The sequence below is a fragment of the Pseudomonas sp. NFACC41-3 genome (assembly GCF_900109505.1).
GTDB classification, from domain to species: Bacteria; Pseudomonadota; Gammaproteobacteria; order Pseudomonadales; family Pseudomonadaceae; genus Aquipseudomonas; species Aquipseudomonas chlororaphis.
On the sequence record NZ_FOAE01000001.1, the window covers coordinates 1,013,227 to 1,123,504 of the forward strand.

105 protein-coding genes and 3 pseudogenes (2 of these 108 running past the window's edge) are annotated in these 110,278 nt (G+C 65.0%); 56 read left to right on the top strand and 52 right to left on the bottom strand.

What is annotated here, in order from left to right; genetic code table 11:
• Both BMY68_RS04610 and BMY68_RS04615 read left to right on the top strand, forming a co-directional pair.
• Nucleotides 1-1,212, top strand: the 3' portion of a protein-coding gene (locus BMY68_RS04610) for a methyl-accepting chemotaxis protein (RefSeq protein ID WP_085531364.1). Its footprint begins 414 nt before the window's first position; 1,212 of the gene's 1,626 nt are visible here — the last part of the coding sequence; its start codon lies beyond the left edge, outside the window; the stop codon is at nt 1,210-1,212.
• 133 nt (nt 1,213-1,345) lie between these two features.
• Nucleotides 1,346-1,564, top strand: coding sequence for a hypothetical protein (locus tag BMY68_RS04615; protein WP_009043389.1), 219 nt, complete (start codon nt 1,346-1,348; stop codon nt 1,562-1,564).
• On the opposite strand, the gene BMY68_RS04620 is transcribed toward BMY68_RS04615, so the two are convergent.
• The 3 genes from BMY68_RS04620 to BMY68_RS04630 all read right to left on the bottom strand — a co-directional run bounded on the left by BMY68_RS04620 (nt 1,561) and on the right by BMY68_RS04630 (nt 2,576).
• The gene (locus tag BMY68_RS04620) at nt 1,561-1,800 is read right to left on the bottom strand and encodes a DUF2789 domain-containing protein (RefSeq protein WP_009043390.1); all 240 of its coding nucleotides are present in this window, start codon (nt 1,798-1,800) and stop codon (nt 1,561-1,563) included. The genes BMY68_RS04615 and BMY68_RS04620 overlap by 4 nt on opposite strands.
• 87 nt (nt 1,801-1,887) lie before the next feature.
• The gene (locus tag BMY68_RS04625; protein ID WP_175534807.1) at nt 1,888-2,280 is read right to left on the bottom strand and encodes a hypothetical protein; all 393 of its coding nucleotides are present in this window, start codon (nt 2,278-2,280) and stop codon (nt 1,888-1,890) included.
• Between the two features lie 65 nt (nt 2,281-2,345).
• The gene (locus BMY68_RS04630; protein WP_007923647.1) at nt 2,346-2,576 is read right to left on the bottom strand and encodes a hypothetical protein; all 231 of its coding nucleotides are present in this window, start codon (nt 2,574-2,576) and stop codon (nt 2,346-2,348) included.
• A gap of 545 nt (nt 2,577-3,121) precedes the next feature.
• Between BMY68_RS04630 and BMY68_RS04635 the strand changes: the two genes are divergently transcribed.
• The 3 genes from BMY68_RS04635 to BMY68_RS04645 all read left to right on the top strand — a co-directional run bounded on the left by BMY68_RS04635 (nt 3,122) and on the right by BMY68_RS04645 (nt 4,917).
• Nucleotides 3,122-3,571: a hypothetical protein gene (locus tag BMY68_RS04635; protein ID WP_007923648.1), complete on the top strand. Its 450-nt coding sequence runs from the start codon at nt 3,122-3,124 to the stop codon at nt 3,569-3,571.
• Nucleotides 3,529-3,765, top strand: a complete 237-nt coding sequence (locus BMY68_RS04640) for a hypothetical protein (RefSeq protein ID WP_175534808.1) — start codon at nt 3,529-3,531, stop codon at nt 3,763-3,765. The genes BMY68_RS04635 and BMY68_RS04640 overlap by 43 nt, the downstream gene beginning before the upstream one ends.
• Nucleotides 3,766-3,882: 117 nt before the next feature.
• On the top strand, nt 3,883-4,917 hold the full coding sequence (locus tag BMY68_RS04645; RefSeq protein ID WP_085531362.1) for an ABC transporter substrate-binding protein: 1,035 nt from the start codon (nt 3,883-3,885) through the stop codon (nt 4,915-4,917).
• Nucleotides 4,918-5,000: 83 nt separating this feature from the next.
• On the opposite strand, the gene BMY68_RS04650 is transcribed toward BMY68_RS04645, so the two are convergent.
• Together BMY68_RS04650 and BMY68_RS04655 are read right to left on the bottom strand one after the other, a co-directional pair.
• Nucleotides 5,001-7,136, bottom strand: a complete 2,136-nt coding sequence (locus BMY68_RS04650) for a TonB-dependent receptor (RefSeq protein ID WP_085531360.1) — start codon at nt 7,134-7,136, stop codon at nt 5,001-5,003.
• Between the two features lie 91 nt (nt 7,137-7,227).
• Entirely contained in the window at nt 7,228-7,617 is a 390-nt protein-coding gene (locus BMY68_RS04655) for a DUF2946 domain-containing protein (RefSeq protein ID WP_053260741.1), read from the bottom strand.
• A gap of 98 nt (nt 7,618-7,715) precedes the next feature.
• On the opposite strand from BMY68_RS04655, the gene BMY68_RS04660 reads away from it, so the two are divergent.
• Nucleotides 7,716-8,153 carry a DUF3995 domain-containing protein gene (locus BMY68_RS04660; protein ID WP_009043396.1) on the top strand — a complete coding sequence of 146 codons (438 nt, stop codon included), beginning with the start codon at nt 7,716-7,718 and terminating at the stop codon, nt 8,151-8,153.
• A 10-nt stretch (nt 8,154-8,163) separates the two neighbouring features.
• On the opposite strand, the gene BMY68_RS04665 is transcribed toward BMY68_RS04660, so the two are convergent.
• From BMY68_RS04665 to BMY68_RS04690, 6 genes are read right to left on the bottom strand one after another with little or no spacing between them, the layout of a single operon-like run.
• Entirely contained in the window at nt 8,164-8,532 is a 369-nt protein-coding gene (locus tag BMY68_RS04665; protein ID WP_007932797.1) for a Na+/H+ antiporter subunit G, read from the bottom strand.
• Entirely contained in the window at nt 8,529-8,807 is a 279-nt protein-coding gene (locus BMY68_RS04670; RefSeq protein WP_009043397.1) for a K+/H+ antiporter subunit F, read from the bottom strand. The genes BMY68_RS04665 and BMY68_RS04670 overlap by 4 nt, the downstream gene beginning before the upstream one ends.
• Nucleotides 8,804-9,292, bottom strand: a complete 489-nt coding sequence (locus tag BMY68_RS04675) for a Na+/H+ antiporter subunit E (RefSeq protein WP_053260744.1) — start codon at nt 9,290-9,292, stop codon at nt 8,804-8,806. The genes BMY68_RS04670 and BMY68_RS04675 overlap by 4 nt, the downstream gene beginning before the upstream one ends.
• Nucleotides 9,289-10,974, bottom strand: coding sequence for a monovalent cation/H+ antiporter subunit D (locus BMY68_RS04680; RefSeq protein WP_085531358.1), 1,686 nt, complete (start codon nt 10,972-10,974; stop codon nt 9,289-9,291). Before BMY68_RS04680 ends, BMY68_RS04675 begins: the two co-directional genes overlap by 4 nt.
• Nucleotides 10,971-11,315, bottom strand: a complete 345-nt coding sequence (locus tag BMY68_RS04685; RefSeq protein ID WP_003202835.1) for a Na+/H+ antiporter subunit C — start codon at nt 11,313-11,315, stop codon at nt 10,971-10,973. Before BMY68_RS04685 ends, BMY68_RS04680 begins: the two co-directional genes overlap by 4 nt.
• Nucleotides 11,315-14,218 carry a monovalent cation/H+ antiporter subunit A gene (locus BMY68_RS04690; RefSeq protein WP_085531356.1) on the bottom strand — a complete coding sequence of 968 codons (2,904 nt, stop codon included), beginning with the start codon at nt 14,216-14,218 and terminating at the stop codon, nt 11,315-11,317. Before BMY68_RS04690 ends, BMY68_RS04685 begins: the two co-directional genes overlap by 1 nt.
• A gap of 245 nt (nt 14,219-14,463) precedes the next feature.
• Here BMY68_RS04690 and BMY68_RS04695 point away from each other — a divergent pair, with 245 nt between their 5' ends.
• On the top strand, nt 14,464-14,907 hold the full coding sequence (locus BMY68_RS04695; protein WP_085531354.1) for a hypothetical protein: 444 nt from the start codon (nt 14,464-14,466) through the stop codon (nt 14,905-14,907).
• Nucleotide 14,908: 1 nt separating this feature from the next.
• On the opposite strand, the pseudogene BMY68_RS04700 reads toward BMY68_RS04695, so the two are convergent.
• A pseudogene (locus BMY68_RS04700) lies at nt 14,909-15,926 on the bottom strand (DMT family transporter).
• A gap of 15 nt (nt 15,927-15,941) precedes the next feature.
• Here BMY68_RS04700 and BMY68_RS04705 point away from each other — a divergent pair.
• The 11 genes from BMY68_RS04705 to BMY68_RS04755 all read left to right on the top strand — a co-directional run bounded on the left by BMY68_RS04705 (nt 15,942) and on the right by BMY68_RS04755 (nt 27,235).
• The gene (locus BMY68_RS04705; protein ID WP_009043403.1) at nt 15,942-16,505 is read left to right on the top strand and encodes a helix-turn-helix domain-containing protein; all 564 of its coding nucleotides are present in this window, start codon (nt 15,942-15,944) and stop codon (nt 16,503-16,505) included.
• A 172-nt stretch (nt 16,506-16,677) separates the two neighbouring features.
• Complete coding sequence (locus BMY68_RS04710; protein WP_085531352.1) at nt 16,678-17,880, top strand: SfnB family sulfur acquisition oxidoreductase; 1,203 nt, start codon at nt 16,678-16,680, stop codon at nt 17,878-17,880.
• A gap of 10 nt (nt 17,881-17,890) precedes the next feature.
• Complete coding sequence (locus BMY68_RS04715; protein ID WP_085531350.1) at nt 17,891-18,367, top strand: acyl-CoA dehydrogenase; 477 nt, start codon at nt 17,891-17,893, stop codon at nt 18,365-18,367.
• Entirely contained in the window at nt 18,367-19,785 is a 1,419-nt protein-coding gene (locus tag BMY68_RS04720) for an LLM class flavin-dependent oxidoreductase (RefSeq protein ID WP_085531348.1), read from the top strand. Before BMY68_RS04715 ends, BMY68_RS04720 begins: the two co-directional genes overlap by 1 nt.
• Nucleotides 19,786-19,949: 164 nt before the next feature.
• Nucleotides 19,950-20,939, top strand: coding sequence for an AMP-binding protein (locus BMY68_RS04725; RefSeq protein ID WP_085531346.1), 990 nt, complete (start codon nt 19,950-19,952; stop codon nt 20,937-20,939).
• Entirely contained in the window at nt 20,936-21,712 is a 777-nt protein-coding gene (locus tag BMY68_RS04730) for an ABC transporter ATP-binding protein (protein ID WP_085531344.1), read from the top strand. Before BMY68_RS04725 ends, BMY68_RS04730 begins: the two co-directional genes overlap by 4 nt.
• A complete protein-coding gene (locus tag BMY68_RS04735) occupies nt 21,712-22,593 on the top strand; it encodes a branched-chain amino acid ABC transporter permease (RefSeq protein WP_009043409.1) in 882 nt (293 codons plus the stop codon). Before BMY68_RS04730 ends, BMY68_RS04735 begins: the two co-directional genes overlap by 1 nt.
• A gap of 4 nt (nt 22,594-22,597) precedes the next feature.
• Nucleotides 22,598-23,647 carry a branched-chain amino acid ABC transporter permease gene (locus tag BMY68_RS04740; protein WP_085531342.1) on the top strand — a complete coding sequence of 350 codons (1,050 nt, stop codon included), beginning with the start codon at nt 22,598-22,600 and terminating at the stop codon, nt 23,645-23,647.
• Nucleotides 23,648-23,672: 25 nt separating this feature from the next.
• The gene (locus tag BMY68_RS04745) at nt 23,673-25,013 is read left to right on the top strand and encodes an ABC transporter substrate-binding protein (protein ID WP_085531340.1); all 1,341 of its coding nucleotides are present in this window, start codon (nt 23,673-23,675) and stop codon (nt 25,011-25,013) included.
• Nucleotides 25,014-25,016: 3 nt separating this feature from the next.
• Nucleotides 25,017-25,784: an ABC transporter ATP-binding protein gene (locus BMY68_RS04750; RefSeq protein ID WP_085531338.1), complete on the top strand. Its 768-nt coding sequence runs from the start codon at nt 25,017-25,019 to the stop codon at nt 25,782-25,784.
• Between the two features lie 14 nt (nt 25,785-25,798).
• On the top strand, nt 25,799-27,235 hold the full coding sequence (locus BMY68_RS04755) for an FAD/NAD(P)-binding protein (RefSeq protein ID WP_085531336.1): 1,437 nt from the start codon (nt 25,799-25,801) through the stop codon (nt 27,233-27,235).
• A 106-nt stretch (nt 27,236-27,341) separates the two neighbouring features.
• Here BMY68_RS04755 and BMY68_RS04760 read toward each other — a convergent pair whose 3' ends face one another.
• On the bottom strand, nt 27,342-28,448 hold the full coding sequence (locus BMY68_RS04760; RefSeq protein ID WP_085531335.1) for a Gfo/Idh/MocA family protein: 1,107 nt from the start codon (nt 28,446-28,448) through the stop codon (nt 27,342-27,344).
• 204 nt (nt 28,449-28,652) lie between these two features.
• Nucleotides 28,653-30,248, bottom strand: coding sequence for a serine/threonine-protein kinase (locus BMY68_RS04765; protein ID WP_085531333.1), 1,596 nt, complete (start codon nt 30,246-30,248; stop codon nt 28,653-28,655).
• 251 nt (nt 30,249-30,499) lie between these two features.
• On the opposite strand from BMY68_RS04765, the gene BMY68_RS04770 reads away from it, so the two are divergent.
• The gene (locus tag BMY68_RS04770) at nt 30,500-31,261 is read left to right on the top strand and encodes an alpha/beta hydrolase (protein WP_085531331.1); all 762 of its coding nucleotides are present in this window, start codon (nt 30,500-30,502) and stop codon (nt 31,259-31,261) included.
• Between the two features lie 121 nt (nt 31,262-31,382).
• On the opposite strand, the gene BMY68_RS04775 is transcribed toward BMY68_RS04770, so the two are convergent.
• The 5 genes from BMY68_RS04775 to BMY68_RS04795 form a co-directional block, all read right to left on the bottom strand.
• The gene (locus BMY68_RS04775; protein ID WP_085531329.1) at nt 31,383-35,114 is read right to left on the bottom strand and encodes an autotransporter domain-containing protein; all 3,732 of its coding nucleotides are present in this window, start codon (nt 35,112-35,114) and stop codon (nt 31,383-31,385) included.
• A gap of 502 nt (nt 35,115-35,616) precedes the next feature.
• Nucleotides 35,617-36,384, bottom strand: coding sequence for an SDR family oxidoreductase (locus BMY68_RS04780; RefSeq protein WP_007923881.1), 768 nt, complete (start codon nt 36,382-36,384; stop codon nt 35,617-35,619).
• Between the two features lie 37 nt (nt 36,385-36,421).
• Nucleotides 36,422-37,489 (bottom strand): phosphotransferase family protein, encoded by a 1,068-nt coding sequence (locus BMY68_RS04785; RefSeq protein WP_009043417.1) that lies wholly within the window; start codon nt 37,487-37,489, stop codon nt 36,422-36,424.
• A gap of 279 nt (nt 37,490-37,768) precedes the next feature.
• Complete coding sequence (locus BMY68_RS04790) at nt 37,769-38,719, bottom strand: 2-hydroxyacid dehydrogenase (RefSeq protein WP_085531327.1); 951 nt, start codon at nt 38,717-38,719, stop codon at nt 37,769-37,771.
• Between the two features lie 267 nt (nt 38,720-38,986).
• Nucleotides 38,987-39,526 carry a cysteine hydrolase family protein gene (locus BMY68_RS04795; protein WP_085531325.1) on the bottom strand — a complete coding sequence of 180 codons (540 nt, stop codon included), beginning with the start codon at nt 39,524-39,526 and terminating at the stop codon, nt 38,987-38,989.
• Nucleotides 39,527-40,065: 539 nt separating this feature from the next.
• On the opposite strand from BMY68_RS04795, the gene BMY68_RS04800 reads away from it, so the two are divergent.
• The 5 genes from BMY68_RS04800 to BMY68_RS04820 all read left to right on the top strand — a co-directional run bounded on the left by BMY68_RS04800 (nt 40,066) and on the right by BMY68_RS04820 (nt 46,859).
• Nucleotides 40,066-40,548 carry a formate dehydrogenase subunit gamma gene (locus BMY68_RS04800; RefSeq protein ID WP_007923877.1) on the top strand — a complete coding sequence of 161 codons (483 nt, stop codon included), beginning with the start codon at nt 40,066-40,068 and terminating at the stop codon, nt 40,546-40,548.
• Nucleotides 40,542-42,101, top strand: a complete 1,560-nt coding sequence (locus BMY68_RS04805; RefSeq protein WP_085531323.1) for a formate dehydrogenase beta subunit — start codon at nt 40,542-40,544, stop codon at nt 42,099-42,101. Before BMY68_RS04800 ends, BMY68_RS04805 begins: the two co-directional genes overlap by 7 nt.
• Nucleotides 42,098-44,974, top strand: coding sequence for a formate dehydrogenase subunit alpha (gene fdhF, locus BMY68_RS04810; RefSeq protein WP_085531321.1), 2,877 nt, complete (start codon nt 42,098-42,100; stop codon nt 44,972-44,974). The genes BMY68_RS04805 and fdhF overlap by 4 nt, the downstream gene beginning before the upstream one ends.
• Nucleotides 44,971-45,192, top strand: a complete 222-nt coding sequence (locus BMY68_RS04815) for a formate dehydrogenase subunit delta (protein ID WP_085531319.1) — start codon at nt 44,971-44,973, stop codon at nt 45,190-45,192. Before fdhF ends, BMY68_RS04815 begins: the two co-directional genes overlap by 4 nt.
• Nucleotides 45,193-45,578: 386 nt before the next feature.
• The gene (locus BMY68_RS04820; protein ID WP_009043431.1) at nt 45,579-46,859 is read left to right on the top strand and encodes a serine/threonine transporter; all 1,281 of its coding nucleotides are present in this window, start codon (nt 45,579-45,581) and stop codon (nt 46,857-46,859) included.
• Here BMY68_RS04820 and BMY68_RS04825 read toward each other — a convergent pair.
• The 4 genes from BMY68_RS04825 to acnB all read right to left on the bottom strand — a co-directional run bounded on the left by BMY68_RS04825 (nt 46,841) and on the right by acnB (nt 51,827).
• Nucleotides 46,841-47,500 carry an acyl-homoserine-lactone synthase gene (locus BMY68_RS04825; RefSeq protein WP_085531317.1) on the bottom strand — a complete coding sequence of 220 codons (660 nt, stop codon included), beginning with the start codon at nt 47,498-47,500 and terminating at the stop codon, nt 46,841-46,843. The genes BMY68_RS04820 and BMY68_RS04825 overlap by 19 nt on opposite strands.
• Before the next feature lie 30 nt (nt 47,501-47,530).
• Nucleotides 47,531-48,256, bottom strand: coding sequence for an autoinducer binding domain-containing protein (locus BMY68_RS04830; RefSeq protein WP_085531315.1), 726 nt, complete (start codon nt 48,254-48,256; stop codon nt 47,531-47,533).
• 341 nt (nt 48,257-48,597) lie between these two features.
• The gene (locus BMY68_RS30250; RefSeq protein ID WP_085531313.1) at nt 48,598-48,867 is read right to left on the bottom strand and encodes a hypothetical protein; all 270 of its coding nucleotides are present in this window, start codon (nt 48,865-48,867) and stop codon (nt 48,598-48,600) included.
• 359 nt (nt 48,868-49,226) lie between these two features.
• Nucleotides 49,227-51,827, bottom strand: a complete 2,601-nt coding sequence (gene acnB, locus BMY68_RS04840) for a bifunctional aconitate hydratase 2/2-methylisocitrate dehydratase (RefSeq protein WP_009043435.1) — start codon at nt 51,825-51,827, stop codon at nt 49,227-49,229.
• 674 nt (nt 51,828-52,501) lie between these two features.
• Between acnB and BMY68_RS04845 the strand changes: the two genes are divergently transcribed.
• On the top strand, nt 52,502-52,972 hold the full coding sequence (locus BMY68_RS04845) for a DUF1289 domain-containing protein (RefSeq protein ID WP_009043436.1): 471 nt from the start codon (nt 52,502-52,504) through the stop codon (nt 52,970-52,972).
• A gap of 112 nt (nt 52,973-53,084) precedes the next feature.
• Here the strand turns inward: BMY68_RS04845 and BMY68_RS04850 are convergent, their stop codons facing one another.
• Nucleotides 53,085-53,948, bottom strand: a complete 864-nt coding sequence (locus BMY68_RS04850) for a universal stress protein (RefSeq protein ID WP_009043437.1) — start codon at nt 53,946-53,948, stop codon at nt 53,085-53,087.
• A gap of 239 nt (nt 53,949-54,187) precedes the next feature.
• On the opposite strand from BMY68_RS04850, the gene miaE reads away from it, so the two are divergent.
• The 3 genes from miaE to BMY68_RS04865 all read left to right on the top strand — a co-directional run bounded on the left by miaE (nt 54,188) and on the right by BMY68_RS04865 (nt 56,948).
• The gene (gene miaE, locus BMY68_RS04855; protein WP_085531311.1) at nt 54,188-54,793 is read left to right on the top strand and encodes a MiaE family protein; all 606 of its coding nucleotides are present in this window, start codon (nt 54,188-54,190) and stop codon (nt 54,791-54,793) included.
• A gap of 172 nt (nt 54,794-54,965) precedes the next feature.
• Nucleotides 54,966-55,673, top strand: a complete 708-nt coding sequence (locus tag BMY68_RS04860; RefSeq protein WP_007923858.1) for a winged helix-turn-helix domain-containing protein — start codon at nt 54,966-54,968, stop codon at nt 55,671-55,673.
• Nucleotides 55,674-56,948 (top strand): ATP-binding protein, encoded by a 1,275-nt coding sequence (locus tag BMY68_RS04865; protein WP_085531309.1) that lies wholly within the window; start codon nt 55,674-55,676, stop codon nt 56,946-56,948. It abuts the gene before it with no gap.
• 44 nt (nt 56,949-56,992) lie between these two features.
• On the opposite strand, the gene BMY68_RS04870 is transcribed toward BMY68_RS04865, so the two are convergent.
• The 3 genes from BMY68_RS04870 to BMY68_RS04880 form a co-directional block, all read right to left on the bottom strand.
• Entirely contained in the window at nt 56,993-57,808 is an 816-nt protein-coding gene (locus BMY68_RS04870) for a MipA/OmpV family protein (RefSeq protein ID WP_085531307.1), read from the bottom strand.
• A 5-nt stretch (nt 57,809-57,813) separates the two neighbouring features.
• Complete coding sequence (locus BMY68_RS04875) at nt 57,814-58,059, bottom strand: hypothetical protein (RefSeq protein WP_085531305.1); 246 nt, start codon at nt 58,057-58,059, stop codon at nt 57,814-57,816.
• A 104-nt stretch (nt 58,060-58,163) separates the two neighbouring features.
• Entirely contained in the window at nt 58,164-58,649 is a 486-nt protein-coding gene (locus BMY68_RS04880) for a GFA family protein (protein ID WP_009043442.1), read from the bottom strand.
• A gap of 56 nt (nt 58,650-58,705) precedes the next feature.
• On the opposite strand from BMY68_RS04880, the pseudogene BMY68_RS04885 reads away from it, so the two are divergent.
• Nucleotides 58,706-58,807 (top strand): annotated as a pseudogene (locus BMY68_RS04885) (zinc ribbon domain-containing protein); the annotation flags it as partial.
• 7 nt (nt 58,808-58,814) lie between these two features.
• Here the strand turns inward: BMY68_RS04885 and BMY68_RS04890 are convergent.
• Nucleotides 58,815-59,381, bottom strand: coding sequence for a GNAT family N-acetyltransferase (locus BMY68_RS04890; RefSeq protein ID WP_085531304.1), 567 nt, complete (start codon nt 59,379-59,381; stop codon nt 58,815-58,817).
• Between the two features lie 133 nt (nt 59,382-59,514).
• The gene (locus tag BMY68_RS04895; RefSeq protein ID WP_085531302.1) at nt 59,515-60,402 is read right to left on the bottom strand and encodes a LysR family transcriptional regulator; all 888 of its coding nucleotides are present in this window, start codon (nt 60,400-60,402) and stop codon (nt 59,515-59,517) included.
• A 137-nt stretch (nt 60,403-60,539) separates the two neighbouring features.
• Here BMY68_RS04895 and BMY68_RS04900 point away from each other — a divergent pair, with 137 nt between their 5' ends.
• The 5 genes from BMY68_RS04900 (at nt 60,540) to BMY68_RS04920 (ending at nt 66,157) form a co-directional block, all read left to right on the top strand.
• Nucleotides 60,540-61,379 carry an HTD2 family dehydratase gene (locus tag BMY68_RS04900; RefSeq protein WP_175534809.1) on the top strand — a complete coding sequence of 280 codons (840 nt, stop codon included), beginning with the start codon at nt 60,540-60,542 and terminating at the stop codon, nt 61,377-61,379.
• A gap of 40 nt (nt 61,380-61,419) precedes the next feature.
• Nucleotides 61,420-62,583, top strand: coding sequence for an acyl-CoA dehydrogenase family protein (locus tag BMY68_RS04905; protein ID WP_009043446.1), 1,164 nt, complete (start codon nt 61,420-61,422; stop codon nt 62,581-62,583).
• A gap of 10 nt (nt 62,584-62,593) precedes the next feature.
• Nucleotides 62,594-63,943, top strand: a complete 1,350-nt coding sequence (locus BMY68_RS04910; protein ID WP_085531300.1) for an MmgE/PrpD family protein — start codon at nt 62,594-62,596, stop codon at nt 63,941-63,943.
• Nucleotides 63,944-63,963: 20 nt separating this feature from the next.
• Complete coding sequence (locus BMY68_RS04915) at nt 63,964-65,169, top strand: CaiB/BaiF CoA transferase family protein (RefSeq protein WP_009043448.1); 1,206 nt, start codon at nt 63,964-63,966, stop codon at nt 65,167-65,169.
• Nucleotides 65,170-65,341: 172 nt separating this feature from the next.
• Nucleotides 65,342-66,157: an HpcH/HpaI aldolase/citrate lyase family protein gene (locus BMY68_RS04920; RefSeq protein ID WP_085531298.1), complete on the top strand. Its 816-nt coding sequence runs from the start codon at nt 65,342-65,344 to the stop codon at nt 66,155-66,157.
• 24 nt (nt 66,158-66,181) lie between these two features.
• Here BMY68_RS04920 and BMY68_RS04925 read toward each other — a convergent pair whose 3' ends face one another.
• Nucleotides 66,182-66,835 (bottom strand): DUF2931 family protein, encoded by a 654-nt coding sequence (locus tag BMY68_RS04925; protein WP_085531296.1) that lies wholly within the window; start codon nt 66,833-66,835, stop codon nt 66,182-66,184.
• Nucleotides 66,835-68,424: a phospholipase effector Tle1 domain-containing protein gene (locus BMY68_RS04930; protein WP_085531295.1), complete on the bottom strand. Its 1,590-nt coding sequence runs from the start codon at nt 68,422-68,424 to the stop codon at nt 66,835-66,837. The genes BMY68_RS04925 and BMY68_RS04930 overlap by 1 nt, the downstream gene beginning before the upstream one ends.
• 250 nt (nt 68,425-68,674) lie before the next feature.
• On the opposite strand from BMY68_RS04930, the gene dctP reads away from it, so the two are divergent.
• From dctP to BMY68_RS04960, 6 genes are all read left to right on the top strand, one after another.
• Nucleotides 68,675-69,664 carry a C4-dicarboxylate TRAP substrate-binding protein DctP gene (gene dctP, locus BMY68_RS04935; protein WP_085531293.1) on the top strand — a complete coding sequence of 330 codons (990 nt, stop codon included), beginning with the start codon at nt 68,675-68,677 and terminating at the stop codon, nt 69,662-69,664.
• 89 nt (nt 69,665-69,753) lie between these two features.
• Complete coding sequence (locus tag BMY68_RS04940) at nt 69,754-70,386, top strand: TRAP transporter small permease (protein WP_085531291.1); 633 nt, start codon at nt 69,754-69,756, stop codon at nt 70,384-70,386.
• Nucleotides 70,386-71,669 (top strand): C4-dicarboxylate TRAP transporter large permease protein DctM, encoded by a 1,284-nt coding sequence (dctM, locus tag BMY68_RS04945; RefSeq protein WP_085531289.1) that lies wholly within the window; start codon nt 70,386-70,388, stop codon nt 71,667-71,669. The genes BMY68_RS04940 and dctM overlap by 1 nt, the downstream gene beginning before the upstream one ends.
• Nucleotides 71,670-71,856: 187 nt before the next feature.
• Nucleotides 71,857-72,744, top strand: coding sequence for a LysR substrate-binding domain-containing protein (locus tag BMY68_RS04950; protein ID WP_085531287.1), 888 nt, complete (start codon nt 71,857-71,859; stop codon nt 72,742-72,744).
• 100 nt (nt 72,745-72,844) lie between these two features.
• Nucleotides 72,845-73,969, top strand: a complete 1,125-nt coding sequence (aguA, locus tag BMY68_RS04955) for an agmatine deiminase (protein WP_085531285.1) — start codon at nt 72,845-72,847, stop codon at nt 73,967-73,969.
• Between the two features lie 2 nt (nt 73,970-73,971).
• On the top strand, nt 73,972-75,069 hold the full coding sequence (locus BMY68_RS04960; protein ID WP_085531283.1) for an extracellular solute-binding protein: 1,098 nt from the start codon (nt 73,972-73,974) through the stop codon (nt 75,067-75,069).
• On the opposite strand, the gene BMY68_RS04965 is transcribed toward BMY68_RS04960, so the two are convergent.
• From BMY68_RS04965 to BMY68_RS05010, 9 genes are all read right to left on the bottom strand, one after another.
• On the bottom strand, nt 75,053-75,325 hold the full coding sequence (locus tag BMY68_RS04965; protein WP_085531282.1) for an Ada metal-binding domain-containing protein: 273 nt from the start codon (nt 75,323-75,325) through the stop codon (nt 75,053-75,055). The two genes, BMY68_RS04960 and BMY68_RS04965, sit on opposite strands and share 17 nt — an antisense overlap.
• Before the next feature lie 176 nt (nt 75,326-75,501).
• Nucleotides 75,502-76,116, bottom strand: a complete 615-nt coding sequence (locus tag BMY68_RS04970; protein ID WP_085531280.1) for a DNA-3-methyladenine glycosylase family protein — start codon at nt 76,114-76,116, stop codon at nt 75,502-75,504.
• 87 nt (nt 76,117-76,203) lie between these two features.
• Complete coding sequence (gene arsH / locus BMY68_RS04975; protein ID WP_085531278.1) at nt 76,204-76,938, bottom strand: arsenical resistance protein ArsH; 735 nt, start codon at nt 76,936-76,938, stop codon at nt 76,204-76,206.
• Nucleotides 76,938-77,408 carry an arsenate reductase ArsC gene (locus BMY68_RS04980; protein ID WP_085531276.1) on the bottom strand — a complete coding sequence of 157 codons (471 nt, stop codon included), beginning with the start codon at nt 77,406-77,408 and terminating at the stop codon, nt 76,938-76,940. Before BMY68_RS04980 ends, arsH begins: the two co-directional genes overlap by 1 nt.
• A gap of 410 nt (nt 77,409-77,818) precedes the next feature.
• On the bottom strand, nt 77,819-78,154 hold the full coding sequence (locus BMY68_RS04990; RefSeq protein ID WP_085531274.1) for a hypothetical protein: 336 nt from the start codon (nt 78,152-78,154) through the stop codon (nt 77,819-77,821).
• 58 nt (nt 78,155-78,212) lie between these two features.
• On the bottom strand, nt 78,213-80,294 hold the full coding sequence (locus BMY68_RS04995; protein ID WP_085531272.1) for a hypothetical protein: 2,082 nt from the start codon (nt 80,292-80,294) through the stop codon (nt 78,213-78,215).
• Nucleotides 80,287-81,054: a copper chaperone gene (locus BMY68_RS05000; RefSeq protein WP_085531270.1), complete on the bottom strand. Its 768-nt coding sequence runs from the start codon at nt 81,052-81,054 to the stop codon at nt 80,287-80,289. The genes BMY68_RS04995 and BMY68_RS05000 overlap by 8 nt, the downstream gene beginning before the upstream one ends.
• Before the next feature lie 10 nt (nt 81,055-81,064).
• On the bottom strand, nt 81,065-82,549 hold the full coding sequence (locus BMY68_RS05005; protein ID WP_085531268.1) for a tyrosinase family protein: 1,485 nt from the start codon (nt 82,547-82,549) through the stop codon (nt 81,065-81,067).
• A gap of 259 nt (nt 82,550-82,808) precedes the next feature.
• A complete protein-coding gene (locus tag BMY68_RS05010) occupies nt 82,809-83,126 on the bottom strand; it encodes a DUF7693 family protein (RefSeq protein ID WP_053260972.1) in 318 nt (105 codons plus the stop codon).
• Between the two features lie 189 nt (nt 83,127-83,315).
• Between BMY68_RS05010 and BMY68_RS05015 the strand changes: the two genes are divergently transcribed.
• From BMY68_RS05015 to BMY68_RS05025, 3 genes are all read left to right on the top strand, one after another.
• Nucleotides 83,316-83,813 carry an RNA polymerase sigma factor gene (locus BMY68_RS05015; protein WP_085531592.1) on the top strand — a complete coding sequence of 166 codons (498 nt, stop codon included), beginning with the start codon at nt 83,316-83,318 and terminating at the stop codon, nt 83,811-83,813.
• Nucleotides 83,814-83,818: 5 nt separating this feature from the next.
• On the top strand, nt 83,819-84,757 hold the full coding sequence (locus BMY68_RS05020; protein WP_085531266.1) for a FecR family protein: 939 nt from the start codon (nt 83,819-83,821) through the stop codon (nt 84,755-84,757).
• 82 nt (nt 84,758-84,839) lie between these two features.
• Nucleotides 84,840-87,290, top strand: coding sequence for a TonB-dependent siderophore receptor (locus BMY68_RS05025; protein WP_092160411.1), 2,451 nt, complete (start codon nt 84,840-84,842; stop codon nt 87,288-87,290).
• A 134-nt stretch (nt 87,291-87,424) separates the two neighbouring features.
• On the opposite strand, the gene BMY68_RS30255 is transcribed toward BMY68_RS05025, so the two are convergent.
• Complete coding sequence (locus BMY68_RS30255) at nt 87,425-87,559, bottom strand: hypothetical protein (RefSeq protein ID WP_007931277.1); 135 nt, start codon at nt 87,557-87,559, stop codon at nt 87,425-87,427.
• A gap of 140 nt (nt 87,560-87,699) precedes the next feature.
• The gene (locus tag BMY68_RS05030) at nt 87,700-88,638 is read right to left on the bottom strand and encodes an alpha/beta hydrolase (protein WP_085531588.1); all 939 of its coding nucleotides are present in this window, start codon (nt 88,636-88,638) and stop codon (nt 87,700-87,702) included.
• A gap of 630 nt (nt 88,639-89,268) precedes the next feature.
• Here BMY68_RS05030 and BMY68_RS05040 point away from each other — a divergent pair.
• Nucleotides 89,269-90,600 (top strand): MFS transporter, encoded by a 1,332-nt coding sequence (locus BMY68_RS05040; protein ID WP_085531262.1) that lies wholly within the window; start codon nt 89,269-89,271, stop codon nt 90,598-90,600.
• Here the strand turns inward: BMY68_RS05040 and BMY68_RS05045 are convergent.
• On the bottom strand, nt 90,597-91,499 hold the full coding sequence (locus tag BMY68_RS05045) for a LysR family transcriptional regulator (protein WP_085531260.1): 903 nt from the start codon (nt 91,497-91,499) through the stop codon (nt 90,597-90,599). The two genes, BMY68_RS05040 and BMY68_RS05045, sit on opposite strands and share 4 nt — an antisense overlap.
• 118 nt (nt 91,500-91,617) lie before the next feature.
• On the opposite strand from BMY68_RS05045, the gene mdlC reads away from it, so the two are divergent.
• The 6 genes from mdlC (at nt 91,618) to BMY68_RS05075 (ending at nt 100,082) form a co-directional block, all read left to right on the top strand.
• The gene (mdlC, locus tag BMY68_RS05050; protein ID WP_085531258.1) at nt 91,618-93,204 is read left to right on the top strand and encodes a benzoylformate decarboxylase; all 1,587 of its coding nucleotides are present in this window, start codon (nt 91,618-91,620) and stop codon (nt 93,202-93,204) included.
• Between the two features lie 91 nt (nt 93,205-93,295).
• A complete protein-coding gene (locus BMY68_RS05055) occupies nt 93,296-94,729 on the top strand; it encodes an MFS transporter (protein WP_085531256.1) in 1,434 nt (477 codons plus the stop codon).
• 9 nt (nt 94,730-94,738) lie between these two features.
• Nucleotides 94,739-95,677: a ketopantoate reductase family protein gene (locus tag BMY68_RS05060; RefSeq protein WP_085531254.1), complete on the top strand. Its 939-nt coding sequence runs from the start codon at nt 94,739-94,741 to the stop codon at nt 95,675-95,677.
• 75 nt (nt 95,678-95,752) lie between these two features.
• Complete coding sequence (locus BMY68_RS05065) at nt 95,753-97,228, top strand: aldehyde dehydrogenase family protein (RefSeq protein WP_085531252.1); 1,476 nt, start codon at nt 95,753-95,755, stop codon at nt 97,226-97,228.
• Between the two features lie 124 nt (nt 97,229-97,352).
• Nucleotides 97,353-98,606: an OprD family porin gene (locus tag BMY68_RS05070; RefSeq protein ID WP_085531250.1), complete on the top strand. Its 1,254-nt coding sequence runs from the start codon at nt 97,353-97,355 to the stop codon at nt 98,604-98,606.
• A gap of 762 nt (nt 98,607-99,368) precedes the next feature.
• Nucleotides 99,369-100,082 carry a GntR family transcriptional regulator gene (locus tag BMY68_RS05075; RefSeq protein ID WP_007932043.1) on the top strand — a complete coding sequence of 238 codons (714 nt, stop codon included), beginning with the start codon at nt 99,369-99,371 and terminating at the stop codon, nt 100,080-100,082.
• A 6-nt stretch (nt 100,083-100,088) separates the two neighbouring features.
• On the opposite strand, the gene BMY68_RS05080 is transcribed toward BMY68_RS05075, so the two are convergent.
• Both BMY68_RS05080 and BMY68_RS05085 read right to left on the bottom strand, forming a co-directional pair.
• Complete coding sequence (locus BMY68_RS05080) at nt 100,089-101,039, bottom strand: PDR/VanB family oxidoreductase (protein WP_085531248.1); 951 nt, start codon at nt 101,037-101,039, stop codon at nt 100,089-100,091.
• A gap of 69 nt (nt 101,040-101,108) precedes the next feature.
• Complete coding sequence (locus BMY68_RS05085) at nt 101,109-102,170, bottom strand: aromatic ring-hydroxylating oxygenase subunit alpha (protein WP_085531246.1); 1,062 nt, start codon at nt 102,168-102,170, stop codon at nt 101,109-101,111.
• A 242-nt stretch (nt 102,171-102,412) separates the two neighbouring features.
• Here BMY68_RS05085 and BMY68_RS05090 point away from each other — a divergent pair.
• Nucleotides 102,413-102,523 (top strand): annotated as a pseudogene (locus BMY68_RS05090) (tautomerase family protein); the annotation flags it as partial.
• Between the two features lie 5 nt (nt 102,524-102,528).
• Here the strand turns inward: BMY68_RS05090 and BMY68_RS05095 are convergent.
• The 4 genes from BMY68_RS05095 to BMY68_RS05110 all read right to left on the bottom strand — a co-directional run bounded on the left by BMY68_RS05095 (nt 102,529) and on the right by BMY68_RS05110 (nt 105,255).
• Nucleotides 102,529-103,212, bottom strand: a complete 684-nt coding sequence (locus tag BMY68_RS05095; RefSeq protein WP_085531244.1) for a phytanoyl-CoA dioxygenase family protein — start codon at nt 103,210-103,212, stop codon at nt 102,529-102,531.
• Between the two features lie 5 nt (nt 103,213-103,217).
• Nucleotides 103,218-104,291: an NAD(P)/FAD-dependent oxidoreductase gene (locus tag BMY68_RS05100; protein WP_085531242.1), complete on the bottom strand. Its 1,074-nt coding sequence runs from the start codon at nt 104,289-104,291 to the stop codon at nt 103,218-103,220.
• A gap of 108 nt (nt 104,292-104,399) precedes the next feature.
• Nucleotides 104,400-104,699: a DUF4189 domain-containing protein gene (locus BMY68_RS05105; RefSeq protein WP_085531240.1), complete on the bottom strand. Its 300-nt coding sequence runs from the start codon at nt 104,697-104,699 to the stop codon at nt 104,400-104,402.
• 154 nt (nt 104,700-104,853) lie between these two features.
• Nucleotides 104,854-105,255, bottom strand: a complete 402-nt coding sequence (locus BMY68_RS05110) for a GFA family protein (RefSeq protein WP_085531238.1) — start codon at nt 105,253-105,255, stop codon at nt 104,854-104,856.
• Nucleotides 105,256-105,522: 267 nt separating this feature from the next.
• On the opposite strand from BMY68_RS05110, the gene BMY68_RS05115 reads away from it, so the two are divergent.
• Both BMY68_RS05115 and BMY68_RS05120 read left to right on the top strand, forming a co-directional pair.
• On the top strand, nt 105,523-106,371 hold the full coding sequence (locus tag BMY68_RS05115; RefSeq protein WP_085531237.1) for an OST-HTH/LOTUS domain-containing protein: 849 nt from the start codon (nt 105,523-105,525) through the stop codon (nt 106,369-106,371).
• A gap of 159 nt (nt 106,372-106,530) precedes the next feature.
• Nucleotides 106,531-106,875 carry a cupin domain-containing protein gene (locus BMY68_RS05120; protein ID WP_037004663.1) on the top strand — a complete coding sequence of 115 codons (345 nt, stop codon included), beginning with the start codon at nt 106,531-106,533 and terminating at the stop codon, nt 106,873-106,875.
• A gap of 55 nt (nt 106,876-106,930) precedes the next feature.
• Here the strand turns inward: BMY68_RS05120 and BMY68_RS05125 are convergent, their stop codons facing one another.
• A complete protein-coding gene (locus tag BMY68_RS05125) occupies nt 106,931-107,416 on the bottom strand; it encodes a MaoC family dehydratase (protein ID WP_085531235.1) in 486 nt (161 codons plus the stop codon).
• Between the two features lie 75 nt (nt 107,417-107,491).
• Nucleotides 107,492-108,109: a LysE family translocator gene (locus BMY68_RS05130; protein WP_085531233.1), complete on the bottom strand. Its 618-nt coding sequence runs from the start codon at nt 108,107-108,109 to the stop codon at nt 107,492-107,494.
• Between the two features lie 181 nt (nt 108,110-108,290).
• Here BMY68_RS05130 and BMY68_RS05135 point away from each other — a divergent pair, with 181 nt between their 5' ends.
• The 3 genes from BMY68_RS05135 to BMY68_RS05145 all read left to right on the top strand — a co-directional run bounded on the left by BMY68_RS05135 (nt 108,291) and on the right by BMY68_RS05145 (nt 109,871).
• Entirely contained in the window at nt 108,291-108,743 is a 453-nt protein-coding gene (locus BMY68_RS05135; protein ID WP_053260817.1) for an Lrp/AsnC family transcriptional regulator, read from the top strand.
• A 45-nt stretch (nt 108,744-108,788) separates the two neighbouring features.
• Nucleotides 108,789-109,250, top strand: coding sequence for an NUDIX hydrolase (locus tag BMY68_RS05140; RefSeq protein WP_085531231.1), 462 nt, complete (start codon nt 108,789-108,791; stop codon nt 109,248-109,250).
• Between the two features lie 168 nt (nt 109,251-109,418).
• Nucleotides 109,419-109,871: a hypothetical protein gene (locus BMY68_RS05145; RefSeq protein ID WP_009043488.1), complete on the top strand. Its 453-nt coding sequence runs from the start codon at nt 109,419-109,421 to the stop codon at nt 109,869-109,871.
• A 192-nt stretch (nt 109,872-110,063) separates the two neighbouring features.
• On the opposite strand, the gene BMY68_RS29540 is transcribed toward BMY68_RS05145, so the two are convergent.
• Nucleotides 110,064-110,278: the 3' end of a hypothetical protein gene (locus tag BMY68_RS29540; RefSeq protein ID WP_139214878.1), read on the bottom strand. 286 nt of this gene lie beyond the right edge of the window; the window shows 215 of its 501 coding nt (coding positions 287-501); the start codon falls outside the window, past its right edge; its stop codon occupies nt 110,064-110,066.

Below are 110,278 nucleotides of genomic sequence, written 5' to 3' on the forward strand. Positions count from 1 at the left end.
CAGCTCAGCCAGCAGGCCCTGAGCGCCGCCAGCGAAGCCCACCGCAGCAGCGCCGAAGGCAGCGCGGTGCTGGGCGAGTCGATCACCCGTATGCACCGCCTCAGCCAAAGCGCCAACGACAGCCGGCAACTGATCGAAGCCTTGAGCCAGCGCAGCGAAGACATCCAGCGGGTGGCGCTGGTGATCCAGTCGATCGCCAGCCAGACCAACCTGCTGGCGCTGAATGCCGCCATCGAGGCGGCGCGGGCCGGCGAGCATGGCCGCGGGTTCGCCGTGGTGGCCGATGAAGTGCGTGGCCTGGCCGGGCGCACGGCCACCGCTACCGACGAGGTCGGGGTGATGGTCGGCGATATCCAGCAGCGCACGGCCCAGGTGGTGGAGCAGATCCGCCAGCTGTCCAGCGACCTGAACACCGGGGTCGAGCAGGTCGAGTCCACCGGCCAGCACCTGCAGAACATCGCCCGGCTGGCGGCCGGGGTGGAAAACCAGGTCGGCGAGATCGCCCGCGGCGCCGAGACCAATCGCCAGCAACTGGACAGCCTGTTCCATGCCGTGGAGCAGGTGCGCGGCGATCTGGCGGTGAGCGACCAGCAGACCCGCCGCCTGGCCGAGGCGGCGGCGCAGATGGAAGGGCAGGCGGAGATCATCAGCGAACGCCTGGCCGAGGTCGGCCTGGATGACTACCACCAGCGCATCTACGACCTGGCCCAGGAAGGCGCCCGGCGCATCGCCGAGCAGTTCGAGGCGGATCTTGCGGCCAACCGCATCAGCCTCGACGACCTGTTCGACCGCAGCTACCAGCCGATCGCCAATACCCAGCCGGTGAAATACCAGACCCGCTTCGACCGTTACGCCGATCAGGTGCTGCCGGCGATCCAGGAGCCGTTGCTGGCGCGTCACGAAGGCCTGGTGTTCGCCATCGCCTGCACGCCCCAGGGCTACGTGCCGACCCACAACCAGGCGTTCTCCCAGCCGCTGACCGGCGACCCGCAGGTGGACACCTTGCACAACCGCACCAAGCGCAAGTTCGAGGACCGCACCGGCCTGCGTTGCGGCAGCCACCAGCAGCCGCTGTTGCTGCAAACCTACACCCGCGATACCGGCGAGCTGATGCACGATCTGTCGGTGCCGATCAGGGTCAAGGGCCGGCATTGGGGCGGCCTGCGCCTGGGCTACAAACCGGAGCAGGCCGCCGCGGCCGCGCGCGGTTGAGCCTGGACAAGGGCCGGCCATTGTTACCGGCCCTGCAACGAAGCTGTGCCAGAGATGGCTTTTTCCCAGCATTGGAACTCATTAGTATGAGCGACATTGTTAGCTAGCTAACTAGTTACCAGGAGAAGTCCTCATGCAAAGCAAAGTCGATGTCGCAGTGATGATTGGTAGCGGTGTACCGGCCACCTTTCGCGCGGTCGGGCTGAATGTGTGCTGGGTCGTGCTGGTCAATGGCGAGCGCCGCGGCGCGCCGTTCGCCAGCCGGGAAGAGGCCCTGGAGTGCCAGGCGTCCTGGCTGGCCCAGCTGGCGCGGGACAAGGCCGGACACCCAGTATTCAGCCGTTCGGCTTAACGACGCTGATGCAGGCGCAGGTTGAGCTCGTCGACCACCCGCGCCCAATCGGCGTCTTCGCGCAGTTCTTCCTTGAGAAAGGCCGCCTGCCGGGGCGTCCAGAAGTCGGCGTCGATCATCCGCACGTCCGCGGGCAGTGGCGAATGTTGCTCGATGAACGCGTCGATGGCGTTGGGGCTGGAGTCCAGGCCGAGTTGATCGAACAGCCCTTTGAGGTCGTGGGTCGGCGAGTCCATGTTGATCTCCTTGCTGAGGGATTATCCGGGCATTGTCTTGCATCTGAGGCGCCGGGCAACCAGGAGTTCGATCAGCTTGCCGGGGGCTCAGACCTCGCTGCCGATCACCGCGCTTTCGGCCTGGAACAGCGCCACCTGGGCCATCGACAAGGCGCTGCTGGCGGCCTGCGCCTGGGCCCGGGCGGCGGACAATGCCTGCATGTGCGCGTCGGTTGTGCGATGCCGGGCGGCGCTTTGTACCATCGCCAGGCGCTCGTTGGCCTTGCGCAGCCTTTGCTGCAGTTGTTCGATCTGCTTGCGCAGCAGCTTGATGCGTTTCTTTTTCGCTTCGAGCACGCCGTCGGGAGCAGCGTTGGTCGCCCGAGTGATCGCGGTGCGCAGGTCAAACGGATCGCTCGCCGGGCTTTCGCTGGCCGCCGCGCCGGGCAGGGCGAACTCGGCCAGGGAAGGCAGGCGGGCAGGTGGGTTGAGGTCGATCATCATGGTGCTCTTGAAATGAAGGCTCACCAATATGTCGGTCGGGCGCGGCAATCCTTTATTGCCGTTCAGAGGTTCAGGGCGCCCTGGTCGACGGCCTGCTTGAGGGCGCGGGCGGCGTCCTTGGCGGCGGCTTCGGCCAGTTCCGCGGTCTTGAACCAGCGGTCCTTTTCCACCTGGTGGCAGCGCACGGTGCGCAGCGGTGGCTTGGCGCGCATCACGATCACGGCCTGGAACTCGCCCTCGACATCCCGGGCCTCGCCATGGATGAAAAACTCGCCTATATCGAATTCCGTCACGTCCGACTTTCCCCTGGAAATTATGCTGGTGAAGCCTGGCCGGTGGCCGGCTTCAAGGTCGCGGCAGTATGGCAGTTGTTGCCGGTCGATGGCTGAGTTAAGTCACGCAAGTGGCTGACCGGTAGGGTGAAAGAGGTTTTTTCAGCGATTTGCTAACGCATGGGTTGCTCTGAATACATAAAGTTGCTCTAGAATTGCCCCGGCAGTCAGAGATTGATGTTTATCTGCAGCACTCCCGTCCCATTAAGGGTGACGAAAGGATCGTGAGGTTTTCCGATCGACAGTGAGTGCGCAGCTTTCTCGGCGAGCTGGAATCACTTCTTCTGCGCTTGATGCGGGCCAAACGGTCCGGTAGTCCTTCCGGTCTTTCTGGGGAGGGGCGCTCCGGTGTTTGCGCCTACGCGTTGGCGGGTGGTGCTTTTTCGGATTGTTTTCATGTGGAGTCACGGCGCCGGTTCGGCCGCCTTTTTCTGCTGTCCGTCGTTTACGCGGGCAGAGTCATTTTCAGTTTCGGGGATCTTTCCTTGGCAGTAAGTAATCTTGATATGCACGCGTTGTTCGTCCTGGGCGACTTACGCGCAAAGTTGGTCAAACAGTTCCAGTCCCGTTTCGTCTACATCACCGAACAGACGCCGGAAGGCATTTACGTCGCCGAAATCGATACCGAGACGGCGCTGGTCGTGGACGACAAGCCGCGCCTGGAACTCAAGGTCGGCGACCATTTCCGCGCCGCGGTCCTGCCCAGCCGTGAGGGCGGCAAGTTCGAAATCCGGTTTCGCGAGATCAAGCTGGCCGTCTACGGCCTGGGCGAATACGCCTTTGTCAGCACCGCCGACGGCCACGCCATCCTGTTCAAGGAAGGCCACAGCGTGGTGACGGTATTCGCCGCCAACCAGCAGTTGCAGGAAGGCCTGACCAAGACCCTGAAAGCCGTGACCGGCAAGGCCGCCAAATGGCGCAAGGGAGAACTGGTGAGCTTCAAGGCCAGCGAGTGAGCCGCGCCGAATTCCACCAGCAGCATCTTGCGCGCGCCCGCGCCGAGGCCCAGCGCCTGTTCGAACGCAAGGCCATGCTGCAAGGCGCCTGGCTGGCCTGGGTGGCCTCGCAGCTGTATGTCCTGCAGCCGGCGGCATACGCCAGCATGGTGCGCCGCGAGTTGCAGCGCCTGCAGGAGCAGGGCGAAAACTGAAGTCCCCTCGAAAGCAGGAACCTCTACTACAGTCAGATGACTCAATTAGTCAGAGGCTTGCGGTCCCCGATCGCAAGACCATCCTGCAACGCTGTGAACAGCTAAAGGGGCACAGGCATGAAAGGACTGCGAACACTGCTGGGCGGCACGCTGCTTGGCTTGGGTATTTTGCTGGCGCCCGCCGGCGCCTCGGCGGCACCGTCGGTACAGCCGGCACAGGCGCCGATCCACTTCGCCGACCTGAACTGGGAAAGCGGCAGCCTGATCACCGATATCCTGCGCACCATCGTCGAGAAGGGTTACGGCCTGCCGACCGACACCTTGCCGGGTACTACCATCACCCTGGAAACCGCGCTGGCCAATAACGATATCCAGGTCATCGGCGAAGAGTGGGCCGGACGCAGCCCGGTGTGGGTCAAGGCCGAGGCCGAGGGCAAGGTGGCGGCCCTGGGCGACACGGTGAAGGGCGCGACCGAAGGCTGGTGGGTGCCGGAATACGTGGTCAAGGGCGACCCGGCCAAGGGCATCAAGCCGCTGGCGCCGGGCCTGCGCAGCGTCACCGACCTTGCGCGCTACAAGGACGTGTTCAAGGACCCGGAAAGCCCGGGCAAGGGGCGTTTTCTCAACAGCCCCATCGGCTGGACCTCGGAAGTGGTGAACAAGCAGAAGCTCAAGGCTTATGGCCTGACCGACAGCTATGTGAATTTCCGCAGCGGTTCCGGCGCGGCGCTGGACGCCGAGATCACTTCATCGATCCGTCGCGGCCAGCCGGTCCTGTTCTACTACTGGTCGCCGACCCCGTTGCTCGGTCGCTTCAAGCTGATCCAGCTGGAGGAGCCGCCGTTCGATGCCGAGGCCTGGAAAACCCTGACCGACGCCGAGCACCCCAACCCACGCCCCACGCGCTCGCTGGCCTCGAAGCTGTCGATTGGCGTGTCCACGCCGTTCCAGCGGCAGTACCCGCAGATTACCGAGTTCTTTAGCAAGGTCGATTTGCCGATCGAAGCGCTGAACAAGGCCCTGGCCGAGATGAGCGAGAAGCACACGCCACCCCGGGAGGCGGCGCGGGCATTCCTCAAGGCGCATCCGGACGTGTGGCGGGCGTGGTTGCCCGGGGATGTGGCGGACAAGGTGAGTGCCAGCCTGGATTGAGGGGCTGGGGAGATCGCTATCGCGAGCCAGCTCGCTCCTACAGGGTTACGCGAACTGTAGGAGCAAGCTGGCTCGCGATGCCTTTAGAAGCGGCTCTGCACCGCCAGCTCGAAGGTCCGCGGCGTACCCAGGTAGTAAGCCGGCGACACATGGGCGAACTCGGCGTAGACCTCGTTGGTCAGGTTGCGTACCCGCCCGGTGATCGAGGTGTGGCTGTCGAGCTTATAGGTCAGGAAGGTGCCGTACAGGGTGTAGGAGGGCACGGTCAGGGTGTTGGCCGTGTCGGCGTACACCGAGGCCACATAACGCGCATCCACCCCGGTCTGCCACTGCGGCGCCAGGTCATAGGTCAGCCACAGGTTGCCGACCCGGTCCGGCACGTTGGTCGGGGTATTGCCCTTGCGGGACACCACCACGCCCGCGGCGTTCTTCTCGGTGAACGCGTCGTACTGCGCATCGACCCAGGCGAAGTTGCCCTCGAGCAGCAGCTTCGGGGTGACCCGCAGCGAGCTGGCCACCTCGATGCCCCTGGAGGTCTGCTGGCCCACCGGGATGCTCAGGGTCGGGTCCAGCGGGTCGGTCACCGCGAAGTCCTTGCGCTCGATACGGTAGGCCGCCAGGGTCGCCGAGCCTCGGCCGTCCAGGTAATCGAACTTGCTGCCCACTTCCCATTGCTTGCCCGTGGAGACATCGAAGTCCTGGGTGGCGCTGTTGGGCTGTTCGGCGGCAGTGCTGTATTGCACGTAGACGTTGGCGCCGGGCAGGTACTGGTAGGTCAGGCCGACCCGGCCGGTGACCGGCTCCCAGCTGCGCTTGAGGTGCCGCGGGTTGCTCGCCGTCACCTGGCGGTGGTTGGTCACGTCCAGGTCGATGTGGTCGTAGCGCAGGCCGCTAAGCAGGGTCAGCCGGTCGGTCAGGGCCAGGCGATTCTCGACGAACAGCGCCTGGGTGGCGACCTCGTTGGTCTTGTCGGCGACAAAGCCCTGGCGGGTGCCCGGCAGGTCGTAGAAATGCCCCGGCTGGTAGTTGTTCGGATCGACGCTGTTGGCCGCCTTGACGTTCAGCGGCGAGTTGGTGGTGCGGTTGACCTTGTACTCGAAGCCGCCGGACCAGGTTGTGTCGAGGCCGAAGATCGAGCTGTCGTGGCGCAGTTCGAACTGGTTGCCGTTCTGCTCGCCCTGGTGCCGCACCTGATAGGCCGTGGAGCGGTTCACCGCGCTGTTGTCGGTGTTGTACTGGTAGGTTTCCAGGTTGCGGTAATCGCGCTGGCTGTCCAGGTGATAGAGGGTGTTGCGCAGGCTGGTGCTGTCGTTGATCCGGTAGTCGACGATCGAGCGCACCCAGATCGTGCGCTGCTCGTAGCGACCGTCCTCGACGTTGTAGTTGTTGAAGCGGTTGTGCTTGTCGATCTTCAACTCGCCGGCCTTGGGGTTGAGCACCGGGGTGCCCCAGTACGGGCTGTCCTCGTGTTCGTCCTGGTATTCCACGGCCAGGGTGTGGGACAGGTTCGGCGTCAGGTCGCTGAGCAGGGAAAACGCCAGGCTCCAGGCATCCCGTTCCTGGCGGTCGATGTAGCCGTTGCTGGTGTTGTGGCTGACGTCGAGGCGGGCGTAGTGCTGCATCTCGTCGCCGGCCTCGCTGAGGGCGTGGTTGAGGCCGAAGGCGGTTTGCGTGGTGTCGTAGCTGCCGTAGCTGACGCGACCCTCGATGGCCCGCTCCTGGCGGTCGGCCAGCTTGGTCACGTAGTTCAGCGAACCACCCACGGAGCCGGCGCCGTTGACCAGCGAAGAGGGGCCGCCGAGCAGTTCGACCCGGTCATAGATCCAGGCGTCCACCGGTCGCGCCAGACCGCTGGACACGTTGATGCCGTTGAACATCTGGGTGATCTGGCTATTGCTGAAACCACGGTACGAGACAAAACCGCCGAACCCCGGCGGGGCGCTGGCATTGACCCCGGGCAGGGTGTTGGCGGCGTCCTGGAAGTTCTGCGCGCCGCGCCGCTCGATATCGTTGCGGTTGGCCACCGCCACCGAGGCCGGGGTTTCGCGGACGCTCAGGCCCAGGCGCGAGGCCATGCCGCTGGACTGGTCGAGGGCCAGGCCGGGTTCGGCGGGCTGCTCGCCGTCGATGGTGATCGGCGCCAGGTCGACGCTGGATTGCGCCCAGGCGCTGACGGACAGGCAGCCGCACAGGCTGGCCAGCAGGGGAATGTGTTTCATCGGTAGATCCTGAATGCTTGGCTAGGAAGCAGCCCACGAACAAACACCGTGGGTTAAGGCACGGGGCGGGCTGATGACAAGGGCGAAAGACTCAGGCGAAGGCGGGCGGCGCGCGCGGGTGGGCCGCGGGCCAGGTGAAACGGGTGGGGACGTCGGCGGTGGCGCGCGGCGCCAGCGGTGGGCTGTGGTGCTGCGGCAGGATCGCCAGGGTCAGGCTGGAGTTGAACGCCGGGCCCATGCCGCCGGTGGAGCACAGCGGGCAACCGAAAGCCTTGGACAGGGTCGGCAGCGATTCGTCGACCGGGTTGGAGGAGGCCGGCGCCTGGGTGCGCGGGTCCACCGTACAGAACTGGCCGCCGATCCCGTTGAGCTGCTGGCCGACCATTTGCCCGTGGCCGATGCTGCAGGCGAACACGTTGAACAGGACGCAACAATAGAGCATCCAGGCAACGAGCGAGCGATCGGTTCGGGTTAATTTCATGAGGCGGCACTTTACCATCGCAGGCGACGAACGTACTTACAAAAACGTGCGGGTGGGTCCATTCTTCAGCGACATTTTTTTGCCATGGACGTTTGCATATGAATGTTTTGATCGCGCAAGGGATGGCCGGAGCCTTCCTGCTGATCAGCTTGATCCACCTGTACTGGGCCGCCGGCGGCAAGCGCGGCAGTGACGCGGCGATTCCCCAGGTGCCGGGCAGGACGCCGGGCGAGCTGGAGCCGGCGTTCAAGCCCTCGGGGTTCGCCACCTTGCTGGTGGCGGTGGGCCTGCTGCTGATCGCGATGCTGGTGTGCTTGCGGGTGGGCCTGTACCTGCCGACGGTGAGCCACCCGGCGCTGCAATGGGTGATCAGTGCGATGGCCTTGCTGATGTTCGCCCGGGCCATCGGCGATTCGAACCTGGTGGGGTTCTTCAAGGAGGTCAGCGGGTCCCGGTTTGCCCGGCTGGACACCCTGTTCTATTCGCCGCTGTGCGTGGTCCTGGGCGCGGGGCTGCTGGTGGTGGCCTGGAACTGAGTGGCTGAACTCAGCTGCCGCTTTCGCTGCGCCGGCTGCTGACCTCCGCCGGTACATCGTCGCCGGCCATGCGCTTGCGGAACAGCGCCGCCCGCGCCAGCAGCAGGGTGGTCACCGGCACGGTGATCGACAGCAGGATCGGGATCAGCCAGGCGTGCAGCACCGGCCCCGACTTCATCCCTGAGAAATACAGGATCGACGCCAGGGCCACGCACCAGGCGCCCAGGGTCGAGGCCAGGGCCGGCGGGTGCATGCGCTGGAAGTAATCCTTCATGCGCAGCATGCCCAGGGCGCCGATCAGCGCGAAGCTACTGCTGAGCACCAGCAGGATCGCCACCGGTATCTCGATCCACCACGACAGTTCACTGACGGCATTCATTCGATCACCTCGCCACGCAGGAGGAATTTGGCCAGGGCGAAGGAGCCGACGAAGCCGAACAGGGCGATCAGCAGCGCCGCCTCGAAGTAGGTGTCGCTGGCGTAGCGGATGCCCAGCACCAGCATCATCAGCATCGCCAGGATGTATAGGTAGTCCAGGGCCAGGACCCGGTCCTGGGCCGAGGGACCCTTGAACAGCCGGACCAGGGTCAGGACCATGGCCACGGAAAACAGGAACAGGCTGAACAGGATCGCATTCGCGAGCAGGGCACTCATTCGAAGATCTCCATCAACGGACGCTCGTAGGTCGTCTTGAAGTGCTGGATGAAAGCCGCTTCGTCGTCCAGGTCGAACACATGCAGCAGCAGGATGCTGCGGTCCAGGGACAGCTCGGACCACACCGTGCCCGGCACCACCGTGGTGATGGTCGAGAGCGCGGCCAGGCCGTTGGCGTCGCGCAACTCCAGGGGGATCTTGACGAAGCGCGAGCGCGGCGGGCGGCGCCCGGCGTTGAGCACGCCCCAGGCCACGGCCAGGTTCGACAGCAGCACATCGCGGCCGACCACCAGGAGCAGGCGCAGGATGGTCGCGGGGCGGCGGATGCGGATCGGCAGCGGGCGCAACGGCCGCATCATCAGCGGCGCGCAGAACCCCAGCAGGGCGCCGAGCAGCAGGTTGCCGGGGCTGACGGACAGGTTCAGCACCAGCCATAGCAGCCACAGCGCCAGCGACAACCAGGGAGCGGGGAACAGGCGCTTCATGGCTGCACCTCCTGCAACGCCGCCTGGGCCTCGGGGCTGGGGACCGCCCGGGTGCCGAGCACGGCCATCACATACTGTTGCGGATTGTTGAGGCTGTCGGCGGCGGCCTGGGTAAAGCGCAGCAGCGGCTCGGCCTTGACGGTCAGCAGCATGCACAGCCCGAGCAGGGCAATGATCGGCACGCACTCGAAGCGCCGCAGCAGCGGCGACGGCCGTTCTTCCGGGGTCCAGAAGCGCTGGATGCCCAGGCGCGAAAAGGCGATCAGCGACGCCAGGCCGGAGAGGATCAGCAAGGCCAGCAGGCCCCAGGCGGCGCCGGACAAGGGTGCATCCGTGGCCTGGCCCAGCCCCAGTGGGTTGAGCAGGGCGCCGATCAGGCTCAGCTTGCCGATGAAACCCGACAGCGGCGGCATGCCGATGATCAGCAGCGCGCAGGCGATGAAGCTCAGGCCGAGGAAGGCCATGGTCCAGGGAATCACCTGGCCGACCACGGCTTTCTGCTCGTCGTCGAGGTTGGTGCCCGGTGGCGGTTGCAGCGACTCCTGGGGCCGGGGCAGGGTTTCGACTTCATCCTCGAGGGGGATCTCGTTGGCCGAGCGCGAACGTTCGATCAGTTCGGCCAGCAAAAACAGTGCGCTCAGGGCCAGGGTCGAACTGACCAGGTAGAACAGCGCGCCGGCAATCAGCCTGGGCTGGGCGAAACCGATCGCCGCCAGGAGGATCCCGGCCGAGACCAGGATGCTCAGGCTGGCCATGCGCTCCAGGCGTTGCGCGGCGAGGATCGCCAGGGCCGCGCCGACGATGGTCGCCATGCCGCCGTAGATCAGCCAGTCGCCGCCGAAGTAGGCCGATGCCCCGGCCTGGCCGGAGAACAGCAGGGTCCACAGGCGCAGCAGGGTGTAGACCCCGACCTTGGTCATGATCGCGAACATCGCCGCCACCGGCGCGCTGGCCGAGGAGTAGGCCGGCACCAGCCAGAAGTTCAGCGGCCACATGCCGGCCTTGGCCAGGAACGCGGTGGCCAGGATCGCCGCGCCGGCGTGCAGCAGGCCACGGTCGGCTTCCGGCACCAGCGGGATCTTCAGCGCCAGGTCGGCCATGTTCAGGGTGCCGGTGACGCCGTAGATCAGCGCCGCGCCGATCAGGAACAGCGACGAGGCCAGCAGGTTGATCGCCACGTAGTGCAGGCCGGCGGACACCCGCGCCCGCCCCGAGCCGTGCAGCATCAGGCCGTAGGAGGCGGCCAGCAGCACTTCGAAGAACACGAACAGGTTGAACAGGTCGGCGGTCAGGAAGGCACCGTACAGGCCCATCAGCTGAATCTGGAACAGCGCGTGGAAGCTGGCCCCGGCGCGGTCCCAGCGGGCCATGGCGAACAGCAGGGCGCTGACGCCGATGATCCCGGTGAGCACCAGCATCAGCGCCGACAGGCGATCGACCACCAGCACGATGCCGAACGGCACCTGCCAGTTGCCCGGCAGGTACACGCCGACGGAGCCGGGCACGCCGGTCTGCTGGGTCCAGCACAGCAACAGCACGGAAATGCCCAGGCCGAGCATGCTGGAGAACAGGTTGATCCTGGCTTTGAGCGGGCGATGTTTCTCGCCGAGCATCAGCATCACCGCGGCGGTCAGCAGCGGCAGCAGGATAGGCGCGACGATCAGGTGCGGCATCAGGTTCATTCCTTGGGCTCCCGGCCATCCACATGGTCGGTGCCGGTCAGGCCCCTGGACGCCAGCAGCACCACCAGGAACAGCGCGGTCATGGCGAAGCTGATGACGATCGCCGTGAGCACCAGCGCCTGGGGCAGCGGGTCGGTGTAGTGCAGCAGGTCCTGGGGCACGCCGTCCTTGATGATCGGCTCCTTGCCGATGAACAGGCTGCCCATGCTGAAGATGAACAGGTTGACCCCGTAGGACAGCAGGCACAGCCCCATCACCACCTGGAAGGTCCGTGGCCGCAGCACCAGCCAGACGCCGGAGGCCGCCAGCACACCAATGGCGATTGCAATGACTTCTTCCATCAGGCGGCTCCTGGCTTGGCTTGGGGTTTGACTTGGGCACGCACCGACTGGTGCGCCAGCGCGGTGAGGATCAGCAGGGTCGAGCCGACCACCACGGCATACACGCCGATGTCGAAGAACAGCGCGCTGGCGATATGGATATCGCCCAGCAGCGGCAGGTCCAGGTGCAGGGTATGGGTGGTCAGGAACGGGTAGCCGAACGCCAGGGCGCCGAGCCCGGTCAGGGTAGCGAACAGCAGGCCGGTGCCCATCCAGCGCAACGGCCGCAGGCTCATCTGGGCCTCGACCCACTGGGTGCCGGCAACCATGTATTGCAGGATGAACGCCACCGACATCACCAGGCCGGCGACGAAACCGCCGCCCGGCAGGTTGTGGCCGCGCATGAACAGGTAGAACGACACTACCAGGGCGATCGGCAGCAGCAGGCGCACCAGCACCGCCGGCACCATCATGAAGCCCAGGGCGGTGTCGCTGGCATGGCGCGGGTTGACCAGATCGGTGACCACGTCGGGCGCTAGCAGGCGCTGCTGGGCCGGCAGCTGCATGCTTTCCTTCGGCGGGCGGAAGCGTCGCAGCAGGGCGAACACGGTCAGGGCCACGGCCACCAGCACGGTGATCTCGCCCAGGGTATCGAAGCCGCGGAAGTCCACCAGCATCACATTCACCACATTGCTGCCGCCGCCTTCCGGCAGGGCGCGGCTGAGGTAGAACGAGGAAATGTCGTTGGGGGTCTGGCGGGTCAGCATGGCGTAGGACAGCACGGCCATGCCCAGGCCGACGGCGATCGACAGCAGCAGGTCGCGCAGGCGGCGGGCACGGGCCTTGGGCAGGCTGCTGGGCAGCGGCGAAACATCCTCGATCCGCCGGGGCAGCCAGCGCAGGCCGAGCAGGATCAGCACCGTGGTCACCACTTCCACCACCAGCTGGGTCAGGGCCAGGTCCGGCGCGGAGAACCAGACGAAGGTCACGCAGGTCATCAGCCCGCAGACGCTGACCATGGTCAGGGCCGCCAGACGGTGGTACTTGGCTTGCCAGGCCGCGCCCAGGGCGCAGGCGATGGCCAGCAGCCAGAGGGTGACAAAGACGATGGAGCCCGGGATCTTCGGCCGGTCGCCCCAGCTCAGGCTGCTGTAGAGCATCGGGATGAGGCCGGCCAGCACCGCCACCAGCACCAGCAGGAACAGCTGGGTCTGCAGGCGCTGGGTGCTGATCCGCCGTTCCAGGCGCCGGGCCAGGCGCATCATGCTCACCAGGCTGCGCTCGAACAGGCGCTTGCCGTTGAAGCGGCCGATCAGCGGCGGATAGGCAAAATCACCGCGCACCAGCGGGGCACGCAACAGCAGGTAGAGCACGATGCCGCCGGACATGGCGATCAGGCTCATGATCATCGGCGCATTCAGGCCGTGCCAGATCGCCAGGCTGTACTCCGGCAGCGTGCCGCCAACCACCGGCTGGGCGGCCGCGGCCAGCAGCGGGCCGACCATCTGTGCCGGGAAGATCCCCACCAGCAGGCAGGTGAACACCAGCAGTTCCACCGGCGCGCGCATCCAGCGCGGCGGCTCGTGGGGCGTGTGCGGCAGGTCTTCGGCCGGTTTGCCGAAGAACACGTCCACGGTGAAGCGCAGGGAATAGGCGACGCTGAAGGTGCCGGCGATGGTGGCGATTACCGGCAGGGCGGCCTCGACCCAGGCGGTGGAATTGATGAACACCGTCTCGGCGAAGAACATCTCTTTCGACAGGAAACCGTTGAGCAGCGGCACGCCGGCCATGGAGGCGCTGGCGACCATGGCCAGGGTCGCGGTGAACGGCATCAGCTTGATCAGGCCGTTGAGCTTGCGGATGTCGCGGGTGCCGCTTTCGTGGTCGATGATGCCGGCGGCCATGAACAGCGAGGCCTTGAAGGTGGCGTGGTTGAGGATGTGGAACACCGCGGCCACCGCGGCCAGCGGGCTATTCAGGCCCAGCAGCAGGGTGATCAGGCCCAGGTGGCTGATGGTCGAGTAAGCCAGCAGGCCCTTGAGGTCGTTCTGGAACATCGCGCAGTAGGCGCCCAGCACCAGGGTCGCGGCCCCGGCGCCGCCGACGATCCAGAACCATTCTTCGCTGCCGGACAGCGACGGCCAGAGGCGGGCGAGGAGGAACACCCCGGCCTTGACCATGGTCGCCGAGTGCAGGTAGGCCGAGACCGGTGTCGGCGCGGCCATGGCGTGGGGCAGCCAGAAGTGGAAGGGGAATTGCGCGCTTTTGCTGAGGGCGCCGATCAGGATCAGCGGCAGGAGAATGGGGTAGAGGGCATGGGCTCGGATGAGATCTCCGGCAGCCAGGACCTGGTCCAGGTCGTAGCTGCCGACCACATGGCCGAGCAGCATGACCCCCGCCAGCAGGCACAAGCCCCCTGCGCCGGTGACCATCAGCGCCATGTAGGCCCCGCGCCGGGCATCGGAGCGGTGGTGCCAGTAGCCGATCAGCAGGAAGGAGAACAGGCTGGTCAGTTCCCAGAAGAACACGATCTGGATCAGGTTGCCGGAAATCACCAGGCCGAGCATGGCGCCCATGAAGGCCAGGAAAAACGCGAAGAAGCGCGGCACCGGGTCTTCCGGCGACATGTAGTAGCGCGCGTACAGCGACACCAGGGTACCGATGGCCAGCACCAGCATGGAGAACAGCCAGGCGAAGCCGTCCATGCGCAGGACGAAGTTCAGGCCGAGGCTGGGCAGCCAGTTGAACTCTTCACGGATCACGCCACCATGGGCGATCTGCGGGTACATCGAGGCCACCGCCACGCTACCGGCCAAGGCGACCAGGCCTGCCAGCAGGGACTCGGTGTTACGCGCGTTGTGCGGCAGCAAGGCCGCCAGACAGCTGCCGATAAAAGGCAGAAGCAGTAGAACTATCAGGGACATAGGCTTCTAATCTGCGGGAAATTGTGATGCATCATACGTGCCGACTCTGTGATCACCAACCTTGAAGCTGTGGCAGGATCCTACAAAACCCCTTCGGCCAGCCTTCAAGGCCGGGGACAAAAAGCCGGCTGGTGCGAAAATCATGGCAGTTTGCCCGGGGTGAATGACAACAAAGCGCTGCGCGCGGTGTTATGGTCACGCCCCTTGGCAACGGACCCGCTTGAAAGGAAGCAGACAGGCCCTTTATGACCCTCGGACCCTTTACCCGCAAAACCCTCGCCAATCTGCTGTTGATGGTCCTCGGCGGCTGGATTGTCTGGCTGTGGCTGACCCTGGCCGGGCCCACTGCCGGCATGAGCCGCTTCAAGACCCTGGAGCCCTTGTCGATCGAGGGGCAAGCGGCGGCGGCCTTGCCCGCCGGCACCGTGCTCTATTACGACACCGGCTTTGCCGAGGGCCATGGCCGTTACCTGGCGTACTTCTATCACAAGGGCGTGATCGCCCAGGAAGCCTTGCCCAAGGCCTTCTGGCCGGGGCAGGAGCAGATCAGCCCCTTGTGGTTGTGGAATATCGATCCCGAGCAGGTCCCGGAGAAGACCATGACGCGAGAGGACATTGTCGCCGCCGTACAGGCCGGCCAGCTCTCCCGGCAGGAACTGGCGGCCATTGTCGAGTCGTTGCCGCGTTAGCTCAGCGTTGCGAGTCCGCGGTCTCATCCAGCCGATCCGCCTCGACCACCTCGCCACCTTTACCCTTGGTCTTCAACTCGCTGACGATCACCGCCGCGACGATCAGCGCGCCGCCCAGCAGGGCCAGGGCCGGCAGACGTTCGCCGGCGATGCGCCCGACCAGCCCGGCCCATACCGGTTCGCCGGCGTAGATCAGGGTGGCGCGGGTCGGCGAGACGCTTTTCTGCGCCCAGTTCATCGCCACCTGGATCGCCGCGCTGGCGGCGCCCAGGCCCAGGGCGCTGGCCAGCAGCAGCCAGGAAAAGTCCGGGATGGCTTCCTGGGTCGGCACCACCATCAGGAACGACAGCACCGAGGTGGCAGCCAGTTGTACTACGGTGACCCGGCGCACATCGACCTGGCCGGCATAGGTGCTGATCAGGATGATTTCCGCGGCGATGGCCACGGTGCTGATCAAGGTGGCGATTTCTCCCGGGCTGAAGTCCAGCGTGGCGCCGCTGGGCCCGGAGAGCAGCATCAGGCCGGTGAAGGCCAGCATGATGCCGATGCTCGGCATCAGCCCCGGGCGCTTGCCCATGAACAGCCATTGCAGCAGCGGCACGAAGGGCACGTACAGCGCGGTGATAAAGGCCGACTGGCTGCTGGGAATGGTTTGCAGGCCCACGGTCTGCAGGCCGTAGCCGAGCATGATGGCGGTGCCGATGAAGACCCCGGCCTTGAGTTCGAACAGGGTCAGCCCGCGCAGGCTGCGCAGGGAGAACAGCCCGACGATGCAGGCCGCCGCGGCGAACCGCAGGCCGACGAAGAACATCGGGCCGCTGACGGTCATGGCGTGCTGCACCGTGAGAAAGGTGCCGCCCCAGACCATGGTGATCAGCACCAGCACGCACTCGGCTTTGCTCAGTTTGAGGAAGAAGGAAGAAGATTTGCAGGAGTTCACCGACGTCATGCCCTTGCGTGCTACCCGGGGCGGCCGCACAATGCGCCGCGAAGTTGGGCAGTATACTGCGCAAACCCATACAGTGAGCAATATAGTGCACAAAGATCCTGGGCAGCGCGCTTCCGTGCTGCAGCATGTCAGTCACAACGTCCGGCGCCTGCGCCACGCCGCCGAGCTGAGCCAGAGCGCCCTGGCGGAAAAGTCCGGGGTCAGCCGGCGCATGCTGGTGGCCATCGAGGCCGGTGAGAAGAATGTCAGCCTCAGCACCCTGGACCGGGTGGCCGAAGCCCTGGACGTGGCCTTCAGCGACCTGATCCAGGCCCCCGATGCCCGCGACCCGAGCCGGATCAACGAGCTGGCCTGGGCCGGGCTGATTCCCGGGAGCAAGGCGGTGCTGCTGGCCAAGGCCAACGCCTGCCGCGAAGTGGAGCTCTGGGAATGGCGCCTGGAGCCGGGCGAGCAATACCTGTCGGAACCGGACGCCGAAGGCTGGAGCGAGCAGCTGTATGTCTTCGAGGGTTGCCTGACCCTGGTCCTGGGCGAGCAGGAGCGGCGCCTGGACAGCGGCGAGTTCTTCATGTTCGCCAGCAACCTGCCGCATGCCTATCGCAACGATGGGGCGGTGGCGGTGCGTTTCGTGCGCAACGTGGTGATCTGAGCACTGTTGCCTGGGCAACAGTGCTTGAACATTTTGCCTGTTTTCAATTGATGCTGTTTCTTATAAATATCAATCAACTTACTGATTTGTAAGACTTATAGTCTTCGGCACGACTTCTGCAATCTCCAGGTCAGAACGGATCTTCCGCATTCGACAGGACCTGGAGTCGGCCATGACAGCCACTGCTCAACCCACCCGAACCGCCCACATCATCCACTCCGACGCCGAGGCTATCGCCGTCGCCCGGACCCTGGCCGAACGTTTCGCCGTCGAAGCCAGCGTGCGCGATCGCGAGCGGCGCCTGCCGTTCGCCGAGCTGGACGAGTTCTCCGCCAGCGGCCTGTGGGGCATCACCATTCCCAAGGCCTACGGGGGCGCCGGGGTGTCCTACGTGACGGTGGCGCAGGTGATCAAGATCATTTCCGCCGCCGACTCGTCCCTCGGCCAGCTGCCGCAGAACCACCTGGGCGTGCTCGATATCCTGCTGCAGACCGCAAGCGAGGAGCAGAAGCGCTATTACTTCGCCAAGGTGCTGCAGGGCTATCGCTTCGGTAATGCGTTCTCCGAAGCCGGCAGCAAGCATGCCGGCGCCTTCGAGACCCGCATTCGTTTCAACGCCGACGGTGCGCGGATCGACGGCGAGAAGTTCTACTGCACCGGTGCCTTGTTCGCCCATATCGTGCCGGCGGTGGCGGTCGACGAGCAGAACAAGGCGTTCATCGCCTTTATCGAGCGGGACAACCCCGGCCTGACCGTGATCGACAGCTGGGACGGTTTCGGCCAGCGCACCACCGCCAGCGGCGGGGTCACCCTCGACGCGGTGCAGGTGCCGCTGAGCGCGGTGATCCCGGCCCATCGCGCATTCGACGAGCCCACCGCCGACGGACCGATCTCGCAGATCATCCAGGCAGCGGTGGACACCGGCCTGGCAGTCGGCGCCCTGGAAGAAGCCAAGCGCCACGCGCGCCAGTCGCGCCCCTGGATCGACAGTGGCCAGGATCATGGCTGGCAGGACCCGTTCACTATCGCCGCCATCGGCGACCTGGAATGGCGAGTGCACGGCACCGAGGCGATCCTGGAAAAAGCCGGCTTGGCCATCGACCAGGCACTGCGCGAACCCAACGAAGACACCGTGGCCCAGGCCTCGGTGGTGGTGGCGCAAGCCAAGGTGTTGTCGGCGGAAAGTGCCTTGCTCGCCAGCAGCAAGCTGTTCGAACTGGCCGGCACCCGCTCGGTGCTGGGCAAGTACAACCTCGACCGCTACTGGCGCAACGCGCGGACCCACACCCTGCATGACCCGGCGCGCTGGAAATACCACCTGATCGGCAACTTCCTGCTCAACGGCGTCAAGCCGGCCCGCCACGCCTGGAACTGAGGAATCGCCCATGAACGCATTGAGCCAAGCCACCGCCCATGAAACACGCGCCGATGAACAGGCCGAGCACAGCCACGACGACCTGCGCCGCGCCCGCGAACTGCTGCAATCGACCCTCAAGTTTGTCCGTGAGCAGGCCAAATCCTGGCCCGGCAGCGGCCTGGCCCGAGCCAGCGACGACCCTTATGTGATCAGCCGCTTTGGCGACCTGCTGATCCGCATCGAAGTCGCCGCCGCCTTGCAGGAACGGGCGCAATCCCTGCTCGCCAGGGAGCACGACGTTGCCGAAATCGGCGTGGCCCAGGCCGAGGCGGCCATCGCCAGCCGCGAGGCCTTGCTCGCGGTGAGCAACGCCGAGTTCGAGCTGACCGGCCAGCGCAGCCCGCTGCCCGCCGCGCAGGGTGAACCCTTGCGCTGGAAATACCCGTTGATCGGCAACTACCGCCTCAATGGCGTGGTGCCGCCCAGTTTCAGGAGTGCGGTTTGATGGCCCGGGAAATCCGTCTCAACGCGTTCGACATGAACTGTGTCGGCCACCAGTCGCCGGGCCTGTGGGCCCACCCCCGGGATCGCTCCTGGCAATACAAGGACCTCGAATACTGGACCGACCTGGCGCGGATCCTCGAACGCGGCAAGTTCGACGGCCTGTTTATCGCCGATGTGCTGGGCATCTACGACGTCTACCAGGGCAACGGCGAGGCGGCGATCCGCCAGGCGGCCCAGGTGCCGGTCAACGACCCGCTGCAACTGATCCCGCCCATGGCCCTGGTCACCGAGCACCTGGGCTTCGGCCTGACCGCGTCGCTGTCGTTCGAGCATCCCTATCCCTTCGCCCGGCGTCTTTCCACACTCGACCACCTGACCCGCGGCCGCGCCGGCTGGAACATTGTCACCTCCTACCTGGAAAGCGGGGCGAAGAACCTCGGGCAGAAAGCCCAGACCGAGCACGACGCCCGCTACGACTACGCCGAGGAGTACCTGCAGGTTTGCTACAAGCTCTGGGAAGGCAGCTGGGAAGAGGGCGCGGTGCTGCGCGACCGGGAACGGCGGATCTTCAGCGACCCGAGCAAGATCCATGAGATCCGCCACGTCGGCCCACACTTCCAGGTGCCGGGTATCCACCTCTGCGAGCCTTCGCCGCAACGCACCCCGGTGCTCTACCAGGCTGGGGCGTCGAGCCGTGGCAAGCAGTTCGCCGCCGAGCAGGCCGAGTGCGTGTTTGTCGCCGCGCCGTCCAAGGTGCTGCTGAAGAACACCGTGGCCGATATCCGCCGCCGCGCCGCCGAGGCCGGGCGCGATCCGGCGCAGATCCTGATCTTCAACCTGCAGACGGTGATCCTCGGCGAGACCGACGCCAAGGCCAGGGCCAAGTTCGAGGAGTACAAATCCTGGGTCAGCTACGAGGGCGCCATGGCGCTGATTTCCGGCTGGACCGGCATCGACTTCAGCCAGTTCAAGCCCGACGAGCCGCTCAAGCATGTGCACACCAACGCCATCCAGTCGGCGGTGGAGGCGTTCTCCACGGCCGACCCGAACAAGGTCTGGACGCCCCATGAGCTGGCGGACTGGGTCGGTATCGGCGGCTTCGGCCCGCTGTTCGTCGGCAGCCCGGAAACCGTGGCCGATCTGCTCCAGGAGTGGGTCGAGGACACCGATGTGGACGGCTTCAACCTGGCCTATGCGCTGACCCACGAGACCTTTGTCGACGCCGTCGAACTGCTGGTCCCCGAGTTGCAGAAGCGCGGCGTGTACAAGACCGAATACGCCCCCGGCACCTTGCGCGAGAAGCTGTTCGGCGCCGGGCCGCGCTTGCCGCAGAACCATCCGGGCAGCGCTTATCGCGACCTGGCGGCCTGGCATCGCCAGGAGCAGCAGGTGGCCTCCATCCGGATACCGTCCCTGTAGCCGCTGCCGCAGGCTGCGATAGGTCCGAAGGACCTTCAGCGTCAGTGTGATCGTCACGACCTGTCGGTCGATCGCAGCCTGCGGCAGCGGCTACAGGTGCAGTGCAAACCAAAAACAGCCAGCGGACCACCGCACGCTTTTGCCCAAGGAATCGAGGTCAGTCCATGAGCGTGCATGAACTCAAGCGTTCGCCCCCGGCGGACGCGCGAACACCGGAACACACTGTGCTGCTACCCGCGGCCCTGGAGCTGTTGCAGCACTGGGCGCAGGTCAGCCCGCTGGCCAGCGCGTTGCGTCACAAGCGCCACGGCCATTGGTACAACTGGCGCTGGATCGACGCCGCGCGGGATGTCGAGCGCCTGGCCGACGGCCTGCGCCAACAGGGTTTCGACGAAGGCTCGCGACTGGCGTTGAGCGGCCTGTTCGAGCCCAACCTGCTGCTCCTGGCCCTGGCCGCGCAACGGGTGGGCGGCCAGGTGCTGACCCTGAGCGATGAGCTCGACCCGCAAGCCCTGCGCCAGGCCCTGTGGAACCTGCGCCCCAGCCATGCCTTCGTGCATTCGCGCCAGCAGTTGCTGCGCTGGGTCGCGGCCGGCGAAAGCAGCATGGCCCCGCAATTGTTGATTGCCCATCAGGCTGTTCCGCGCCTGCCGCAGGGTTCGCGCCAGCCGGTGCTGGCCTTCAGCGACCTGCTCGGCAGCCGGGAAAAGCCCCAGCGCCAGAACCACTGGCGGCATCCGGCCCATGCCGCGCAGCTGTGGAGCGAGGAGGGCACGCACTGGCCGGAAGGCCTGAGGGTCTTGCTGCACCAGTGGCTGCACAGCGGCCATAGCCTGGCCTTCCCGGAAAGCCGCGGTTCGGCCAGCCGCGACCGCCGCGATGTCGCCCCCAGCGGCCTGCTGCTCTCGGGCCCTTGCCTGCAACGCCTGGCCGACGACATCGAAAGCCGCCTGGCGCCCGTGGGCAGTTGGCGCCGCCGCCTGTGCGACTGGGCCATTGCCCAGCCGCACCGCCCCCTGCAACGGCTGCTGAAGAACCGGGTGCGCCGGCTCCTGGGGTTCCAGCGCCTGGATTACATCTGGCAGGCCCCCGGCAACCCCTCGACACCTTCGGCGCCGGTGTGGCTGGCCGAACTCAAACGGAATATCGCATGAGCGCCGCCGACCCCATCCTGCAAGTCAATGCCATCTCCCTGTCGTTCAAGGGGGTGAAGGCGATCAACCAGCTGTCCTTCGCGGTCGCGCGCGGCGAGATCTGCGCGCTGATCGGGCCCAACGGCGCCGGCAAGAGCTCCTTGCTCAATATCCTCAATGGCGTCTATCGCTTCGACGCCGGCTCGATTGTCTTCGACCGCGAAGCGTTCCAGCGCATCGACCCCTTGCAGGCCGCGCGCCGAGGGATTGGCCGCACCTTCCAGAACAATGCGCTGTTCAAGAAGATGAGCGTGATCGACAACCTGCTCAGCGGCCTGTCGCGGCACACCCGCGCCAGCTTTATCGAACAGGCCCTGGGGCTGCCCCGGGCGCGGCGCGAGGCTGAGGCCCATCGGCAGCTGGCCCAGGGCATTCTTGAGTTCCTCGAGTTGCAGGCGCAGCGCGATGTGCCGGTGGGCAATCTGGCCTACGGCCTGCAAAAGCGCGTCGAGCTGGGCCGGGCCCTGATCGCCGGGCCCAGCCTGTTGCTGCTGGACGAGCCCATGGCCGGGATGAACGCCGAGGAAAAACAGGACATGGCGCGTTTCATCGCCGACATCAACCGCGACCTCGGCACCACGGTGGTGCTGATCGAGCACGATATGAACGTGGTCATGGACCTGTCCGACCATGTGGTGGTGCTGGACTACGGGCGCAAGGTCGGCGATGGCACCCCGGCCGAAGTGCAGGCCGACCCCGAGGTGATCGCCGCCTACCTGGGGGCGGTGCACTGATGAGCTTTTTCTTCGAAACCCTGCTGGGCGGCCTGCTGGCCGGCACCCTGTATTCGCTGGTGGCCATCGGCTTCGTGCTGATCTACAAGGCCAGCGGCGTGTTCAATTTCGCCCAGGGCGCGATGTTGCTGTTCGCCGCGCTGACCTTCGTCAGCCTGCACGACCAGGGCGTGCCCTTTGTCCTGGCGCTGCTGGCGACGGTGCTGGTGATGATCGCCGGCGCCTGGCTGATCGAGCGGCTGGTGCTGCGGCCATTGGTCAATCGTTCGCAGATCACCCTGTTCATGGCCACCCTGGGCCTGTCGTTCATCATCGAAGGCCTGGCCCAGGGGCTGATGGGCTCCCAGGTCAGGGCGCTGGACCTGGGCATCGACGACGTGCCGCTGTTCCTCGGGCCGTTGATGTTCAGCCAGTTCGACCTGATCGCCGCGGCCACGGCCGTGGTGCTGGTGACGGTGCTGGCGCTGCTGTTCAACAAAACCCGGATCGGTGTGTCGCTGCGGGCGGTGGCCGACGACACCACGGCCGCGCTGTCGATCGGCATCAACCTCAACCGCATCTGGCAGATCGTCTGGGCCGTGGCCGGCATCGTCGGGCTGGTGGCCGGGCTGCTCTGGGGCGCGCGCCAGGGCGTGCAGTTCTCGCTGTCGCTGGTGGTGCTCAAGGCTTTGCCGGTGCTGATCATCGGCGGCTTCACCTCGATCGGCGGGGCGATAGTCGGCGGGCTGATCGTCGGCGCCGCGGAGAATCTGGCCGAGGTCTACATCGGCCCGCTGATCGGCGGCGGCATCACCCCCTGGTTCGCCTATGTGCTGGCCCTGGCTTTCCTTTATATCCGTCCCGCCGGCCTGTTCGGCGAGCGCGCCATCGAGCGAGTCTGAACCCATGTCCATTCCCTTGACCCAGGCCACCGCGCCTGTGCTGTTGATCCCGCGCCGCCTGCCCTGGGGCCTGGGCGGCCTGCTGTTGCTGGCCCTGGTCGGCGTGCCCCTGGTGGGCAACGACTATTGGCTCAACGCCATTCTGATCCCGTTCCTGGTGCTGTCCCTGGCCGGGCTCGGCCTCAACCTGCTCACCGGCTACACCGGCCAGACCTCGGTCGGCGCCGCCGGCTTCATGGCGGTCGGAGCCTTCGCCACCTATGGCTTCCTGCTGCGCCTGCCGGAGTTGGGCCTGCCCCTGGCGCTGCTCGGCGGCGGCTTGATCAGCGCGGCGGTGGGCTGGCTGTTCGGCCTGCCCAGTTCGCGGATCAAGGGCTTCTACCTGATGGTCACCACCCTGGCGGCGCAATTCTTCCTGGAATGGCTGTTCGTCAAGTTTCCCTGGTTCTACAACTACGGCTCCTCGGGGACCATCTCGGCGCCCCGGCTGAGCCTGTTCGGCCATGACCTCAATACCCCGGTCGGGCGTTACCTGCTGACTCTGGCCTGCGTGCTGCTGTTGACCTGGGTCGCGTTGAATCTGGTGCGCAGCCAGGTCGGGCGCAACTGGATGGCGATTCGCGACATGGACACCGCGGCGGCGGTGATCGGCATTCCGGTGGCGCGCTACAAGCGCCTGGCGTTCGCCGTCAGTTCCTTCTACCTGGGCATCGCCGGCGCCCTGTGGGCCTTCGCCTACCTGGGCACCGCCAGCGCCAGCAGCTTCGATATCAATCGTTCGTTCCAGATCCTGTTCATCATCATTATCGGCGGCATGGGCAGCGTGGCCGGCAACTTCGTCGGCGCGGCCTTTATCAGCCTGCTGCCGATCCTGTTGAGCCACGCCGGGCAAGCCCTGGCGGGCGGTGCGGTGGATGCCGGGCAGTTGCAGAACCTGCAGAAAATCATCTTCGGCGTGCTGATCATCCTGTTCCTGATCAAGGAGCCGGAGGGCTTGATCCGCTTGTTGGGCAATCTCCGTCAACGGCTGGGCCACTGGCCGCTGCGTTTCTGAATTCCACTCCTGAGTAGAGAAAAATATGCGTGCATCCTTGAAACGTTCCCTGGCCGGCGTCGCGGTGGCGCTGGCGATCCTCGGCGGCGCGGCGCCCGTGGCGCAGGCCGCGGCGGACCAGCAGTTCTTTCCGCTGGCCACTTACCGGGTCGGCGCCTATGCCTCCAGCGGGGTGCAGGTGTGGGCCGGCATGATCGACTACCTGAACTACATCAATCAGGTGGAAGGCGGGATCAACGGGGTCAAGCTGGTCTGGCAGGAGTGCGAGACCGAGTGGACGGCGGAGAAGGGCATCGAGTGCTACGAGCGCTTCAAGAACGGCCTGGATGGCGCGCCGGTGGCGGTCTACCAGCCCAATGGCGCACCGGCGGCCTATGCCCTGAGCGAGCGCGCCGAGGTCGACAAGATCCCGCTGATCACCCTGGGTTACGGCCGTACCGAAGCCACCGACGGCACGGTGTTTCCCTATAACTTTCCGGTGATGCTGACCTTCTACAGCGAGGCGTCGACCCTGGTGAACTACATCGCCGAGCGCGAGGGCGGCTTCGACAAGCTCAAGGGCAAGAAGATCGCCACGGTCTACCACGATTCGGCCTATGGCCGGGAAACCCTCGGCCCGCTGAAACTGCTGGCGCAGAAGTACGGTTTCGAGAACATCCAGATCCCGGTGGCCGATCCGGGTAACGAGCAGTCGGCGCAATGGCGCCAGGTGCGCCAGCAGAACCCCGACTGGGTGTTCCTGCGCACCTGGGGCGTCTCGACCCCGGTGGCGGTGAAGACCGCCGCGCGCTTTGGCTTCCCGGTGGACCACATCATCGGCGACATCTGGGCCAGCTCCAGCGAAGACGTATTGCCGGCCGGCGCGGCGGCCAAAGGCTACCTGGCGTTGACACCGTATCCGGCGGGAAGCGATTTCGAGATCCACCGGCGCCTCAAGCAACACATCCTCGACCAGGGCAAGAGCGACCTTGCGGACCTGAAGAACTTCGGCAGCGTGTACTACAACTCCGGGCTGGTGAACGCCGCGGTGGCGGTCGAGGCGATCCGCACCGCCCAGGGCAAGTTCGGCCAGCGCCCGCTCAATGGCGAAGAAGGCCGCTGGGGCCTGGAGCACCTGAACATCGACGACGCCCGGCTCAAGGACATGGGTTACCTGGGGTTGATGCAGAACCTCAAGCTGTCCTGCCGCGATCACGAGGGCGGCGGTTCGGCGCGGGTGCAGCAGTGGGACGGCGCCCACTGGACCCTGATCAGCGACTGGATCGCCGCCGACCGCGCCTTGCTGCGGCCGCTGATCGACGAGAAGTCGGCGGCCTTCGCCAAGGAGAAGAACCTCATGCCACGCAGCTGCACCGGGGATGAATGAAGCATGAGCCAGACCGCTCCGGCCGCCACGGCCGACGACCTGTTGCAGGTGCGCGATATCGAGGTGATCTACGACGGTGCGATTCTCGCGGTGGCCGGGGTCTCCCTGAGCGTGCCCGAGGGCGGCATAGTCGCCTTGCTGGGGGCCAACGGCGCCGGCAAGAGCACCAGCCTCAAGGCGATCTCCGGGCTGCTGCGCGCCGAGCGGGCCGAGGTCAGCCGTGGCTCGATCGCCTTTCTCGGCCAGGACAGCGCCGGCGTCGACCCGAGCCAGCGGGTGCGCCAGGGCATGGTCCATGTGCTGGAGGGGCGCCATGTGTTCCCGCAGTTGACGGTGGAGGACAACCTGCGCAGCGGCGGTTTTGTCCGTGGCTTGAGCCGCCGGGAACTGGCCGCCGACCTGGAACGCATCTACGCCTGGTTCCCGCGCCTGAAGACCAGGCGCGGCACCCGCGCCGGCCTGACCTCGGGCGGCGAGCAGCAGATGGTCGCCCTCGGCCGCGCGCTGATGACCCGGCCGCGCCTGGTGCTGCTGGACGAGCCGTCCATGGGCCTGGCGCCGATTATCGTCCAGGAGATTTTCGAAATCGTCGCGCAACTCAATCGCGAGGCGCGGGTGAGCTTCCTGATCGCCGAACAAAACATTAATGTGGCGCTCAAGTACGCCTCCAGGGCCTACGTGCTCGACACCGGGCGCGTGGCCTGGTCCGGCACGGCCGATGAACTGCTGGCCCGGGGCGATCTGCAGGACTTCTACCTAGGCAGGCACTGACCCGTGAGAACCCCATGAGCCAAACACCCAACGGACAGGCGAGCGGCGCCACCCGTGATGCCGATGTGCTGATCGTCGGTGGCGGCCTGAGTGGCGCCTTGCTCGCCGCCCAACTGCTGCGCCTGCCGGGCCGGCGCCAGGTGCTGGTGATCGAGCCGCGCAGCGAGCTGGGGCGCGGCGAGGCCTACAGCGCCGTCGAACTGGGCCACACCCTGAACGGCAACGCCGCGCGCATGAGCGTCGACCCGGACAACGCCGACGACCTGACTCAATGGCTGACCGATTACATCGCCGCCGGTGGCTGGCCGGAGTCGAAGCAGCAGCCCGTGCCCATCAGCGAGCTGTTTCCACCGCGCGGAATCTTCGGCCTGTATGTCCAGCAGCGGCTGGCCGAGGCCCAGGTGATCGGCTCCTCCCAGGGCTCGACGGTGGCGCATGTGCGCGCCGAGGTGGTGGACTTGCAGGCCGACGCCGAGGGTGCCTGGCTGACCCTCGACGACGGCCGGCAACTACGCGGTGCCTTTGCCGTGCTGGCCACCGGCATGTTCCCGGCGGCACGCACGCCGCAGACCCAGTCCAGCGGCCTCAATGCCGCCGCGCTGGACCCCTGGGACGTTTCGGCCATGAGCCGGCTCGACCCGCAGGCCACGGTGCTGATCATCGGCTCCGGGCTGACCATGGTCGACGCCGTGGTGTCCCTGGAGCAGGCCGGGCATCGCGGACCGATCGAGGTGTTCTCGCGCCACGGCCTGTTGCCCCATGTGCGGCGCCAGCCACCGGCCTGGGTCGACTTCCTCGCCGAGGATCCCAGCCTGCGCAGCCCGCGCCAGTTGCTGCGCGAGCTGCGTCGGCAATGTCGCCAGGCCCTGGCGGATGGCGTGGACTGGCAGGCGCCGCTGGACACGGTGCGTGCCCATATCGGGCGCTTGTGGAGCCAGGCCACGGACGTGCAGCGCCGGCAGTTCGTGCGCCATGTGCGGCCGTGGTGGGAAAGCCATCACCACCGTTCGCCGCCGCTGAGCGCCGAGCTGGTCGCGCGTTTGCACGGGGAAGGGCGCTTGCGCATCCAGGCGGCCTCGTTCAAGGGGTTGGAGCCTTCGGCGGATGGGCGCCTGGCGATTTGCATCCGTCGCCGTGGCGAAGCGCAAACCCGCTGGGTCGCGGGGGATGCGCTGATCAACTCCAGCGGCATCGAATACGACTGGCGCCGGGTCGCCCGGCCGTTGCCGCAGCAACTGCTGGCCCGTGGCCTGATCACGCCGGGACCGCTGGCCCTGGGGATTTGGGCCGATGCCGCTGGCGCGGTGGTGGATGCCGAAGGCCAGGTCGCCCGCCGGCTGTTCGCCATGGGCCCGCCGTTGCGCGGCATGTGGTGGGAAAGCACTGCGGTGACCGATGTGGCCAGCCAGGCCAAGGCTCTGGCCGCACGCCTGGCGGCATTACCCTTGTAGCCGCTGCCGCAAGCTGCGAACGGCTGCGCAGCAGACGCCGCGATCCTGAGGCCGCCAAGCAAGGTCCTGCGGACCTTTTCGCAGCTTCGCCTTGGCTCAGCAGCGGCTACAGGGTCACCCAGCGCTGTTCGGCGGCGGCAAGGCGAATCGCCGCCGCCAGGCGCTCGACCTGCCAGGCCTCGGCGAAATCCGTTCCGTCTTGTCCCTGGCCGCTAAGCGCCATGATCAGCTCATGGACCTCCAGGGTCTTGAGTTCGTTGTAGCCCAGTTGATGGCCCGGGGCCGGGCTGAAGGCGGCGTAGCCGGGCAGGGCGGGCCCGGCCAGCAGGCGCTGGAAGCCGCTATCGCCGGCCCGGTACAGGCGCAGTTCGTTGAGGCGTTCCTGGTCGAAGGCCAGGGTGCCGCGGGTGCCGCTGATCTCGAAACTCAGGTGGTTCTTGTAGCCGTGTTTGAGCCAGCTGCTGCTGAAGGTCCCGCGGGCACCGCTGGCGAAACGCAGCAGGGCATGGGCCTGGTCGTCCACGGCGATCGGGCGCTGCTCCTGGCTACCGGCGCTGGCCGGGCGTTGGTGGTGCACGGTCTGGCTGTCGGCGCAGACCGCCTCGACCTCGCCCAACAGATAACGCGCCATGGCCAGCAGGTGGCTGCCCAGGTCGGCCAGGGCGCCGCCGGCGTGCTGCGGGTCGCAGCGCCAGGAGAAGGGCGAGGCCGGGTTGGCCATGAAGTCTTCGCTGAACTCGCCCTGGAAGCTGACGATCTGCCCCAGTTCGCCGCTGTCGATCAGGGCCTTGGCCTGCACGATCATCGGGTTGTGCTGGTAGTTGTAGCCGACCCGGGTGACCACCCCGGCGGCCTGGGCCGCTTGCTGCATCTGCTGCGCCTGTTCGACGCTGACCGCCAGGGGCTTCTCGCAATACACCGCCTTGCCGGCCTTCAGCGCAGCCATGGCCATGGGGAAGTGCAGGTGATTGGGCGTGGTGATCGCCACCAGGTCGACCCTGGGGTCGTCGATCAGCCGTTGCCAGTCGCCGTGAGCCCGGGCAAACCCCCAGGCCGCCGCGCAATGTTCGGCGCGCTGGCGGTCGGCATCGGCCAGCGCCGCCAGGTGCAGGCGCACCGGCAACTCGAACACCGCGCTGACATTACGAAACGCCAGCGCATGGGCCCGCCCCATGAAACCGGTGCCGATCAAGCCTATTCCAAGTTCACCCATAGCCGGACCTTTCAGAATTCTTATTGTAAGGAGGGCTATTTATGGAATAAAAATTCGTTAATTGCAATCCATAGAATAAATTTTCAGTGGCAGCGCCGCTGCTGCTCGACAACCCGGCCGGGAAAAGCGAAGGGTGCAAGTAAAAAGGCTATGTCCCAATAGCCTTTTTTATGTCTCGGCCTCGCTTCGCGTGCCCTGGTCACCTCAAAAGAGCCTGTTCCACAGGCGCTTGAGCGCATTCGGCTGTTCCGTCCGCTCGCCGGTCGATTGAGGTGCCGAGGGCGGCGGGGAAGGCCGCGCAGCGGACGGGCGCGGCGCTTGGCCACTGCGTTTGCGCTGCTCATGCTGGTCCCGGAGTGCGAGTAGCTCGGGGTTGTCCGGACGGGCTTCCAGGCCATGCTTGATATAGGCCCGCGCCAGGTCGTGATCGCCCTTGGCATACGCGCTTTCGCTCATCTCGGCGTAGAGCAGCGCCACCTGGTTCAACCCGGCCAGTGCCTGGGTGTTACTCGGCTCCAGGCCGAGTATCTGCCGGTAATAGAACACCGCGCTGTCATCCTCGGGCTCCAGCAGGTGTTCTTCGGCGATGCGCTGCTCGGCCAGTTGCCGGTAGCCGGCGATCCGCGCCGCGGCTACCCGTTGCAGTCCTTGCCGGGCCTGCGCGCTGGCTTCGTCGAGCTGCAAGGCCTGGTTGAAGAAATACTCGGCATTGTCCTGCGCCGGCTCGACCAGCTGGCCCGCCGCCAGGCGATGTTCGCCACGCGCCAGCAGCTCGGTGATCTCGATCCGCTGCTGCAGGTACAGGCCGGTGCCGCTGGCAGCGCCGAGCAGCAGCAGGCTGCCGAGTGCCCACAGCGCCAGGCGCCTGTTCGAACTGCGCCGGCGGGCGGGCTCGGGCTCGGCCTGGGCCTGGAGCGGCGCAGGATCGATCAGGGCCGGCGCGAAGCGGGTAGATTCCAGCTCCACCTCGCTGGGCTCGTCCGGTTCGTCCGGTTGCTCTGGCTGGTCCAGCTCATCGAGTGCCTGCAGCAGCGCCCGGCAGTCGGCGAAGCGCTGGTTGGGGTCCTTCGCCAGCATCCGCTCGAGCACCGCCTTGTACGGGCTGATGTGCGCCGGCAAGCTCGGCGCCGGCATCTGCACGTGGTTCATCACGGTCTGGGTATAGCTGGCGCCACGGAACGGATTGGTACCGATGAGCATCTCCAGGAAGATCACGCCCAGGCTGTAGATGTCGGTGCGGATATCCAGCGGCTGGCACTGCGTCTGTTCCGGGCTGCTGTAGGCCGGGCTGCCGACCGCGATGCCGAGCCCGGTGAGCTCGCTGTCCATCTCCAGCGCCTTGGCGATGCCGAAATCGGTGATCACCACCGTGCCGTCGCTGCGGAAGAGGATGTTCGCCGGCTTGATATCGCGGTGGATCAGGCCCTGCTCATGCACCACGGCGAGGCCGGTGGCGATCTGCCGGACGATATCCAGGGCGCGCGTCGGCTCGAACACCTCGCCCTTGTGCCGGGCCAGGTCGCCGCCGCCGACGAACTCCATGGCCAGGTAGTAGCGGCCATCGGCCAGTCTGTTGATGTCGTGGATGGTGATGATCGTGGGGTGGTGCAACGAGGCGACGATATGCCCCTCGCGGATGAAGCGCTTGCTGAACGCCTCGTCATTGGCGTTGAGCAGTACCTTCACCGCCACCTTGCGGTGCAGCGACTCCTGGGTTGCCAGGTAGACTTCGGCCATCCCGCCTTGGCCAAGCCGGCTATGCACGCTGTAGCCGGGTATCTCGGGTAATCGTTCGTCCATGAAAGAATCCGTGAGCAGCCGCTGATTGGGGGTATCGCCGATACTGTCGGGCCGGATGTCACCCGTCGGATCGGGTCTCTAATTAATATTAATAAGAGCGGGGAACTTTTCCGATAGTTCCCGGCTCGCCGTCTGCCGCCGTCCTGGCGTTTCGCGCTGCGCAATGCCGGCATATGAGCCTATCCTGGGCGCTGCAAGCGACCGCCGGCGGTCGTTCAGCAGCGCTTCGTAGCCCAACGGAGGTGAGCCACATGTCACGAATGGTTTCGCTCCTGGCATTGCTCGGCGCCTTGTACCTGGCGCTCTGCGTCGCGGCGTGGGGGTTGCAGCGTTCGCTCATCTACTTCCCCCAGCCCCGCGCCATCGACAGCCCCGCCACGCTGCTCAGGCTGCCGGTCGCCGACGCCGAGGTGCTGGTTTCCGTGAGGCCCCACGACGGCCCGAAGGCGTTGCTCTACTTCGGTGGCAACGCCGAGGACGTGTCCCTCAACCTGCCGGAGTTTGCCCGGGCCTTTCCCGAGCATGCACTCTACCTGCTGCACTACCGAGGCTATGGCGGCAGTTCCGGATCGCCCTCCGAGGCGGCCATCGCGCGCGATGCCATGGCCTTGTTCGACAAGGTGCAAGCCGCCCACCCGCGTATCGTGGTGGTCGGGCGCAGCCTTGGCGCGGCTGTCGCCGTGCGTCTGGCCAGCCAGCGTCCGGCATCGCGCCTGGTGCTGATCACGCCGTTCCACAGCCTGCAGGAGTTCGCCGCCAGCCAGTTTCCCTTTCTTCCGGTGAGATGGCTGCTGTGGGACAAGTTCGAATCCTGGAAATACGCACCGCGCATCGCCGTGCCGACTTTGCTGATCGCCGCCGAACACGACGAAGTCATCCCGCGTTCGAGCACCGAGACGCTCTATGCGCATTTCGCCCCCGGCGTGGCCAGGCTCGAGGTCGTCCCGGGCGCGGGGCACAATTCGATAGACGCGAGCCCGCGGTTCCTGGAACTGCTCCGCAGCGGGCTGTGAGCGCGCCGGCCTTCCGGAAGCGCCGGCTTATGCCGGCTCCTCGCTCCTGTCCTGAGACATAGCCAATAAAAAGGGTGCAATGAACAGTCATTGCACCCATGGGCCGATCACCTGAGCAGGGTCAGAACTGGAAGGTGAACCCCAGGTTGACCGTGCTGCCACCGCCATGGCCGGACACCAGCCCGGTGTAGTTCAGCGACACCAGGGTGTCTTTGCTCATGGCCATTTCCGCAGCGGCCTTGACCACCGCGCCATCGCGAGACACCGGCACGCCGTTCACCGCAAAGGCCGCCGCACTGCCGGCAAATTTCAATGAGGTTTCACGATCCAGGTCGCCGTACTGGTGTTCCCAGCCCAGCTCGCCACGCAAGGTCACCGAGCGGGTGGCGCTCACCGGCAATTGCGTATGACCTCGCAGGCCAAGGGTCGAGAGCGTTGCGTCCTGGCTTTGCTTGCTGGCATGCAAGGCTGCTGCACCGCCGCGTTCCTTGAACGAGTCATTCTGGAAGTTGATGTAGCTGAGGTTGGCGAAGGGCTCGAAAGCCGCCCACCGGGTGTAGCCGATTTCGCCGAACACCTGATCGGTACGCGCGTTGTAGTTGGCTTTTTCATGGCTCGACTGGTTGCCGTACGCCACGTCACGGGAAGTGTCGAAGCGGTGCCAGGTGCTGGCTCCGCCGAGGCGCAGGGCGATGCTGTCGAAACGTTTGCCGCCATAGATCGACAGGTGATAGTTGTCGCTGTCGGCGGAAGTCCTGGAGGCTCCGTTCAGATCGGTTCGGGTGTAGCCGGTTGCCGCACCGACGCGCCAGCCATCGCCGACCTCGGTGTCCAGACCGAGCAGGACGCCGGTGGTGGAAGTGCTGTAGCGCGTGGCGTTGTGATCGGCGTCGACTTGCCTGTGGCCACCGAGCAATTGCACCCAGCCACCATTGCTGCTGGCCTGGATATCCATATCGGTATCCAGGACCTGAGCCTGTTGCAGGCGGCCGTTGACTGCGTCACGCAGGTAACGGCTGTCAGCGATCTGCGCAGCGGCGATGTCGGAGTGCACCTGGCCATCGAGCTGGTTGAAGGCTTGTCGCGCCAGTTCCGCCGAGTCGGAGGCCAGGATGCTCTCGTACACCGGATTACCTGCGCTCAATGTGTCGATGGCGCTGGCGACGGCACGCTCGTTACGGGTCAAGGCTACGCTGGCGAACGCGGTCTGGTTGCGGTAGATGCCCAGGCTCAGCTGGTTCGGCTGGTAGTTCAGGCGGGTGTCGAGGAACAAGAAGCTGGGGGCGACGGAAGCGAACTGGCCGTTGATACCCTGGCTGGCGCTGAGGATGTTGAACTGCTGGCCCAGGTAGCTGCTGGCCTGGGCCGCAGACAGCAGGTTGGGGCTGTTTTCCATGGAGAGGGTGACCTGCCCGCCGTTGAGAGTAGCCACGCCCGTGCTCTGGAGGGTGTCGGTCTGCCCGTTGGCGGCGACTTCCACCGCGTACACCGAACCCGGGTTGAACGTGACGTCGCCGGTGTGCAGGGTGCCGACCGAATGGCCGGGGGCCACGGTACCGCCGTTGTTCACCAGCAGGGTGTCGATGCTGCCGTTACCCGCCAGGGTGCCGCCGATACGGGTGACCACCTGGTTATTGGCATCGACGGTGCCCACGGCGCTGCCATCGACCGTCACGCTGGAGGTCAAGCTGCCGTCTACCGAGAGCTTGCCGCCACGGACCCAGGTACTGCCCGAATAGCTGCTCTGGCCGTCGAGTACCAGTTCCCCATCCCCGGACTTTATCAGGCTGCCGACATAGGTCTGGCCGGTCAGCGGGTCCAGGCCGCGGGTCAGCGTCGCCTGCTCCCGGGCCATACCGGTCTCGTACTGGAATTGATCGTCCGCCGAGGCCCCGGCCGGTAGACCGTTGACCCAACCTTTGTGCTGCTTGATCGCGCTCCAGGTGGCCTGTTCGGCGGCGTCTTCGCTGCGTCGGGCACGGATCGCTTCGTCGGAGATGTCGTTGGCCCAGATATCGCGGGTGCCGGCGGGCAGCGCCACGGCCAGTGCACCGACGAACTGTCCCGGGCCCTGCATGGCCTTTTTCAGGTTGGGCAGGCCCCAGCCGTTGACCACCCCTGGCACCTGCGGGGTGCCGGGAGCGGCGTCGTGCACCGGTTGCAGGTTGTCGTAGGTGCGTCCGCCCGTCCGGTCGCCGACGGGGGTGTCGGGGCCGTCCGGGGTTTGCAGGGTGGAGGTGGTCAGCAAGACATCGCGGGCCTGGCTCGCGGTCATGTAGGGAAAGCGCTGGATCACCAGGGCCAGGGCGCCGGAAACGCTGGGGGCGGCCGCCGAGGTGCCGTTGGCGTTGGGGATGATCTCGCCTTCCGGTCCTGCGGACGGAATGCCGGAAACCCCCATGACGCACCACCACTTGGAGGTGCCGCAGCGGTTGTAGACCTGGGCGCCGCTCTCGTCATAACCGGTGATGGACAGCCACTTGGATTCCAGGTCCGGCTTGAAATAGGGGAGGTTGGCGTTGGTGTCCGGGTTGGCGCCATGGCTGTCGTTGCCGGCGGAGATGATCTGGATGAACGAGTACTGCCGGCCGGCGTCGGCCATGGCATCCATCCAGGTCTTCTGGCCCGCGTGGGCCTTGTCCCAGAACGGCCGGTAGGCGGCGGTCATGTCCCTGAGGATATCCTGCGGGCTGTCGCCGACAGTGCCGAAGTGGTTCTCTATGTCATTACGCGAGTTCTGCCCCCAGCTCTGGTTGACGATCGACACTTTTTTCGCCGCCAGCGCGTCGTAGCTGGCCATGAAGGCGTTGTAGTCGAGGTCGTTGGAGCCTTGATAACGGTCGTTGTCGCTGCCGCCGGTGTTGGCCACGAACAGATTGGCGTCGAAGGCGATGCCGTGCATGCCGGTACCATTGCGACTGGCCGCCAGTACTCCGGACATTTCCGTGCCGTGGCCGTCGTTGAAGCTCGGGTCGTACTCGCCCGCAATACTGAAGTGCTCACCTTTGTGGAACTCGCCGGCAGGCACCTCCAGCCGATAGCGCGGATGGGTTGCGTAGTATTCGCCGGTAGAGGTGACTGCCTGCACACGGTTTTCGCCTGCGGCGTTCTTGCCCTGGAATTCCGAATGTTCACTGAGGATGCCCGAGTCCAGCACGCCGACGTTTACCCCTTTCCCGGTGATACCCAGGGCATAGGCGTAATAGGCGTTGGTCCGGTCCAGGCCGGAGTTGACCTGGGCTTCCGGAGTCTTCCAGGTTTGCGCGTTATTGCTCCAGTTGCCGGTCACGGCGGACCATGACTGTCCGGCATTGAGTTGTTTGTGCAGGTCCGTGGCCACACCCGGCTCTATATAGGTATAAGGTTGGGCCGCCGGCAGGTTGGCAATAATCGCTTTGGCGAAGTCGAATATGTTCTGGGTATAACGGCCGGAGTTGCTGAACAGGCGGCTTTTATAGCGATCCAGATTGTTGTTGTAATCAAGTGGCTTGCTCGTATCGCCGAGCATTGCACTGATCGACAGGTTTTCCGTCTGCAACTGGTAGTTCTGCTGGAGCAACGAGTCGAACTTTGTCGATTGTGCGGCAAACTCTTTGGCTGCCAGGTCCAGGGTATTGCCTACACCAAAACGTAAGTTGGTATACACGGCGCTGCCCGGCGCGAATGACGCAGCGGCTTTCCTGAACGCAGCCTCCAATACCTGGGGTGTATAGGGCGAGCCGGTGGGCGGATTATCTGCCAGAGCCATCTGGCCCTGACCCAGCCACAAGGCGATGGCCATTGCGACAGGGCTCAGGGAAGCTGGTTTTAAACGGTTGCTGCGTTTGCCTGAATCGATACCTGCTACGTCCATGTTCCTTTTCCTTGAGATATGTCCTTGGTCGAAACTGATGTTTCGATCTCTTGTAATAGGCAGGGTGTAAATGATGGGTTGAAACAAAGGTGCTGTTTAGAAGCACGTGATGTGTTTATTGTTTTTACTGAGCAATAGGGAATTCAGTCGCGGTTATCGTTACTGTCTCGCTTGATACTCACTAGGTGGTACATATTAAGAGGTCGACAATCAACGAATGGTCAGTTGTTGATCCTCAAGTTGTTTTTCTTTAAGACACACATCGACCTCCGCTGTTTTCAAACAATGGTTTTTCACATGAGTGGTGTTGCAGAAAACTAACTGCGAGAGGGTTATAGCATGACAAATGAGCTTGTAACAAAATATTTATAGAGTGCTACGAACTTGATACCAGAACTGTGACAGGTTTGGTTTTCTGTTTGAGAAAGGTTGGGGCGAGGTGTGGGTGCCGGGCAATAAAAAGGCAGCCCGCAGGCTGCCTTTGTTGTATTGCGAAGGTCGATCAGGAAAGGAAACCGCCGTCCACGTTCAGCGACACGCCCGTGGTGTAGCTCGAGGCATCGCTGGCCAGGTAGAGCACGGCGCCGGCCATTTCGCTCGGGTCGGCCACGCGCTTGAGGGGGATCTGCGCCAGGGCGGTCTTGAGGATGGCGTCGTTCTTCACCAGCGCCGAGGCGAACTTGGTGTCGGTCAGGCCCGGCAGCAGGGCGTTGCAGCGGATGCCGAACTGCGCGCATTCCTTGGCGAAGACCTTGGTCATGTTGATCACCGCGGCCTTGGTCACCGAGTAGATACCCTGGAAGATGCCGGGGGACACGCCGTTGATCGAGGCCACGTTGATGATGCTGCCGCCGCCGTTGTCGCGCATCAGCTTGCCGGCCTCCACCGACATGAAGAAGTAGCCGCGGATATTCACGTCGACGGTTTTCTGGAAGGCGCCGAGGTCAGTGTCCAGCACGTTGCAGAACTGCGGGTTGGTGGCAGCGTTGTTGACCAGGATGTCCAGGCGCCCGAACTGTTCGCGGATGCCGGCGAACACCTGGCTGATCTGCTCCATCTCGCCGATATGGCAGGCGATGGCGGTGGCCTTGCCGCCAGCGGCGACGATGGCATCGGCCACATGCTGGCAGCCTTCGAGCTTGCGGCTCGAGACAATCACATGGGCGCCTTGCTGGGCCAGCAGCTTGGCGATGGCTTCACCGATGCCGCGGCTGGCGCCGGAGACGAAAGCGATCTTGCCGTCGAGGTCGAACAACTGGGTCTTGGACATGGTTTTTCCTTATTGTGTGCCTGGCGCGTCGGGACGATCAGAGGCTGGATTTCTTGATGACCTGCAGGCTCATCTGCTCCAGCAGCTTGTTCATGTGAATGAACTGCGCGAAGCGTTTGTCCTGGGTCTGGCCATGGAAGAAGCGGTAGTAGATCTGCTGCACGATGCCGGCCAGGCGGAACAGGCCGTAGGTGTAGTAGAAGTCGAAATTGCCGATCTGGATGCCGGCGCGTTCGGCGTAGTAGTCGACGAACTGCTGGCGAGTCAGCATGCCCGGGGCGTTGCTCGGCTGGCGGCGCATCAGTTGCACCGGCGCCGGGTCGCCGGCTTCGATCCAGTAGGCCAGGGTGTTGCCCAGGTCCATCAGCGGATCGCCGAGGGTGGTCAGCTCCCAGTCCAGCACGCCGATGATCTGCATCGGGTTGGCCGGGTCGAGGATCACGTTGTCGAAGCGGTAATCGTTGTGCACGATGCTGGAGGTCGGGTGATCGGCCGGCATCTTGTCGTTGAGCCAGGCCTTGACCGCTTCCCACTTGGGCGCATCCGGGGTCAGGGCTTTCTCGTAGCGGTCGCTCCAGCCCTTGATCTGGCGTTGCACATAACCTTCGGGCTTGCCCAGGTCGCTCAGGCCGCAGGCCTTGTAGTCGACGCGGTGCAGCTCGACGAACTTGTCGATGAAGCTCTTGCACAGGGCTTCGGTCCTGGCCGCGTCGAAACCCAGCTCCGGCGGCAGGTCGGAGCGCAGGATGATGCCCTTGACCCGCTCCATCACATAGAACTCGGCGCCGATCACCGATTCGTCGGTGCAGTGCACATAGGCTTTCGGGCAATACGGAAAGCCGTCCTTGAGCTGGTTGAGGATGCGGTATTCGCGGCCCATGTCGTGGGCCGACTTGGCCTTGTGGCCGAAGGGCGGGCGGCGCAGGACGAATTCCTGCCCGGGGTATTCCAGCAGGTAGGTCAGGTTCGAAGCGCCGCCCGGAAACTGGCTGATCTGCGGGGTGCCGGTCAGGCCAGGAATATGCGCCTTGAGGTACGGATCGATCAGGTTGGCATCGAGTTCCTCGCCGGAGCGAGTACGGGTGGACTGGTCAGTAAGCGCCATGCTTATCCCTTCTGCTTATTCTGGAGGCCAGAGATTATTGGCTAATCTAATGCGCCCACCTGAGCGCCACAATCGCCGAAGGCCTTTATAGGTGAGCGTGTTGCCGGGCAATCATTGCTTTTGATACAAGCGTTTGAATGGGCCCGGCTTGACTCTAGTCCAGTTCGCCGGGCCTGAATGAGTATTCCGACCGGAGCGGCGCACGGCACTGTTTCTGCGTAGCGCCGAAGGCGCCCAGCGCGGGGCATGGCCTGCGTGGCGTCTGTGGCGACGCCTGGTTCAGTTCGGGGCAGGCAGGGCGATGGGGGTCAACAGCGGCTGGCCGCTGAAGTGGGCGACGAGGTTCTTGCCCACCAGCTCCACCGTGGCCTGGGTCGCTTCCGGCGACAGCCCGGCGACGTGGGGCGTCAGCACCACATTGTTCAGGGTCTTCAAGGCGTCCGGCACCCGCGGTTCGTCGTCGAATACATCCAGGGCCGCGCCGGCGATGCTGCGTTGTTCCAGGGCCTGCAGCAGGTCGGCGGTGTTCACCACGCTGGCGCGGGCGATGTTCACCAGGAAACCCTCCGGCCCCAGGGCCTGCAGCACGGCTTTGTCGATCAGTTGGCGAGTGCCTATGCCGCCGGGCGTGGCGACCACCAGGAAGTCCGAGTGCCGCGCCAGTTCGGTCGGGGTCGGGCAGAAACTGTAGGGCACGTCGCTGCGGATCTGCCGGTTGTGGTAGCTGACGCTCATGTCGAAGCCATTGGCGCAGCGCTTGGCGATGGCCAGGCCGACGGCGCCGAGGCCGAGCACGCCCAGGCGCTTGCCGGCCAGGGACGGACGCATGACTTTCGGCCATTCGCCACGCCGCACGGCGGCATCGGCGCGGGGGATGTCACGCACCAGCGACAGCAGCAGGGCCATGGCATGGTCGGCCACCGACGAGGCGTTGACCCCGGCGCCGTTGCTCACCGCTATGCCACGGTTGCTCGCCGCCTGCAGGTCGACCTGCTCGTAGCCGGCGCCGATCACACAGATGATTTCCAGGTGCGGCAGGGCGGTGATTTCTTCGGCGCTCAGGCCCAGCGGACCACGGGTGAGCACCGCGTTGATCTGCCCGGCATGGGCCCTGATGGCGTCCGCCCGCTCGCTGGGCGTCGGCGCGAGGATCAGGTGGAAGCCCTGGTTTTCCAGGATCCACAGGTAGTCATTGATGGTTTCGACGAGGACCAGAACGGTGGCGGGCATGCGTGTCTCCTGAAGGACTGAAGAGGGACGGACGGCGTACGGCGCAGCGATGGCAACCGGCGTACAGCTCCTGGAGCTGCGGTACCGTGATAAACCACTCAAGCGCTCAAGATTGCGGATTGCAGGGTGCTTTGGCAAGGCGCGGTCGCGGGTTTTTCCCGCGACCGCGGCCTGGAGAGCGTCGCCGCCCTCGAGGGCCTTATCGCCAGCAAGCTTGGCTCCTGCAGAAGCAATCTCAACTCTGCCTCGCTCCTGCAGAGAGGGCATTCAGAAGCGGATATCGGCGGTTTTCACTCGCCGGACAAAGGCGCCGTCCAGGGTCGCGTTGTGGTGGTCGATGATGGCTTTGGCCGAGAGCAGCGGCGTGTCCATGCAGGTATGGGCGTCCTCCGCCAGCACGGCGGCGAACCCCAGGTCCAGGGCGGCGCGGCAGGTGGCGTCGATGCAGTACTGGGTTTTCATGCCGACGATCACCAGCTCATCGACCTGCGCCGCCCGCAGGTGTTCGGCCAGCCCGGTGCCGACAAAACAATTGGGGCGGGTTTTGTCCAGCCGCCGATCGCCGGCCTCGAGTTGCAATTGCGCCAGCAGTTGCCACGGCGCGCTGCCGGCGGCGATGGGCGAGCCTTGCGGGCCGGTATGGCGCACGGCGATCACCGGCGCGTCGGCCTGCCGGGCGCGGTGGATCAACTGGTTGATGTTGTCGAGCACGCGCTGCCCCTCGAAGGGCTGCTCTGGCCCGTGAAACAGGCCGACCTGCATGTCGACGATCAATAGGGCGGGGCGCTGGGCCTGGGGTGACGGCATGGTGTTTCTCCTTGTGAGCCAGCTGGACGGAGAAACAAAAGGCCCCGTCCATTGCTGGCGGGGCCTTGGGTTCGACTGCGCTGTTGTCAGCTCATGCAGCGACCACACGACCCGCCGGAAGCGGTCGTGGTGGTCGTGCGGGTGAGGTGGCGCGGGAAGAGATTCATGGCGCCGATCATGGGGCCGGGGTTCGCCCACTGTCAATCCGAGGGGATGCTTGTTTGGGCCGGGCGTGGGCGTAATCGACATCCCCGTGGATGACGCTGACCTTGCTTCAGCTTCTTGAGCGCAGGCGGGTCAGCGCTCCTGACCAGCAGGTCGCTTTCAGGACACGATGGGTCGCCTGGGTGCAATCGCCGGACCATGGCGATGGGCAAGCTTCCAGGATGCCCCGGACCCGGTGCGCCAAGACATTTGGCCGGAGAGCAAGAATGGCGACCGACAATCCACGCCTCCGTGACGTGGCCGGGCGCTGCAGCCGAAGACTCCGGACGGCTACCGCTATGTAGCGATGTCGTTCGAGATGCCGAGGTACGTTTATGTCTGATGACACGCTTCACCTGCCTCTGATTCACAGCGTGTTGGAGCGCGAAAAGGACACCCCCGGTGCCTTGTTGCCCATTCTCCACGCCATTCAGGACGGTTGCGGGTACATTCCCGACACCGCCATCCCCGAGATCGCCCATGCCCTCAACCTCAGCCTGGCTGAAGTGCACGGCGTGATCAGCTTCTACCACGATTTCCGTACCACGCCGCCCGCGCGCCATACCCTGCGCCTGTGCCGGGCCGAGTCCTGCCAGAGCCGGGGCGCCGAACGCCTGGCTGCGCAGCTGCGCGAACAACTGTTGCTGGACGACCATGGCACCACCGCCGACGGCAGTATCAACCTGCGACCGGTCTACTGCCTGGGGGCCTGCGCCTGTTCGCCGGCCCTGGAACTGGACGGCGAGCTGCACGCCCGGATCACCCCCGAGCGTCTGCGCCAGCTGGTGAGTGGCTGCCTGGAGGATGGCGCATGCTGAAGCTCTATATCCCCCGCGACTCGGTGGCCCGTGCCGTGGGCGCGGACAAGGTGGCCGTGGCGCTGGTGCGTGAGGCCGAACGTCGACAACTGCCCTTGGAGCTGTGCCGCACCAGCTCCCGTGGCCTCTATTGGCTGGAGCCGCTGCTGGAACTGGACAGCGCCGACGGCCGCCTGGGTTTCGGTCCCCTGACTCCGGAGGACGTGCCGAGCCTGCTCGACGCCCTGGCGCGCGACCCTGGCAGCCATCCGTTGGCCCTGGGGCCGGTGGAGCAGATCCCTTATCTGCAGAGCCAGCAGCGCCTGCTGTTCGCTCGGGCCGGCATCACCCAACCGCTGTCCCTGGACGACTACCGCACCCACGGCGGTTTCCAGGGCCTGGCCCGGGCCATCCAGATGGAGGGCGCGCAGGTGGTTGCCAGCGTGCTCGACTCCGGCCTGCGCGGCCGGGGAGGCGCGGCCTTTCCGGCGGGGATCAAGTGGCGCACCGTGCGCGAAGCCGCGGGTGCCCAGAAGTACGTGGTCTGTAACGCCGATGAAGGCGACTCCGGCACCTTCGCCGACCGCATGCTGATGGAAGGCGACCCCTTCCTGCTGATCGAAGGCATGATCATCGCCGGCATCGCCGTGGGGGCCAGCAAGGGCTATATCTACGTGCGCTCGGAATACCCGGACGCCATCGGCACCCTGAACGAGGCCCTGCGCATCGCCCGCGACGCCGGTTACCTGGGGGCGAACGTCGGCGGTAGCGGCCGTCCCTTCGACCTGGACGTACGGGTGGGCGCCGGTGCCTACATCTGCGGTGAGGAAACGGCGCTGCTGGAATCCCTCGAGGGCAAGCGCGGCACGGTTCGCGCCAAGCCGCCGCTGCCGGCCCTGCAGGGCCTGTTCGGCTTGCCAACGCTGGTGCACAACGTGCTGACCCTGGCCTCGGTGCCGATCATCCTGGAGAAGGGCGCGCAGTTCTATCGCGACTTCGGCATGGGGCGTTCCCTGGGCACCATGCCGTTCCAGCTGGCCGGCAACGTCCGCCAGGCGGGCCTGGTGGAACGCGCCTTCGGCCTGAGCCTGCGCGAGCTGGTGGAAGGTTATGGCGGCGGTACCGCCAGCGGCCGGCCATTGAAGGCGGCGCAAGTGGGCGGGCCGCTGGGGGCCTGGGTGCCCCCCGCGCAGTTCGATACGCCGCTGGACTATGAGGCGTTCGCCGCCATGGGCGCAATGCTCGGCCACGGTGGCGTGGTGGTTGCCGACGACAGCCTGGACATGGCCCACATGGCCCGTTTCGCCTTGCAGTTCTGCGCCGAGGAATCCTGCGGCAAGTGCACGCCGTGCCGGATCGGCTCGACCCGTGGGGTGGAGGTGGTGGACCGCTTGATCGCCAGCACCGACGCCGCGGCCCGTGAGGAACAGGCGCTGCTGCTGCAAGACCTCTGCGACACCCTGCAATACGGCTCGCTCTGTGCCCTGGGCGGGATGACTTCCTACCCCGTCGCCAGCGCCCTCAAGCACTTTCCCGCCGACTTCGGTCTGGCGACCACGGAGGCCGACCAATGATCAATATCTTCGACCCTACCAGTGATATCGACCTCGGCACCCCGGCCCGCGAAAGCGCGGTACAGGTCAGCCTGACCATCGACGGCCGCGAGATCAGCGTCGCTTCCGGCACCTCAGTGATGCGCGCCGCGGCGTTGCTCGGCACCACCATTCCCAAACTCTGCGCCACCGACAGCCTGGAAGCCTTCGGCTCCTGCCGCATGTGCCTGGTGGAGATCGAGGGCATGCGCGGTTATCCGGCCTCCTGCACCACGCCGGTGACCGAGGGCATGGTCGTCCACACCCAGACTTCCAAGCTCGCCAGCCTGCGGCGCAACGTGATGGAGCTGTATATCTCCGACCACCCGCTGGACTGCCTGACCTGCTCGGCCAACGGCAACTGCGAGTTGCAGACGGTGGCGGGGCAGGTGGGCCTGCGGGAAGTGCGCTACGGCTACGAGGGCGCCAACCACCTGGACGAACAGAAGGACGTCTCCAACCCCTATTTCGACTACGACCCGAGCAAGTGCATCGTCTGCAACCGCTGCGTGCGTGCCTGTGAGGAAACCCAGGGCACCTTCGCCCTGACCATCAGCGGGCGCGGCTTCGATTCCCGGGTGGCGGCGGCCGGCGGCGACAATTTCCTCGACTCCGAGTGCGTGTCCTGCGGCGCCTGCGTGCAGGCCTGCCCGACCGCCACCCTGATGGAAAAGAGCGTGGTGGAAATCGGCCAGCCCGAGCGCAGCGTTATCACCACCTGCGCCTACTGCGGCGTGGGTTGCTCCTTCCGCGCCGAAATGAAAGGCGAGCAACTGGTGCGCATGGTCCCGGACAAGAACGGCCAGGCCAACCACGGCCATTCCTGCGTCAAGGGCCGCTTCGCCTGGGGCTACGCCACCCACCCGGACCGCATCACCAAGCCGATGATCCGCAAGCACATCAGCGATCCGTGGCAAGAAGTCAGCTGGGAAGAGGCGGTCACCTACGCGGCCAGCGAGTTGCGCCGCATCCAGCTGAAATACGGGCGCGACTCCATCGGCGGTATCACCTCCAGCCGTTGCACCAACGAAGAGACCTACCTGGTGCAGAAGCTGGTGCGCACCGCCTTTGGCAACAACAACGTCGACACCTGCGCCCGGGTCTGCCATTCGCCCACCGGCTACGGCCTCAAGCAGACGCTGGGCGAATCCGCCGGCACCCAGAGTTTCGACTCGGTGATGCAGGCCGACGTCATCCTGGTGATGGGCGCCAACCCTACCGATGCGCACCCGGTATTCGGCTCCCAGCTCAAGCGCCGCCTGCGCCAGGGCGCGCGGCTGATCGTCATCGACCCACGACGCATCGACCTGGTGGATTCGCCCCATGCCCGTGCCGACTTGCATTTGCAGCTGCGTCCGGGCACCAACGTGGCCATGCTCAACGCATTGGCCCATGTGATCGTCACCGAGGGCCTGGTCAACCAGCCTTTCGTCGATCAGCGCTGCGAAGCGGCGGACTTCGCCCGCTGGCGCGATTTCGTCAGCCTGGCGGAGAATTCCCCCGAGGTCCTGGGGCCGATTTGCGGGGTGCCGGCCAGACAGATCCGCGACGCCGCGCGGCTTTACGCCACCGGCGGCAACGCGGCCATCTACTACGGCCTGGGCGTCACCGAGCACAGCCAGGGCAGCACCTCGGTGATGGGCATCGCCAACCTGGCGATGGTCACCGGCAACATCGGCCGCGAGGGTGTCGGGGTCAACCCGCTGCGCGGGCAGAACAACGTCCAGGGCTCCTGCGACATGGGTTCCTTCCCCCACGAGCTGCCTGGTTATCGGCATATTTCCAACGAGGCGGTGCGCGCCGAGTTCGAACAGGCCTGGAACGTGACCCTGCAACCCGACCCGGGCCTGCGCATCCCCAATATGTTCGAGGCGGCCCTGGACGGCACCTTCAAGGCACTCTACTGCCAGGGCGAGGACATCGCCCAGAGCGACCCCAACACCCAGCACGTGACCGCCGCCCTGACGGCCATGGAGTGCGTGGTGGTGCAGGACATCTTCCTCAACGAGACGGCCAAGTTCGCCCATGTGTTCCTGCCGGGCAGCTCCTTCCTCGAGAAGGACGGCACCTTCACCAACGCCGAGCGCCGCATCTCGCGGGTGCGCAAGGTGATGGAGCCGCTGGCCGGCAAGGCCGACTGGGAGGCCACCATCGCCCTGGCCGAGGCCCTGGGCTATAAAATGCAGTACAACCACCCATCGGAGATCATGGATGAGATCGCGCGCCTGACGCCGACCTTCCACCGCGTCAGCTACACCGAGCTGGACCGGCACGGCAGCCTGCAATGGCCATGCAACGATGCCGCGCCGGACGGTACGCCGACCATGCACATCGATGAGTTCGTGCGCGGCAAGGGCCGCTTCATGCTCACCGGCTACGTGCCCACCGAGGAGAAGGTCAACAGCCGCTACCCATTGCTGCTGACCACCGGGCGCATCCTCAGCCAGTACAACGTCGGCGCCCAGACCCGGCGCACCGACAACGTGGCCTGGCACGAGGAGGATCGCCTGGAAATCCACCCGACCGACGCCGAGAACCGCGGCATCGTCGATGGCGATTGGGTCGGCATCGGCAGTCGCGCCGGGCAGACGGTGCTGCGGGCCAAGGTCAGCGAGCGGGTGGCACCGGGGGTGGTCTACACCACCTTCCACTTCCCGGAATCGGGCGCCAACGTGATCACCACCGACAACTCCGACTGGGCCACCAACTGCCCGGAATACAAGGTGACGGCGGTGGAAGTCGTGCGGGTCAACCAGCCTTCCGAATGGCAGAAGCGCTATCAGGCGTTCAGTGATGAACAGGGGCGCCTGCTGCGGGAGCGTCGTCACGCCGAGAAAGCCGAGGTGCGCCGATGAGCAGCGAAAGCCTGATCAAGATGGCCAACCAGATTGCCCAGTTCTTCGCCAGCGAACCGGACAAGGCCCAGGCAGTGCGTAGCGTGCGCCAGCACCTGAAAAGCTTCTGGACGCCGGCCATGCGCAGAGAGTTGACCGCCTGGGAGGTGACACACCCCGGCGCGGCGCTGCACCCCCTGGTGCAGGCGGCGTTGAAGGAAGAGGAAGCGCAGACCTAGCGTTTGCCGATGGCGGGCACACCTTGAACCGGACCGCCTCGTTGCAGTTAACCAGAAGCCAGGGCCTTGCCCTGGCTTCTGCGTTTGACGGGCACACCTGCTGTCTTCAGGGGCATGCCGATGGGGATGATGATCCGCGCGCCCGGCACGCAGGCCAGCCGAAACCCGGGGCCAGCGCTTGCCACAGATCAATGAAACCTTGTGCCCGACCCCGCAAAACCGCGCTCCAGACATCTGCACCGGCAAACCGTTCCTCAGCTAAGTCTTTGCTTCTGGTGAGTAATCCCGGACAATCGCGCCCCTGTTTCGGCGAGGGCTCTGTCTGTCGGGTACTCCGACGCGCCCTGGCCGAGTGGCAAATGACCGGAATGTGGAGATCCCACCGGATGAATGATCAGGCCAACAGCGTTGATCAACGCTTTGAAGCGGCAGCCCCAGCGACCCTAGCTAGCTGGAATCGCCAAGACACTACCTGGATGCTGGGCCTGTTCGGCACCGCCATCGGCGCTGGCACCCTGTTTTTGCCGATCAACGCTGGCCTGGGCGGCTTCTGGCCGCTGCTGGTCCTGGCGCTGCTGGCCTTTCCGATGACCTTCTTCGCCCACCGCGGCCTGACCCGCTTCGTGCTTTCCGGGCGTGACGGCGCGGACATCACCGAAGTGGTGGAGGAGCATTTCGGGATCAAGGCCGGCGCCCTGATCACCTTGCTGTACTTCTTCGCCATCTTCCCGATCCTGCTGATCTACAGCGTGGCCCTGACCAACACCGTGGGCAGCTTCATGGAGCACCAGCTGCACATCATGCCGCCGCCGCGCGCCGTGCTATCGCTGGTGCTGATCCTCGGCCTGCTGGCCGTGGTGCGCTGCGGCGAGCAGGTGATCGTCAAGGCTATGAGCCTGATGGTCTACCCGTTCATCGTCGCCTTGCTGTTCCTCGCGGTGTTCCTGATTCCGCACTGGAACGGCGGCATCCTCAGCACCGCCAGTACCCTGCCTGAGCCTTCGGCGTTCCTGCACACCCTGTGGCTGGCGATCCCGGTCATGGTGTTCTCGTTCAACCACTCGCCGATCATCTCGGCCTTTGCCGTGGACCAGAAGCGCCGGTATGGCGCCCACGCCGAAGAGCGCAGCTCGCAGATCCTGTCCCGCGCCCACCTGCTGATGGTGGCGATGGTGCTGTTCTTCGTCTTCAGCTGCGTGCTGACCCTGTCGCCGGCCCAACTGGCCGAGGCCAAGGCGCAGAACCTGTCGATCCTGTCGTACCTGGCCAACCACTTCAGCAACCCGACCATCGCCTTCGCCGCGCCGTTGATCGCGTTCGTGGCCATCGCCAAGTCGTTCCTGGGCCACTACATCGGTGCCAGCGAAGGCCTCAAGGGGTTGATCGTGAAAAGCGGCCGCCGCCCGGGCGCCAAGGCCCTGGACCGCATGACCGCGGCCTTCATGCTGGTGGTGTGCTGGATAGTCGCCACGCTCAACCCGAGCATCCTCGGGATGATCGAAACCCTGGGCGGCCCGGTCATCGCGGCCATCCTGTTCCTGATGCCGATGTACGCCATCCGCAAGGTGCCGGCCATGGCCCGCTACCGCGGCCAGGCCTCCAACGTGTTCGTCACCCTGGTCGGCCTGGTGGCCATCACCGCGCTGGTCTACTCCCTGAGCGCCTGACCCGCCGGCGGCCCACCGCGCGTTGGCGGTGGGTTGCCGCGCAAAAATGCCTGATTCAGCGAAGCCACGGCCGCTGACTGCGCATAAAGCGCGGCGCGGCCGTTTTTCTGGTAGGCCGCAAAGTCCAGGGCCAGCAAGTGGTCGCGGTTGACCCGTTGCGGCTGGCCGAGCCGGGTCAGCGCCACGCCATGGCGCAGGAAATAACGCTCCAGCGCCGGCGTGGTCACCGCCACCACCGAGTTCGCCCCCAGGGTCCAGGCGGTGTGCAGGGTGTGCCAGAACACCCGCATCGGCAGCTTGCCGCCTTCCAGCGCCGAGGCGGCGAAACGCGAGATTTCCCAGGTGTCGTGCTGGCGCGGCAAGGGCCGGTCGCAGAGAAAACCGAACACGTCCGCCAGCAGATAGGGCTGGGTGGTCGGCAGCAAGCGGGCGCAGCCGTGGACCTTTTCCTCGCTGTCCAGCGCCAGGGTGTAGCGGGTGTCGGCGTGGTCGAACTGATCGAGCTCCTGCCCGCACTGGCTGGCGCTGGAGGGCAGTCGCCAACCCAATTGCTTGATGAAGACCGCATGGCGATAGCGGCCGAGGTCGTCGCGCAGGGCCGGCGAAAGCTGGCTTTCATGCCGTGAAATCACAGTGATCATGGGGCGATATCCTTATCGTCGGGTGAAGCGTCAGATCAGCCCCAGGACGGCGGCGTAGGCGGCGGCCAGGGTCTTGTTGGCCGCGCCGAATTTCTTCTGGATGACCTTGAGGTGGAAGTTCACGGTATTCACCGAGATGCCCAGGATCAGGGCGATCTCCCCGGAGCTCTTGCCGTCGGCCGTCCATTGCAGGATTTCCCGCTCGCGCGCGCTCAGCTCCAGCTGTTCGGCCTGGCTGCTGGGGTGCCCGAGTTCGCCGAGGCGCATGGTCGCCAGTTCGATGATGCAGCGCAGGCGCAGGCGGATTTCTTCCAGTTCCACGGCGCTGATCGCCGTGCATTCACGGGCCACCGACAACACGCTCAGGGCACTGTCGGGCGTGTGGATGGGCAAGGTCGCGCCCACCCGCAAGCCCCATTCCCGGGCCTCGCCCCACAACACCGAGCCTTTGCCGAACAAGGCGTCGCTCCAGACCACCATTTCCGTGGAGCGCAGGCCGTTGAGGATCGTCGGGTCGATCGCGGCGTAGTTCTGTTGCTGGTAACGCTCCACCCAGGCTTGCGGATAAGAGCCATAGATGTCGATTTTCGGGCGGGTGAAGGGGATCGAATGCCTGACTCCGTAAGCGTAAAAATCAAACCCCAGGGACCGGACTTCCCGTTCCAGCAGCGCAAAGACCTGTGCGCTCTCCTGTTGCTTGAGCATCTCCATGCGCAGGTCGTTCCACCAGTGCATGAAATCCTGTCGTTTCTCCATGGCGTTCGCCTTGATTCCTTGCACGTCAGGGAATCTAGTCCAGGGCAATACGCTGTCAATATTCATGAAATTCATAGGAAACCTCGCAACGGCCCTGATCCGGCGCTCTGCACCAGGCCACCCGGGTGCGGGGCCGGCAATTCGGGCGGTGGTAGGCGTGGAGGGGGCTCACGGCCAAGGCTGGCCTGCGGCGCTATGTCACTGTGTGGCGGGGTGCCGCAAAGGCACTGGCCAGGCCGATAAGGGCAAAAGACCTCCCCGGCAAAACCGCTGGCGAGCATGCGCATAACTCTTTTCCTTGAGTGTTCTGGCCGTCTCTGGCCAAGGGGCAGGGGACAGCTTCAGGCAAAGCGCAGGCGGGTGATGGGTTCCACAGCGGTGGCTGGCTCGCGGGCTGCCCGGGCGCTCGGCAGCAACGGGGCGAGCAGGGCGCGATGCACGCTGTCGGCGGCGGTTCTCGATTCCAGGTCGAGAAAATGCCCGCAGTCCTCGACCACCGCGAAGCGGCAATCGCGCACATGAGTCTTGCGCTGCGGGTCGTTGCCCGGTTGGTCGACATGCCTGGGGTAGTCGTTGAACGCTTTCTCGATCACACAATGGTTACGCCACATAGCACACCTCCATTTGTTGCTTTTGACGGGGCGAAAGAATCCGCGGCAGCTGAGATCCAGCTGTCGTGCGCGGAATGTTTTTATAGTCGTGTGAGCGCTTCGAACGATCGGCGCGGGTTGACAGCTGTCATCCCAAGGCCCGTGGCAAGCAGGCAGCGTTCGACATTCGGGCGAGCGTCGGGCGCCGTTGGCAGTGGCGTGATTTTTAGCAAGGGCGGGGGAGGGCTAACAACTACCAGATCTGGTAGGTAAAGACGCCTGGCGTTCTGCCGCCAGAGCGACTAGCGAGCGGATCGCCGGGATAAAAAAACGCCGCGTATCGTCGTGGGATACGCGGCGTTCTTCATTGCCTTGCAGCCTTAGGCTTGAACCACCGGAATCTTGGCGTTCGCGGCAGCCTCACGGAACTCGGCGATCTGGTCGAAGCTCAGGTAGCGGTACACGTCCGCTGCCATGCTGTCGATCTTGCCGGCGTATTCCATGTACTCCTCGACGGTCGGCAGGCGACCCAGGATGGACGCAACGGACGCCAGCTCGGCCGAAGCCAGGTAGACGTTCGCGCCGTCACCCAGACGGTTCGGGAAGTTACGGGTCGAAGTCGAAACCACGGTGGAGTTCGGCTCGACGCGGGCCTGGTTACCCATGCACAGCGAGCAGCCCGGCATTTCCATGCGCGCGCCAGCCTTGCCGTAGATGCCGTAGTAGCCTTCTTCGGTCAGCTGGTGAGCGTCCATCTTGGTCGGCGGCGACAGCCACAGACGGGTTGGCAGCTGGCCCTTGACCTGATCCAGCAGCTTACCGGCAGCGCGGAAGTGACCGATGTTGGTCATGCAGGAACCGATGAACACTTCGTCGATCTTCTCGCCAGCGACACTGGAGAGCAGGCGAGCGTCGTCCGGGTCGTTCGGCGCGCAGAGCACAGGCTCCTTGACGTCGGCCAGGTCGATCTCGATGACTTCGGCGTATTCGGCGTCCTTGTCGGCTTCCAGCAGCTCAGGGTTGGCCAGCCAGGCTTCCATCGCCTGGGCGCGACGCTCCAGGGTGCGGGCATCGCCGTAGCCTTCGCCGATCATCCAGCGCAGCAGGGTGATGTTCGACTGCAGGTATTCGGCGATCGACTCTTTGGACAGCTTGATGGTGCAACCGGCAGCCGAACGTTCGGCCGAGGCGTCGGACAGTTCGAAGGCTTGCTCGACGGTCAGGGTTTCCAGACCTTCGATCTCCAGGATGCGGCCGGAGAAGGCGTTCTTCTTGCCTTTCTTCTCGACGGTCAGCAGGCCTTTCTGGATCGCGTAGTAAGGGATGGCATGGACCAGGTCACGCAGGGTGACGCCAGGCTGCAGCTTGCCCTTGAAACGGACCAGGATCGATTCCGGCATGTCCAGCGGCATGACGCCAGTGGCGGCGGCGAAGGCCACCAGGCCGGAACCGGCCGGGAACGAGATGCCGATCGGGAAGCGGGTGTGGGAGTCGCCACCGGTGCCGACGGTGTCCGGCAGCAGCATGCGGTTCAGCCAGCTGTGGATGATGCCGTCGCCCGGACGCAGGGACACGCCGCCACGGGTCATGATGAAGTCAGGCAGGGTGTGGTGGGTGGTGACGTCGATCGGCTTCGGATAGGCCGCGGTGTGGCAGAACGACTGCATCACCAGATCGGTGGAGAAGCCCAGGCAAGCCAGGTCCTTCAGTTCGTCACGGGTCATCGGGCCAGTGGTGTCCTGGGAGCCGACGGTGGTCATCTTCGGTTCGCAGTAGGTGCCTGGGCGCACGCCTTTCACGCCGCACGCCTTGCCGACCATTTTCTGCGCCAGGGTGAAGCCCTTGGTGCTTTCGGCCGGCGCTTCCGGCTTCTTGAACAGGTCCGAAGGTGGCAGGCCCAGTTCGGTACGGGCCTTCTCGGTCAGGCCGCGGCCGATGATCAGCGGGATACGGCCGCCGGCACGGACTTCGTCGAGCAGGACCGGGGTCTTCATTTCGAAGGTGGCCAGGACTTCGTCGCTGTTGTGCTTGGTGACTTTACCGGCGTGCGGGTACAGGTCGATCACGTCGCCCATGTTCATCTTCGACACGTCGAATTCGATCGGCAGGGCGCCGGCGTCTTCCATGGTGTTGTAGAAGATCGGTGCGATCTTGCTGCCGAAGCAGAAGCCGCCTGCGCGCTTGTTCGGCACGTAAGGAACGTCGTCGCCGAAGAACCACAGCACGGAGTTGGTCGCCGATTTACGCGACGAACCGGTACCGACCACGTCGCCGACGTAGGCGATCGGGAAGCCTTGGCCGCGCATTTCCTCGATCTGCTTCATCGGGCCGGTCTTGCCTTGCTCGTCCGGAACGATGCCGTCACGGGCCATTTTCAGCATGGCCAGGGCGTGCAGCGGGATGTCGGGACGGGACCAGGCATCCGGGGCAGGGGACAGGTCGTCGGTGTTGGTTTCGCCCGTCACCTTGAACACGCGCAGGCTGATCTTGTCGGCCAGTACCGGGCGGTTCTTGAACCACTCGCCGTCGGCCCAGGATTGCAGTACGCCCTGGGCGTGAACGTTGCCGTTCTTGGCTTTTTCCGCGACGTCGTGGAAGGCATCGAACATCAGCAGGGTGTGCTTGAGCTGTGCGGCCGCGACCGGCGCCAGCTCGGCGTCGTCCAGCAGTTCGACCAGGGTCACGATGTTGTAGCCGCCCTGCATGGTGCCCAGCAGTTCAACGGCGCGCTTCTTGTCCAGCAGAGGGGATTTGGCTTCGCCTTTGGCCAGCGCGGAGAGGAAGCCGGCCTTCACATAGGCGGCTTCGTCGACTCCTGGCGGAACGCGATTGGTGATCAGGTCAACGAGGAAGGCTTCTTCGCCAGCGGGGGGATTCTTCAGCAGCTCGACCAGGCCTGCAGTTTGTTCGGCGTTTAGCGGCTGGGGAACGATACCCAGGGCTGCACGCTCTTCGATATGTTTGCGGTAGGCTTCAAGCACAGTATTACCCTCATCAGTGGTCCCAAATGGGTGTCCGGGACGCTCATCCCGAAATTGCCGTACTCATGCGCTGCGTGACGTTATGGGTCGCTTAGCCAGAATTACCGGCAATTCCTTACAGAAGCTGCTTTCAAAGTTTTACGCCTGCAGAACGGGAGCTGATGAGGGTTGGCGCTGGGCTTTCCCCGCTGGAAAGACCCATCGCCAACACCGCTCTGAAGGAACGACTGTGCTCGTGACGCTTTGAAAACAGCTTCTAACGGACATTGGCGCCTAAAAAGGCTGGCTGATTCTACGGCAAAAAAAATTTAAAGGTAAGACAGGGTCTATTGGACTTTGGTGGCGAGCCGCGTTGCTGGGCCAACGTGTGCGAGGCAAGGCGCGGGATGCAGCCAATGGTTGTTCCCTTGGCAAATCCCGCAACGCAGCCTCGCGCACGTTGGCACGCAACCCGAAGGGACGGGGCCCGCTTGGTGCAGGGCTGCGTTGCTCGGAACTTATTTGGAACAACCAAACTGCGTTCCTCGCGCCTTGCCCTGCACCAAGCGGGCATCCGTCGCGGCCGCCACCAAAGTCCAATAGACCCTGATGCCTCGAAGTTTGAGGGGTGATCAATGTTAGACAAAGGGCTAACATGCGGGCCTGTTTCGCTTTTTTCCGCCAATTGCCTACTTATGCCCAATCAGACCATCAAGACCCCCTGCGTCGGCCTCTGCTCCACTGTCTACGGTGACCTGGTGTGCCGTGGCTGCAAGCGTTTCCACCATGAAGTGATCCACTGGAACGGCTACAACGAGGAAGAAAAGCACGCGGTGTGGCTGCGTCTCGAGCAATTGCTGGTGCAGGTGATGGCGGCCAAGCTGGAAGTCTTCGACCCCCAGCGGCTGCGCGAGCAGCTGGAGCAGCGCAAGATCCGCTTCGTGCCGCACCAGTCGGAATATTGCTGGGCCTATCAGCTGATCGCCCGCGGGGCGCGGGTGATCAACCAGCTGGAAGCCTATGGGATGGTGTTGCTGCCGGAGTTTCGCGACTGGGAACTGCCGGAATTGCGCGATGCCATCGATCGGGAGTTTTTCCTCCTGTCGGAAGCCCACTACCAGCGTTATATCGCCCCGGGGTTCCTCAAGGACGCCTTTGGCGCCTGACCGCTAAAAAAAACATCGCGAGCAATCGAGCGCCGACCGGCTGCTCCTACAAAGGTGGGTTTCTGTAGGAGCGAGCTTGCTCGCGATGGCGTTCTATCAGTCAACCCATCCCTCAATGCTTGCCGGCCAGCTCTTCCAGGTGGTCCATGATGTCCTCCGGCTTGAGCACCAGCACGTCGCTTTCCAGGGCATCGAGCACCACTTCCGCGGTATTGCCGATCAGCGCCCCGGAAATCCCGGTGCGCGCCACGGTGCCGATGATGGTCAGCGCCGCCTGCAGCTCATGGGCGGTGTGCGGGATCAGCACGTCCGCCGGGCCTTCCTCTATATGCAGGTGGGTATCGTCGATGTCGAATTCGGCCTGGAACGCCTTGCACTGCTCGCGGTAGCGCGCCTCGATGGTTTCCTTGAGCTGGAACACCGGGTCGGACGCCGACAGCATCGGCGACGGATGGGCGCTGATCACATGCAACTGCGCCTTGGCCAGGCTGGCGATGTCGAAACCATGGTCGATGATGCTGGCATGCAGGGTGCGGTGCTCGCCGTCGGTGTTACCGACATCGATGGCCGCCAGGATCACGCCGCCGGTCCAGGGCTTGACGGTTTTCACCAGCAGCACCGGGCTTGGGCAGTAGCGCAGCAGTTTCCAGTCGGCGGGGGTGAGCAAGGCCTTTTTCAGCGGGTTGTCGGCAAAGTGCTGCTTGATCACCAGGCCACAGCCTTCGGCCTGCTGCACGTCGATGATGGTGTTGTGCAGGCTGTCGTTCCAGGCCTGCTCGGTGGTCACGCTGTAGCCCTCGCTCAGCAGGCTGCTCTTGAGCACGCTCAACAGCGCCGAATGCTCGTGCTTCTTGTCGCACACCAGCAGGTGCAGATGGGCCTGGGTCACCCCGGCGATCAGCTTGGCGCGCTTGAGCGCGAGGCTTTCGGAATGCTCGGGCTCGATGACCACCAGGATGCTGCGGATGGCTTGCATGGTCGGGATCTCCAGAGAGGGATGAAGGCTATGTTGCACAACTATAGTTGCTGCGCGCCGCCGTGGCTGTTGACGCACATCAAGCGCCGCGGCTGGTGGTCTGTGGCGCGGCCGGTATAATCGGCGCCCTTCGCCGTGAACCCTTATGCCGTGAGCCCCATGTTATCGATCCCTGAAGTCGCCACCGTCCTGCCTTGCGCGCTCATTCCCTTGAAGGCTGCCCTGAAGGACGAACGACCATGAACCTGCCAGAAATTCATGAGTTCCTTGGCTGCCGCACGCCGGATGCCTGGGTCCGGGCGGCCCTGGCGGATCAGGAAACCCTGCTGATCGACCACAAGAACTGCGAGTTCAAGGCGGCCAGCACGGCCCTGAGCCTGATCGCCAAGTACCACTCCCATGTCGACCTGATCAACATGATGTCGCGCCTGGCCCGGGAAGAGCTGGTGCACCACGAACAGGTCATGCGCCTGATGAAACGGCGCAAGATCGAACTGCGCCAGCTGTCGGCCGGGCGTTATGCCTCGGGCCTGCGCAAGGTGGTGCGCAGCCACGAACCGGTGAAGCTGGTGGACACCCTGGTGGTCGGCGCCTTTATCGAGGCCCGCAGCTGCGAGCGTTTCGAGGCGCTGGTGCCGCACCTGGACGAAGAGCTGGGCAAGTTCTACTTCGGCCTGCTGAAAAGCGAGGCCCGGCACTTCCAGGGTTACCTGAAGCTGGCCTATCAGTACGGCGACGCCAGGGACATCGCCCAGGTGATCGAGAAGGTGCGCGCCGCCGAGCGCGAGCTGATCGAGTCGCCGGACGTGGAGTTCCGCTTCCACAGCGGCGTGCCTACTCTGTAGAACGGCCCAAGTCGGTTCAAAACTACGGGCAAATTGTAAAAAACTCTTAAAAGCATGAAACATCATTGAAAACCGGCCATCTGGGCCGGTTTTTGCTGTCTGCCCTGGTCTCAGATTTATCCGATGCCGCCTATAATGCGCGCCCCAATTGTGCGCACTCAGACTGGTATTTATGGATAACCCGGGTCTTGGCAAAGTATTGCTGGTGGAAGATGACGAGAAGCTCGCCGGGCTGATCGCGCACTTCCTGTCCCAACACGGTTTCGAGGTCCTGACGGTACATCGTGGCGATGTGGCGCTGGCGGCCTTTCTCGAGTTCAAGCCGAAAATCGTCGTCCTCGACCTGATGCTGCCGGGCCAGAGCGGCCTGCACGTGTGCCGGGAGATCCGCAATGTGGCGGACACACCCATCGTCATTCTCACCGCCAAGGAAGACGACCTGGACCATATCCTCGGTCTTGAGTCCGGCGCCGACGACTACGTGATCAAGCCGATCAAGCCGCCGGTGCTGCTGGCCCGCCTGCGCGCCCTGCAACGGCGCCAGGTGCCGGAGCCGACGGTGCGCGGCGCGCTGGAATTCGGCAGCCTGACCCTCGATCGCAGTTGCCGGGAAGTGCGCCTGGCCGGCGAGCTGATCGAGCTGACCACCATGGAGTTTGAGCTGCTGTGGCTGCTGGCCAGCTCGGCGGGCAAGATCCTTTCCCGCGACGACATCCTCAACCGCATGCGCGGCATCGCCTTCGACGGCCTCAATCGCAGCGTCGATGTCTACATCAGCAAGCTGCGCGGCAAACTCCAGGACAACCCCCGCGAGCCGGTGTGCATCAAGACCATCTGGGGCAAGGGCTATCTGTTCAATCCGTTCGCGTGGGAGCTCTAGATGCTGCGGCTGTTTCTGCGTCTGTACATCATCCTGGCCCTGGGGCTGGCGGGGGCCATCTGGGCGGTCAACTACACCTTTTCCGAGCTGTTGCCGGACGCCAACGAAACCTACAACCGCGAGGCCATGCGCGGGCCGGGATACAGCCTGGTCAACCAACTGTCGCCGGTCACGGGAGCGGCGCGCGAGCAGCGGCTGGCCGAGCTGCAACAACACTACGGCATGCGCCTGAGGCTGTTGCAGGCGGATGGGCTGGACCTGTCCGAACGCGAACGCCAGCTGCTGGCCGAGAACAAACTGGTGGTGCGCGGCGACTTCAGCGAGTTCATCGCCAACCTCGACGGCGGCCCGCAGTTGCTGAGCATCCGCCTGCCGGAAGAACCCAAGTGGCTGTACATCTGGGCGTACGCCTTCCTCGGGGCCAGCCTGGCGTTGGTCCTGTATTTCTGGGTGCGCCCGCATTGGCGCGACTTGGAACTGATTCGCCTGGCCGCCCAGCGTTTCGGCAATAACGACCTGGGCTCGCGCATCCGCTTGTCGCGGCGCTCCAGCGTGCGCGACCTGGCGCAGCACTTCAACCAGATGGCCAGCCGCATCGAAGGCCTGATCGCCAATCAGCGCGAGCTGACCAACGCGGTGTCCCATGAGTTGCGCACGCCCATCGCCCGCTTGTCGTTCGAGCTCGACCAGCTCAAGCAGTCCGACCCGCGGCAGAACCGCGAGCTGATCGCCGACATGTACGCCGACCTCGGCGAGCTGGAGGAAATGGTCTCCGAACTGCTGACCTACGCCAGCCTGGAACACGGCGCCACGGTGATCAACCGCGAGACCATCCAGGCCCGCAACTGGCTCGACAGCGTGGTCGGCAGTGTCGCCCTGGAGGCGGAGGCGGCGGGGGTGCAGATGGCGATCCGGGCCTGTGAGGTCGAGTACATCAGCATCGAACCGCGGTTCATGGCGCGGGCGGTGATCAACCTGCTGCGCAATGCCATTCGCTACGCCGAACGGCGCGTCGAGGTGTCCCTGGTGCAGGTCGGGCAGGGCTATGAGGTCCAGGTCAACGACGACGGCCCGGGCGTGCCGGTGGCAGGGCGGGCGAAGATCTTCGAGCCGTTCTCCCGGCTCGACGCCAGCCGCGACCGCCGCACCGGCGGCTTCGGCCTTGGCCTGGCGCTGGTGCGGCGGGTGTCGCAGTCCCACGGCGGCCAGGTCGAGGTGACGGATTCGCAGTGGGGCGGCGCGTCGTTTCGCATGACCTGGGCGCAAGTCGAATAGCCCAGGCAGCTTGCGCGCGATAACGTCAGAACGGCCTACGCCGCTTAAAAGCTGTACTCCAGGGTGGTGGCCAGTGACGTCTGCAGCCGCCGCTCGACAATCGGGCTGTCCGCCGCTTCCCGGCCCAGGTACTGCAGCGCCAGCACCGTCGATACGTTCATCTGTTCACTGACCGGCACTGTCCAGGTCAGGTCGCCGCCCCGGCTGAGAAAGCCGCCCTTGGGCCGATAGGCGCCGAAGCGGGTCCTGTCGGCCTGGGCGCTGCTGACGCCATACCAGGTGCGCAGGTAGTCGCCGTCGCCGAACTGGCTGTTGAGGCTGCCCTCGAGGCGTCCGTACCGGCCTTCATACAGCGTGCTGCCAATGCTCAGTTGCAGGTGGTTGTAGGCCGAGCCAGTGTCGTGATCATCATTCTTCTTCAGCGCGTGCTGCAGCGTGGCCCCGAGCTCCACGGTGCCCAGGGTGTAGCCCAGGTGAGCGCCAAACTGCGCGCGGGACTTGATCGAGCCCATGCCGGCGAGATGGTCCGAACCCTTGTAGCCGTGCTTGCGGTCCTTGCGTGTTTCGCTGGGGCCGACCCAGGTACTGAACGCCAGGTCGCCCCATTCGTTACCCCAGCCAAGGCCCTGTTCGGTGTTGAGAAACACCCCGTAGGGGCTGACGATTGCGCCGCCCAGGATCGGCGCGACTGTGCGTTCGTCGCTGCCGCTGTAGCGCGGCAGGCTGGCCACGCCGGCTTGTAGTTGGTATTGCCAGTCCGCGGCGTAGAGCGGGCCGCTGGATGTCAGCAGGCACAGCGAAGCCAGAGGCAGCGTAGCAAGGGACAGGCACAAGGTTTTCGGACGGATCGAGGTCTTCATCGCGGCTAGAAACTCAGCAGGGTGTGGGAGTGGTCGTTGGTTTTGGAATAGGAGCTGCCCAGGCCATCGCGCGGGCGCTGGGCGACCTTGCGCGCCGGGGCGACAGGGGCCGGCTTGGCGCGAAGGGCGGTCTCGGGTGGCGTGGCGATTTCAGGCGGCGGTTCGACGCTGGGCGTCGGTGGCGGCGTGCCCTGGCAGCTGAAGCCGCCGAGCAGCACACCAATGAAGAGCGTGAAGAACCGACCGTACATGGCGCACCCGTGGGGAAATGGATGCGCTCATGCTAGGGACGCGGGCGCGGGCAATCTTTGGCAGCTTTGTCGCAAAACTGTCAAAGACTGTGAATGCCCGGCGCTTAGCGTTGCAGGTCCAGGCGCTCATGCCACTGAGCGATGGATTCCTCGGGGTAGTGGGCGAATTGCAGGTCGTGGGGATGCCAGTCGATTTCCACCCAGGGTGCCCTGGAGTCGAGCATCAGGTGGGTGTGTTCCGGCGGTATCGGCAACGGCGTGTCGATGGCCGAGGCAAAGGGATGGATCAGTTCCGGCCACTCTGGGCTGAACAGCCACAACCCGGAGCCGCAGCGGCTGCAGAAATGCCGTTCGGCGCTGCTGCGCCGGGCGCGTTTGCCGGGTTCCCTGAGCAGCGCGTGGTAGATCGAGATGTGCTGGCGCCCGCGGACTTTCAGGCTGGCGGCATCGCCGCCGAGGTTGATCGCATACCCGCCGCCGCCCTGGGTCTTGCGGCAGATCGAGCAGTAGCAGCGCTGATAAGGGTAGGGGTGGGCGCTGTTCAGGCTGAAGTGGACAGCGCCGCAATGGCAGGAGCCTTCGAGTTGCATGACGACCTCCGACGATCCATGGGCTATGACCGTCAGCCTAGCCGCGTTTTTGCCAGCAGTGCGGGACCTCGTTGCAGCCCGCCGCGTGCCGCCAGTGCGGCAACACGCTGGCCGCCGGCGCGCGGTTTTGCGCGCAGTGTGGCGGGGCGGCGGGCTGAGGCCGGCCTACAGCGCCAGGTGGTAGCGGACCTGGGTCGCATCGTCCGGGTCGATGGCGCGGTGGAAACCCAGGGTCGCGGCCAGTTCGCGCATGCGGTGATTGGCCGGGCAATCCAGGGAGTACATCTGCTTGAAGCCCTGGCCCTTGGCCCGGTCGACCAGATGGCGCATCAGCAAGGCGTCCAGGCCCTGGTGCTGCCATTCGTCGGCCACGGTGACGGCGAACTCGCAGGTGTCCGCGTCGGCGCCGATGGTGGCGTAGCGGCTGATGCCGATTTCCCGCAGCGAGCCGTTGTCGTGGACCAGGGCCACGTAAGCCACGCGCTGGCTGCCATCGACGTCCATCAACTGGCTGAGCAGGGCCTCGCCGACTTCCTTCACTTCGCCGAGGAAGCGGTGGTGCCGGGTGGTCGGCGAGAGGTTCTCGATAAAGGCCTTTTCCCGCTCGCGGTCTTCGGCGCGCAACGGGCGGATCAGCACCGGGCTGCCGTCGTTGAGGGCGTCTATCCAGTGTTCGCCTTTGTACTGGGCGAAGGCGGCCAGGGCAGGCGTGTGGAGGGCGGTGCTGGTCATGGGCAAGTCTCCGTGAAGGTGCAGAGGATTGCCTGAACATTCACACCTGTCAGGCGCCGGGCCCTTGATTCAGGTCAACGGGCGGCGGTGTCGCAGAGGGTTTTGCGCCAGGGGGTAGATTGACCCCGAGCGATCAGGCCTCGGGCATCAGGGTGGCGATCAGCGCCCGCACGGTGCCGGGCAGGGCCTCCAGCTCACGGACAATGATGCTGCGCTCGCGCACCGCCCAGGCCTCGTTGAGTTTCACCGTCACCAGCTGCATGGTGCGGCTGTGCCGGATCGCGGCCGATTCGGGAATGATGCCGATGCCGACGCCGGCCTCGACCATGCGGCAGATCGCTTCGAAGCTCGAGACCTGGATCCGCAGCGACAACTGCTTGCCGGTGCGCTCCACGTGTTCGCGCAAAAAACTCAGCAAGGTGCTGCCTTCGTGCAGGCCGATGTGCTGGTAGGCCAGGGTCTGCTCCAGGGTCACCGCCGGCTGCGTCGCCAGCGGGTGGTCGACCGGCAGGATCAGCACCAGGTGGTCGGTGCTGAAGTGCAGGACCTGCAGGCCGCTGGCCTCCACCGGGCCGGCGATGATGCCCATGTCGGCGGTGCCGTCGAGCACGCCACGCACGATGTCGCGGGACAGGCGCTCCTGCAGGTCCACCGTGACCCCCGGGCGTTTCGACAGAAAGCCGGCGAGGATCTCCGGGAGGAATTCGGTCACCGCCGTGGTGTTGGCGAAGATGCGCATATGCCCGGTGGAGTCGCCGCCGTACTGGGTGAACTCGCTTTTCAGGTAGTCCACCTGGCGCATGATCAGCCGCGCATGCTGCAACAGCCGCTCGCCGGCCGGAGTGACTTCGACGCCGCGGCTGTCGCGGTACAGCAGACGGGTCTCGAGCTGGCTTTCCAGGGCCTTGATCCGCGCGCTGGCCGCCGCCGGCGAGAGAAAGGCGCGCTTGGCGCCCTGGGTCAGGCTCGGCGATTCGGCGATATGGATAAACAGGCGCAGGTCGGCCAGGTCGAAATGCATGGGCGGGCTCCTGGAGTGAAGAGGGGGCAAAGCGGCGTTCAGCATAACCGAACGCCGGTTTATTGAAATGCAAATTCTCAGAACGCACAGCGGCTTGCATGATCGGGCGCACCACCACTGCAACAGGACCCGACCCGATGAGCGTGACCGACCCCAGCGCCTGGACAGGCCGTAGCCAGCAAGCCCGAGACCTGCTCAGCGACAACCTGCTCAAGCGCATCGCCGCGACCTTTGGCGAACCCGTGCCGGCCCCTGGCGAGGCCTTGCCGCCGCTGTGGCAATGGTGCTTTTTCCAGGAGCCCCTGGCCGAAAGCGCCCTGGGTGGCGACGGCCATCCGGCCCGTGGCGGCTTCCTGCCGCCGGCGGCCAATCGCAACCGCATGTGGGCCGGTGGCCGGCTGGAGTTCTTCGAGCCGCTGCGCGCCGGGTTCGAGGCGCAATGCGTGTCGACCATCAGGCAGGTCGAGGAAAAGACCGGGCGCACCGGCGCGCTGCTGTTCGTTACTGTGCGCCATGAGTATTCCCAGGACGGTCGCCTGGCGATTCGCGAGGAACAGGACATCGTCTACCGCGAACCGACCCCGCCCAAGCAGGCCAGCGGCGAGCCGCTGATCCAGGGCGACTGGCGCGAACCCGTCGAGCCCAGCCCGACCCTGCTGTTTCGCTACAGCGCCGTGACCTTCAACGGCCATCGCATCCACTACGACTTTCCCTACGTCACCGCGACCGAAGGTTATCCGGGGCTGGTGGTGCACGGCCCGCTGATAGCCACCCTCAGCCTGCGCGCCTTCTGCCGCGCCCATCCCGGGGCCCGGTTGCGGCGCTTCGCCTATCGCGGCCTGCGGCCCTTGATCGCGCCGCAGCCGTTCGAGGTCGGCGGGCGCATCGTCCGCCCCGGCGTCGCCGAGCTCTGGGCCGGCAACGACGCCGGCCTGGCCCAGCGCGGCGAAGTGCTGTTCGACGCCATCCCGGAATGACCCCATCCCAGCACAATAACCACAGGCGGAGAGCCGTTCGATGAACCCCAACAGCAACGAAGAATTGAATGCCATCCGTGAAGGCGTGCGCGCCCTGTGCGCCGAGTTCGATGCCGCCTACTGGCGCAAGATCGATGAAGAAAAAGGTTTCCCGGAACGCTTCGTCAAGGCCCTGACCGACGCCGGCTGGCTGGCGGCGATGATCCCGGCCGAATACGGCGGCTCGGGCCTGGGCCTGGCCGAAGCCTCGGTGATCCTGGAAGAAGTGAACCGCTGCGGCGGCAACTCCGGCACCGTGCACGGGCAGATGTACAACATGTTCACCCTGCTGCGGCACGGCAGCGAAGTGCAGAAGCGTTTCTACCTGCCCAAGCTCGCCAGCGGCGAACTGCGCCTGCAATCGATGGGCGTCACCGAGCCCACCACCGGCACCGACACCACCAAGATCAAGACCACCGCGATCAAGCGTGGCGACAAGTACGTGATCAACGGGCAGAAGGTGTGGATCTCGCGGATCCAGCATTCCGACCTGATGATCCTGCTGGCGCGCACCACGCCGCTGGCCGAGGTCAAGAAGAAGTCCGAAGGCATGTCGATTTTCCTGGTCGACCTGCGCGAGGCCATCGGCCACGGCCTGACCGTGCAGCCGATCGCCAACATGGTCAACCACGAGACCAACGAGCTGTTCTTCGACAACCTGGAAATCCCCGCCGACAGCCTGATCGGCGAGGAGGGCAAGGGCTTCAAGTACATCCTCGACGGCCTCAACGCCGAGCGCACGCTGATTGCCGCCGAGTGCATCGGCGACGGCCGCTGGTTTATCGAAAAGGCCAGTCAGTACGCCCGCGACCGCGTGGTGTTCGGCCGGCCCATCGGGCAGAACCAGGGCGTGCAGTTCCCCATCGCCGAAGCCCATGTCGAGATCGAGGCCGCCGACCTGATGCGCTGGCGCGCCTGCGAGGAATACGACAGCGGCGGCAACGCCGGGGCCAGCGCCAACATGGCCAAGTACCTGGCGGCCAAGGCCTCGTGGGAGGCGGCCAACGCCTGCCTGCAAACCCACGGCGGTTTCGGCTTCGCCTGCGAATACGACGTCGAGCGCAAGTTCCGCGAGACCCGCCTGTACCAGGTGGCGCCGATCTCCACCAACCTGATCCTGTCCTATGTGGCCGAGCACCTGCTCGAACTGCCGCGCAGCTTCTGAGGAACCGAGCATGAGCCATACCCAAGCCTTGGCCGGGTTCCTTGCCGGCCTGAGTTACCCGCAGTTGCCCGACAGCGTGCTGGCGCGCACCGAAGAGTTGTTCCTCGACTGGTTCGGCTCGGCCCTGGCCAGCCAGGGCGCGCATCCGATCCCGTTGTTCGAGCGTTACGCCCAGCAGATGGGCCCGGCCGATGGCCCGGCGCGGATCCTGGTCAACGGCCGCGGCAGCTCGGCCTATTTCGCCGCCCTGGTGAACGCCGCGTCTTCCCACCTGGTGGAGCAGGACGACCTGCACAACAGCTCGGTATTGCACCCGGCCACCGTGGTGTTCCCGGCCGCGTTGGCGGCGGCCCAGGACCTGGGCAAGTCCGGCCAGGAGCTGCTGCTGGCGGCGGTGGCCGGCTACGAGGCGGGGATCCGCATTGGCGAGTTCATGGGCCGTTCCCATTACCGGATCTTCCACACCACGGCCACCGTCGGCACCCTCGCCGCCGCCGTGGCGGTGGGCAAGCTGATGGGCTTCGACCAGGCGCAGTTCATCAATCTGCTGGGCAGCGCCGGGACCCAGGCCGCCGGGCTTTGGGAGTTTTTGCGCGACGCCGCGGACTCCAAGCAGCTGCACACGGCCAAGGCCGCGGCCGACGGGCTGCTCGCCGCCTACCTGACCCGCGACGGGCTGACCGGCGCGCGCAATATTCTCGAAGGCGAGCAGGGCATGGCCGCGGGCATGTCCTGGGATGCCGAGCCGAGCAGGCTGTCCGATCGGCTCGGTTCGCGTTGGGCCTTGCTGGAGACCTCGTTCAAGTTCCACGCCTCCTGCCGCCATACCCATCCGGCCGCCGACGCCTTGTTGGCGCTGATGCAGCGCGAAGGCCTCAGCCATGAGCGGATCGCCAGCGTGGAAACCCGCGTGCACCAGGGCGCCATCGATGTGCTGGGGCGGGTGAGCGTGCCGCAGACCGTGCACCAGGCCAAGTTCTCCATGGGCACCGTGCTCGGCCTGATCGCCGTGCATGGCAAGGCCGGGCTGCCGGAGTTCCAGGAGCTGGCGCTGAACGACCCGGCGGTGGCGGCGTTTCGCGACAAGGTGTCGATGGTCCTCGACCCCGAGGTGGACCGCGCCTATCCGCAGCGTTGGCTGGGCCGTGTAGTGGTCAGCACCGACGACGGTCTTACCTTGCACGGTGCCATCGACGAGCCCAAGGGCGATCCGGGCAACGGCCTGTCGCGGGCCGAGTTGGCGGACAAGTTCCAGCGCCTGCTGCGCTTCTCCGGCGCCCGCACCCCGGAGCAGGGCGCGGCCCTGATCCGCCAGGTGTGGAACCTGCGCGACACCGCGCGACTGAACGAATTGCTCTGAGCCCGCCCCGAGGACGCCTTATGACACTTAATACCGCACAACCCCGGCCGCTGGACGGCATCACCGTGGTCAGCCTGGAACACGCCATCGCCGCGCCGTTCTGCACCCGCCAACTGGCCGACCTGGGCGCCCGGGTGATCAAGGTCGAGCGCCCCGGCAGCGGCGACTTTGCCCGTGGCTACGACGAGCGCGTGCGCGGCCTGGCCTCGCATTTCGTCTGGACCAACCGCTCCAAGGAAAGCCTGACCCTGGACCTCAAGCAGGACGCCGCCGGCGACATTCTTGAACGCCTGCTGGCCCAGGCCGACGTGCTGGTGCAGAACCTTGCGCCGGGCGCGGCGGCGCGCATGGGCCTGTCGTTCGAGGCGCTGCATGAACGCTTTCCGCGGCTGATCGTCTGCGACATTTCCGGTTATGGCGAGGGCGGCCCCTATGAGAAGAAAAAGGCCTATGACCTGCTGATCCAGAGCGAGGGCGGGTTCCTGTCGGTGACCGGCGGCCCGGGTGACGATCAACTGGCCAAGGCCGGCTGCTCGATTGCCGACATCGCCGCCGGCATGTACGCCTACAGCGGCATCCTCTCGGCGCTGTTGCTGCGCGGCAGGACCGGGCAGGGCAGCCGCATCGACGTGAGCATGCTGGAAAGCCTGGTGGAGTGGATGGGCTACCCGATGTACTACGCCTTCGACGGCGCGCCGCCACCACCCCGGGCCGGCGCGGCGCACTCGACCATCTACCCCTACGGACCGTTCCCGGCGGGGGATGGCGGCACGGTGATGCTCGGCCTGCAGAACGAGCGCGAGTGGGCGGCGTTCTGCGACAAGGTGCTGCTGATGCCCGAGCTGGCCGGAGACGAACGCTTCTCGGCCAACTTCAAGCGCTCGGCCAATCGCCAGGCGCTGCGCCAGATCATCGTCGACAGCTTCGCCCGGCTGACGGTGGAGGCGGTGATCGAGCGGCTGGAGCAGGCGCAGATCGCCAGCGCCCGGGTCAACGACATGCAGGGCGTGTGGCAGCACCCGCAGCTCAAGGCCCGCGACGGCTGGCGCGAGGTCGACAGCCCGGCCGGCAAGCTGCCGTCGCTGCTGCCGCCGGCGCGCAATGCGGCGTTCGAGCCGCGCATGGACGGCGTCCCCGGGCTGGGCCAGCACAGCGGCGCGATCCTTGCCGAACTGGGGCTGTCCAGCGATGCCATCGAGCAGCTGCGAAGCAATGGCGTGATCTGAAACCGACCTGCCGGCTTGCATGGCCCCCTGTAGGAGCGAGCTCGCTCGCGATACGCCCGAAAGGTCGATGCAAATCTCGAGGGCCTCATCGCCAGCAAGCTGGCTCCTACAGGGGAAATCGGGGATACCCCACAGGGCCTGCGGACCCCACATCACATACAAGGAATTCAACATGCCCAACCCAATTGTCCGCTCCGCCTTGTTCGTCCCGGGCAGCCGTCCCGAGCGTTTCGGCAAGGCCCTGGCCAGCGGCGCCGACGCGGTGATCGTCGATTTCGAGGACGCCGTGGAAGAGCCGCTCAAGCGCCAGGCCCGGGACAACCTCGAGCAGTTCCTCAGCAGCCAGCCCCAGGTGCGGCTGTGGGTGCGGGTCAATGCCCCGGAACATGCCGAACATGCCGCCGACCTGGCGTTCTGCAAAGCCCAGGCCGGGGTGGTCGGCATCCTGCTGCCCAAGGTCGAAAGCGCCGCCCAGGTGGCGACCGTGGCGGCCACCGGCAAGCAGATCTGGCCGATCATCGAAAGCGCGCGCGGGCTCTTGGCTTTGGCGGAAATCGCCCGGGCTCCTGCGGTGCAGCGCCTGTCCTTCGGCGGCCTGGACCTGGCGCTGGACCTCAACCTGTGCAGCGGTTCGGCGGCAGCGCAGTTTGCCCTCGACCAGGCGCGGCTGGCGCTGATCCTGCATTCGCGCGCCGCCGGCCTGGTGCCGCCATTGGATGGCGTGCACCCGGCGATCGATGACCCCGAAGGTTTACGCCAGTCCATTCGCCACGCCTATGAAATGGGTTTTGCCGGCGCCTTGTGCATCCACCCGAAACAGGTGCCGGTGATCCACCAGGCCCTGGCCCCCAGCGCCGAAGACCTGGCCTGGGCGCAACGGGTGGTGGACGCCGGCAGCCACGGCGCCGGCGCCTATCAGGTCGACGGCCAGATGGTCGACGCGCCAGTGCTGCTGCGGGCCCAGCGCCTGTTGGCGCTGAGTCCCTGAATACTGCAATCGCGCAGGAGCGCGTTACCAACTGCCATAGGGAATGCCGTATCGCTCTATGTAGCGCTTGGCGTTTTCGGACAGGGGGTAATAGTGGCCGCTGGATTTGCCCAGGTGTGGGCCCAGTGGCTCGATTTCACCCTGGGCGCGGGCGACTTTGACCGGGTGATGGCATTCGTCCCTGACCCAGACTTGGACGATGCCGCCAGGAGCGAGGCCCAGATAGACCGATGCCATGTAGCGGGCAGTCTGGTGTGGGGTTTCCGGGCAGCGTCGATTCGTTGAGGTGGCCATGATTTTCCGGGCTTCTTCCGGGATATCTATCCATGCTCGATAAGTTTGGGGTTCCACAACTGATTGCCAGCGCACGAAAATGCGTTTGGGTAGGTCTGCGCCTATCACTGACTTGCCATTGCCTCCAACTCCGCTCCAGCCTCGAGCCCATTCCTTCTTCAAGCCCGGGTCGCCATCTGCTGCGGAGCCACGCCCGGTATGTCGGAAGAGTCGTCCGTTGATGTCTTCAACAGCCGTGTCTTCGACCCAGACTTTCATGTAGTACGGCTGGGTGAAGCCCATTTCCCACCAGGGATCTTTGGGGTCGCTTTTTCCGGATAGCGGGTCCGTGGTTAAGCAGCCACTTAATAGCAGGGCGCCCAGCAGGGCGATGAATATTCTCATTACCAAAGCGTCCAATCAGGTACGTGAGGATGTTGCACACGCACGGCATCCGCCGTGGGGGCGTTGATATAGACGACTTTAAGGCTGCCGCCGTCCTGTTTGCCCAGCGGGTGGTTCCAGTGGGCCGAGAGATGGATATAGCGCAGCTTGAGCATCGTCTCTTCGGCTGGCGTCGTACTGTAGTTCCCAGCGACAAACCTGTCACAAAGGCTTTGAAGTTCTTGCGGGAGGGCGTAGTCCGGGTCCTGTTCGTCAATCACGTTAAAACGCACACCGTTCTGCTTGGCCTGCTCATACATGACGCGCAGATACACGCCCGCCAGCTTATTAGTCATTGGCCTTTTGAGTTGCAGGCCGGCATACACCCGTTTTCTTCGTGGTACGAGGCGGTCCTGTGGATCCTGGGGCAGCAACAGCGGCTCCGGTGTGACGATTTCCAGCCACTGCGCGGGCCAACCCTTGGCCAGCCAGCGTGTTCTTGCCTGGACCGCATCCCGGTAAATCGAGGTGTGGATCACGTCGGTGTTGATCGAGACTTCCAGCGCTTGCATCGGACTGACGAGTACACACTCCTGCACCTCATCCAGATAACCACCGCCGATATCCGAGTGGGCGCCGGGCAGGGCGATTTCCAGATGATCGGGCTGGACCCGGCTCAGCGCGAAGTTAGCCCGGTACTCGTCGCGGGCGACCAGTTGCACCACCGAGCGAAAGTAGCGGCGGTCGAGGTGGAGCTTGATACCCGGAGCAGTGGCGCCGCGCACATTACCCAGATTGTTTAGCCCGGCAACCGATGGCACCGTATCGAACAGGCCGATAAATCCCATATCGACATCGTGACCGTATTGTCGGTTGAAATTGGGGCTGAAGGCCTTGGAGTGGCTGTGCAAAATCAGTTGCAGCGGTCCAAGCCAGCGCACGACTTCATTGGCAAAATGCCGGGCCGCTGCCGCGCCTCGGCTAAAGCCGAAGGCATCGAAGGTCAATGAGGTGATTTCAGTTTCCGGATACTCTTCGAGGACCTCATTGATACGCTGCTCGATCGCACGAAATGCTTTCTGCACGCACCCTGAGATTCCAGTGTCGCCACGTCCTGTCCCCGAAGTAATCAGACTGTCCTTCTCGCCAGTCCGTGTGCCAATACCTTCGACATAGATTGAACGAAAGGCACGCTTTTGCGGGCCCTCACCCTCAGCTTGCTGAGCGGAGTGATACAGATCACTCAGCTTTTTAATATTGCTCACCCCATTCCCATAACTACTCTGCGGATCGCTCATATACGGCTTGCAACTGCCATCGAGATCCCTGGCCCCGATAGGGTGTTGAGCCCCACACAACTCGCCCATCGCCGAATTGCCGGCATTGTTGCCGGTCCCGTCGAAAAACACGCCGATGCGCAGCGCTACCTGGGCTTTGGCCGGCGGTGGCGCGGGTTCCTTGGCGTACTTCTCGTACTGCGCCCACAGCTGTTCGCCGTAGCTGGGCTGTGCGGTTTCGGCGGCGCGTTCGGCGGGTGGTTGGTTGGGGCTCTGATTGGGAATGGCGGGCCGTAGAAGGCGGGGCATCGGCCCGGGTCCGTTGTTGGCCATGGGTGTCCTCGTGCGGTCGAAGAGGGTGCTGGAAACCGTACCGGGAAGGGCGGGGCAGGGATTTAGGAGGAATCTGCAACAGGCTCGGTTGCGGCTGATTCCATCGTAGGGGGATGGAACTTCAGGCGCCTATCGCCGGTAGCGCGCGGCGTTCGGCCCAGGCGAACGCAGGTATCAAAAATTCAAAATTCTCAATACGCGTGCCCTTAGGCACTCTGCGATCAACCACAACAATAAGAAGGTGAAGTCCATGTTCAAGCTCTCCCGGGCGTTGTTCTGTGCCACCGCATTGCTGGGCGCCGGTCTTGCGCAGGCCGCCGACCCTATCGTGATCAAGTTCGCCCACGTGGTGGCGGAAAACACCCCCAAGGGCCAGGGCGCCCTGCTGTTCAAGAAGCTCGCCGAGGAGCGCCTGCCGGGCCGGGTCAAGGTCGAGGTGTATCCGAACTCCTCGCTGTTCGGCGACGGCAAGGAAATGGAGGCGCTGCTGCTGGGCGACGTGCAGTTGCTCGCGCCGTCCCTGGCCAAGTTCGAGCAGTACACCAAGAAGGTGCAGATCTACGACCTGCCATTCCTGTTCGATAACCTCGCTGCTGTCGACCGCTTTCAGCAGGCCGAGGGCAAGCAGCTGCTGACCGCCATGCAGGACAAAGGCATCCTCGGCCTGGCCTATTGGCACAACGGCCTCAAGCAGCTGTCGGCCAACAAGAAGCTGGTGGAACCCAAGGACGCCCGCGGCCTGAAGTTCCGCGTGCAGGCTTCCAGCGTGCTCGAGGAGCAGTTCAAGGCGGTGCGCGCCAACCCGCGCAAGATGAGCTTCGCCGAGGTCTACCAGGGCCTGCAGACCGGTGTGGTCAATGGCACCGAGAACACCTGGTCGAACTATGAAAGCCAGAAGGTCCACGAGGTGCAGAAGTACTTCACCGAGACCGACCACGGCCTGATCGACTACATGGTGATCACCAACGCCAGGTTCTGGAGCGGCCTGCCGGCGGATGTGCGCGGCGAGCTGGAAAAAATCATGGCCGAGGTCTCGGTGGAAGTGAACAAGCAGGCCGAAGCCCTGAACCAGACGTCCCGGCAGAAGATCATCGACGCCAAGACCAGCGAAATCGTCGCCCTGACTCCCGAGCAGCGTAACGAGTGGCGCGAAGCCATGCGCCCGGTGTGGAAGAAGTTCGAGAGCGATATCGGCGCCGACCTGATCCAGGCCGCCGAAGCCGCCAACCAGGCGCAATAACCACCTGCATCCCGGCCGCTGCGCTCGCAGCGGCCCATCGGCAGCCGCTATCGGGCTGCACTCCACTGGCACTTTCGCGGAGAACCTCAATGCACAGGCTGAGGCGGTTCTGGGAACATTTTGAAGAGGCGTTCATCGCCTTCCTGCTGGCGGCCATGACGCTGGTGACTTTTGTCTACGTGGTGCTCAACAACCTGTACCCGCTGTTCTACGCCATCGGCGATGCCTGGGAAGGGGGCAGCACGCTGTTCCTGGGGATCGGCGACTTCCTCATGGAGCTGGCCCAGGACATGGTCTGGAGCGTGGCGCTGACCAAGATGCTGTTTGGCTGGCTGATCTTCTTCGGCATTTCCTACGGCGTGCGCACCGCCGGGCACCTGGGGGTGGACGCGCTGGTCAAGCTGGCCTCGCGCCCGGCCCAGCGCCTGCTGGCGGTGATCGCCTGCCTGTGCTGCATGGTCTACGCCGGGCTGTTCATGGTCGCCAGCTTCAAGTGGCTGATGGCGCTGATCCAGGCCGGCATCGAAGCCGAGGACCTGGACCAGTTCGGCATTCACCTGTCGCACATCGCGATGATCGTGCCCTTCGGTTTTGCCCTGGTGCTGATCCGCTACCTGGAAATCATGTGGCGCATCCTCATGCGCGGGCAGATCAACCTGGGCCTGGCCGATGAGGCGGCCGAGGCCAGCAAGCTTGCCAGTCACCACGAGGATCAGCACTGATGGCCATTCTCTGCCTGTTTCTGATGCTGTTCGTGTTCATGTTCCTCGGCGTGCCGATCGCCATTTCCCTGGGGCTGGCCGGCGCCACGTCGATCCTGCTGTTCAGCCCGGACTCCCTGAGCTCCCTGGCGATCAAGCTGTTCGAAACCTCCGAGGCCTATACCTTGCTGGCGATCCCGTTCTTCCTGCTGTCCGGGGCCTTCATGACCACCGGCGGGGTGGCGCAGCGCCTGATCGATTTCGCCAACGCCTGCGTCGGGCATATCCGTGGCGGTCTGGCGATTGCTGCGGTGCTGGCCTGCATGCTGTTCGCCGCGCTGTCCGGTTCGTCGCCGGCGACGGTGGCGGCGGTGGGTTCGATCGCCGTGGCCGGCATGGTGCGTTCCGGCTACCCACGGGAGTTCGGCGCCGGGATCATCTGCAACGCCGGGACCCTGGGCATCCTGATCCCGCCGTCGATCGTGATGGTGGTGTACTCGGCGGCCACCGAAACCTCGGTCGGCAAGCTGTTCATGGCCGGGGTCGTGCCGGGGCTGTTGCTGGGTGTGATCCTGATGGTGGTGATCTACATCGTCGCGCGGATCAAGAAGCTGCCGGCGCAACCGCGGGTGTCCTTCCGCCAATGGCTGAGCACCGCGCGCCGGGCCTTCTGGGGCCTGCTGTTGCTGGTGATCATCCTCGGCGGCATCTACAGCGGCCTGTTCACCCCGACCGAGGCGGCGGCGGTGGCGGCGGTGTATTCGGCCTTCGTCGCGCTGTTCGTCTACAAGGACATGCGCCTGCGCGACTGCCCGAAAGTGCTGGTGGAGTCGGGGCGGCTGTCGATCATGCTGATGTTCATCATCGCCAACGCCATGCTCTTCGCCCATGTGCTGACCACCGAGCAGATCCCGCAGCAGATCACCACCTTCGTCATGGATGCCGGGCTGTCGCCCATCGGTTTCCTGCTGATGGTCAACGTGGTGCTGCTGGTGGCGGGCAGCTTCATGGAGCCTTCGGCCATCGTGCTGATCCTGGCGCCGATCTTTTTCCCGATCGCCATGAAGCTGGGCATCGACCCGATCCACCTGGGGATCGTCATGGTGGTCAACATGGAGATCGGCCTGGTGCATCCGCCGGTGGGCCTGAACCTGTTCGTCACCTCGGCGGTGACCGGCCTGACGCTCGGCCAGACCATCCGCGCGGCCTTGCCGTGGCTGATGATCCTGCTGGTGTTCCTGATCCTGGTGACCTACGTACCGTTCATTTCCCTGGCGCTGCCGAACTGGCTGGGGATGAACTGACGCAACGCCGTTACTTGCAGGAGAGGCGGTTTGCACGAGCCTTGCAGGCGCCAGCTTGCTGGCGATGGGGCCTTGAGATGTGCAGCGCTCTTGCGGGCTTGTCGCAGGCAAACCTCGCGCCTACGGGGCGCTGGACGCTGGCGCTGCGTCGCGGCAGCATGGACGCCTTCATTTCGGGGGCTTGGATATGCGACGTCTGCCTTCCCTGGCGGCATTACGGACTTTCGAGTGCGCGGCGCGGCATGCGCATTTTGGTCGGGCGGCGGCCGAGCTGTGTGTCACCGACAGCGCGGTGAGCCATCAGATCCGCCAGCTCGAAGAGCAACTCGGGGTGTCGTTGTTCGTCCGCGAGGGCCGGCAGATCCGCCCGACCCTGGCGGCCGGGCGGCTGATGCAGAGCCTGCAGCAGGCTTTCGAGCTGATCGGCGAAGCCTGCGATGAGCTGCGCGATCCGTCTTCCCTGGCGGTGCTGCGCCTGGCGGTGACCGCCGAGCTGGCGCAGAAATGGCTGATGAGCCGGCTGGCGGACTTTTCCGCGCGTTACCCGCATATCACCCTGCATCTCTATGAACAGCCGATCGACGCCAGTGTGCCGGGCGAAGACATCGACCTGGCGATCACCTATGGCAGCGGCCCGCAGGACAGCAGCGCCTACTTCGTGCGGCCGTTGCCGAGCCTGCAGTTCTTCCCTGTGTGCAGCCCCGGGCTGTTCAACCAGGGCACCCTGAAAAGCCCGCGGGACCTGGCCCGCCATTGCCTGTTGCACGACGATCAGGACGGCAAGACCTGGACCGCCTGGCTGACCAGCCACGCCGGCGATTTGCGCCCGGCGCGCCAGTTGTATTTCGCCCACGCCGGGCTGGCGCTGGAAGCGGCGGCGCAAGGGCAGGGCGTGGCCATGGGCGACAATCTCACGGCCCAGGAAGACCTGCTCAATGGCCGTCTGGTACGGCCCTTCAACGCCGCCAGCATGACCGCCCTGGGGCAGTACGCCCTGGTGTGCGAGCGGGTGCGCCTGGAGCGCCCGGCGCTGATGCAGTTGCTGGACTGGTTCAGCGATCAGTTGAGCGATTGATGAGTTGAATTCAACTGTCGCGCAATATTCATCGTTGGTGCCTTGACCCGGCGCGGCGCTAGTTTGATGGCCATTCCCCAGCACCGACGAGGTTTGCCCCATGGCCCGATTGCTCGACACCACTCCCAAACACGATGGTTTTCGCCTGCCCGGCGAATTCGAAGCCAAGGCCGGTTGCTGGCTCGGCTGGCCGGAGCGCACCGACGTCTGGCGCAATGGCGCCAAGCCGGCGCAGAAGGTCTGGGTGCGGATCGTCACCGCGATTGCCCAGAGCGAACCGGTCACCGTCTGTGCTTCCGCCGCCCAGTTCGCCAATGCCCGCCGGCTGTTGCCGCCGCAGGTGCGGGTGGTGGAAATGACTTGCAACGACACCTGGTTCCGCGACAGCGGGCCGTGCTTCGTGGTCAACGACCAGAGTGGCGAAGTGCGCGGCGTCGACTTCGAGTTCAACGCCTATGGCGGCCTCGACGGCGGCCTGTATTACCCCTGGGACAAGGACGACCAGATCGCCGCCAAGATCCTCGAGATCGAAAACCTCGACCGCTACCGCGCGCCGCTGATCGCCGAACTGGGCGGCATCCAGAGCGATGGCCAGGGCAGCATCCTCACCACCGAGCAGTGCCTGCTCAACCGCAATCGCAACCAGCACCTGGGCAAGGCCGAGGTCACCCGACGGCTCACCGACTACCTGGGCGCGGAGCAGGTGATCTGGCTGCCGCGCGGCTGCAAGTTCGACGAGACCGACGGCCATGTCGACGATCTGGCGTGCTTCGTGCGCCCCGGCGAAGTGGTGCTGCAATGGACCGACAACCACGACGACCCGCAGTGGGAAATCTACCAGGAGGCCTACGACATCCTGCGCAGCACCCGCGACAGCCGTGGTCGCGAGCTGGTGGTGCACAAGCTGCCGCAGCCGGACGTGCTGGAATGGACCGCCGCCGAGGCCGAAGGCCTGGACCAGCTGGACAGCACCCATGCGCGCCAGGCCGGCACGCGGATCTGTGCCTCGTACATCAACTACTACGCCGGCAACAGCGCGATCGTGGTGCCGCTGTTCGGCGACCGTAACGACAAAACAGCGTTGGCCACCCTGGCCGAACTCTTCCCCCGGCACCGCATCGTCGGCATCGACAATTCGCGGGAAATCCTCCTCGGCGGCGGCAACGTCGCCTGCATCACCATGCCGCAATACGCGGCTCCCCGGCGCACCGGCGAAGAGGGCTGAACATGAACCTGCACAGGCTGGGCGGCGCGTTGCTGCTGGTACTGGCGCCGTTGTGCGCCCAGGCGGCCGACGAGGCCGAACCCACGGTCAATCTGTACATCTGGGGCGAGTACCTGGCCCCGGACACCCTGGACAACTTCGAGCGCCAGACTGGCATCCGCGTGGTGGTCGATCACTTCGATTCCCTGGAGACCGTGGAGACCAAGCTGCTGACCGGGCGCAGCGGCTACGACCTGGTGCTGACCGCCGGCCAGCACCTGTCCCGGGCCATCGCCAGCGGCGCGCTCCAGCCCCTGGACAAGCAGCGCCTGCCGCACCTGGCCGGGGTCGGCGAGGAGTTCCGCCAGCATATGGCGGTGTTCGATCCGGGCAACCGTTATGCCGGGATCTATGCCTGGGGCACTACCGGGGTCGGTTATCAGGAGCAGGCGGTCAGCCAGCGCCTGGCGCAGGCGCCGCGGGACAGCTGGGCGATGCTGTTCGATCCGGCGGTGGTGGCGAAATTCGCCGACTGCGGGGTCAGCCTGCTCAACGATCCCAACGAGGTGTTCGCCGCGGTGATGAAGTACCTGGGCCTGGACATCAACCGGCAGAACCTCGACGACCTGAAACTCGCCGAGCAGCAACTGGCGAAGATCCGGCCCTATATCCGCTACTTCGACAACGACCTGAACATCAGCGACCTGGCCAACGGCAACACCTGCGTGGCGATGTCGTGGAACGGCAACGTGGCGATCGCCGCCGGGCAGGCCGAGGCGGCGCACAAGCCCTTCACCTTGCGCTATCGCATCCCCAGGGAAGGCACGCTGATCTGGTTCGACGCCATGGTCATCCCCAAGGACGCCCCGCACCCCGAGGCCGGGCTGGCGTTGATGGATTACCTGATGACCCCGCAGGTGATCGCGCCGATCACCGACACCATCCATTACGCCAACGCCATCAGCGCCGCGGATGCCCTGGTCGATCCGGCGATCCGCAACGACCCAGGCACCTATCCGACCCCCGAGGTGCGGGCCTCGCTGTACAGCAAGAACGACAACGGCAAGGCCTTCAACCGCGCGTTGATCCGCGCCTTCAGCCGCCTCAAGTCGGGGCTGTGAGCGCGCGCCAGGCGGCGTAGGCTGGCGCCAGGCAGCGGGCGCAGGGCCGATAACCGGCGCTGCGGGCGCTGGCCTCGTCGGCAAAGAACACCCGCTGGCGGACATAACCGCCGCGGGAGATGGCGCGCAGGGCGGCCGGGCAGTCCAGCCGCCCGTAGATCCGACTGCCACGGTGGCCGCCGAGAGTGCCCGGTTGTTCGCTGAGAAAGGTATTGCCCTGGGCATCGAGCAAAACCCAGCTTTTTTCGCTGTTCATCCGTCCCTCCTGTAGCCGCTGCCGAGCCTGCGAGGCTGCGATCGACCGCGTAGCGGTCGCCAGACCCGCGCCAACTGTATCGCCAGGTTTACGGGGCTGCGCCCCGATCGCAGCCTCGCAGGCTCGGCAGCGGCTACAAGTGTTGGCATCCGCTGTGCCTGCAATGAACACACCCGTCAGCGCGCCGGCACCCGCCACAGGTACCAGGCCGCCACCGTGCGATGCGGGCGCAAGGACAGGCCGATCTCGATCATCTGCTTGCGCGTTGGCTGCTGTTCCAGGCCCTTCAGGCGCCGGTAGCCTTCGCGCACGCCGAAGTCGTCGGCGGGCAGGATGTCCAGGCGTTCCAGGCTGTAGATCAGCAGCATCTCCACGGTCCAGCGACCGATGCCGCGCAGGCGGGTCAGGCGCTCGATCAGTGCCTCGTCGTCCATGGCCCGGGCCGTTTGGTAATCCGGCACCACGCCGCTCAGGGTCGCTTCGGCGATGCCGCGGAGGGTGGCGATCTTGCCGGCGGAAAAACCGCAGGCGCGCAATGGCTCGAAGTCAGTGGCGAGGATCTGCTCGGGGGAGGGGAAGGTTTGCCCATACAACCCCAGGAAACGCCCGAGAATCGCATCGCCGGCGCGAGCGTGCAGTTGCTGATAGGCAATCGCCCGCACCAGCGCCTCGCAGGGCTCGCGGGCCGGCTTGGCCTGGTGCAGGCACGGACCGACCGCCTCGATGTGACGAGCCCAGTCGGGGTCGAGCCCGGCCAGAAAGGCGCGGGCCTCAAGAAACGGATCGGGCATGGAGAGTCCTGGACCATGGGCGTTGCCAGAGATTAACCAGCAATGCCTGGCGCTGCACTCGGTCTCTTGCGCTGGAATTCCGTGAACCTAGATCGAACGCTGATTGACCCGGCTGGACAGCGCCGCGGCGCTTTCCTTGCGTTCCGAGTAGCGGTCCACCAGCAGGTCGGCGCGGCCGCGCAGCAGCAGGGTGAACTTCATCAGTTCCTCCATCACATCCACCACCCGGTCGTAGAAGGGCGAGGCCTTCATGCGGTCGTTGTCATCGAACTCGAGAAAGGCCTTGGGCACCGAGGACTGGTTGGGGATGGTGAACATGCGCATCCAGCGGCCCAGCACGCGCAGCTGGTTGACCGTGTTGAACGACTGCGAGCCGCCGCAGACCTGCATCACCGCCAGGGTCTTGCCCTGGGTCGGGCGTACCGCGCCGAGGGCCAGGGGGATCCAGTCGATCTGCGCCTTGAACACCGCCGACATGGCGCCATGGCGTTCCGGCGAGCACCAGACCTGGCCCTCGGACCACAGCACCCGTTCGCGCAGTTCCCGGACCTTGGGGTGATCCACCGGCGCATCGTCCGGCAGGGGCAGGCCGCTAGGGTCGAAGATGTAGGTTTCGGCGCCGAGGAACTCGAGAATGCGCGCCGCTTCCCGGGTCAGCAGGCGGCTGAACGAGCGCTCGCGGGTGGAGCCGTAGAGCAGCAGGATGCGCGGTTTGTGCGCGGCTGCTGCCGGAGCCTCCAGATGCTCCGGCGCCAAGGCTTGCAGCAGTTCAAGGTCAAGGGCGGACAGCGGTTCTTCGCTGGGCTTGCGGTCGTCGCTCATCACAGCGCTCCGATGCGGTCGAGGGCATTTTTCAGCTCGGTGGGCGAGAGGTGGTCGAGGTCCAGGGCGAAGAAGGCGGCGCAGCGCTGGCGGATTTTCTGTACGGTCTGCTCGAAGGCGGCCTGGATTGCCTGCTCATCGCCCTGGACCTCGGAAGGGTCCTCCAGCCCCCAGTGGCTTTTCAGCGCCGGGCCGAAATACACCGGGCAGGGCTCGCCACTGGCCTTGTCGCAGACGGTGATGACGATATCGGGCGGGCTGTCGGCGAAGACCTCCGAACCTTTGCTGTACAGGCCTGCGGTGCTCACACCGGCCTGTTCCAGGGTGGCCAGCGCGCGGGCGTTGAGCGTGCCGCTGGGGAAGCTGCCCGAACTCACCGCCTGATGAGCGGCCGGCGCCAGGTGATTGAACAGGGCTTCGGAAAGAACGCTGCGGCAGCTGTTGGCGGTGCACATAAAGAGGATTTTCATCGGGGGCTTCCGGGCAGAGGGGGAGCCATGACGTTAAACAGTCACTGGCTTGAATATATGGTTATTCGAATATACGGATGTGAAAGAGCGTTGCCAAGCTGCCGATAGGGGGAGCGACCGAGCGCAGTTGCGCGTCTCGGTACCGGATTGGGCAGGAGGGCTGCGCGCGCAGCCGCTTCCAGGCGGGCACCCAAAACTGGGACAAAAAACTGCTGGCGCTGGCTCCCGCCGCGCTGGCAGCTGCGCTGCTGGTCCTGCGCACGTCATGGGAGGACCCGCTGTTGCAGGCCGAGTTGCCCGGTTATGCCGACTATTGCCAGTGGGTGCGCTGGCGCTTGGTTCCCGGCCTCTGGTGAGCCTCGGGAGCGATTACGCCCGGACGAAATGGCGCTGGCGCAAAAGCCGCTTTGCTACAGCAGCTGGTCGATCAGCACCGCGTTGCTGTAGATCAGGCTGCCATCGCTGGCTCGGTGCCCCACCAGATGGAACTGGCCGCGACCGTGCTGCAAATAGACGCGCATCCGGCAGTCGGACAGGGGGGCGTACCCCTCGGGCATGATCAGCTCCATGGTGTCCATGTCGACGTCGACCATGGCGTCCTGTTCATGGGTTTTCTGCAGGCGTTCCTCGGCTTCTTCCAGGCGCAGGTGCAGCGGGCCATCGACGTAGAAATGGATCTCTCCCAGCGGCGTGGATTTTTGCCCGTCGCCGGCCTTGCACCAGCCTTCGATTGTCAGGGCGCTCATGACGAGACCTCCAGTGTGAATAGCGGGGCGTTGTGGCGCGGCCCCATTCTCAATGCCATCACTGTTCAGACCGTTGCGCGGGTTGGTTCGTTTCCTTGGCGGGTGCCTGGCGGGCTACCGCGGGTCGCGTCAGGTCTTCGCGCTCCGATGGTCGCAAACGCCAGGCTTTTGCCAGCTTGCGCGCCACCTTGCCTGGCAGCACCGTGGATCCGCTGTGCCGCACCAATCTGGCATGCTCGGCCAGCCCTTCGACCAGTGCGGCCCATTCCGGCCGCGGGTCGTTGACATAGTCCCAACCCAGCCCCAGCCAGGGGCAACGCCCACCGATCCAGGCCTGCACCGCGGGTGTCGCACGCCGGACATAATCAGGGGCCTTGGCCGCCTTGGGCCGGAGCGCGCGCGCCTTGACGGCCGGTATCTGCAAGCGTGGGGTGCCGTCTGCCTCCTGGGTCACCTGCATCGCCCCGAGCAAAGCAATGTCGAAAGGCACCGGCTGGCCCTGGGCGGCATAGAAATACGCCAGGCGCCGGATGCTGTCGTAGTCGGCAACGGCGCGGTACAGGTAGGCGCAGATCACCCCCAGCATGGGGTCGGCATGCTTTTTATGGCACACGCCAGCGGCGAACCGGTCGATGTCTTCGGCCTGTAGCCGGCCAGCGGCGAAATCGTCGATCGCGCCAAGCATCGCCAGGTATCTGTCGGGGGCCTTGGGCATTCCATAGGCCTGGAAAATATCGCCGAGGGGGCTGGGCATCACCACGGCGTACTGACCCGCATAAGGCACCACCGGGGTGGAGGTGCCATCGGCCAGTTCCACCAGGACCGGCATTCCCTGGGGATCGCTGGTGGCGCGGAACGTCTCGAACCGCGAGGAGCTGTCCCGTCGCTCGATCCGGGCCCGGGACAGGAGCTTCGCGCCCTTGCCGTAGACGATCAGATTAGCCTCGCCGGGGTCGCCGATCTGTTTCATCCGGCGGCGAACTTCGGTGGCCGCGGACTTGCGCATATCGGCGGCGGCATCCGCTTCCAGGCGCTGGACCAGCGCCTTGACCTTCTGTTTCTTCTCGGGAAAACGCGGGCTCTGCTGGCGGAGCACCACCAGATCCTGCAGCAGCTCCTTGCTCGAGTCGGGAATGCTGATCATCTGGTCGGCGGGAACCGCCAGGTTATGCTGCTTGAGCCCGAAATCGGCGCCGAGCATGCGCTCGCGAAAGGCCGCGTCGCTGTGGACCCGCTCAAGGTTGCGCTCGGCGGAATCCGCCGGGCCGGCCGCCGGGGACGGGCCCATGGTGGCGGCGTTGCCCGCGGCCGGCCAGGGCTGCAACCCGGCGGGGCCCGGCAACGGCTGGGCGGTGTTGTAGAGCACAGCCGGTTCCGGATCGACCAGGCACTGCGGGTTAAGCTTGAGGCGATACTCTTTCGCCCGCTCGGTGGTGCGCGAGCGCACGCACATGCCGAGGGTCGCGGTGGTGATCAGGCCATTGCTGATGGCGGTCGGCTCGATGCCCCACAGCGCATCGGCGATCACCCCGGAGAACACGCATTTGCCCGGAACGCCGGACATCGGTTCGGACACCATGTAACCCAGCTGCCCGTCCTGGCAGGCGGCCAGGCGGTCGAACCTGGGGTTTTCCACTTGCGTGCCTTGCACGACGATTCCGCGCACCGCATCCAGTCGCGTCAGGTCGAGATTCTTTGGCGCCTCGCGGCAGGCATCGGTGATCAGGGTGATGCGCTGCACGCCGTGCAGCAGCAGCTCGGTGTAGAACGAGTCGGCCAGGACGCGGTACTTCTGGCGCAGCGAGTCGCTGAACAGCCAGGAGATCGAGCCGATATTCGCGTCGGTCAGGCCGTGGCCGCAAAACGCCAGGATCAATTGCTCGACCACTTCGGCGCCCGCGGGAAACAGCTCGTCCACCGCTTGTTGTACCCGTTCGCGGGTGACCGGATTGCCCTGGCCGTCTATGGGGCCGTCGTCGACGATCCTGACGTTGTCGGCGCCGAAGCCCGAGCGTAGCGCCCAGTCGCCGATCGAACGGGCGGCGAGCACGGCGCCGTCCAGGTAGGCGAAGCGCAGTGTCTGGTTTGGCAATGGCGTCAGCGTGCTCACGCCGATCGCCAGGCAGGTCCGTCTAGTCATGGGAGTGCGCCACCTTGCGCGTAGTCAGGAGCCAGAGATCGACTCGGGGGAGCATCACCGGCCAGTGCCAGTGCGGCCGATCGCCCGGTGCCAGGCGTTCGACCAGCATGATGGCCCCGGCCACCAGCATCAGCGGAATGTGCCAGGCCCCGCCCAGCAGCGGCATCAGCATCCAGGCCCAGCATGAGGCGATGCACCAGGCCCCGTGGCTTGCGCCGAAGACCAGGCAATCGCGGTCGGCGGCCCAGCCGAAGAGGCCGATCCGGCGCAGGCGGTGGCCGCGGTTGAGCGCCGCGCGTTGCCACGGGCTGGCACTCCACAGCAGGGCAACCAGCAGCGCCGTGGCCAGCGCCGCGTCGGCGACGCTCAGTTGCAGCAACAAGGCGAGCACCATCAGCAGCGGTCCGGCGGCCAGCCATAAGGCGCTGTAGCCGAGCAGGAAACCGAGCGCCGCGCGGATGCGCCGGCGCGGCAGGCTGGAACGCCAGACATGCATGAGTGGCATTGCCAGCAGCGGCGGCATCATCGCCAGCAGCATCAGGGCCCAGTCCGCCAGCATCTGTTGCACCGGGTTCAGGACCAGCTCGGCCTCCAGCACGGTGGGCCAACTGGCAACGATGGACAGCGCGGAACCGCAGAAGGCGGGCAGGGTGCTGTGCCCGGCGGTGTAGAGACACAGGGCCAGGCCCAGCCCGGCCGTCGCGAACAGCAACGGCCAGGGCGCCCGGGTGAAGCTGAGCAAGAGCGGTCCGGGTTGCATGAGGCGTGACTCAGCTGACGATACCACTGCGCTTGAGCACGCTGATCCGCTCCACGGTCACCGGTTTATCCGCCGATACCTGCTCGCCTGGGACCAGGGTTACCCGCAGATAGTCGGGATCGAAATCGCCGGCATCGGTCAGCCGCTGGGCCAGGTCGGTGATGTCGATCGTATAGCCGAGCCCGTGGCCGCCATGGCCGCCGTCTGGCCGCGAGGCGACGTTCAGCCCGAACAGCGTCAGGCTGCCGGCATGGCACTCGGGATGCTGCTGCGGATCGCTGTCTTTCGGCAGGTTGATGTACACCGCAAGCTGCGGCGAGGGCGCAGAGCCGCGCACCGATTCCAGCGCCAGGTAGAGCCGGGTCACCGGCAGGCCCAGGTCCGTCGCGCCCATCGCGGCGATGCCGGTGCTGGTGGCCTGGCGGTCGAGGTCGACCTGGGTGCGCACCGGCGCGCCGCCGACCGTGACCACCGAACGGTTGGCACCGATCGGTTCGATGTTCTGTTGTTCCGGCGCACCCATCTTGACCCGTGTCACGGCCTCTACTCCTGGTTTCACGCCCGTGCCGATGCTCAAGTCGGCATAGCGCGGATGCAATTTGCCATCCTTCAATGTGTCGCGGCCGGTGAACTTCATGCCAGGGTCATTGCCGCCGACCTGCGGCATGATGAAACGGCGGTCGGCCGGACCGTCGAGCCAGCGCGGATCGCGGACCATGGTCTTGCCCGGGGTGTTCATCCAGGCCTCCCAGAGCCGGTCGACGTTGCAATGGTGCAACCAGAAGAGCGGGTCCAGGGCGGCGAGGTACGGGTCGGCCATGAAGCCTTCGCCCCCGCCGATCAGGCGATGCACGGTGTTGTGCGGGTTGTTCTCCAGGTCGCCGGTCCAGCGGGCGAACTGGGCGAAATTGCCGGTGACCCCGCCACCGAAGCCGATGCTGCCGTCATTGCCGACCTGGAAATCGTTCTCCTGCATCGCCGCCAGGCTGAAGGCATCGAGGGAGTTCGGCCGCAGCGTGGTAAAGCCCTGCCGGCGAGGGTATTTCTTCAGCGGGTTGGGGCTGCCGTCAGGTAGGGTGTCGGCCAGGAACGCCTCCGGGGCCCGCCGCGCATCCGGGTTTTTGCTATTGAGGTAGTTCCAGTACGGCAGCGCCCAGTCGTCGCCCGTCAGTTCCTTGACCTTGGCCGCGACAATCGCCTCGAAGGCCGCCAGGTAACCGCGGTGCCAGGACGGGAAGTACCAGCTGCCGTGCTGGCACTGGCTGCCGTAGGTAAAGTTGGTCAGGTCCTTGGGAACCGGATCGGAATCGCCCAGGACATTCACCTCGACCCACAACTGCCGATCGAAGCCGTGGATGGCGCCGAGGAACTTCCAGCTGTTGCGGTTGGTGATCGGTAGTTTGTCCAGCTCGCGCATGGCCAGCGCGTAGTTGAGCAAGACCTTGTTGTCCCATCCGGAGCCGAGTGTTGCCACATCCTGTCGGATCGTGTTCATGAATGCACCTTCCTTGCAGCATCAGGCCAGGTGACGCGTATGGCGCCACACCCCTCGCAATCCTTTGCCGCTGGCGACTTCATGTTCACGGCGGAACTGCGCTCAGGAGGCCCGCAGTGCCGGTGCGCGCCTCGTCGAAAATGAGTATAGAGGCCTGGCAAAAACGCCATGGCCGATTCCCATTATCCCGATGAACGACACAGGTTTCGGGGGCTTGGGCGGACGGACGGGGGATTGGCCCGGGTGCAATGAAGGTGGGTCACAACGCCTGCAGCAGGCGCTGCAATTGCTGGTGTTCCCAGATGCTCAGCAGTTTGACCGGGTCGGTGCCGTAACGCTGCCAGGCGTCGAGCGTTTCGACCCGGCCATCCGGCGAGCGGCATTGCTCGCAGTGGCTCAGGGTCTGGCCATGGTTGACCAGGGTCAGGGTCCAGCCTTCGATGTCGAGCCGCACTTGCCAGCTATCGTCCGCCGCCAATACGCGCTGGCTCGATGGGCCCAGGGTACGGGTGCCGAGGGCCAGCTCTCTGAGCACCTGGCAGATTTCGCGGGCGGTGAGGGTGGGGGTGGCTGGCATGGGAACGATCTCAGGGCAGGGACGGCGGCTATTTTGCCATTGTTGCGGGCTTGGAAAGTGCCATCGAGCGCGTCGATTTTCCGGGCGGAGGGGCTGTGGAAATATATGTGCTCGTGCATTGTAAATGCGAACCGTTATCTTTAAAGTCTCCAGCCTTTCCGTCGCATGACACTGCAGCGAATGTCGAGCATGACCACCGAAGAGTTGGAATTGGCCTTCAAGGCCCATGCGGGAGAGTTGCGCTCGTTTTTGTATCGGCACCTGAGAAACAACGAGACTGCCGCCGACCTGGCCCAGGAAACCTACTTGCGCATGCTGCGCCAGCCGCCGCGCAAACCGGTGCTGAACCTGCGCAGCTTCATCTTTCGCGTGGCCCATAACCTGGCCATCGACCACGCCCGCAGCCGCGGTACGCGGGACCAGCACGACCAGGGCATGGCCTATCTCTACGAGGTCACCGGGGAAAGCCCCGAACTGTTCGACGTGGTCGCTTCCCAGCGCGAACTGGAATCTATGGGCGAAGCGTTGCAGCGGCTGCCGGCGCAGTGCCAGCAGATCTTTCTGTTGTGCCGCCTGCAGGGGTTGCCGCACAAGGAGGTGGCGGGGCAATTGGGCGTCTCGGTCAGCACCGTGGAAAAACAATTGGCCACTGCCCTCGACTTTCTCCGCCAATGCCTGCAACGTTAACCGTTATGCACGATCAGCCATCCATCCACACCCCTGAATCCGATATTCATCGCGTTGCCCATGCCTGGGTGATTCGCCTGACCTCGGGCGATGTGCTGCCCGCCGATATTGCCGCGGCCCGCGCCTGGTGCGAGCAGGATCCGGCCCATCAGCAGGCCTTCGTCGACGCCCGGCACCTGTGGCGACTGAGCGGCCAGCTGGCCGCGGCGGTGCCCGCCAGGCCCAGGCGTTCCGTTCCCCGCCGCTGGGCGCTGGCGAGCGCGGCGGTGCTGCTGCTCGGAGTCGGCCTGTTACTGGTGCGCCAGAACGCCTGGGATGCGGATTACCGCACCGCCCAGGGCGAGCAGAAACAGATCCAGCTGGCCGACGGCTCGCGGGTCACCCTCGATTCGAATTCCGCGCTGGATGTGCTGTTGACGCCCAACGGACGGCAGATCGTGTTGCGCAAGGGCGAAGCGCTGTTCGACGTGGCCCATGACCCGGCGCGCCCGTTCACCGTGCAAGCGGCCCAGCTGCGCGCCACCGCGCTGGGAACGGTGTACGCGGTGCGCCGCGAAGGGCCGCAGGCGCAGGTCATAGTCGCCCGCGGCCGGGTCGCGGTCAGCGACGCGGCCGGGCAGGTGGTGCTGCAGGCCGGCGAGGCGGTCACCCGGCAGGCCGCCGGCCTGGGCGCCAAGTACCCGCTCGACACCGATAGCGCCCTGGCCTGGCAACACGGGCGGCTGGTGTTCGACCAGGCGCCGCTGGCCCAGGTGCTGGAACAACTCGGGCGTTATCGCCCGGGGTTCATGCTGATCGGCGACGACCGCCTGCGCGAACTCAAGGTCAGCGGCACCTTCCAGCTCGGCCGCCTCGATGAAGGCCTGGCCACCCTGGAGCAGGTTTTCCCCTTGAAGATCGAGCGCTACACCGACTACCTGATGGTTTTCAGCACCCGCGGCTGAATTATTTTTACGGGTCTGTCCGGTTCGCCCGTCTTTCTTCTCTAAAACGATAATGCTTCGCATTTATTAGAGAGGAACCCCGATGCAGCGTCTGCTTCCCCCAGGTTTTCAGGGTCAATCCCTGGTTCCGGCCCTGAGCCGAATCTCGTTGCTGTGCGCCCTGATTCCGGGGCTGGCCCTGGCCGAGCCCATGCAGTTCGATATCGGCGCCCAGCCGCTGGGTAACGCGCTCAATCGCCTGGCGGCGCAAAGCGGTTTGCAGGTGATCTACGACGGCAACATGGTGCAGGGCAAATCGAGCCGCGCGGTCAGCGGTCGCCAGGAACCCCAGGACGCTCTCGGGCAAATGCTCCAGGGCAGCGGCCTGACCTGGCGCGCGACAGGCAGCGGCAGCGTGATGCTGGAAAAACTGCCGGAGCAGGGCGGCCCCCTGGAACTGGGCGCGACCACCATCGGTGGCCAGCAACTGGGCGAAACCACCGAAGGCACCGGTTCCTACACCACCGCCATCACGCAGACGGCGACCAAGCTGCCGCTGTCGATTCGCGAGACCCCGCAATCGGTGACCGTGGTCACCCGCCAGCAGATGGACGATCATGGCGCCCTGGCGGTCGGCGATGTGCTGCGTAACGTCCCCGGCATCACCCAGCAGGCCTACGACAGCGACCGCATGGAGTTCTCCGCCCGCGGCTTCGCTATCACCAACTACCAGTACGATGGCGTCAACCGCATCTACGACGGTGTCTATGGCGAGGCGCCGACCCACGTCGACACCGCCACCTTCGACCGCATCGAGGTCATCAAGGGCTCTACCGGCCTGATGACTGGCTCGGGCGACCCGTCCGCCACCGTCAACCTGGTGCGCAAGAAGCCGACCAAGGAATTCAAGGCCTCGGTCAGCGGCACCGTCGGTTCCTGGGACAACTACCGCAGCGAGGGCGATATCTCCGGCCCACTGAACGATTCCGGCAGCGTGCGCGGGCGTTTTGTCGGCGCCTATCAGGACCGCAATTCCTACCTGGACCACTACAACCAGAAGAAGGACCTGTTCTACGGCATCCTCGAAGCCGACCTGACGCCGGATACCCTGCTGACCCTGGGCATCGACAAGCAAAGCGTGACGCCGCGCGGCACCTCCTGGACCGGCACCCCGACCTACTTCGCCGACGGCGGCCGCACCGATTTCTCGCGCAGCTTCAACCCGGGGGCGGACTGGAGCCGTCGCGATTTCGACTCCGTGACCTATTTCGCCGCGCTCGAGCAGGCGCTGGCCAACGACTGGAAACTCAAGGTCAGCCTCGACCAGAAAACCACCGATCACGATACCCGCCTGGCCTCGGCCAGCGGCGGCAACCCGGACCGAGCCACCGGCGAAGGCATGTTCCTGTATTGGGGCCGCTGGGAAGGCCATCGCGTGCAGAACACCGCCGATGTGAATGTCTCCGGTCCCTTTACCCTGGGCGGTCGCCAGCATGACCTGGTGGCCGGGGTCATGGCTTCCCATTCCCGGCAGACCGGCTCCACCTACGACACCAGTGCCTTCAGCCTGGTCCCGGGGAGCATCTACGACTGGAACGGCAAACTGCCGGAGCAGGAGTTCCCGAAAAACGGCAAGTATGAGCGCACCCAGAGCCAGAACGCGGTCTATCTGGCGACCCGCCTGCGGCCGACCGACGACCTGTCGTTCATCCTCGGCAGCCGCCTGAGCACCTTCAAGTACAACGAGGACTACCGCTACAACGCCGGCGCCGGCCTCGACGATACCCATGCCAGCTACAAGGAACACGGGGTGCTCACGCCCTATGCCGGGGTGGTCTACGACCTGAACGATGTCTACTCGGTCTACGCCAGCTACACCTCGATCTACCAGCCGCAGATCTACAAGGACGACTCCGGCACGACCCTGGCGCCGGTCGAAGGCAAGAGCTACGAAACCGGCCTCAAGGCGGCTTACCTGGACGGCGCGCTGAACGCCAGCCTGGCCTTTTTCCGCATCGAGCAGGACAACGTCGCCGAGTCCATCGGCACCGACCCGATCACCAACGAAGGTATCTACAAGGCCATCGATGGCACTACCACCAAGGGGGTGGAGCTGGAGCTGGCCGGCGAACTGCAAAAAGGCTGGAACCTGTCCGCTGGCTACACCTACGCCCGCACCCGGGATGCCGACGAGCAACGGATCTTCGGTTACCCGCTGTCCACCACCCGGCCGGAACACGCGGTGCGGGTTTTCAGCACCTACCGCCTGCCCGGCGTACTGGACAAGGTCACGGTCGGTGGCGGCATCAGCTGGCAGAGCGGCTACTACGGCAAGATCTACAGCGCCAGCGTGGGCGACTACACGCGGATCCGCCAGGGCGGCTACAGCCTCGTCGACCTGATGTCGCGCTACCAGTACAACGAGCACCTGAGCTTCACCGTGAATGCCAACAACGTCTTCGACAAAAAATACCTGACGGGCCTGGGCAACTTTGACACCACCTACTACGGCGAGCCGCGCAACCTGATGCTCACCAGCAAGTGGGATTTCTGATTCCCTGAACCGGAAAATCTCGAGCTGAAAAAAATGCCCGTATCTCGCGATACGGGCATTTTCTATTGGCCCGCAGGGGTGCCGGGAGGGCCTGGCCAGTGGGCGTCAGCGGTATTCAGGGGCGGGGGCAAGGCTTACTTGGCGGACTTTCGCACACTGGACGAGCGCCAGGCCTTTTCTTCCCCGGGATGCTGCAGGGTCAGGTAGGCCCTCACGCCCAGTCCGGCCAGACAAAAGACCATGCCTGCGATGAATTGAAATGTAGTCATGACATGCCTCCAAAACAATCAACAGGAGACCATCTCATTTAAGCGCTGCCGGGGCCAGCCGGAGTTGTTACAGGTTGTCTAAGGACGAGCTCATCCGGCTGATGCAGGAGGGCGTAACGGCAACGGTGCCGGCTCGTGGTTCAACTGGTCGGCACACGGGCTGGCGCTGTCGCGGCGACCTTCGCCGGCCGGGCATGCAACAAGGTGTTCAGGGCCTGGCGGTAGCGCTCGCCGGCCAGGCGCATGCTGTTGTTGTGGGTGGCTCCGGGAACCAGCAGCAGTTGCTTGGGTTGTCGCGCGGCGTCGAACAATTGCTGGCTGAAGCGCGCCGGCACGTAGCGGTCGTCCAGGCCGTGGACGATCAGCAGCGGCATGCCAATATGGGCGATCTTGTCGAGGGAGTCGAACTTCTGCGACAGCAGCCAGCGCACCGGCAGCGAGGTATTGCCCAGCTCGGCGGCGATATCGGCCAGGGAGGTGAACGAGGATTCGACGATCAAGCCACGGGCCGGGACCGGCGAGCCGTCGCTGGCCGCCTGTTGCCCCAGTTGCGCGGCCAGTTCCACCGCCACCGCGCCGCCCAGGGAATGGCCGTAGATCAGGCGTTTGCCGGCGTCGGGTTGCAGCCTTTGCAACTGCTCCCAGGCGATCCGCGCGTCCTCATAGACGCTGGTTTCCGACGGTGGTTCGCCCAGGCTCTGGCCGAAGCCGCGATAGTCGATGGCCAGCACCGAGAACCCCAGGGCGTGCAGTTGCTCGATGCGGAACAGTTGCCCGGTGAGATTCCAGCGCACCCCATGCAGATAAAGGACGGCCGGCGCATCGGCGCGCTGGGCCGGCCACCACCAGGCATGAATGTTCTGCTCGGGCTTGAGGCTGTCGCCCTTGAACTCCAGCTCGCGCACCCCGGCCGGCAGGCCGCGATACCAACTGGCGTTGCCCGGCTCGACGCGAAACACCAGTTCGCGTTCCTTGTGTTCCAGCACCTGGCAGCCCACCGGCAGGCCGATCAACAGGGCAGCCATGCCAAGCAGCGACCACCAGCGAGGTCGCCAGCGCGAGAGAAATGAGGAGGACATGGGCTGTGGCACCGCGTACGGATAAAAACCGCGTTTTAGCAGATGTCCCACCGGCACAGTAATCATTTCGCCAATCCGTGGCCGGGGATGCTTTACAAAATGTGGCGGCAGGGCCGGAGGCGGGGGGCTCTGGAATATAAGGTCACAACCCTTGAGGTGGACTGTCGGTCCATGGATGAAAAGCTGTGCGTTTGCCTTGAGGATTTTGATTTATTGGATCCATTGTTCCTGAGTCCTGTAACCATTCACAGCCACAGGATCCTCAACAGTCTGCGCCTTCTGAGTCTGGTCGATAATCGCCCGCAAATATCAGCCAATGGCTATTTGATTAAGTCATTGATTTTCATATTTTAAATAAAAACACCTAAGCGTTTCTCCAGGTATTTCAGCCACTTTTCCAGGGGTTACCTCGATTTCACCTCTTGTTAATGGATCCACTGGATGATTGATTAGCCACCTGGCGATGGCGGGCCCCTCCCGACCGTCCCCCGATAAAAACTACAAGAAGGGTCTCGTCATGAATGGCTTATCAAGGGCGCGGAACTGCCTGGGTTCCGTCCGCCACCTGTCTGTGTGCACGCCGCTGTTTTCCCTTTCGCCGTCGCCGGTAGGCGGTGTGGAGGTGCGCTCATGACGCTCGACCTGAAGAGCCGCGTGGACAGCGGACCGATGAGTTCCTTCCAATGCCTGGCCATCGGCATCTGCATGGTCTTGAACATGATCGATGGCTTCGATGTGCTGGTGATGGCCTTCACCGCGGCCTCGGTCTCGGCCGAGTGGGGCCTGAACGGGGCGCAGGTCGGCCTGCTGCTCAGCGCCGGGCTGTTCGGCATGGCGGCGGGTTCGCTGTTTATCGCGCCCTGGGCCGACCGGTTCGGCCGGCGCCCGCTGATCCTGTTCTGTCTGGCGCTGTCCGGGCTTGGCATGCTGCTCTCGGCCCTGAGCCAGACACCCCTGCAACTGGCGCTGCTGCGCGGCCTGACGGGGCTGGGGATCGGCGGCATCCTGGCCAGCAGCAACGTGATCGCCAGCGAGTATTCGAGCAAGCGCTGGCGCGGCCTGGCGGTCAGCCTGCAATCCACCGGTTATGCCCTGGGCGCCACCCTGGGCGGGCTGCTGGCGGTGTGGTTGCTGAGCCATTGGGGCTGGCGCTCGGTGTTCCTGTTCGGCGGCGCGGTGACCTGGCTGGTGATCCCGCTGGTGCTGCTGTGGCTGCCCGAATCCCTGGACTTCCTGCTTGCCCGCCGCCCGGGCAATGCCCTGGTGCGGATCAATCGCCTGGCCCGGCGCCTGGAGCAGCCTGAGCTTGCACAGTTGCCGCCAGAGGTGCCCAGGCAGCCCGGCGCGCCCAGCGGTTTCGGCCAGTTGCTGGCGCCGGCCATGCGTCGCACCACCTTGCTGATCTGGCTGCTGTTTTTCCTGGTGATGTTCGGCTTCTACTTCGTCATGAGCTGGACCCCGAAACTGCTGGTGGCCGCCGGGCTGTCGGCGCAGCAGGGGATCACCGGCGGGGTGCTGCTCAGCGTCGGCGGGATCTTCGGCGCGGCGCTGGTCGGCGGCCTGGCCTCGCGCTGGCCCCTGGGCCGGGTGCTGGCGCTGTTCATGCTGATCACCGCCGGCCTGCTGGTGCTGTTCGTCGGCTCGGCCTCGTCGATCGCCGCGGCGCTTGGCCTGGGCCTGCTGATCGGGCTGTTTGCCAACGGCTGCGTGGCCGGCCTCTACGCGCTGTCGCCGGTGGTCTACGACGCCTCGGTGCGCGCCACGGGTGTCGGCTGGGGCATCGGCATTGGCCGCATCGGCGCGATTCTTTCGCCGACCGTGGCCGGTTTCCTGCTGGATGGCGGCTGGCAGCCGCTGCATCTGTACGGGGTGTTTGCCAGCGTGTTCGTGATCGCCGCCGGCTGCCTGTTGCTGCTCAAGCCGGCCCGGGCCCGGGCGCAGCCGGCGATGGCCGGCGTCTAGCCCTGGCCCTGGCCGCTGATGATGGCGTCGGCGATGGTGTCGCAGAACCAGCGCAGGGCGGCGGAGCTGTCGCTGTTGGGGTGCCAGTTCAGGGACACGGCGAACTCGGCCACCGGGAACGGCAGTTCGAGCATCTTCAGCTCGCCCTCGTGGATGAACAGCCGGGCGATCTGCGCCGGCAGCACCGCCAGCAGGTCGGTGCCGGGAATGATTTTCGGCAGCACCGAGAAGTGCGGCACATGCAGGCTGATGCGCCGTTCCACATTCATGTTTTTCAGCACGTCTTCGACATTGCCGTGGCCGCTGGTGCGGGTCACGGCGACGTGCCGTTCGGCGAGGAACTGTTCGAGGCTCAACTGCTGGTCGATGCGCGGATGGCCGGTGCTCAGCAGGCACACATAACGCTCGTGCATCAGCACCCGGCTGCGGATACCGGGGACTGGCTGGCGGCAGATCGCGGCATCGACCTTGCCGCTGGCCAGCCATTCGCCGACCTGGTCCACCTGCAGCGGCAGGACCTCGACTTCGGCCAGCGGCGCGTCCTGGTTCAGGCGCGCCAGGATCAGCGGCAAAAAGCCGATTTCGCCGAGGTCGGAGAGGGCGATGCGAAAGCGCCGCTCGGTGCTCGCCGGGTCGAACTGGCGGCAGCCCTGCACGGTGCTTTCGATGCGGGTCAGGGATTCGCGCAAGGGACCGTACAGCTGCTCGGCGACAAAGGTCGGCTGGATGCCGTCGCGGGTGCGGCTGAACAGCGCGTCGTCGAACAGTTCGCGCAGACGCGCCAGGCCATAGCTGACCGAGGGCTGGGTGACGAACAGGCGCTCGGCCGCCAGGGTCACGCTGCGGGCTTCGTAGAGGGTGACGAAGGTGCGGATCAGGTTCAGATCGATGTGGCTCATACCGCCTCTGCTGTCGTTATGAACATAGACAGGTTTTATTTTTGATAGAGATAGTATCGATTTGATCAATTTCGTAGCGGCTGCAAGAGTAACCCGAAATCCAATAACAAGGGTCCTTATGAAAACCGTTCACTCTGCGTCCTACGAGATTCTTCGCGAGCATGGCCTGACCACCATCTTCGGTAATCCTGGCTCCAACGAGCTGCCGTTTCTCAAGGGTTTTCCCGAGGACTTCCGCTACATCCTCGGCCTGCACGAAGGCGCGGTGGTCGGTATGGCCGACGGTTACGCCCTGGCCACCGGCAAGCCGACCTTCGTCAACCTGCATGCCGCCGCCGGCACCGGCAACGGCATGGGCGCGCTGACCAATGCCTGGTACTCCCACAGCCCGCTAGTGATCACCGCCGGCCAGCAGGTGCGCTCGATGGTCGGCGTGGAAGCGATGCTGGCCAATGTCGATGCGGCGCAACTGCCCAAGCCCCTGGTCAAGTGGAGCCATGAACCGGCCTCGGCCCAGGACGTGCCGCGCACCCTGAGCCAGGCGATCCATATGGCCAGCCTGGCGCCGCGCGGGCCGGTGTATGTGTCGATTCCCTATGACGACTGGGCCTGCGCGGCGCCGGCCGGGGTCGAGCATCTGGCACGGCGCCAGGTGGCCAGCGCCGGCCTGCCTTCGGCGGCGCAACTGCAAGCGCTGGTCGGGCGCCTGGCGGCGGCACGTAGCCCGGTGCTGGTGCTCGGCCCGGATGTCGACGGCAGTGGCAGCAACGGCCTGGCGGTGCAACTGGCGGAAAAACTGCGCATGCCGGCCTGGGTCGCGCCTTCCGCTTCGCGCTGCCCGTTCCCCACCCGCCACCCGTGTTTCCGTGGCGTGCTGCCGGCGGCCATCGCCGGGATCAGCCGCTGCCTGGCCGAGCACGATTTGATCCTGGTGGTGGGCGCCCCGGTGTTCCGTTACCACCAATACGCCCCGGGCGATTACCTGCCGGCGGACTGTGAGCTGGTGCACCTGACCTGCGACCCGGGCGAGGCAGCGCGGGCGCCCATGGGCGATGCGCTGGTGGGCGATATCGCCCTGACCCTCGAAGCCCTGGTCGAGGTGCTGGCACAGAGCGAACGGCCGCTGCCGAGCGCCTTGCCGCTGCCGGCGCCGGTGCGCGAGGAGGGCGGCCTGCTGCGCCCGGAAACGGTGTTCGACCTGATCAACCAGCTGGCGCCGCGGGACGCGATCTACGTCAAGGAATCCACCTCCACGGTGAGCGCGTTCTGGCAGCGGGTGGAGATGAGCCAGCCCGGCAGCTACTTCTTTCCCGCCGCCGGTGGCCTGGGTTTCGGCTTGCCGGCCGCGGTCGGCGTGCAACTGGCGACGCCCGGGCGGCGGGTGGTGGCGATCATCGGCGACGGCTCGGCCAACTACGGCATCACCGCGCTGTGGACCGCCGCCCAGTACGGCATCCCGGTGGTGTTCATCATTCTCAAGAACGGCACCTACGGCGCGCTGCGCTGGTTCGCCGATGTGCTGCAGGTCAGCGATGCGCCGGGGCTGGACGTTCCCGGCCTGGACTTCTGTGCCATCGGCCAGGGTTATGGCGTGCATTCGCTGCATGCCGCGACCCGCGCCGAGTTCGCCGCCGCCTTCAGCGCGGCCCTGGCCGGCAATCGTCCGGTGCTGATCGAGGTACCGACCCTGACCATCGAACCTTGATTTTCAAGGACTGAGCTTCCGTCGGGCTGAAGGCCCGGCAATGCCAACCGCGCCTTGCGCACATTCACCACAACAATAAAAAGAGGTGGCTATGAACACGACTTCGGTCAGTGAAGTGATGGAGGCTGGGCCCCAGCGGTCGAGCCCGGTTTCCGGCAGTGCCGATATCGGCACCTTGCTCGACGACGGGCCCTACACCGGGATGCAGAAGATCGTGGTGTTGCTGGCCGCGCTGTCCATCGTGATGGACGGTTTCGACGGCCAGCTCATCGGTTTCGCCATACCGCTGATGATCAAGGAATGGGGGATCACCCGTGAGGCCTTCGCCCCCGCGGTGGCCGCCGGGCTGATCGGCATGGGTATCGGCAGCGCTTGCGCCGGTCTGTTCGCCGACCGTTTCGGCCGGCGCATGGCGGTCATCGCCAGCGTGATCCTGTTCGGCACCGCGACCTGCGCCATCGGCCTGGCGCCGGATGCGTTGACCGTGGCGGCGCTGCGTTTTATCGCCGGGCTCGGCATCGGTGGCGCGCTGCCCAGCGCCACCACCATGACCGCCGAGTTCACTCCGGCGCGCCGGCGGACCCTGGCGGTCACCGCGACCATTGTCTGTGTGCCCCTGGGCGGGATGCTGGCGGGTTTGTTCGCCTCCCACGTACTGCCGCTGTACGGCTGGCGCACGCTGTTCTATATCGGCGGCAGCCTGCCCATCGTGCTGGGCCTGTTGCTGTTGGCGACGCTGCCTGAGTCGCCGCGTTTCCTGGCGCGCCGGCCGCGGCGTTGGGGCGAGTTGACTGCGCTGCTGGGACGCATGGGCCGACCGATGCCCGAGGGCGTGCGCTACACCGATGCGCTGGAGCAGAAGAGCGAGCAGCAGGGCGGCTTCCGTGCCTTGTTCGCCCCGGGTTACGGGCTCGATACCGTGGCGGTCTGGGTGGCGTTCTTCATGTGCTTGACCGCGGTCTACAGCGCCTTCAGCTGGCTGCCGACCATGCTCTTGTCCGAAGGCTTGTCGCTGGCGGTGGCCGGTTCCGGCCTCACCGCCTACAACCTGGGCGGGGTGATCGGCGCGCTGCTCTGCGCGGTCGCGATGACGCGCTGGGGCTCGTTCTGGCCGCTGCTGATCTGCTGCGCGGGTGGCGCGGCCAGTGCCTTCGCCATGCAGGCGGTGGACGTCAACCAGAACACCAGCCTGCTGATCTTCGGCTTTGGCGTGCATGGCCTGTTCGTCAACGCCGTGCAGTCCACCCTCTACGCGTTGTGCGCCTTTATCTATCCCACCGCCGTGCGCGCCACCGGCACCGCATCGGCCCTGGCGTTCGGGCGCATGGGCGCGATCCTCAGCGCCTTCGTCGGTGCCACGGTGATCACCCAGGGCGGCGCCCATGGTTACCTGACGTTGCTGGGGACGGTGATGGTGCTGGCGCTGATCGCCCTGGTGCTGGTGCGCCGCCATATTCCCCGGCGGGTGCCTGGGTCAGCCCGGGCCGACAAGCAGCAACTTGCCGATCAACCCTCACAGCCATAAGGAGGTTCGATGAACATCAGCATTCTCGGGGCCGGCGCCATGGGCTCGCTGTTCGGCGGCCTGCTGGCGGAAAGCGGGCAGAGCGTCACGCTGCTGGACATCAACGACACACACCTGGAGGCGATCCGCCGCCAGGGCTTGCGCCTGGACACCGACAGCGGCGAGCGGCGCATCGGCGGCCTGAGCGCCTGCCGGCCGGAGCAGGTGACGGGCCAGCCCGACCTGCTGCTGGTCTTCACCAAGGCCCAGCACACCGACAGCGCGCTGCGCAGTATTGCCGGCCATATCGGCGAGCACACGCGGGTGCTGACCTTGCAGAACGGCCTGGGCAACGCCGAAGCGTTGTGCCGCCACGTCGCCCCGCAGCAGGTGATGATCGGCATGACCACCTGGCCCGCCGACATGGTCGGGCCGGCCCATGTCCGCTCCCATGGCCAGGGCGTGGTCCGGCTGCTGTCGCTGGATGGCATCGAGCGCCAGGGCAGCACTCAGGTGGCCGCGGTGCTGGAGGCGGCGGGGCTGCACTGCGCGGAGGACCCGCAGGTCTGGACCTCGATCTGGGAGAAGGTGGCGTTCAACGCGGCCTTGAACAGCCTGTGCGCCGTCACCGGCTGCACGGTGGGGCAACTGGATGCCGTGCCGCAAGGCCCGGCGCTGGCCCGGGCCATCGTGCTGGAGGTGCTCAGTGTCGCGCAGTCGGTGGGGGTGGCCACGGATGCGCGGCGTTGCCTGGAGACTGTGGCTTATGTCATCGCCCACCACCGGGCGCACAAGCCGTCGATGCTGCAAGACGTGCTGGCCGGCCGGCCCACGGAAATCGGCGCGATCAATGGCGAGGTCCTGGCCAGGGCGCGCCAGGCCGGCATCGCCGTGCCGCACACCGAAACCCTGCTGGGGCTGCTGCGCCTGATCGAGGCGCGGGCGGCCACCGGAGGCGGTCATGCATAGCCTCGCAAACCCGGTTCTGCACCCTGAGTCGCGAGCCCCTCTTTCCTGTGAATCCTGTCCTCAAGGAGCTTTGTCATGAGTGAGTCCACAGCTGTCTACCGCGATCTGCACCTGCAACCCATCGCCGGAGAATGGCGCGCCGGCGCGGCCGGCAAAACCCTGGCGGTGAGTAACCCGTTCGACGGCGCGCTATTGCTGGAAGTGGCCCAGGCCAACCGCGCCGACCTGGATGCCGCCTATGCCAAGGCCGCCGCGGTGCAGCCGCACTGGGCGGCGCTCGGGCCGTCGGCGCGGGCGGCGGTGTTGCATCAGGTGGTGGCGGTGTTCGACCGGCGCCGCGAGGAGATCGTCGACTGGATCATTCGCGAGTCCGGCAGCACCCGGCTCAAGGCGCAGCTGGAGTGGGGCGCGGCGCGGGCCATCGCCCTGGAGTCGGCCTCGTTCCCGGCGCGGGTCCACGGCCGTATCGTCGAGTCCGATGTGCCGGGCAAGGAGAGCCGGGTCTATCGCAGCGCCCTGGGGGTGGTCGGGGTCATCAGCCCGTGGAACTTCCCGCTGCACCTGACCCAGCGTTCGATAGCCCCGGCGCTGGCCCTGGGCAACGCGGTGGTGGTCAAGCCGGCCAGCGATACGCCGGTCTGCGGCGGCCTGCTGCTGGCGAAGATTTTCGAGGAGGCCGGCCTGCCGGCGGGCGTGCTCAGCGTGGTGGTGGGGGCGGGCAGCGAGATTGGCGATGCCTTTGTCGAGCACCCGGTGCCTTCGCTGATCACCTTTACCGGATCGACCCCGGTGGGCCGCGGTATCGGCCGGATCGCCAGCGGCGGCGCGCACCTCAAGCATGTGGCCCTGGAGTTGGGCGGCAACAGCCCGTTCGTGGTCCTGGCCGACGCCGACCTCGAACAGGCGGTGAACGCGGCGGTGTTCGGCAAGTTCCTGCACCAGGGGCAGATCTGCATGGCGGTCAACCGGATCATCGTCGACGACAGCCTCTACGACGCCTTCGCCGCGCGCTTCGTCGAACGGGTCAAGGGGCTCAAGGTCGGCGATCCGCAATCGATCGAGACGGTGATCGGCCCGGTGATCAATGCGCGGCAACTGCAGGGTCTGCGGGAGAAGATCGAACTGGCCCGCCGCGAAGGCGCCGAGCCGCTCTACGAGGGCGGCGCCCAGGGCAATCTGCTGGCGCCCCATGTCTACGGCGAGGTCACAGTCGACATGGACCTGGCGCGCAACGAAATCTTCGGCCCGCTGGTGGGGCTGCTGCGCGCGCGGGACGAGGCTCATGCCCTGGAACTGGCCAACGCCAGCGAGTTCGGCCTGTCCAGCGCGGTGTTCACTGGCAACCTGGAGCGCGGGGTGAACTTCGCCCGGCGGATTCGCGCGGGCATGACCCATATCAACGACATCCCGGTGAACGACGAGGCCAACGCGCCCTTCGGTGGGGAAAAGAACTCGGGGCTCGGGCGCTTCAACGGCGACTGGGCGATCGACGAGTTCACCCGTGATCACTGGATCAGCGTGCAGCACTCGGCGCGTCGTTATCCCTTCTGATGCCTTGAGCTGAGGATATCGCCCGGCCTCAAACAGGCCGGGCATTTTTGCAGCCGATAGCAGGCGGGCCTGGAGCGGCCTGTCGGGGAACGGCTGCGCCTATGCAAAGCGGAGAACAATAATAATGAACACCCCTCACTGCATCCTTGCGCGCTCGCTGGCCGTGGCTTCATTGGCACTGGGCACGGGCCTGCCGGCCTGGGCCGAAGACGGTGGTTTTTTTGAAGATGCCAAGACCGATTTGGTGCTGCGCAATTATTACTTCAATCGGGATTTTCGCGACCCGGGGGCGGCCAAGAGCAAGGTCGAGGAATGGGCCCAGGGGTTTATCCTCAAGTTCAATTCCGGCTACACCCCGGGCGTCGTCGGGTTCGGCCTGGACGGCATCGCCATGTTCGGCGTCAAGCTCGACAGCGGACGCGGCACCAGTGGTTCCGAGCTGCTGCCGGTGCATGACGACGGGCGCGCGGCGGACAACTACGGGCGCGCCGGCGTGGCGGCGAAAATGCGCATTTCCGCCACTGAGCTGAAGGTCGGCGAGTTGCTGCCGGACATTCCGCTGCTGCGCTACGACGATGGCCGGCTGCTGCCGCAGACCTTCCGTGGGGCGATGCTCGACTCGCGGGAAATCGCCGGGCTGGGGTTGCAGGCCGGGCAGTACCGTTCGGTGAGCCTGCGCAATTCCTCGGACATGCAGGACCTCTCGGCCTGGGCCGCGCCCGGGGTGACCTCCGATGGCTTCACCTATGCCGGCGCCGAGTACCGCTTCAATCAGCAGCGCACCTTGATCGGCGCCTGGCATGCGCAACTGGAAGACATCTACCAGCAGAGTTACTTCAACCTGCTGCACAAGCAGCCGGTGGGCGACTGGGTGCTGGGGGCGAACCTCGGGTATTTCATCGACAAGGATGACGGCCAGGCGCGCATCGGCGAGATCCGGAGCCGCACCGCCTATGCCTTGCTCTCGGCCTCCACCGCCGGGCATACCCTGTACCTGGGCTTGCAGAAGGTCAGTGGCGACAGCCCGTGGATGTCGGTGTACGGCAGCAGCGGCCGGACCCTGGGCAACGATATGTTCAACGGCAACTTCAGCAACGCCGACGAGCGTTCCTGGCAGGTGCGTTATGACTACAACTTTGCCGCCATGGGCGTGCCGGGGTTGTTGGCCATGGTGCGCTATGGGCATGGCGAGAATGCCACGACCAAGGCGGGGAGCAATGGCAAGGAATGGGAGCGGGATACGGAGGTGGGGTATACCTTTCAGAGTGGGAGTTTGAAGAACCTTAGTGTGCGGGTGAATAACGCCACTAACCGGCGCAGCTTTAATGGTGACTTTGATCAGACTCGGGTGATTGTGAGTTATCCGTTGTCGTTTTGAGTCTTGCGGCGTTGTCGCGGGCAGGAGCGGCCGGTTGACGCTCGAATTGCCCGCGATGGCGTTTGTTCTGGCACTGCCGTTTTGATGGCGTACATGTCATGGCGGGCACGTTTGCAGGCTTCTGTAGGAGCGAAGCTTGCTCGCGATGGCGTCGGCTCTGGCTCTGTATTTTTTGGACGGTGTACATATCCATTTCTGCGGTAATGGCCGCTGGCGGTTTCGCCCTTACGGCGAGTCCCTTTTTTTCAAACGCCAAAAAAAGGAACCAAAAAACGCTTGCCCCACCACTCGGTGCCTCGCCTAGGCTCGGCATGCCCGAACGCAGGCATTGATCCGTGGGCCGCCGCCACAGGCCATCCATGGCCTGGGGCGGCTAACCCGGCATCCCTGCCGGGTTACCCACGGCTCAATGCCTGCGTTCGGCCATCGTGGTTAACGGGGCGTTCAGATCAAAAGCCAAAGCCAAAGCAAGACGGCGGCCTGCCGGCCGGCCTGGGGGTGGGGGGGCTTCCTGTAGCCGCTGCCGAGCCTGCGAGGTTGCGATCGACCCCGAAGGGGGCGCAAGGTCTTGAGATCGCTGAAGGCCTGCGGCCTTATCGCAGCCTGCGGCAGCGGCTACAGGGGAGGTGTGTCTTCCGTGGGAGCGAGGCTTGTCTGCGATGAGGTCCGTGAGGTCGCCAGTGTCGCCACGCCGCTATCCGCATGCCGCCGGCGCAAGGCTTGCGGTACTATGGCCGCCCACGTTTTCTGGAAGTTGCCTGGATGAGTAAGCCCGGTCAATTGGTGCTGGTCGCGTTGCGCAAGATGATCGCTTCGGGCGAGCTGGCGGCCGGTGAACGGCTGATGGAGATTCCGACCGCGGAGTTGTTCGGGGTGTCGCGGATGCCGGTGCGCATGGCGTTCCGTACCCTGGAGCAGGAAGGCCTGCTGGTGCGGTTTGGCGGGCGGGGGTTCCAGGTGCGTTCGGTGAGTGCCGAGGACATTGCCGGCGCGGTCGAGGTGCGGGGTGTGCTCGAAGGGCTGGCGGCGCGCCAGACCGCCGAGCGCGGCTTGTCGGAGGCGGCGCGGGCGGCCCTGGAGTTGTGCCTGGCCCAGGGCGACCAGCTGTTCGCCAAGGGCTATGTGACCGAGGACGACCTGGAGGTCTATCACGACCTCAACATGCGTTTTCACCAGGTGATTGTCGAAGGCAGCCACAACCCGGCGATCGCCGATGCCCTGGCGCGCAACGATCATCTGCCGTTCGCCTCGGTGACCGCGCTGGCGGTGGATCGCCAGGACATGGCCCGCGAATACCGGCGCTTCAACTACGCCCATATGCAGCACCATTCGGTGTTCGATGCCCTGGTCAATCGCCAGGGCGCGCGGGCCGAGGCGATCATGCGCGAGCACGCCAACGCGACCCTGCGGTATGCCGAGATCTTCAGCAGCGCGGCGGCGGACGAGCGGATGAAGGTCATCCTCCGTCCCGCCTGACTCCCTTCAGATATCCAGCACCAGCAGCGGCGTTTTCGAGCGTGAGCAGCAGGGGGTGAACTGGTCGTTGCGCGCCTGTTCGTCCTCGGTGAGGAACAGGTCGCGGTGCTCCGGCACGCCCTCCAGCACCCGGGTCAGGCAGGTGCCGCAAATCCCTTGTTCGCAGGACATGGCAATGTCGATGCCATGGCTTTCCAGGACCTGCACCACGCTCTGGTCGGCCGGCACCTCGAAGACCTGGCCGCTGCTGGCGACCTTGATCGAGAAACTGCCGTCGGCGCGGGTATCGACGGGGGCGGCGGCGAAGTACTCGCGGTGCAGGCAGTCCTCCCGCCAGCCCGCGGCCTTGGCCGTGTCCAGCACGTGTTGCATAAAGCCGCCGGGGCCACACACATATAGGTGAACGTCGTTGCTAGGCGTGGCCAGGACCTTGGCCGCGTCCAGCGCCGTCTCGGGTTCCTGGTCGAAATGCAGGAACACCCGCTCGGCGAAGGAGGAATTGCGCAGGCGTTGGACAAAGGCCGCGCGTTCGCTGGAGCGGGCGCAGTAATGCAGCTCGAAATCGGCGCCGCTGTGGGCCAGGCGTTCGGCCATGCACAGGATCGGGGTGATGCCGATGCCGCCGGCGAACAGCAGGCTGCGCCGGGCTTCATGGGCCAGCGCAAACAGGTTGCGCGGCTCGCTGATGTGCAGTCGCGTGCCGGGGTGAATCTGCTCGTGCATGGCCAGCGAGCCACCGCGGGAGGCCGGGTCCTTGAGCACGCCGATCAAGTAGCGATGGCGTTCTTCGGGGTGGTTGCACAGGGAGTATTGGCGGATCAAGCCGCCGGGCAGGTGCACATCGATATGCGCACCGGCGCTGAAGGCCGGCAGCGGGCGGTCATCGGCACTGGCCAGTTCATAGCTGCAGATGTCCTGGGCTTCGTCGTTACGGGATACCACCACCACATCGATCATCGTCGGTTCTCCGAGTGCTGCCGCCCGGGGCGGTCACTTCTGTTTCTTTTGTTGGGTAAAGGGCAGGGCTCAGGCCGTGGCCGTGGCGATCAGTTGTGCTTCGCCGGCGCGTTCCCTGGCGATCAGGCGCTCCAGCACTCGCCGCGACTGCACGCCGCCGGCGTCGATATTCAGCTTGAGCAGGTTGCGCGTGGGGTGGGCCAGCAGGTTCTGTTGCTGGCGTTCGAGCATCTCCAGGTCTTCGCTGAAAATCTTGCCCTGGCCCTCGCGAATGCTCGCGGTCAGCGCCTCGTCCCGTGGGTTGAAGTTGCGCGCCATGCCCCAGAAGTACCAGATCGAGGTGTCGCTCTCCGGGGTGATGAAATCCACCACTATGCTCGATGCCTTGAACTGCGGCGGCGCGTTGTAGCCGCCCTGGCCGGCGTGGGCCACGCCGACTTCGATCAGCACATGGCTGGGCGGGCTGAAGCGGCAGATCTGCCAGCGGTCCACCGGCACGTCGTCGGCCAGGCCGTTGCCGCGCAGGGCCATGCGCCAGAACGGCGGGGCCATGATGTTTTGCATATGCCGCGCGGTGACCACTTCATCACCCTCGACCGTGGTGGTCGGCGGCGCCTCGTCGATTTCCTTCTGGCCGATGCTGGAGGCGTGGACGTAGGTTTCGTGGGTCAGGTCCATCAGGTTGTCGATCATCAGCCGGTAGTCGCACTGGATGTGGAACAGCCCGCCGCCGTAGGCCCACTCATCGCTGACCGCCCATTCCAGATGATGGATCTGCGCCGGGTCGGCCAACGCCTGGTCGCCGGGCCAGACCCAGATAAAACCGTAGCGCTCGACCACGGCAAAGGTCTTGTTGCACGGGAAGCCGCGCACCCGTTGCCCGGGCATTGCCACGGTCTTGCCATCGCAGCCCATCACCAGCCCGTGATAACCGCACACCAGGTTGCCGTTTTCCACATACCCCAACGACAGCGGCGCGCCGCGATGGGGGCAGAAGTCCTCGACCGCCGCCACCCGGCCCTCCAGGCCACGGTAAAACACCATCTTCTCCCCGCAGATCTGCCGGCCCAGGGGCTTGTCGGCGATTTCATCGGGGGTGCAGGCAACGTACCAAGTGTTCTTGGGATACATGGAAGGCTCTCCAGGGGAGTGATTGTTTTTATTTAATGGATCCATTAGAGAGGTGGCGGTGTTTGAGTGTCAACGGTAAATCTGAGGGTTAAGGTTGATTTATGGGCGATTATCGGACTTGAGATTGTTGTGTTTGTGTTTAATGGATCCATTTGTGAGTGTTGTTAAACACCCCAATCACAGAAAAAGCGTCAGCGATGAAGGAGGGGATGTCGACCCGAGCTGGCGAGCGGGAAGAGGCGCTAGTCGAGCGACTGGGCCGGACGCCAGGCATCGATGCCGAAGATGTGATGGTGGTGATTACCACCACTGAGGCAGAGGAATGGTCGTTTGGCGGTGGGCGGGGCAATTAGTCTACCTATGCGTTTCTGGCATCAGTCCAATCCAACGGATCGAAGCGCTCGGTGGTGTCCATCCGGATATTGCGCAAATCCAGGGTTTCCAGGTGCGAGGCATAGAGCGGTTCGGAAAAATAGCTGATCAGGAGCGAGCGACGGCGTGCGCCGCTCGGGTTCAGGCAGCCCGCGTGCAGCAGATCGACATCGAACACCAGGATGTCCCCGGCGGAGCCTGAAAGCTGCACGGACCGCGACTCGTCGGTGAAGTCGAGTGGCGGCTCTCCCGGCCCGGGGCGATGGCTGCCGGGGACGATACGGGTGGCACCGTTCTCGGGGCCATAGTCGTCGAAAAAAGCCAGGGCGTTGGCGATGTCGCCTGGCCGCTGGGCCGACAGGTCGCGGTGCAGCTGTTGCTGACCACCCCCGGCAAGGGGCTCGCGACCTTCCACCTGGGAGAGGAAGAAGCGCTCCCCGATCAACTCGCCCACCACCGCCAGCACCTGCGGCAGGCGACACACCGCCTGAACCGTCGAATCGGAGTCCAGCAGCGAATGGCGCCAGTCCATGCCACGGGGCACAGGCCATTGGTTCGACGGCAGCACACCCGCATCGAACGTGGCACGCAGGTGATCCAGCCACTCGGCCGGGATCGCTTGGCGCAGCAGCGCGTAACCCTCTCGATGGAGTTGCTCGCGGTCAGTCATGGTCCCTATGCCTGGAAGAATCGCTCGGGGCGGCAGGGAGCAAGGGCAGGAGAGCCCTGGCCGTCGATAATTTCCTCGCTGGCCAGATGGCCGGCTATCGCCGCCAGCGTGACGCCAGGGTGCATCGCACACACATACACGCCGCCGATATCGGGCAGATAGCCGATGATGGGCTTGCCATCGACCGGCATGGGCCTGAGCCCGACACAGGCCGATTCCAGCTCGATGGACGCAACCCCGTGGAGTTCGTTCCGGATGGCCTGGGCGGTGCGTAGCGCTATCGCGGCTGGCTGGTTTTCCAGCGCGTCGTCCAGGTAGTCCTCCGCCGCCAGCAGCGTGCCGTCCGGGCCTTGCCGTACTTCCATTTCCGGGCTGGAGATAAGGGTGCGCACGAGGTCGGGTTGTGAGGCGTAGCGGATCAATATGGCTGGGGAGGCCGCTATTGGCAGGGGCAGGTTCAGCAACTCGGTCAGCTGCTTGATGCCCGTCCCGGCGGCCAGCACGACAACGTCGGCCTCGATACGGCCCCTTGCGGTTGCGACGCCCGTCACCTGCGCACCCTGGGTGGTAAAGCCGAGCACCCGCGTCTGGGTGAGCACCTGCGCGCCATGCGCCTGGGCACCGGCGATCAACGCCTGGGTTGCTTGCACGGCGTCCAGCGCGCCTTCTTCGGCGGCGTACATGGCCTGCTGCGGGGGATGCTTGAGGTTTGGCTCAAGGTCGAGGATCTGTGAGCGCGACAGCTGGGTTGCCGAAGGCGGGTGACCCGAGGCGTGCAGCGCTTCACTCTGGTTTGTGCCGTAAGACAGTGCGCCGCTCCAGCGCACCTTCAGGCCAGGCAGCTCGGTTTCGAGCCGGCGGTATTCCTGGATCGCCGCACCGCGCAATGACGCGATGGGATCGGGCCCGTCGTGGGAGGTGTTGATCCAGGCGAATGAGCGTCCCGTCACCCCGGACGCTATGTCTTCGGCCTCCACCAGAATGACCTGCGCGCCTCTGCCCGCCAGGTGATACGCCAGGGACGCGCCCACTATGCCCGCGCCAATGACCACGACGCGTTTGTTTGCCGCGTTCCCCATATCAACCTCCATGTTGTCGACCTGATGAGGGTAGGGCATCCAGATAAACGTACAGCCTGAGAACCGAGCGGCCTGCTTCGCTGGCTGCCTGTTATTTCTTTTGCACTGCTATTTCTTGCACTCCGCCAACACCACTTTGCAGGTGCCGGGCGTGCCGCCGGAGCGGCCGGCATAACGGATGCAGTTATTCAGGGACTTCTGGCGCGCCATGCTCAGGGTGGAGCCCCAGGCCAGGCCGCCCTCGCCGGAAGTGGGCAGCGCTTTGGCGTAACAGTTCGAGCCGATGCTGGCGGTCGAATAACGATACTTGGCGGCTTTGCTTGAACATCCCGAGATCAGCGCCAGGTTGATGGCGAGCAGGGAAAACAGGATCCATGACGAGTAGTGGCGTGCTGCTTTTCTGGTCATTCCGGTTCCCCTGTATCAAGACGGTAGAGGCGTGTTCGCAGTGCTGCTCTATTCAGCTTAGAGGGTATCGCGCCTGGTCCTGGAGCCGTCTGGCGGAGTGGATGCGTTTGGGTGTGCCTTGCGTCGGTTGCCATCCGTGTTTGCCTTGTTGCAGTCATGGTTCTTGCGGCCAATTGTCCTGGATTTCGTACCACGAAGCCTTGAACGCCACCTGAATGTGTTTCTGTTTATCTGCGGTGAAGGGCGTATCCAGAGTGCCCAGGGCGATCGAGATCCAGTTGGCGTGTTCTCCCTGGTCCCTGGACCAGAACAGCGACGAACCGCACTGGCCGCAAAACTGGCGCCGCACCGTTTCGGACGAACGATAGGACTGGAGGCTCCCGGCACCCTGCACGATGCGCAGATCGCTGCGCAACACACTGCCATAGCTGGCGAATGCCGCCCCATGGCTTTTACGGCACTGGCTGCAATGGCAGTGGGAAAGCGCCTTCGGGCGGGATAAGAGCTGGTATTCGACGGCGCCGCAAAGGCAGCTGCCCAGGAAGGTGTCAGTCATTTAAGGGCGCACCTTGAACGGAAGGGCGCCCATTTAAGCAGTCGGTGTCGAGGATGTCGAACGGCTGGTTTTGGTTGTGGATTCAACCCAAAGCTGTCTCTCGCCAGCGGCAGTTGTCGAGCGTTTTTTTGAAAAAGTCCGAGCGGGTTGGCTCAACCTACACTGTGCTTGAAAGCGCCCGATTCACGCACGGCAAGCTCTCCTCGCAGGGCAAGCGTATTGCGGTGAATGGCTCCAGCCCCATCACTTATGTCTGGGTCGTTAGTTATGGATGAACACTCAACCATCCCCTCGGATGATGTACCTGGCCTTCAACCTATAGTGCAGCGCAAGCTCGGGCGCTGCCTGTTGCGTTTGCAACAGTACGAACGGCAGCTGAAAGTCATAGTCGCGCATAGCAAGCTGAGCGGCCCTGCGGATCAGCTGGAGCAGACAATCTCATGTGCCCAGAGAGAGACCATGGGCACGTTGGTGGGGAGGCTGACCGAAAGCTTTCTGACGCGGCCTACAAATGAAGAAGAATCACAGACGCAAGCCTATGCCGGCGACCAGATCTGGTTCAGCTATCGATGCCAGTTGGAAATGCCTGCCGAGCACTATGAGGCAATGAAGGTCGCCCTCAAGGAGCTGGTCGGCTTGCGCAATAAGCTAGTTCACCACTTCCTTGAGCATTTCGATCTCTGGTCTGAATCAGGCTGCCAGGCGGCGGATGGCTTCCTGGAGGAAAGCTACGAAACCATCAATGGGCATTGCCTAAATCTGCAAAGTTGGGACAAAGCCATGCATGAAGCGCGAGCCAAGATGGCTTTGTTTATACAGAGCTCAACAGTTGAAGATGGGTTGAACGGTCTCCAGGTGGATGGCTCAGTCAATTGGCCCTGCAGTGGGATATACAGCTGTTTGCATGAAGCAGAAACCAAGCTTGCCGAAGGTGGCTGGACTCGATTGGAGGCAGCCATCCGCTGGATTGGTCGTACCTATCCGGAGCAGACGCCCAAGCGCTACGGTTGCAGCAGTTGGAGGCATGTCCTGCACGAATCACGGCAGTTCGAAATACGAAAATCCCAAGCTGATAATGAACGTACTGCCGTTTGGTATCGCAGCAAGGTCAGTTGATTGGGAAACTGAACCGTCCCCCTTTTTGCAAGTGCGCTTCCGCCGATTCCTCCCTGTCATGAAAAGCCGCTTCCGACCCTTTGTCGCCTGTCGGCAGCGCTCGCCTTTTCGGGGTGTCTACTGCTAGTGAAGCCCTGTAGGTACAGGGAGGAGAGCAGCATGAGCAATGAACAGGTGGCACCGGAAACCAAAGGGGTTGCAGTGCAGGTACTGGCAACCATTGACCTGGGTCCCGAAATCGAGGGCATGGCCGGGCGCCAACTCAGAATGCGCCTGGTGACCATCGAGCCTGGAGGCGTATTCGGGCCGATCCACAACCATAAAGACCGGCCTGGCGTCGTCTACATACTGGAAGGCACCATCACTGACCATCGCGAGGGCGGCGACACGGACTATGGCCCGGGAGTGGGGTGGCCCGAGGACCGGGACACCACGCACTGGCTTGAGAACAAAGGGCCGATTCCGGCGCGGGAGATCTCGGTCGATATTATCCGCCAAGAGTGAGCCCGGGCCGAACATCGATACGGGCGAGCCCGCCGTGCGGTTCGCCCAACGCCCATCATTCCCCCGCACCCGCCGCGCCATTGGTCGCATCGCCTTCGGCCAGCATGCGCATCAGGATTGCCCGCTCCTTCGGCCCTGGCACCAGGCCGCTGGTCTGGCCTTCCAGGACGATGATGCCGTCTTCGTTGGTCATGCTGATGGCCGCCGTAGCCCGGCCTTGTTCGTCCAGCGCCTGGATCACCCAGTGGCAAGTGATGGTGTCGCCGGCGTACACCGGCTGCTTGAACTGGAAGCTCATGGCCGAGGCCAGCCAGCCGATCTGCCCGCCGATTTCGGTGAGCAGGCTGGCGGTCAGCAGGCCATGGGAAACCGGCGCCCTGAAGCGCCGGGCGGCGGCGAACTCGGCATCGAAATGCACCGGGTTGTAGTCGCGGGACAGCGTGGCGAAGCCCTGGATATCCGCCTCTGAAAAACAGCGGGAGAGGGTGAAGCGATCGCCTGCCTGAAGCCCTTCGGCGGCGCGCTGTCGGAAGCTTTTCATGGCGGTTCCTGGTCCTTTTGCGTATTCGGGGGAGTGCGGTTTCGAGCCTTTTGGATACCCGTGGAACATACCGGTTCAGCGCAGGATCTGCTCGACGAACAGCAGCACGGCGATGATGATCATCAGCACCCCCGAGAGCCGGCTGACCGCTTGCGCGGCCACCGGGCGCGTCTGCAACACGGCGCGGGAAGCAAAGCCCACCAGCAGGTAGATCACCGCGCAGCTGAAGGCATGCAGCAGCCCCAGCGCGACGATCTGCAGCGGCACCGGCCAGGCGGCCAGCGGGTCGGTGAATTGCGGCAACAAGGCCAGGAACAACAGGAACACCTTGGGGTTGAGGCCACTGACGCAGGCCCCCTTGAGGGTCCAGCGAGCCCAGGACGCAGAGGCTTGGGCCTCCCCGGCGCGGGGCACGGACGGGTTGCGCAGCATATTGATCCCCAGCCAGAGCAGATAGCCAGCCCCGCCAAGGGTCAGCAGCGAGAGGGCCAGGGGATTGCTGGCGATCAGCCCGCCGACCCCGGCGGCCACTATCAGCGTCGCCAGCAGATGTCCGATCAATAGGCCGGCCACCGCGGGTATCACCACTCGCCCGAACAGGCCGGCCGATATCGCGTAGGCCCAATCCGCCCCGGGGGTGATCACAAATAGAAACGACACCGCCCAGAACGCCGCGAAAATACTCAGGCTCATGGCCGTCTTGCCTTGTGCTGCTGGGCGAATGCTGTTTCTGGGCTGTCGACGGTGGTTTTAATCGGGGAGGGCATGCTTCTTTCTCGCAAAGATCAGGTTTGCGGAAAGATTAATGGAGTGCGGTGAGAATATTTTCTCTATCATTCCAGTCCGAATAAGGTTTTTGGGTAGATCCTTCCAGATGGACAGAATTGATCAGAAGATTCTTGCCGAGCTGCAGGCGGACGGGCGTTTGTCGGTGACCGAGCTGGCGGAGCGGGTCGGCCTCAGCCTGTCGCCGTGCCATCGTCGCGTGCGAGCGCTGGAGGAGTCGGGGGTGATCCAGGGCTATCGCGCCCAGTTGTCGCCCAGCGCCCTGGGCCTGACGTTTTCGGCGATGGTGTTTGCCACGCTGCGCGAGGGCGATCACCAGGCGGTGGCCGCCTTCGAAGCGGCGCTACTGCCGATCCCGCAGGTCGTCGAGGCGCAACGGCTGTTTGGCGAGCCGGATTACCTGCTGCACGTCATCACCCGCGACCTGCCGGCCTTCCAGCAGCTTTACGATGACCGCCTGTCCAAGCTGCCCAACGTCCAGCGCCTGACCTCGACCCTGGTGATGAAACGGGTGATTCAGGACCGCTCGCTGCCGCTGTGAGACGTGTCGACGCGTACATCAGAACAACACTTCATGGAGATACCGATGCGTGAACGAAAATCGGCAAGATTGCTGGTCATCAACCCTTCGCGAAAGGTCCTGCTGTTCCGGTTCCTGCACAAGGAAGGGGCGCTGGCGGGGGATGACTATTGGGCCACGCCCGGTGGCGGGCTTGAAGGGGACGAAACCTTCCAGGTCGCGGCGATTCGTGAACTGCACGAGGAAACCGGTATTCAGGTCTGCGCGGTGGGAGAGCCGGTGGCCAGTCGCCGGTTCCCCATGCAACTGCCCAGCGGCGAGTGGGTGGCCTCTGTCGAGCAGTATTTTGTGGTGCACGCGCCAGACCAGCCGCTCTCTCGTGCAGGCTGGACCTCGGCCGAGGCCCAGGTAATGGCCGATCATCATTGGTGGTCCGCCGAGGATCTGCGAGCCACCGAGGCCATCGTCTGGCCGGAAGCGTTGGTGGAGATGCTGGAAGAGGCGGGGGTATTCGAGCCGTCCTTGTAGCGTTTTTTTCTGCGGGCTGATCCTGGCTTGATGCGGGGCTGCCGATCTCCCGCGCAGTCGGGATTTTCCGGCTGGCGGTTTATGCCGTCGATCCCGGTTCGCCCTCGATATTCACAACGGTGCCGTCGGCTCGTTCCTCTCTCTACCAACCATTAGAGGGAACGCCCGATGAAAAACACCGAACTCAGCCACATCATCCTCAGTGACCACTCGCGCATCGAGGCCGCCATCAGTACCGGCGCAGCCTGGGAAGTCTGGTTCCAGGTCGAGTTTCTGATGCTGCTGCGCGCAGCCCACCTGGGGGTCGCTCGCGAAGTGCCTTACCCATCGCCGAACGACACCCTGCACCTGGATGTACTGGCCAGCCAGGGTGTCGAGAGATATGCCATCGAAGTGAAAGTCGAGAGCGCCACCAACGCCGGCAACAAACTGCTGGCGGAAACCCGCAAGGACATCGAGAAAATCGCCAAATACACTAGGCCCGTCGAGGCACGCTGGGTGGTTGCCCTGGCCTATAGCGACGTGGCAAAACACTCTTTGCGGGGATTCGCAACAGAGCACAATGCGCGGGCTATTTACCATGAGTCTGGCGCGATCGGCTGCATGATCTTCTCGGTCTGACCCGCACAGGCGCCAGCAGGGCATGAGGCCTTCCTGGCGCCTTTCGACAGTTCGCGCCCTTAGTGAGAGAACAACTGCCGGTCGCCCTGTTTCTGCGAACCTGCGACGTAGTACGCCTCGAACCAGGCGGGCTGGCCCGAGATCGCCGTGGGTTTTTTCAGCACCAGTGGCGGTGGCTGTCTCCCCTGGGTCTCATCGGCGCTGGTGAAGGTTTTTTGCATCACGCTGCGAAAGTGCAGGTGATCGAATATCAGCAGGGCCTGGATGGCATAGACCACGGCGATTCTCTGGTCCTCGATCAGGATCAGGTGATCGCCGTTTTTTTCTTCCCCCCGGATCTAGAACCAGCTGACTGTCGTTGGCCATGTGCATCATCCGGCCCCGGTAGGTGAAGGTGCCTTGCTCGA

What these genes read in the sequence shown, in the direction of transcription:
- BMY68_RS04615 (WP_009043389.1), top strand. Translation starts at nt 1,346, where the DNA reads ATGCAAAGCAAAGTCGATGTCGCAGTGATGATTGGTAGCGGTGTACCG.
- BMY68_RS04620 (WP_009043390.1), bottom strand. Translation starts at nt 1,800, where the DNA reads ATGGACTCGCCGACCCACGACCTCAAAGGGCTGTTCGATCAACTCGGC.
- BMY68_RS04625 (WP_175534807.1), bottom strand. Translation starts at nt 2,280, where the DNA reads ATGATCGACCTCAACCCACCTGCCCGCCTGCCTTCCCTGGCCGAGTTC.
- BMY68_RS04635 (WP_007923648.1), top strand. Translation starts at nt 3,122, where the DNA reads ATGCACGCGTTGTTCGTCCTGGGCGACTTACGCGCAAAGTTGGTCAAA.
- BMY68_RS04640 (WP_175534808.1), top strand. Translation starts at nt 3,529, where the DNA reads ATGGCGCAAGGGAGAACTGGTGAGCTTCAAGGCCAGCGAGTGAGCCGC.
- BMY68_RS04645 (WP_085531362.1), top strand. Translation starts at nt 3,883, where the DNA reads ATGAAAGGACTGCGAACACTGCTGGGCGGCACGCTGCTTGGCTTGGGT.
- BMY68_RS04650 (WP_085531360.1), bottom strand. Translation starts at nt 7,136, where the DNA reads ATGAAACACATTCCCCTGCTGGCCAGCCTGTGCGGCTGCCTGTCCGTC.
- BMY68_RS04655 (WP_053260741.1), bottom strand. Translation starts at nt 7,617, where the DNA reads ATGAAATTAACCCGAACCGATCGCTCGCTCGTTGCCTGGATGCTCTAT.
- BMY68_RS04660 (WP_009043396.1), top strand. Translation starts at nt 7,716, where the DNA reads ATGAATGTTTTGATCGCGCAAGGGATGGCCGGAGCCTTCCTGCTGATC.
- BMY68_RS04665 (WP_007932797.1), bottom strand. Translation starts at nt 8,532, where the DNA reads ATGAATGCCGTCAGTGAACTGTCGTGGTGGATCGAGATACCGGTGGCG.
- BMY68_RS04670 (WP_009043397.1), bottom strand. Translation starts at nt 8,807, where the DNA reads ATGAGTGCCCTGCTCGCGAATGCGATCCTGTTCAGCCTGTTCCTGTTT.
- BMY68_RS04675 (WP_053260744.1), bottom strand. Translation starts at nt 9,292, where the DNA reads ATGAAGCGCCTGTTCCCCGCTCCCTGGTTGTCGCTGGCGCTGTGGCTG.
- BMY68_RS04680 (WP_085531358.1), bottom strand. Translation starts at nt 10,974, where the DNA reads ATGAACCTGATGCCGCACCTGATCGTCGCGCCTATCCTGCTGCCGCTG.
- BMY68_RS04685 (WP_003202835.1), bottom strand. Translation starts at nt 11,315, where the DNA reads ATGGAAGAAGTCATTGCAATCGCCATTGGTGTGCTGGCGGCCTCCGGC.
- BMY68_RS04690 (WP_085531356.1), bottom strand. Translation starts at nt 14,218, where the DNA reads ATGTCCCTGATAGTTCTACTGCTTCTGCCTTTTATCGGCAGCTGTCTG.
- BMY68_RS04695 (WP_085531354.1), top strand. Translation starts at nt 14,464, where the DNA reads ATGACCCTCGGACCCTTTACCCGCAAAACCCTCGCCAATCTGCTGTTG.
- BMY68_RS04710 (WP_085531352.1), top strand. Translation starts at nt 16,678, where the DNA reads ATGACAGCCACTGCTCAACCCACCCGAACCGCCCACATCATCCACTCC.
- BMY68_RS04715 (WP_085531350.1), top strand. Translation starts at nt 17,891, where the DNA reads ATGAACGCATTGAGCCAAGCCACCGCCCATGAAACACGCGCCGATGAA.
- BMY68_RS04720 (WP_085531348.1), top strand. Translation starts at nt 18,367, where the DNA reads ATGGCCCGGGAAATCCGTCTCAACGCGTTCGACATGAACTGTGTCGGC.
- BMY68_RS04725 (WP_085531346.1), top strand. Translation starts at nt 19,950, where the DNA reads ATGAGCGTGCATGAACTCAAGCGTTCGCCCCCGGCGGACGCGCGAACA.
- BMY68_RS04730 (WP_085531344.1), top strand. Translation starts at nt 20,936, where the DNA reads ATGAGCGCCGCCGACCCCATCCTGCAAGTCAATGCCATCTCCCTGTCG.
- BMY68_RS04735 (WP_009043409.1), top strand. Translation starts at nt 21,712, where the DNA reads ATGAGCTTTTTCTTCGAAACCCTGCTGGGCGGCCTGCTGGCCGGCACC.
- BMY68_RS04740 (WP_085531342.1), top strand. Translation starts at nt 22,598, where the DNA reads ATGTCCATTCCCTTGACCCAGGCCACCGCGCCTGTGCTGTTGATCCCG.
- BMY68_RS04745 (WP_085531340.1), top strand. Translation starts at nt 23,673, where the DNA reads ATGCGTGCATCCTTGAAACGTTCCCTGGCCGGCGTCGCGGTGGCGCTG.
- BMY68_RS04750 (WP_085531338.1), top strand. Translation starts at nt 25,017, where the DNA reads ATGAGCCAGACCGCTCCGGCCGCCACGGCCGACGACCTGTTGCAGGTG.
- BMY68_RS04755 (WP_085531336.1), top strand. Translation starts at nt 25,799, where the DNA reads ATGAGCCAAACACCCAACGGACAGGCGAGCGGCGCCACCCGTGATGCC.
- BMY68_RS04760 (WP_085531335.1), bottom strand. Translation starts at nt 28,448, where the DNA reads ATGGGTGAACTTGGAATAGGCTTGATCGGCACCGGTTTCATGGGGCGG.
- BMY68_RS04765 (WP_085531333.1), bottom strand. Translation starts at nt 30,248, where the DNA reads ATGGACGAACGATTACCCGAGATACCCGGCTACAGCGTGCATAGCCGG.
- BMY68_RS04770 (WP_085531331.1), top strand. Translation starts at nt 30,500, where the DNA reads ATGTCACGAATGGTTTCGCTCCTGGCATTGCTCGGCGCCTTGTACCTG.
- BMY68_RS04775 (WP_085531329.1), bottom strand. Translation starts at nt 35,114, where the DNA reads ATGGACGTAGCAGGTATCGATTCAGGCAAACGCAGCAACCGTTTAAAA.
- BMY68_RS04780 (WP_007923881.1), bottom strand. Translation starts at nt 36,384, where the DNA reads ATGTCCAAGACCCAGTTGTTCGACCTCGACGGCAAGATCGCTTTCGTC.
- BMY68_RS04785 (WP_009043417.1), bottom strand. Translation starts at nt 37,489, where the DNA reads ATGGCGCTTACTGACCAGTCCACCCGTACTCGCTCCGGCGAGGAACTC.
- BMY68_RS04790 (WP_085531327.1), bottom strand. Translation starts at nt 38,719, where the DNA reads ATGCCCGCCACCGTTCTGGTCCTCGTCGAAACCATCAATGACTACCTG.
- BMY68_RS04795 (WP_085531325.1), bottom strand. Translation starts at nt 39,526, where the DNA reads ATGCCGTCACCCCAGGCCCAGCGCCCCGCCCTATTGATCGTCGACATG.
- BMY68_RS04800 (WP_007923877.1), top strand. Translation starts at nt 40,066, where the DNA reads ATGTCTGATGACACGCTTCACCTGCCTCTGATTCACAGCGTGTTGGAG.
- BMY68_RS04805 (WP_085531323.1), top strand. Translation starts at nt 40,542, where the DNA reads ATGCTGAAGCTCTATATCCCCCGCGACTCGGTGGCCCGTGCCGTGGGC.
- fdhF (WP_085531321.1), top strand. Translation starts at nt 42,098, where the DNA reads ATGATCAATATCTTCGACCCTACCAGTGATATCGACCTCGGCACCCCG.
- BMY68_RS04815 (WP_085531319.1), top strand. Translation starts at nt 44,971, where the DNA reads ATGAGCAGCGAAAGCCTGATCAAGATGGCCAACCAGATTGCCCAGTTC.
- BMY68_RS04820 (WP_009043431.1), top strand. Translation starts at nt 45,579, where the DNA reads ATGAATGATCAGGCCAACAGCGTTGATCAACGCTTTGAAGCGGCAGCC.
- BMY68_RS04825 (WP_085531317.1), bottom strand. Translation starts at nt 47,500, where the DNA reads ATGATCACTGTGATTTCACGGCATGAAAGCCAGCTTTCGCCGGCCCTG.
- BMY68_RS04830 (WP_085531315.1), bottom strand. Translation starts at nt 48,256, where the DNA reads ATGGAGAAACGACAGGATTTCATGCACTGGTGGAACGACCTGCGCATG.
- BMY68_RS30250 (WP_085531313.1), bottom strand. Translation starts at nt 48,867, where the DNA reads ATGTGGCGTAACCATTGTGTGATCGAGAAAGCGTTCAACGACTACCCC.
- BMY68_RS04845 (WP_009043436.1), top strand. Translation starts at nt 52,502, where the DNA reads ATGCCCAATCAGACCATCAAGACCCCCTGCGTCGGCCTCTGCTCCACT.
- BMY68_RS04850 (WP_009043437.1), bottom strand. Translation starts at nt 53,948, where the DNA reads ATGCAAGCCATCCGCAGCATCCTGGTGGTCATCGAGCCCGAGCATTCC.
- miaE (WP_085531311.1), top strand. Translation starts at nt 54,188, where the DNA reads ATGAACCTGCCAGAAATTCATGAGTTCCTTGGCTGCCGCACGCCGGAT.
- BMY68_RS04860 (WP_007923858.1), top strand. Translation starts at nt 54,966, where the DNA reads ATGGATAACCCGGGTCTTGGCAAAGTATTGCTGGTGGAAGATGACGAG.
- BMY68_RS04865 (WP_085531309.1), top strand. Translation starts at nt 55,674, where the DNA reads ATGCTGCGGCTGTTTCTGCGTCTGTACATCATCCTGGCCCTGGGGCTG.
- BMY68_RS04870 (WP_085531307.1), bottom strand. Translation starts at nt 57,808, where the DNA reads ATGAAGACCTCGATCCGTCCGAAAACCTTGTGCCTGTCCCTTGCTACG.
- BMY68_RS04875 (WP_085531305.1), bottom strand. Translation starts at nt 58,059, where the DNA reads ATGTACGGTCGGTTCTTCACGCTCTTCATTGGTGTGCTGCTCGGCGGC.
- BMY68_RS04880 (WP_009043442.1), bottom strand. Translation starts at nt 58,649, where the DNA reads ATGCAACTCGAAGGCTCCTGCCATTGCGGCGCTGTCCACTTCAGCCTG.
- BMY68_RS04890 (WP_085531304.1), bottom strand. Translation starts at nt 59,381, where the DNA reads ATGACCAGCACCGCCCTCCACACGCCTGCCCTGGCCGCCTTCGCCCAG.
- BMY68_RS04895 (WP_085531302.1), bottom strand. Translation starts at nt 60,402, where the DNA reads ATGCATTTCGACCTGGCCGACCTGCGCCTGTTTATCCATATCGCCGAA.
- BMY68_RS04900 (WP_175534809.1), top strand. Translation starts at nt 60,540, where the DNA reads ATGAGCGTGACCGACCCCAGCGCCTGGACAGGCCGTAGCCAGCAAGCC.
- BMY68_RS04905 (WP_009043446.1), top strand. Translation starts at nt 61,420, where the DNA reads ATGAACCCCAACAGCAACGAAGAATTGAATGCCATCCGTGAAGGCGTG.
- BMY68_RS04910 (WP_085531300.1), top strand. Translation starts at nt 62,594, where the DNA reads ATGAGCCATACCCAAGCCTTGGCCGGGTTCCTTGCCGGCCTGAGTTAC.
- BMY68_RS04915 (WP_009043448.1), top strand. Translation starts at nt 63,964, where the DNA reads ATGACACTTAATACCGCACAACCCCGGCCGCTGGACGGCATCACCGTG.
- BMY68_RS04920 (WP_085531298.1), top strand. Translation starts at nt 65,342, where the DNA reads ATGCCCAACCCAATTGTCCGCTCCGCCTTGTTCGTCCCGGGCAGCCGT.
- BMY68_RS04925 (WP_085531296.1), bottom strand. Translation starts at nt 66,835, where the DNA reads ATGAGAATATTCATCGCCCTGCTGGGCGCCCTGCTATTAAGTGGCTGC.
- BMY68_RS04930 (WP_085531295.1), bottom strand. Translation starts at nt 68,424, where the DNA reads ATGGCCAACAACGGACCCGGGCCGATGCCCCGCCTTCTACGGCCCGCC.
- dctP (WP_085531293.1), top strand. Translation starts at nt 68,675, where the DNA reads ATGTTCAAGCTCTCCCGGGCGTTGTTCTGTGCCACCGCATTGCTGGGC.
- BMY68_RS04940 (WP_085531291.1), top strand. Translation starts at nt 69,754, where the DNA reads ATGCACAGGCTGAGGCGGTTCTGGGAACATTTTGAAGAGGCGTTCATC.
- dctM (WP_085531289.1), top strand. Translation starts at nt 70,386, where the DNA reads ATGGCCATTCTCTGCCTGTTTCTGATGCTGTTCGTGTTCATGTTCCTC.
- BMY68_RS04950 (WP_085531287.1), top strand. Translation starts at nt 71,857, where the DNA reads ATGCGACGTCTGCCTTCCCTGGCGGCATTACGGACTTTCGAGTGCGCG.
- aguA (WP_085531285.1), top strand. Translation starts at nt 72,845, where the DNA reads ATGGCCCGATTGCTCGACACCACTCCCAAACACGATGGTTTTCGCCTG.
- BMY68_RS04960 (WP_085531283.1), top strand. Translation starts at nt 73,972, where the DNA reads ATGAACCTGCACAGGCTGGGCGGCGCGTTGCTGCTGGTACTGGCGCCG.
- BMY68_RS04965 (WP_085531282.1), bottom strand. Translation starts at nt 75,325, where the DNA reads ATGAACAGCGAAAAAAGCTGGGTTTTGCTCGATGCCCAGGGCAATACC.
- BMY68_RS04970 (WP_085531280.1), bottom strand. Translation starts at nt 76,116, where the DNA reads ATGCCCGATCCGTTTCTTGAGGCCCGCGCCTTTCTGGCCGGGCTCGAC.
- arsH (WP_085531278.1), bottom strand. Translation starts at nt 76,938, where the DNA reads ATGAGCGACGACCGCAAGCCCAGCGAAGAACCGCTGTCCGCCCTTGAC.
- BMY68_RS04980 (WP_085531276.1), bottom strand. Translation starts at nt 77,408, where the DNA reads ATGAAAATCCTCTTTATGTGCACCGCCAACAGCTGCCGCAGCGTTCTT.
- BMY68_RS04990 (WP_085531274.1), bottom strand. Translation starts at nt 78,154, where the DNA reads ATGAGCGCCCTGACAATCGAAGGCTGGTGCAAGGCCGGCGACGGGCAA.
- BMY68_RS04995 (WP_085531272.1), bottom strand. Translation starts at nt 80,294, where the DNA reads ATGACTAGACGGACCTGCCTGGCGATCGGCGTGAGCACGCTGACGCCA.
- BMY68_RS05000 (WP_085531270.1), bottom strand. Translation starts at nt 81,054, where the DNA reads ATGCAACCCGGACCGCTCTTGCTCAGCTTCACCCGGGCGCCCTGGCCG.
- BMY68_RS05005 (WP_085531268.1), bottom strand. Translation starts at nt 82,549, where the DNA reads ATGAACACGATCCGACAGGATGTGGCAACACTCGGCTCCGGATGGGAC.
- BMY68_RS05010 (WP_053260972.1), bottom strand. Translation starts at nt 83,126, where the DNA reads ATGCCAGCCACCCCCACCCTCACCGCCCGCGAAATCTGCCAGGTGCTC.
- BMY68_RS05015 (WP_085531592.1), top strand. Translation starts at nt 83,316, where the DNA reads ATGACCACCGAAGAGTTGGAATTGGCCTTCAAGGCCCATGCGGGAGAG.
- BMY68_RS05020 (WP_085531266.1), top strand. Translation starts at nt 83,819, where the DNA reads ATGCACGATCAGCCATCCATCCACACCCCTGAATCCGATATTCATCGC.
- BMY68_RS05025 (WP_092160411.1), top strand. Translation starts at nt 84,840, where the DNA reads ATGCAGCGTCTGCTTCCCCCAGGTTTTCAGGGTCAATCCCTGGTTCCG.
- BMY68_RS30255 (WP_007931277.1), bottom strand. Translation starts at nt 87,559, where the DNA reads ATGACTACATTTCAATTCATCGCAGGCATGGTCTTTTGTCTGGCCGGA.
- BMY68_RS05030 (WP_085531588.1), bottom strand. Translation starts at nt 88,638, where the DNA reads ATGTCCTCCTCATTTCTCTCGCGCTGGCGACCTCGCTGGTGGTCGCTG.
- BMY68_RS05040 (WP_085531262.1), top strand. Translation starts at nt 89,269, where the DNA reads ATGACGCTCGACCTGAAGAGCCGCGTGGACAGCGGACCGATGAGTTCC.
- BMY68_RS05045 (WP_085531260.1), bottom strand. Translation starts at nt 91,499, where the DNA reads ATGAGCCACATCGATCTGAACCTGATCCGCACCTTCGTCACCCTCTAC.
- mdlC (WP_085531258.1), top strand. Translation starts at nt 91,618, where the DNA reads ATGAAAACCGTTCACTCTGCGTCCTACGAGATTCTTCGCGAGCATGGC.
- BMY68_RS05055 (WP_085531256.1), top strand. Translation starts at nt 93,296, where the DNA reads ATGAACACGACTTCGGTCAGTGAAGTGATGGAGGCTGGGCCCCAGCGG.
- BMY68_RS05060 (WP_085531254.1), top strand. Translation starts at nt 94,739, where the DNA reads ATGAACATCAGCATTCTCGGGGCCGGCGCCATGGGCTCGCTGTTCGGC.
- BMY68_RS05065 (WP_085531252.1), top strand. Translation starts at nt 95,753, where the DNA reads ATGAGTGAGTCCACAGCTGTCTACCGCGATCTGCACCTGCAACCCATC.
- BMY68_RS05070 (WP_085531250.1), top strand. Translation starts at nt 97,353, where the DNA reads ATGAACACCCCTCACTGCATCCTTGCGCGCTCGCTGGCCGTGGCTTCA.
- BMY68_RS05075 (WP_007932043.1), top strand. Translation starts at nt 99,369, where the DNA reads ATGAGTAAGCCCGGTCAATTGGTGCTGGTCGCGTTGCGCAAGATGATC.
- BMY68_RS05080 (WP_085531248.1), bottom strand. Translation starts at nt 101,039, where the DNA reads ATGATCGATGTGGTGGTGGTATCCCGTAACGACGAAGCCCAGGACATC.
- BMY68_RS05085 (WP_085531246.1), bottom strand. Translation starts at nt 102,170, where the DNA reads ATGTATCCCAAGAACACTTGGTACGTTGCCTGCACCCCCGATGAAATC.
- BMY68_RS05095 (WP_085531244.1), bottom strand. Translation starts at nt 103,212, where the DNA reads ATGACTGACCGCGAGCAACTCCATCGAGAGGGTTACGCGCTGCTGCGC.
- BMY68_RS05100 (WP_085531242.1), bottom strand. Translation starts at nt 104,291, where the DNA reads ATGGGGAACGCGGCAAACAAACGCGTCGTGGTCATTGGCGCGGGCATA.
- BMY68_RS05105 (WP_085531240.1), bottom strand. Translation starts at nt 104,699, where the DNA reads ATGACCAGAAAAGCAGCACGCCACTACTCGTCATGGATCCTGTTTTCC.
- BMY68_RS05110 (WP_085531238.1), bottom strand. Translation starts at nt 105,255, where the DNA reads ATGACTGACACCTTCCTGGGCAGCTGCCTTTGCGGCGCCGTCGAATAC.
- BMY68_RS05115 (WP_085531237.1), top strand. Translation starts at nt 105,523, where the DNA reads ATGGATGAACACTCAACCATCCCCTCGGATGATGTACCTGGCCTTCAA.
- BMY68_RS05120 (WP_037004663.1), top strand. Translation starts at nt 106,531, where the DNA reads ATGAGCAATGAACAGGTGGCACCGGAAACCAAAGGGGTTGCAGTGCAG.
- BMY68_RS05125 (WP_085531235.1), bottom strand. Translation starts at nt 107,416, where the DNA reads ATGAAAAGCTTCCGACAGCGCGCCGCCGAAGGGCTTCAGGCAGGCGAT.
- BMY68_RS05130 (WP_085531233.1), bottom strand. Translation starts at nt 108,109, where the DNA reads ATGAGCCTGAGTATTTTCGCGGCGTTCTGGGCGGTGTCGTTTCTATTT.
- BMY68_RS05135 (WP_053260817.1), top strand. Translation starts at nt 108,291, where the DNA reads ATGGACAGAATTGATCAGAAGATTCTTGCCGAGCTGCAGGCGGACGGG.
- BMY68_RS05140 (WP_085531231.1), top strand. Translation starts at nt 108,789, where the DNA reads ATGCGTGAACGAAAATCGGCAAGATTGCTGGTCATCAACCCTTCGCGA.
- BMY68_RS05145 (WP_009043488.1), top strand. Translation starts at nt 109,419, where the DNA reads ATGAAAAACACCGAACTCAGCCACATCATCCTCAGTGACCACTCGCGC.